Genomic DNA, 113,453 nt, shown 5'->3' with positions numbered 1-113,453 from the left:
CCCGACGGCGCCGTCGAGGGCTGGCTGCCCTACCGCCGCCACCTCGACCTGGTCACCGGCGGCCGGCGGCACGTGATGATGGGCGCGAGCCAGATCGACCGGTACGGCAACCAGAACATCGCCTGCGTCGGCGACTGGGCCCGGCCCGCCCGGCAGCTGCTGGGCGTGCGGGGCGCACCGGTCAACACCCTGAACAACCCGACGAGTTACTGGGTGCCCCGGCATTCGCGCCGGGTCTTCGTCGAGAAGGTCGACATGGTGTGCGGGGTGGGCTACGACCACGCGCACGCGCCCGGCGTAGACGCCCGCCACCACCGGATCGCCCGGGTCGTCTCCGACCTGGGCGTCTTCGACTTCGCGACGCCGGACCACGCGATGCGGCTGGCCTCCCTGCATCCCGGCGTGAGCGTCGGGGAAGTCCGCGAGGCGACCGGCTTCGGCCTCCGGATCGCGGACGAGGTGCCGTACACACGCGAACCGACCGCCGAGGAGCTGACGTTGATCCGTGAGGTGATCGACCCGCAGGGCGCGCGCGGCCGTGAGGTCGGCGGCTGATGGAGACCGCGCTGACCCGGCTCGTCGGCGTCCGGCATCCGATCGTGCAGACCGGGATGGGCTGGGTGGCGGGCCCCCGGCTGGTCTCCGCCGCCGCCGAGGCGGGCGCGCTCGGTGTCCTGGCCTCCGCGACAATGACCCCCGACCGGCTGCGTGACGCGATCCGCGAGGTCAGGTCCCGTACGGACGCGCCGTTCGGCGTGAATCTGCGGGCCGACGCGGCGGACGCCGGGGACCGGGTGCGGATCATGCTCGACGAGGGGGTGCGGGTCGCGTCGTTCGCCCTCGCCCCCTCCCCCGGTCTGATCGCCGAGCTCAAGGAGGCGGGCGTGGTCGTCATCCCGTCCGTCGGCGCCCGCCGGCACGCCGAGAAGGTCGCGGCCTGGGGCGCGGACGCCGTCGTCGTCCAGGGCGGCGAGGGCGGCGGGCACACCGGCGAGGTCGCCACGAGCGTGCTGCTGCCGCAGGTGGTGGACGCCGTGGACATCCCGGTGGTCGCGGCGGGCGGCTTCTTCGACGGACGGGGCCTGGTCGCGGCGCTCGCGTACGGGGCGGCCGGGGTGGCCATGGGGACGCGCTTCCTGCTGACCTCGGACTCGACGGTGCCGGACGCGGTGAAGCGGTGCTACCTGGCGGCGACCGTCAAGGACGTCACGGTCACCCGCGCGGTCGACGGTCTGCCCCACCGGATGCTCCGCACCGATCTCGTGGCCGCGCTGGAGGGCTCCGGCCGCGCGCGGCGGCTGCTGCACGCGGTCCGCAGCGCGGCGGGGTTCCGCAGGCTGTCCGGGCTCGGCTGGCCCGCGATGGTCCGCGACGGCCTCGCCCTGCGGCACGGCAAGGACCTCACCTGGAGCCAGCTCCTGCTGGCCGCCAACACGCCGATGCTGCTCAGGTCGGCGATGGTCGAGGGCCGCACGGATCTGGGGGTGATGGCCTCCGGGCAGGTCGCCGGGGTGATCGAGGACCTGCCCTCGTGCGCGGAGCTGGTGGAGCGGACCATGAAGGAGGCCGAGGAGGTGCTGCGGCGCCTCACGGCTCCGGGACAGGCCCCGGGATGAGCCCCGGCCGGTGACCGTCCCGCCCGAAGTGGGCGGTCACCGGCCTCGCGGGGCCTACAGGCGCTCGATGATGGTGACGTTGGCCTGTCCGCCGCCCTCGCACATGGTCTGGAGGCCGAACCGGCCGCCGGTGCGCTCCAGTTCGTGCAGCAGGGTCGTCATGAGCCTGACGCCGGTGGCCCCGAGGGGGTGGCCGAGGGCGATCGCGCCGCCGTTGACGTTGACCCTGGCGGGATCGGCGCCGGTCTCCTTCAGCCAGGCCAGGACGACCGGGGCGAACGCCTCGTTGATCTCGACGAGGTCGATGGCGTCGATGGTGAGCCCGGTCTTCTTCAGGGCGTGCGCGGTGGCCGGTATGGGCGCGGTGAGCATCCGGATCGGGTCCTCGCCGCGCACCGAGAGATGGTGCACGCGCGCGCGGGGCGTCAACCCGTGCTCCCGCACGGCCCGTTCGGAGGCGATCAGCAGGGCCGCCGCGCCGTCGGAGACCTGCGAGGAGCAGGCGGCGGTGACGGTGCCGCCGTCGACGACCGGCTTGAGGCCCGCCATCTTCTCCAGCGAGGTGTCCCGGCGCGGCCCCTCGTCGACGGTGACGGGTCCGAGGGCGACGGTCTCCCGCTCGAAGCGCCCCTCGTCGATGGCGCGCAGGGCCCGCCGGTGGGAGCGGAGCGCGAACTCCTCCTGGTCCTCGCGGCTGATGCCCCACTTGGCGGCGATCATCTCGGCGCCCGCGAACTGGTTCACCGGCTTGTTCCCGTACCGCGCCTGCCAGCCCTCGCTGCCCGCGAAGGGGCCCTTGGTCAGTCCGAGCGGTTCGGCCGCCTGCCGGGTCGCGAAGGCGATCGGGATCATCGACATGTTCTGCACCCCGCCGGCGACGACGAGGTCCTGCGTCCCGGACAGCACGCCCTGCGCGGCGAAGTGCACCGCCTGCTGGGAGGAGCCGCACTGCCGGTCCACGGTCACCCCGGGCACCTCCTCGGGCAGCCCGGCCGCCAGCCAGCAGGTCCGCGCGATGTCCCCGGCCTGCGGCCCGACCGCGTCGAGGCAGCCGAAGACGACGTCCTCGACGGCGCCCGGGTCGATCGCCGCGCGGGCGATCAGTTCCTTGAGCACATGGGCGCCCAGGTCGGCCGGATGGACCGCGCTGAGCCCTCCTCCGCGCCGCCCGACGGGCGTCCGGACCGCTTCGACGACATAGGCCTCGGCCATGGCAACTCCCAGACAGAAAGGGGTTATTCGCGTACGGCGATCCCGTCCAGCACCATCGACAGGTACTGCCGGGCGATCTCCTCGGGGCTGTGCTGTCCGCCGGGCCGGTACCAGGACGCGGCGACCCACACGGTGTCGCGCACGAAGCGGTACGTCAGCCGCATGTCGAGGTCGGCCCGGAAGACCCGGGCGGCGACCCCGCGTTCCAGCGTGGACAGCCACACCTTCTCGAACCTGCGCTGCGACGCGGCGAGGAAGCCGAACCGCTCCTGCGCGACGAGCTGCTTGCTCTCCTTCTGGTAGATCGCGACGGCGGCGCGGTGCCGGTCGATCTCCCGGAACGACTCGGTGACCAGGGCCTCCAGGGTCTCCCGGGGCCCCGACCCGGCGGCCAGGACGGTGTCGTAGCCCGTCCACAGCTCGTCGAGGAAGGACCGCAGGATCTCCTCCAGCATCGATTCCTTGGAGTCGAAGTGGTAGTAGAGGCTGCCCGCGAGCATCCCCGCCTGGTCGGCGATCTTGCGGACGGTGGTGGCGTTGTAGCCCTGTTCGGCGAAGACCTCGGCGGCGGTGTCGAGGAGTTCGCGCCGTCGGGCGGGCGCGGCGGTCACCTGGGGCTTCTTCTTGGTCGGCACGGTCCCATTGTGGTCCTAGGGGTGCTGGGAGCTGACGGCGACGACCTCTCCCGTCAGGTACGACGAGTAGCCCGACGCGAGGAACACGATCACGTTCGCCACCTCCCACGGCTCGGCGTACCGTCCGAAGGCCTCCCGCGCGGTCAGCTCCGCCAGCAGTTCCGGGGAGGTCACCTTCGCGAGGTGGGGGTGCATGGCGAGGCTGGGCGCCACGGCGTTGACCCGCACCCCGTACTCGGCGGCCTCGATCGCCGCGCACCGGGTCAGGGCCATCACCCCGGCCTTGGCGGCGGCGTAGTGCGCCTGTCCGGCCTGGGCGCGCCAGCCGACGACGGAGGAGTTGTTGACGATGACGCCGCCCTCGCGCTGGTCCCTGAAGTGCCGCAGGGCCGCGCGGGCGCACCGGAACGTGCCGTTGAGGGTCACGTCCAGGACCCGTGACCACTGGTCGTCGCTCATGTCGACGAGGGCCGACGTGCCGCCGAGGCCCGCGTTGTTGACGACGACGTCGAGCCGTCCGTGGGCGCGCACCGCGGTGGCGAACAGGGCGGCCACCTGGGTCTCGTCGGTGACGTCGCACGGCTGGGAGGTCACGGCGCCGGGGAACTCGCGGACCAGTTCGCTCTCGTGCTCCTTGAGCCGGCGGGTGTGCGCGTCGCTGATGAGCACGCGCGCGCCCTCCTCCAGGAAGCGCCGTGCGGTCGCCCCGCCGATCCCCGCTCCGGCGGCGGCGGTGATGACGGCGGTGCGGCCTTCCAGCAGCCCGTGCCCCGGCTCGTAGGCCGGACTCTCGACGCCTGTCATAGGGGCACGCTAACCTACCAAACACTTGTTAGGGAAGGACGGTTCGCCGATGGATCTCGCCTTCGCCCCGCAGGACGAGGCGTTCCGGGAGGAGGCGCGGGCGTGGCTGGTGGCGCACGTCCCGCGCACCCCGCTCGTCTCCCTGGAGACCGAGGAGGGCTTCGCGGCCCATCGCGCCTGGGAGGCCGAACTGGCCTCGGACCGCTGGTCGGTGGTCGACTGGCCGGCCGAGTACGGCGGCCGGGACGCGGGGCTGGTGCGCTGGCTGCTCTTCGAGGAGGAGTACTACGCGGCGGGCGCCCCGGGCCGCGTCGGCCAGAACGGCGTCAGCCTCCTCGCGCCGACCCTCTTCGACCACGGCACACCGGAGCAACGCGCCCGCGTGCTGCCGCCGATGGCGTGCGGCGAGGTGGTCTGGGCGCAGGCGTGGTCGGAGCCGGAGGCGGGCTCGGACCTGGCGGCGCTGCGCTCCCGGGCGGTCCGTACGGACGGCGGCTGGCTGCTGACCGGGCAGAAGACGTGGTCGTCCCGGGCGGCCTTCGCGGACCGCGCGTTCGGCCTGTTCCGCAGCGACCCGGGCGCGCCGAGGCCCCATCAGGGCCTGACGTACCTGATGTTCGACCTGCGCGCCCCGGGCGTCACGGTCCGCCCGGTCGCCCGCCTCGACGGCAGGCCCGCGTTCGCCGAACTGTTCCTGGACGAGGTGTTCGTACCGGACGAGGACGTCATCGGGGAGCCGGGCCAGGGCTGGCGGATCGCGATGGCGACGACCGGCAACGAACGGGGCCTCAAACTGCGCTCCCCCGGCCGCTATCTCGCCGCCGCCGAGCGGCTGAGGGAGCTGTGGTGGGAGCGGGGCGGCCCCGCGGACACGGGCGCGCGGGTCGCCGACGCGCTCATCGGCGCCCGCGCGCACCAGCTCTTCACCCACGCGGCGGCCTCGGCCCACCTCGACGGGGAGGCGATCGGCCCGCGCTCCAGCCTCAACAAGGTCTTCTGGTCGGAGTACGACATCGCGCTCACCGAGACGGCCCTCGACCTGCTGGGCGCGGAGGGCGAACTGGCGGACACCGAATGGGCCGAGCGCTATGTCTTCGCCCTCGCGGGCCCCATCTACGCCGGCACCAACGAGATCCAGCGGGACATCATCGCCGAGCGTCTGCTCGGCCTGCCGAAGGGGCGGCGCTGATGCGGTTCCTGCCCGACCCCGAACAGCGGGCCTTCGCCGCCTCGCTGAACGCCCTGCTGACCGGCGCCGGCACCCCCGCCGTCGTACGGGAGTGGGCGCGCGGGGAGCACGGGAGCGGGCGCGCGCTGTGGTCCCGGCTCGCCGCGGCCGGGGTGTTCGCGCTCGCCGTGCCCGAGGAGTACGACGGGCTCGGACCGCGCCCCGTGGAACTCGCCCTCGCCTTCGTCGAGCTGGGGCGGCACGCGGTCCCGGGCCCGCTGGTGGAGACGGTGACGGCGGCGGCCCTGCTGGAGGATCCCGGCCCGGTGAAACGGCTGGTGTCCGGGGAGTCCCTGGCGACCGTGGCGTACGGCGGCCCGTACGCGCTCGACGGCGACGCGGCCGACCTGCGGCTCGTCCTGGCGCCGGACGGGCTGTACCTGGCCGCCGCGCACGGCCCGGTGCGGGCGTCCCTCGACCCGGCCCGCCGGCTCACCGCCCTCACCCCGGGCACACTCCTCACCTCCGGCCCGCCGCCCGCCCGGGCGTTGCTCCTGGCCCGGCTCACCACCGCCGCCCAGGCCCTCGGCGTCGGACTGGCCCTGCTGGACCGGACGGTGACGTACGTCGGGCAGCGCACCCAGTTCGGTGTCCCCGTCGGCTCGTTCCAGGCGGTCAAGCATCAACTGGCCGATGTCCTGGTGGCTCTGGAGTTCGCCCGCCCGCTGCTCCTGGGCGCCGCGCTCACCCTCGACCCGGCGGACGTCGCCGCGGCGAAGGTCACCGCGTGCGAGGCCGCGTACCGGGCGGCGCGGACGGCGCTGCAACTGCACGGCGCGATCGGCTACACCGCGGAGTACGACCTGTCGCTGTGGCTGGCCAAGGCACGGGCGCTGCGCACCGCGTGGGGCACCCCGGACGAGTGCCGGACGACCGTGCTGGAGGGCGCCCTCAGTGGTGGTCGCCGCGGGTGAGCTGCCGGTACTCCTCGGCGGTCGGCTTCGGGATGCGCGTCCCGGGCCCGAACATCGCCCGGGCGAGCCGGGCCCGCACCCGCTGCGGCACGGTCACCGGCCGCCGTACGCCGTTGCTGTCGACGAGCGGGCCGAGCGCGTAGGGCGGGCTCTGCTCGTGCTGGGTGAGGGTGAACAGCCGTGCCGGGGTGAGGGGTTCGTGCACCTCGACGTACTCGCCGCGCGGGAGGAGCTTGATCGTGCCGGTCTCGCGGCCGTGCAGCACGGTGTCGCGGTCGCGGCGCTGGAGCCCGAGGCAGATCCGTTTGGTGACGACGAAGGCGAGCACCGGCACCACGAACACGGCGATCCGCACGAACCAGGTGATCGCGTTGATCGACAGATGCAGCCGCAGGGCCACGATGTCGTTGCCGCCGCCGATCAAGAGCACCGCGTACAGGCTGATCCAGGCCACGCCGAGCCCGGTGCGCACGGGGACGTTGCGCGGCCGGTCCAGGACGTGGTGCTCACGCCGGTCGCCGGTGATCCACGCCTCGGCGAACGGGTAGAGGCCGAGGGCGATCAGGATCAGCGGGAAGAGGGAGAAGGGGATGAGGACGCCGAGCGCGAGCGTGTGGCCCCAGGCGTTGATCTCCCATCCCGGCATCACCCGGATCAGCCCCTCGGAGAAGCCGAGATACCAGTCGGGCTGGGCGCCGGTGGTCACCAGGTCCGGGCGGTAGGGGCCGAACGCCCACACGGGGTTGATCTGCGCGAGGCCGCCCATGAGCGCCAGCACGCTGAACACGAGGAAGAAGAAGCCGCCCGCCTTGGCCGTGTACACGGGCAGCAGCGGCATCCCGACGACCGACTTCTCGTCCTTGCCGGGACCCGGGTACTGAGTGTGTTTGTGGTGGAAGACCAGGATCAGATGGACGGTCACCAGACCGAGCATGATCCCCGGCAGCAGCAGCACATGGACCGGGAACAGCCTCGGGATGATGTCGTGGCCGGGGAACTCCCCGCCGAACAGGAAGAACGACAGATACGTCCCGACCAGGGGGACCGCCAGGATCGCCCCGTCGGCGAACCGGATGCCGGTGCCGGACAGCAGGTCGTCGGGGAGGGAGTAGCCGGTCAGTCCGGTGATGATGCCGAGCATCAACAGGGTCCAGCCGAACACCCAGTTGAGCTCGCGGGGCTTGCGGTACGCCCCGGTGAAGAAGATCCGCATCATGTGCACGAGCATCCCGGTGACGAAGACCAGGGCCGCCCAGTGGTGGATCTGCCGGATCAGCAGCCCGCCGCGCACGTCGAAGCTGATGTCGAGCGTGGAGGCGTACGCCTTGGTCATCACGACGCCGTTGAGGGGCTCGTAGGAGCCGTGGTAGACGACGTCGACGCCGCTCGGCTCGAAGAACAGGGTGAGATAGATGCCGGTGAGGATGATGACGAGGAAGCTGTAGAGGCAGATCTCCCCGAGCATGAACGACCAGTGGTCGGGAAACACCTTGCGCATGTTGGCCTTGGCGAGGGCGTACAGTCCGAGCCGCCCGTCGGCCCAGTCGGCCACCTTCTCGCCCTTGCCCGCTTCCGCCCGCCGTGCGCCGTCGCCCATGGGCCGTCGCCTCCCTCGGCACGCCTCCCAGAGTGGCACGACGGCCCTGCGGAGCCAACCGCCGCTCCCGAACTCGGGCCGGGCGGGGGCCGGTTCAGGCGTGGGGCACGGCGGCCGGGACGATGCCTTGCGCGCGCGCCGCGGCCAGCCATTCCGGGAACTCCCCGACGATCCGGTCGTACAGCTCGGCGTCCGTCACCTTCCGCGGTTCCGGGCCGAGGTGGAAGAACCCGGCGTTGTCGACGACCCGCTTGTCCGGCACGGACAGCTCGTCCAGCTTGCGCAGATAGTCGAACTGCCTGCTCCCGCGGTCCCCGAAGCCGACGAACTGCCAGAACAGCGGCAGCCGGGCCGCCTTGCACAGGTACCGTTCCGCGGCGAGCTTGTTGATGGGCCCTCCGTCGGTCTGGAACACCACCAGGGCGGGGGCGGTGGCCCCGCTGTCGAGGTAGTGGTCGATGACGGCGTCCATCGCCAGGTGGTAGCTGGTCTTCCCCATGTGCCCGAGCCCGGCCACGATCCGCTCGATGCGGCCCTGGTGATCGGCGAGCGCGATCTCGGTGACGGCGTCCACGTCCGTGGAGAAGAACACCACCGGCACCCGGCCGTCGTCGTCCAGTTGCGCGGACAGCCCGAGCACCCGGTCGGCGAGCGCCTGCACACTGCCGTCCTTGTAGTACGGCTTCATCGACCCCGAGTAGTCGACGACGAGGTACACGCTGGCCCGCTGCCCCTGAAGACCGTGCTTCGTGAGGGACACCCCGGCCGACTTGTACAGGCTGACCAGCGCGGGCGCGGTCTCCTGAACCTTGCTGAGACTGATCGCCACCATGGCCTCACTCTGCCATGGATACGACAGCGCCCGCCCACGTCCGGTCGGGGACAGGAGGGCGAGCGCTGTCGGTGTTCCGTACGCCTTTGTACGGGACGTCTATCGGGGCCGGATCACACCATCAGGGAGCGGTCCGTGGGGCGGATCGGCGCGGGGAGTTCGCTCGCGCCGGTCAGGAAGCGGTCGCAGCCGCGGGCGGCCGAGCGGCCCTCGGCGATCGCCCAGACGATGAGCGACTGGCCGCGGCCGGCGTCACCGGCGACGAACACGCCGGGGACGTTGGTCTGGAAGTCGGCGTCGCGGGCGACGTTGCCGCGCTCGTCGAGGTCCAGGCCGAACTGCTCGACGAGGCCGTTCTCGCGGTCGGTGCCGGTGAAGCCCATCGCGAGGGTGACCAGCTGGGCGGGGATCTTGCGCTCCGTGCCCGGCTTCGGGGTCAGCCTGCCGTCGACGAACTCGACCTCGGTGAGGTGCAGCCACTGGACGTTGCCGTCCTCGTCGCCCTCGAAGTGGGTGGTGGAGACGGAGTAGACCCGCTCGCCGCCCTCCTCGTGCGCGGAGGTCACCTTGTAGAGCATCGGGAAGGTCGGCCACGGCTGGCCCGCGTTCCGCTCCTCGCCCGGCCGGGGCATGATCTCCAGCTGGGTGACGGAGGCCGCGCCCTGGCGGTGGGCGGTGCCCACGCAGTCGGCGCCGGTGTCGCCGCCGCCGATGACGACGACGTGCTTGCCCTCGGCGGTGATGGGCGCGACGACGTAGTCGCCCTCCTGCACCTTGTTGGCGAGCGGCAGGTACTCCATCGCCTGGTGGATGCCGTTCAGCTCCCGCCCGGGGACGGGCAGGTCACGCGCGGTCGTGGCGCCGGCGGCGATGACGACGGCGTCGTACCGCTTCTTGAGGTCGGTCGCCTTGAGGTCGCGGCCGATCTCGATGCCGGTGCGGAAGCGGGTGCCCTCCGCGCGCATCTGCTCGATGCGGCGGTTGATGTGCCGCTTCTCCATCTTGAACTCGGGGATGCCGTACCGCAGGAGGCCGCCGACCCGGTCCGCGCGCTCGTAGACGGCGACGGTGTGACCCGCCCGGGTCAGCTGCTGCGCGGCGGCCAGGCCCGCGGGGCCCGAGCCGATGACGGCGACGGTCTTGCCCGACAGGCGCTCGGGGGCCTGCGGGGCGACGGTGCCCTCGTCCCACGCCTTGTCGATGATCGAGACCTCGACGTTCTTGATGGTCACGGCCGGCTGGTTGATGCCGAGCACGCACGCCGACTCGCACGGGGCCGGGCACAGCCGGCCCGTGAACTCCGGGAAGTTGTTGGTGGCGTGCAGGCGCTCGGAGGCCGCCGTCCAGTCCTCGCGGTAGGCGTAGTCGTTCCACTCGGGGATGAGGTTCCCGAGCGGACAGCCGTTGTGGCAGAACGGGATGCCGCAGTCCATGCAGCGGCTGGCCTGCTCGCTGATGATCGGCAGCAGGGAGCCGGGGACGTAGACCTCGTTCCAGTCCTTGAGCCGGACGTCGACGGGGCGGGACTTGGCGACCTCACGGCCGTGGTTGAGGAAGCCCTTCGGGTCAGCCATTGATCGCCGCCTCCATCATCTTCTCGGTGATCTCGGTCTCGGTGAGACCGGCCTGCTCGGCGGCGGCCTTGGCGGCGAGCACTGCCTTGTACGTGCTGGGGATGATCTTGCTGAAGCGCTCCGCGGAGGCGTCCCAGTCGACGAGCAGCTTCTCGGCGACCGTGGAGCCGGTCTCCTCCGCGTGGCGGCGCACCACGTCGTGCAGCCACTGCTTGTCGCTGTCGTCCAGCGCCTCGACGGCGTCCAGGTTGCCGGCGTTGACGTTGTCGCGGTCGAGGTCGATCACGTACGCGACGCCGCCCGACATACCGGCCGCGAAGTTGCGGCCCGTCTCGCCGAGGACGACCGCGTGACCGCCGGTCATGTACTCGCAGCCGTGGTCGCCCACGCCCTCCGAGACCACCAGGGCACCGGAGTTGCGGACGCAGAACCGCTCGCCGGTCCGGCCGCGCAGGAACAGCTCGCCGCCGGTCGCGCCGTACGCGATGGTGTTGCCCGCGATGGTCGAGTACTCGGCGAGGTGGTCGGCGCCGCGGTCCGGGCGGACGACGACCCGGCCGCCGGAGAGGCCCTTGCCGACGTAGTCGTTGGCGTCGCCCTCCAGGCGCAGCGTGACACCGCGCGGGAGGAAGGCGCCGAAGGACTGGCCGGCGGAGCCGGTGAAGGTGATGTCGACGGTGTCCTCGGGCAGGCCCGCGCCGCCGAACTTCTTCGTCACCTCGTGGCCGAGCATGGTGCCGACCGTGCGGTTGATGTTGCGGATGGAGACCTGGGCGCGCACCGGCTGTGCGTCGGTCGCCGAGTCGGCGGCCAGGGCGTCGGCGGCGAGCTTGATCAGCTCGTTGTCGAGCGCCTTCTCCAGCCCGTGGTCCTGGGCGACGATCCGGTGGCGCACCGCGCCCTCGGGCAGCTGCGGCACGTAGAAGAGCGGGGCCAGGTCGAGGCCCTGCGCCTTCCAGTGGTCGACGGCCCGTGTGACGTCGAGGGCCTCGGCGTGACCGACGGCCTCCTCGATGGAGCGGAAGCCCAGCTCGGCGAGGATCTCGCGGACCTCTTCGGCGATGAACGTGAAGAAGTTGACGACGTACTCGGCCTTGCCGGAGAACCGGTCGCGCAGCACCGGGTTCTGGGTGGCGATGCCGACCGGGCAGGTGTCCAGGTGGCAGACGCGCATCATGACGCAGCCGGAGACGACGAGCGGCGCGGTCGCGAAACCGAACTCCTCGGCGCCGAGCAGCGCGGCGATGACGACGTCACGGCCGGTCTTGAGCTGGCCGTCGGTCTGGACGACGATCCGGTCGCGCAACCCGTTGAGCAGCAGCGTCTGCTGGGTCTCGGCGAGGCCGAGCTCCCAGGGACCGCCCGCGTGCTTGAGGGAGGTCAGCGGCGAGGCGCCGGTACCGCCGTCGTGGCCGGAGATGAGGACGACGTCGGCGTGGGCCTTGGAGACACCCGCGGCGACCGTGCCGACACCGACCTCGGAGACCAGCTTCACGTGGATCCGCGCCTGCGGGTTCGCGTTCTTCAGGTCGTGGATCAGCTGGGCCAGATCCTCGATGGAGTAGATGTCGTGGTGCGGCGGCGGGGAGATCAGGCCGACGCCCGGGGTGCTGTGCCGGGTCCGGGCGACCCAGGGGTACACCTTGTGGCCGGGCAGCTGGCCGCCCTCGCCGGGCTTGGCGCCCTGGGCCATCTTGATCTGGATGTCGTCCGCGTTGACGAGGTACTCGGAGGTCACGCCGAAGCGGCCGGAGGCGACCTGCTTGATGGCGCTGCGCCGGGCCGGGTCGTAGAGACGGTCCGGGTCCTCGCCGCCCTCACCGGTGTTGGACTTGCCGCCCAGCTGGTTCATGGCGATGGCGAGGGTCTCGTGCGCCTCGCGCGAGATGGAGCCGTACGACATGGCGCCGGTGGAGAAGCGCTTGACGATCTCGGAGACGGGCTCGACCTCGTCGACGGGGATCGAGGGCCGGTCGGAGGTGAAGCCGAACAGGCCGCGGAGCGTCATCAGCCGCTCGGACTGCTCGTTCACCCGGTCCGTGTACTGCTTGAAGATGTCGAAGCGGCCCGAGCGCGTCGAGTGCTGGAGGCGGAAGACCGTCTCCGGGTCGAACAGGTGCGGCTCGCCCTCGCGGCGCCACTGGTACTCGCCGCCTATGTCGAGGGCGCGGTGGGCCGGCGCGATACCGGACGCCGGGTACGCCTTGGCGTGCCGGGCGGCGACCTCCTTGGCGACGACGTCGATGCCGATGCCGCCGATCTTGGAGGCGGTGCCGTTGAAGTACTTCGCGACGAAGCCCTCTTCGAGACCGACGGCCTCGAAGACCTGGGCGCCCCGGTAGGAGGCGACGGTCGAGATGCCCATCTTCGACATGACCTTCAGAACACCCTTGCCCAGGGCGTAGATCAGGTTGCGGATGGCCTGCTCGGACTCGATGCCGGACAGGAAGGTGCCGGCGCGGACGAGGTCCTCGACGGACTCCATCGCCAGGTACGGGTTGACGGCCGCGGCGCCGAAGCCGATCAGCAGGGCGACGTGGTGGACCTCGCGGACGTCACCGGCCTCGACCAGCAGGCCCACGTGGGTGCGCTGCTTGGTGCGGATGAGGTGGTGGTGGACGGCCGCGGTGAGCAGCAGCGACGGGATCGGCGCGTGCTCGGCGTCGGAGTGCCGGTCGGAGAGGACGATCAGCCGGGCGCCGTTGTCGATGGCGGCGTCGGCCTCGGCGCAGATCTCCTCGATGCGCGCGGCGAGGGAGTCACCGCCGCCGGAGACCCGGTACAGGCCGGACAGGGTCGCGGCCTTGAAGCCGGGCATGTCGCCGTCGGCGTTGATGTGGATGAGCTTGGCCAGCTCGTCGTTGTCGATCACCGGGAAGGGCAGGGTGACCGAGCGGCAGGAGGCGGCCGTGGGGTCGAGCAGGTTGCCGGCCGGGCCGAGGGAAGAGCGCAGCGAGGTGACGAGCTCCTCGCGGATGGCGTCCAGCGGCGGGTTGGTGACCTGCGCGAACAGCTGGGTGAAGTAGTCGAAGAGCAGCCGCGGGCGCTCGCTGAGCGCGGCGATCGGCGAGTCGGTGCCCATCGAACCGATCGGCTCCGCACCGGCCTTGGCCATCGGCGCGACGAGGACGCGCAGCTCCTCCTCGGTGTAACCGAAGGTCTGCTGGCGGCGGGTGACCGAGGCGTGGGTGTGCACGATGTGCTCACGCTCGGGCAGGTCGGGCAGCTCGATCTCGCCGGCCTCCAGCCACTCGGCGTAGGGCTGCTCGGCGGCGAGGGCGGCCTTGATCTCGTCGTCCTCGATGATGCGGTGCTCGGCGGTGTCGACGAGGAACATCCGGCCCGGCTGGAGGCGGCCCTTGCGGACGACCTTGGCGGGGTCGATGTCGAGGACGCCGACCTCGGAGCCGAGGACGACGAGGCCCTCGTCGGTGACCCAGTAGCGGCCGGGGCGCAGACCGTTGCGGTCGAGAACGGCGCCGACCTGGGTGCCGTCGGTGAAGGTGACGCAGGCCGGGCCGTCCCAGGGCTCCATCATCGTGGAGTGGTACTGGTAGAAGGCACGCCGGGCCGGGTCCATGGAGTCGTGGTTCTCCCACGCCTCCGGGATCATCATCAGGACCGAGTGCGGAAGCGAACGCCCACCGAGGTGGAGCAGTTCGAGCACCTCGTCGAAGGACGCCGAGTCGGAGGCGTCCGGCGTACAGACGGGGAAGATCCGGTCGAGCGCCTTGTCGTCGCCGCCGAAGAGGTCGGAGACGAGCTGCGACTCACGGGCGACCATCCAGTTGCGGTTGCCCTTGACGGTGTTGATCTCACCGTTGTGCGCGACGAAGCGGTACGGGTGCGCGAGCGGCCACGACGGGAAGGTGTTCGTGGAGAAGCGCGAGTGGACGAGGGCGATCGCCGAGCCGAAGCGGCGGTCGGACAGGTCCGGGAAGAAGGGTTCGAGCTGGCCGGTGGTCAGCATGCCCTTGTGGACGATCGTGCGCGCGGACAGCGAGGGGAAGTAGACGTCGACCTCGCGCTCGGCGCGCTTGCGCAGCACGAACGCCTTGCGGTCGAGGTCGATGCCGGTGCTCGCGCCGTCGCTCACGAAGATCTCGCGGAAGACCGGCATGGTCGAGCGGGCGGTGGCGCCGAGCAGCTCGGGGGCGACGGGGACGCCGCGCCAGCCGAGGACGGTGAGGCCTTCCTCGGCGGCGATCGTCTCGATGCGCGCGACGGCGTCCTCGGTGCCGTCCTCGGGGAGGAAGGCGATGCCGACGGCGTAGGCGCCGGCCTCGGGGAGCTCGAATCCGGCGACCTCGCGGAAGAAGGTGTCCGGGACCTGCGTCAGGATGCCCGCGCCGTCGCCCGAGTCGGGCTCGGAGCCGGTGGCACCGCGGTGCTCCAGGTTGCGCAGAACGGTGAGCGCCTGCTCGACCAGCGCATGGCTCGCCTCGCCGGTGAGAGTGGCCACGAAGCCGACGCCGCAGGCGTCCTTTTCGTTGCGGGGGTCGTACATACCCTGCGCAGCAGGGCGAGCATCCATGAAGGACCACTTCTGGCCATTCGCGGAGTGCTGGGACGGCTGGCGCGGCGTACGCATCGGCTCTCCCGTCGTCGTCTCAAGTGGCATGTGTGTTGCGAAGGGACGACGTTGGCCCTCTGCGTAAGCGCAAAATTTCGTGCAGGTTACATGATGGAGCGGTTCTCGGGAACCGGATACTCCGTTCCAACATGCGGACGCCACGCGGGTGCGACGGGGGTATCGCAACGTGGCTTGAAGTATGTGGGACCGAACGGGACAGATCGGTGTCCGACGGTCCGGGGGCGGAGCGGGCGACGTAGCCCGCCTCGCGGATGCGCGGCAGGCGTCATTGCCCACAGCGCTTACGGCTCATGCCCAGTGGTTAAGCGTTCGAAACCAGTGAGTAACGGCTACTTATACGGCCCATCGCATAAGTAGCGGTCGACCTATCCTACGGCCGTTCCGAACAGAGTGCCCAGGACGTACGTCACACCGGCCGCCGCACCCCCCAGGGCGAGCTGCCGCACTCCGCTGAACCACCAGCTCCGCGCGGTCACCTTGGCCACGAGCGCACCGCAGGCGAAGAGCCCGGCGAGCGCCAGCAGCACGGCCGGCCACAGGGTCGTGGCGCCGAGCAGATACGGCAGGACGGGCAGCAGGGCGCCCAGCGCGAAGGCGCCGAACGACGAGCCGGCCGCGACGAGCGGCGAGGGCAGATCCCCGGGATCGATCCCCAGCTCCTCACGCGCGTGTATCTCCAGGGCCTGCTCGGGATCGCGGGACAGCTGCCGCGCGACCTCACGCGCCAGCGCCGGCTCGACGCCCCGGCCCTCGTAGAGCGCGGCGAGCTCCCGCTCCTCGTCCACCGGATGCTTGCGCAACTCCCGCCGCTCCACGTCCAGTTCGGCCTCGACGAGCTCCCGCTGCGAGGCCACGGAGGTGTACTCGCCGGCCGCCATGGAGAAGGCGCCGGCGGCGAGCCCGGCCAGCCCCGTCAGGACGACGGTCCGCGGGGCGACGGCCCCGCCCGCGACACCGGTCATCAGGGCGAGGTTGGAGACGAGCCCGTCCATGGCGCCGAAGACGGCGGGGCGCAGCCAGCCGCCGTTCACATCGCGGTGGGTGTGGTTGTCGCGGTGCGCCTCGTGCAGCGGCGCCTCGGTCTCGATGATGGCCATCGGGGGTCCCCCAGAAAAAGAGCTGAGCCAAAGCCGAGCCCCGACTGAGCCAAGGCTAACTTTAGACGAATTCCAACTATTGACAACTAGACTCTACGTCGCGGAATTCCCGCCCGCCAGGAAGGAAAGGCTGGGCTAACCTGCGGTTTTACCCTCGAATGCACATACGGTCGCGACCCCGCTCACCTGTCGACCGGGTGACGCTGGGGCGCGTGAGGCTCAGTTCGGCCGCCTCCCGTGGGACACATCCCGAAAGGCCCCGCACCCCTCGCGGGGCCCCGGAGGAGAGGCCGCGTATGGCATCGACCGCCTGCATCCCCCCGGTCCCGGCACCCGGTGACGCCGCCGAACTCCGCGAACGGGCCCGCGGCGCCCTGCTGGGCCTCGCGGTCGGGGACGCGCTCGGCGCCCCGGCGGAGAACATGAAGCCGTCACAGATCAGAGCCCGCTGGGGCCGCATCACCGGCTACGTGTCGGACACGCCCCAGGGCACGGACGACACCGAGTACGCGATCTTCTCGGGCCTGCTGCTCGCCCGCCACGGCTCGGCGCTGACCCCCGCCCATGTCGAGGCCGCCTGGCACCAGTGGATCGCCGACCTCGACGAAGGGCCCTTCCGGGGCGCCGGCTTCAGCGAACGCGGCACCCTGGAGAACCTCCGCCGGGGCCTGGCCGCCCCCATCTCCGCCCAGCACCGCCACGCCTGGAGCGACGGCCTCGCCATGCGCGCGGCCCCCTTCGGCGTCTTCGCCGCGGGCCGCCCCGCCGAGGCGGCCCGGCTGGTCGCCATCGACGGCTCGGTCAGCCACGAGGGCGAGGGCATCTACGGCGGCCAGGCGGTCGCCGCGGGCGTCGCCGCCGCGATGGCGGGCGCCCCGACGCTCGCGGTCGTCGCCTCCGCGCTCGCGGTGGTCCCCGACGACTCCTGGACCGCCCGCTCCCTGCGACGCGCGGTCGCGGTGGCCCACCGCGGCGAACGCGCGGTCCGCTCCGCGGTCGTCATCGGCGGCTATCCCTGGACCGACCTCGCCCCCGAAGCCGTCGCCCTCGCCTTCGGCGCGTACGCGGCGGCCGACGGCGCCTTCGAGGAGGCGGTCCTCACCGCGGTCAACATGGGCCGCGACGCCGACACGACGGCGGCGGTCGCGGGCGCGCTGGCGGGCGCGGCACAGGGCGCCGCCGCGATCCCCGTCCCCTGGGCGACGGCCATCGGCCCGGCCCGGGGCACCTGCCTCCCCTCCATGGCGGGCCACCACGTCCTGGACGTGGCCGACCTCCTCACGCCGGACCAGCCAGAGAAGTGGACGACGAAGTGACAGAACTCCAGAACCCGCACCTCCCAGCGCTCCAGAACCCGCATCTCCCAGCCCGTCCGGCGTTCGAGGACGAAGCCCCTTCAGGGCCGAAGCGGGGGTCCGGAGGCGGCAGCCCCCGGGAAGGGGCGGCGGGGGTGAGGACAGAGAGACGCCACCGCATCGAGGGCCTCCTCCTGGGCCTGGCCGCGGGCGACGCCGCCGGCTGGCCCGCCGCCCGCCACCGAGCCGCCCGCATGCCCACCTGGACCCGCCGCCTCACCCGCGAACTCGACACCTTCGCCGAGGAGAACGCCACCACCACCCTCCCCGTCCCCATCGCCCTCAACCAACCCCCCGAGCCCCTCCGCCTCGGCCCCTCCGACGACGCCGAATGGGCGGCCTTCGCCGCGGAGGCCCTCCTGCGCGCGGGCGACGACACCGCCCTCGGCGACCTCAGCCGCGAACGGCGGACCCGCGCCGCCATCGACCTCGCGTGGAACGCCCTCGCCAGTGAGGTCGCCGCCGCCGCGGACCGCGCCCCGGAGGTGGAGTCCGCCGTCCTCCCCCTGCGCGCCCGCATCTCGGTCCGCGCCGGCCTCGGCAACCTCGCCACCGGCCTGCGCCCGCCCGCCACCGGCCACGACAACCCGCACTACTTCGACGACGCCGCCTGCGTCAGGGCCTGCGTCCTCGCGGTGGCCCACCCCGGCAGCCCCCGACTCGCCGCGGAACTGGCCGAGTTCGACGCCCGCTACACCCAGGACGGCGACGGTGTGCACGGCGCGAGAGCGATGGCGGCGGCCCTCTCCCTCGCCCTCACCGGAGCCGACATCCACGCGTGCACGACGGCCGCGCTCGCCGAACTCCCGGAGTACACGGAGATCGGCCGCAACGCCCGCCACGCGCTGAAGCTCGCCCAGGACGCGCCGAACGCGTTCAGCCTGATCCCCCTGCTGGAACACCAGATCGTCGACCACGTCTACAGCTACGGCATCGCGGCGGCGGAGACGGTCCCGGTGGCCCTCGCGCTGGCCACGGCCGCCCAGGGCCGGATCGAGGAGGCGGTACCGGCCGCGGCCTGTCTCTCCCGGGTCGCGGACTCGGCACCCGCGCTGGCGGGAGCGCTCACCGGCGCCCTAGGCGGCGGTACGGCGATCCCGACCGGCTGGCGGGACACGTGCCGCACGCTCTGCGGCTGCGCGCTCCCCCGGCTGACCGGCACCGACCTGGTGGAACTCGCCGGACTCCTGGAAGCCACGCAACCGGCCCCGCCAGGAGGATGATTCGGGTCATGGCACCCGAAAACCCCCATACCACCATCCCGTCGACGCCTGCGCCCTCGCCCCTCGCCCCGTCCGACCACCCCCTGGAGGACCGTGTCACCGCCGCGCTCGTGGGCGCGGCGGTCGGCGACGCCCTGGGCGGCCCCGTCGAGGGCTACTCCCCGGACCAGATCCTCGAACGCCACGCGGGCCGCGTCCACGGCGTCGTCGGCCCCTGGAACGGCGACGCCTGGCGCACCGCCCGCCCGATCGCGCCGTACCACAAGGGCGACGGCCACGTCACCGACGACACCTTGATGACCCACGCCCTGATCAGGGTGTACGCCAAGGTCCGCGACCATCTCGACGCGTACGCGATCGCCGACCACCTGGTCCCCGACCTGATGACGACCCCCCGCTGGATCCCCGAGCTGGAGGCGGAGGCCCTCCCCCTGCACCGGGTCTTCCTCGCGGAGAAGTGGCTCGTCACCCGCATCCACTACGCCCACGCCGATCCCCGCGAGGCGGGCGTCGGCAACATCGTCAACTGCGGTGCGGCGATGTACATGGCCCCGGTCGGCCTGGTCAACGCGGCGAACCCGGCCGCGGCCTACCGGGAGGCCCTGGAGATCGCGGGCGCCCACCAGTGGTCGTACGGCCGGGAGGCGGCGGCGGTGTTCGCGGCGGCGGTCGCCGCGGCCTGTGCCCCGGACGCGACGCCCGGCACGGTGGTCGCGGCCTGTCTCGCGCTCGCGAAGGACGGCACCCGCGCGGCGATCGAGAAGGTCTGCGAAGAGGCGTCCCGGCACCGGGACTTCGAGTCGGCGCTCGCGCCGCTGCGCGCCGCCGTCGCCCCCTACGACACGGTCGGCCCCGACTACCGCGCCCCCTCCCTCGGCGCCCGCCGTCCCTCCCGGCTGCACGCGATCGAGGAACTCCCCGTCGCGCTCGGCATGATGCTCGTGTCCGGCGGCGACTTCCGGCAGGCGGTGCTGGGTTCGGTGAACTACGGCCGTGACTGCGACTCGATCGCCACGATGGCCGGCGCGATCGCGGGCGCCCTCGGCTCGCCGCCGCCGCGGGACTGGGCGAAGACGGTCGCCGAGGCGAGCCGTCTCGACCTGTGGGCCCCGGCGGCCGAACTCACCGCCGTCACCCGGGAGATCCACGAACGGGACCTCCGCAGGCACCGCGCCCACGAGGCCGCGTTCGCCGCGCTCGGAGGCCCGAGATGCTCCGACTGACCTGGGTCCAGCCGGAGGACCTGCTGGGCCACGAGCTGCGCCAGGCGGCCCTGGACGGCCGCGAGGTCTCGGTGATCGCGGCACGCTGGCGGGCGGCGGGCGGCACGGAGGCCCCGCCCCGCGCGGGCGCCTCGCCCGAGCCGGCGTCGGACTACCTGCGCCGCCTCGCCAGGGACCTGCTGGACGAACTGGCCGACGTACCCGGCGCGTTGGCGGAACAGGAGCCCACCGCCCTCGCCCGTGTGAAGGCAGCCTGCCCCGACTGGCCGTCCCCTCCACAGGCCCCCGTCGCTCCCCCGCCCCACGCCGCCTACGAGGCCGCCTGGCTCGGCCGCGCCGTCGGCTGCCTGCTCGGCAAGCCCGTCGAGAAGCTCCCCCTGGACGCGATCCGGCAACTCGCCGGCGCCACCGGAAACTGGCCCCTGACCACGTACTTCACCGCCCGGGGCGTCCCGGCGGAGCTCCTGGCCGCCCACCCCTGGAACCGGCGTTCGGCCACCACCTCCCTCGCCGAGAACATCGACGGCATGCCCGAGGACGACGACCTCAACTACCCCTTGCTGAACCTTCTGCTGCTGCAACGCCACGGCCGGGGCTTCACCACCGCGGACGTGGCCGCCCTCTGGCTGGACGAACTCCCCGCGGGCCGCACCTTCACGGCCGAACGCGTCGCCCTGCGCAATCTGCTGCTCGGCCTCGAACCCCCGCACACGGCCCGCCACCGCAACCCGTTCCGCGAGTGGATCGGCGCCCTGATCCGCGCGGACGTCCACGGCTGGACCAACCCCGGCGACCCGGGCGCCGCGGCCGAACAGGCCCACCGGGACGCCGCCCTCACCCACACCGCGAACGGCGTCTACGCGGCGATGTTCACGGCGGCCGTCATCGCCGCGGCGGCGACCGGCACCCACGACGTCCACGCCTGTCTGCGCATTGGCCTCACCGTCGTCCCACCGGACTCCCGCCTGGCCCGGGCCGTCCGGCACGCCGTCCTGCTCGCCCGCCGCACACCCGACTTCGACACGGTCGTCGACACGCTCCACGCCACCTACGCGGCCACCCACCACTGGGTCCACGCGATCCCCAACACCGCCCTGATCGCCGCCGCCCTCACCCACGCGGACGGCGACTTCACCGGCTCCGTGTGCCGCGCGGTCGGCGGCGGCTGGGACACCGACTCCAACGGCGCCACGGCGGGCAGCGTCTCGGCGTTCCTCGCCGGCAGCCCCGCCGCCCTCCCCGACCGCTGGACGGCCCCGCTCAAGAACCGGCTCGCCACCTCCGTCGGGGACTTCGACGGCACCGGCTTCGACGCGCTGGCCCACCTCACCCACCTGGAGGCTTCCCGCCCATGACCCATATCGCCGTGCTCGGCAGCACCAACATGGACCTCGTCGCCTACGTCGAGAAGGCCCCCGCGCTCGGAGAGACCGTGACGGGACGGGAGTTCCGTACGGTCCCCGGCGGCAAGGGCGCCAACCAGGCGATCGCGGCGGCCCGCGCGGGCGCCGACGTCTCGATGATCGGCGCCGTCGGCAACGACGCCTACGGACCGCGGCTGCGGGCCACCCTCGAACACTCCGGAGTCGTCACCGACCATCTGCGCACCACCGAGGGCCCGTCCGGCACCGCGCACATCGTCGTGGACGACGAGGGCGGCAACGCGATCGTCGTGATCCCCGCCGCGAACGGCACCGTCGACCACCTCGCGCCCGGCGACGAGGGCCTCATCGCCTCGGCGGACGCCCTGCTCCTCCAGCTGGAGATCCCCCTGGCGGCGGTGGTGGCGGGCGCGCAGGCCGCGCGCGCCCATGGTGTCCGGACGATCCTCACGCCGGCCCCGGCCCGGCCCCTGCCGCCCGAACTCCTCGCCGCCACCGACCTGTTGCTGCCCAACGAGCACGAGGCGACCACCCTCACCGGCCTCACCGACCCGATCGCGGCGGCCCGCGCGCTCCTGGAGCAGGTGCCCGAGGTCGTCATCACGCTCGGCGCGGCCGGCAGCCTCTATCTGACCCGCGGCGCCGAACCCCTCGCCGTCCCCGCCCAGCGGGTCACCGCCGTGGACTCCACCGGCGCGGGCGACACCTTCGCCGGAACGCTCGCCGTGGCGCTCGCCGAGGAGCGGCCGATCCGCGAGGCCATGCGCTGGGCGGCAGCGGCGGCGGCCCTGTCGGTGCAGCGGGAAGGGGCCTCGGCGTCGATGCCGTACCGCTCCGAGATCGAGACGCGGTACGGCTCATGACCGCCGCCCCGCTGTCCGGGCTGCGCGTCCTGGACCTCGCCACCCTGTTCGCGGGCCCCCTCGCGGCCACCCTGCTCGGCGACTTCGGCGCGGAGGTCGTCAAGGTCGAGCACCCCGCCAAGCCCGACCCGTCCCGGGGGCACGGCCCCGCCAAGGACGGCATCGGCCTGTGGTGGAAGGTGCTGGGCCGCAACAAGCGCACCATCACCCTCGACCTGTCCAGGCCCGGCGGCCGGGCCACCCTGCTCAGGCTCGTCGCCACCGCCGACGTCGTCGTCGAGAACTTCCGCCCCGGCACCCTGGAGAAGTGGGACCTGGGCTGGGACACCCTCTCCGCCGCCAACCCCCGTCTCGTCCTCGCCCGGGTCACCGCCTTCGGCCAGTTCGGGCCGCACGCCCACCGCCCCGGCTTCGGCACCCTCGCCGAGGCGCTCAGCGGGTTCGCCGCCATCACCGGCGAGCCGGAGGCGGCCCCGACGCTGCCGCCCTTCGGCCTCGCGGACTCCATCGCGGGACTCGCGACGGCGTACGCCGTGATGACCGCCCTCGCCGCCCGTGACCGCACCGGCGCGGGCCAGGTCGTCGACATGGCGATCATCGAACCGATCCTGACGGTCCTGGGCCCCCAGCCCACCTGGTACGACCAGCTCGGCTACGTCCAGGAACGCACCGGCAACCGCTCCGCCAACAACGCCCCGCGCAACACCTACCGCACCTCGGACGGCGGCTGGGTCGCCGTGTCGACCTCCGCCCAGTCGATCGCGGAGCGGGTCATGCGTCTGGTGGGCCGCGAGGATCTGATCGCCGAGCCCTGGTTCGCGACGGGCGTCGACCGCGCCCGGCACGCCGACATCCTCGACGAGGCGGTCGGCGTCTGGATCGCGGCCCGTACCCGGGACGAGGTCCTCGCGGCCTTCGAGAAGGCGGAGGCGGCGGTGGCCCCCGTCCAGGACGTGCGGGACGTGATGACGGACCCTCAGTACACGGCCCTGGACACGATCACGACCCTCCCCGACCCCGAACTCGGCCCGCTGCGTATGCAGAACGTCCTGTTCCGGCTCTCCGACACCCCCGGCGCGATCCGCTGGGCGGGCCGCCCGCACGGCGCGGACACGGACCAGGTCCTCACCGAACTGGGCCTGTCCGGGCAGGAGTTGGCGACCCTGCGCGAGGAGGGAGCGGTATGACCCCGCTGACCTGGCTCTACGCGCCGGGCGACCGTCCCGACACGGTGACCAAGGCACTGGCCGCGGGCGCCGACGTGGTCGTCGTCGACCTGGAGGACGCGGTGGCGCCGGACCGCAAGGACTACGCCCGCGCCGCCACCGCCGAACGCCTCGCCGACCCCCAGCCGCTGCCGGTCCACGTCCGGGTGAACGCCCTGGACGGCCCGCTCGCGGTCGCCGACCTGGCGGCGCTGGCCGCCCTCCCCGGCGTCTCGGGCGTCCGGCTGCCGAAGGTGACCTCGCCCCGGCAGATCGTCACCGTCGCCGAACGCACGGCTCCGGCGGAGGGCGGCGCCCTCGCTCTCTACGCCCTGCTGGAGTCGGCCCTCGGCATCGAGCACGCCCACGCGATCGCCGGCGCCCATCCCGCGCTGCGCGGCATCGCGCTCGGCGAGGCGGACCTCCGCGCGGACCTCGGCGTGCGCGAGGACGCCGGCCTGGACTGGTCCCGCTCCCGGGTCGTGGTGGCCGCCCGGGCGGCGGACCTGCCTCCCCCGCCCCAGTCGGTGCACCCCGACACCCGGGACCTGGAAGGGCTCGCCGCGTCCTGCGCCCGTGGCCGCGCCCTCGGGTTCCTGGGCCGCTCGGCGATCCACCCCCGCCAGCTCCCCGTGATCGAGCGGGCCTATCTCCCCACCGACCGGGAGATCGAGGAGGCGGAGACCGTCGTCAAGGCGGCGGCGACCGAGCAGGGCGCCCAGGCCCTGCCCGACGGGACGTTCGTCGACGCGGCCGTGGTCGCGGCGGCCCGGCGGACCCTGTCCCTGGCCCGGCGCCGCTGACATGCGGCGAGGGCGCCCGGAACGATTCCGGGCGCCCTCGCCGTCGTACGCGTGCGGGTCAGCTCTTCTTCGCGGCCTCGGCCTCGTCCTTGACCCCGGCCTCGTCCTTGACCCCGGACTCGGACTCGGACTGGGCGGACGCGTCGGCGTCCTTCTCCAGGTCCACGCTGTCGGCCTCCGCCTCCGACCCGTCCTTGGCGTCCGTCCCGGCCTCCGGCTCGGCGTCCGTCCCGGATGCGTCGTCGCCGTCGGGCGTGTCGGCTGCCTGGGGCTCGACGATCTCCTCGCGGCCCGGGCGCTTCTTCGCCGACACGACGATGTAGACCACCGCGAGCAGGAAGACCAGAAGGGCGGTCCAGTTGTTCAGCCGCAGGCCCAGGATGTGGTGGGCGTCGTCGACGCGCAGGTACTCGATCCAGAAGCGGCCCACGCAGTACGCGGCGACGTACAGGGCGAACGCCCGGCCGTGGCCCAGCTTGAAGCGGCGGTCCGCCCAGATGACGAGGAAGGCGACGCCGACGCACCACAGGGACTCGTACAGGAACGTCGGGTGGTAGGTGCCCGGGACCCGGCCGTCCGTGGAGGACGTGATCTCCAGCGCCCAGGGGAGGTCCGTCGCCCGCCCGTACAGCTCCTGGTTGAACCAGTTGCCCCAGCGGCCGATGGCCTGGGCGAGGGCGATACCGGGAGCGATGGCGTCGGCGTAGGCCGGCAGGGGGATGCCCCGGCTGCGGCAGCCGATCCACGCACCCACCGCGCCGAGGGCGATCGCGCCCCAGATGCCGAGGCCGCCCTCCCAGATCTTGAAGGCGTCCACCCAGTCACGGCCCTCGCTGAAGTACAGCTCGTAGTCCGTGATCACGTGGTAGAGCCGGCCGCCGACCAGGCCGAAGGGCACCGCCCAGACCGCGATGTCGGCTACGGTGCCGGCAGTTCCGCCGCGGGCGATCCAGCGCTTGTTGCCGAGCCAGACCGCGACGAAGACGCCGATGATGATGCAGAACGCGTAGCCGCGCAGCGGGATGGGGCCGAGGTACAGCACCCCGCGCGACGGGCTGGGAATGAAGGAAAGTTCCATGGCGTCCCCGACGCTACCGTGCCGGGCGGCGCCCACGACGGGCAGCCCGGCTACGGCTCCATAACGGGAAGGTGGGAAGAGAGGGCTGTGCCTCTTACCCCTTCGCCGCCTCCTGCACCTGCTTCTTGAGCTTCGCGGGCGTCATCGTCTGGTCCTGGTAGATGTTCTTGCCGTTGAGCAGGACCGTCGGGGTGCCGGTGAATCCGCCGCTGGTGAAGGCCGCCGCGGACTTCTTCACCCAGCTGTTGTGGGTGCCCTTCTCGACACAGGCGCGGAACGTCGCCGTGTCGAGGCCGTCGACCTTCTTCGCCAGGTCGGTCAGCTTGCTGTTCTCGGCGAAGGCGTCGTCGGTCTCCGAGGGCTGGTTCTCGTAGAGCACGTCGTGGTACGAGACGAACTTGCCGGCGTCCTGGGCGCAGGCCGCCGCGTTCGCCGCGTTGCGGGAGCCGGTGCCGCCCATGTTGCCGTCGATGATCGTGGCGAGGTGGTACTCGACCTTCAGGTCACCGGAGTCGGTCAGTTCGTGGATGGTGGAGCGGTAGGTGTCCTCGAAGGACTTGCAGGCGGGGCAGCGGAAGTCCTCCCAGACCGTGAGCGTCGACTTGGCGCCGTCCTCGCCGACCGGGATGGCCAGGCTGTCCTTGCCGGTGGCGCCCGAGGGCGCGACGACCGGCCCCGCGGAGTCGCTGCCGTCGTCCTTGCCCGCGTTGGCGGCGACCAGCCCGATCACCGCCGCGAGCCCCAGCACGCAGACGACGCTCGCCGTCATGATCAGCGTGCGCCGGCGCCTCTCCGCGGCCTTCTGCTTCTCGCGCTCGACCGCCAGCCGCTCGCGGGCGGTGCGCTTTCCCTCACGGTTCTTCTCGCTCACACCCCGGAAACGAACCGGGGAGGCGCAGCGCGCCTCCCCGGTCCCAGGTCCACCCGTTCGAGTGACCGTTTCTCTCCGTTCCGTGCGGTGACGCCGGTGTCGTCACACCTGTCCGCGCACGCCCTTGGCGAGTTCTCCGGCCAGTTCGCGCACCGCCGCGAAGCCGGTCTCGTGGTCGGGCGCGTCGAGGATGCGCTTCACGAACGCGGAGCCGACGATCACTCCGTCGGCGAACCCGGCGACCTCGGCGGCCTGGCGGGCGTCGGACACGCCGAGCCCGACGCAGACGGGCAGGTCGGTGCCGGTGGCGCGGGTGCGCTCGACGAGTTCCTTGGCCTGCGTGCCCACGGACTCGCGGGTGCCGGTCACGCCCATGAGGGAGGCGGCGTAGACGAAGCCCCGGCCCGCCGCGGTGATCTCGGCGAGGCGCTCGTCCTTGCTGCTGGGCGCCACGACGAAGACCGTCGCGAGACCGTGCTTCTCGGCGTGCTCCCTCCACAGCGCCGACTCCTGCACGGGCAGGTCGGGCAGGATGCAGCCCGCGCCGCCCGCCTCGGCGAGCTCCGCGGTGAAGCGCTCGACGCCGTAGCGGTCGATGGGGTTCCAGTACGTCATGATCAGGATCGGCTTGCCGGTGGCCTCGTAGGCCTCCTTGACCGTCCGCATGGTGTCGGCGATCTTGACGCCGCCGCGCAGGGCGATGTCGTCGGCGGTCTGGATGACCGGCCCGTCCAGGACGGGGTCGCTGTGCGGCAGCCCCACCTCCATGACGTCGGCGCCGCCGTCGAGGGCGGCCTTGATCGCCTCGATGCCGCCGTCCACGGTCGGGAACCCGGCCGGGAGGTAGGCGACGAGCGCGGCGCGGCCCTCGGCCCTGGCGCCGGCGAGAGTGTCGGACAGAAGCTGGATGTTGCCGCTCACTTGGCGTCCTCCTCGATCTCCGCGCCGGTGCCGGCCTCGTCCGCCGCGACGGCGGCGTCGGTGTCGTACAGGCCGAAGTACCGTGCGGCCGTGTCCATGTCCTTGTCACCGCGGCCGGACAGGTTGACGATGATCAGCCCGTCCTTGCCCAGCTCCTTGCCGAGTTCGAGGGCTCCGGCCAGCGCGTGGGCGCTCTCGATGGCCGGGATGATGCCCTCGGTGCGCGAGAGCAGCCGCAGGGCCTGCATCGCCGCGTCGTCGGTGACCGCGCGGTACTCGCCGCGGCCGGAGTCACGGAGGTAGGAGTGCTCGGGGCCCACACCCGGGTAGTCCAGACCGGCCGAGATCGAGTACGGCTCGGTGATCTGGCCCTCCTCGTCCTGGAGGACGTAGGAGCGGGAGCCGTGCAGGACGCCGGGCTCGCCCGCGGTGAGGGTCGCCGCGTGCTCGCCGGTGTCCACGCCGTGCCCGGCGGGCTCGCAGCCGATGAGGCGTACGTCGGCGTCGGGGATGAAGGCGTGGAAGAGGCCGATGGCGTTGGAGCCGCCGCCCACGCAGGCCACGGCCGCGTCGGGCAGCCGGCCGGTCCGCTCCAGGATCTGGCGGCGGGCCTCCACGCCGATGACGCGGTGGAAGTCGCGGACCAGCGCCGGGAAGGGGTGCGGGCCCGCGGCGGTGCCGAACAGGTAGTGCGTGCGGTCGACGTTGGCGACCCAGTCGCGGAACGCCTCGTTGATCGCGTCCTTCAGGGTGCGGCTGCCGGACTTCACGGAGATGACCTCGGCGCCGAGGATGCGCATCCGGGCCACGTTGAGCGCCTGGCGCTGGGTGTCGATCTCGCCCATGTAGATGGTGCATTCGAGGCCGAACAGGGCGCAGGCGGTGGCGGTGGCGACGCCGTGCTGGCCGGCGCCGGTCTCCGCGATCACCCGGGTCTTGCCCATGCGCTTGGTGAGCAGGGCCTGGCCGAGCACGTTGTTGATCTTGTGCGAGCCGGTGTGGTTGAGGTCCTCGCGCTTGAGGAAGATCCGGGCGCCGCCCGCGTGCTCCGCGAAGCGGGGGACCTCGGTCAGGGCGCTGGGGCGGCCGGTGTAGTTGAGGAGCAGTTCGTCGAGTTCGCGGGCGAACTCGGGGTCCTGCTTGGCCTTCTCGAACTCGACGGCCACCTCGTCCACGGCGGCGAGGAGCGCCTCCGGGATGAACTTGCCGCCGAAGGCGCCGAAGTAGCCCTCGGCGCTGGGCACCTGGCCTTCGGGGTCAGGGAAGAAGAACTGGCTGGGCATGCCGAAACCTCACGGTGAGTGCGTGGAAGAAGACACTGTTCGCCGTGGGGGCGGAGATCCGTCGTCGACGCGAGCCGTCAGTGGCTGATCGCGTCCGCGCGGCGGTGGCCGCGGATCGCGGGACGTCCCGCACCCCCGAAGGGGCGCTGCCATCGCCGCCCGTTGACCTGCCCGGGCTCGTCCCCGATGACGTACCTGACCCGGCGGCCGTGGATCCTACGCGCGGGCGCGCGGCAGCCACGGGGACGGCAGCCGCGCGCGAGGCGGGCGTACCGGTCACAGGTCGGGGCGGTGGGAGTCATCGGGGTCAGCCTACCGGGTGATCATCCCCGGCCGTGCCGCAGCGCGGGGTGCTCGCCGGCGGCCACGAGGTCGGAGACGGCGGACCGGGGGTCCTTGCCGGTGACCAGGGACTCGCCGACCAGGACCGCGTCGGCGCCGGCGTTGGCGTACGCGATGAGGTCGTGGGGGCCGCGGACGCCGGACTCGGCGACCTTGACCAGGGTGTCGGGGATCTCGGGGGCGACGCGGTCGAAGGTGCCGCGGTCGACCTCGAGGGTCTTGAGGTTGCGGGCGTTGACGCCGATGATCTTCGCTCCGGCGGCGACGGCGCGCTCGACCTCGTCCTCGTCGTGGACCTCGACGAGCGGGGTGAGGCCGATGGACTCGGCGCGCTCGATGAGGGACTCCAGGGCGGGCTGCTCCAGGGCGGCGACGATCAGCAGGGCGAGGTCGGCGCCGTACGCGCGGGCCTCCCACAGCTGGTACGAGGTGACGATGAAGTCCTTGCGCAGGACCGGGATGTCGACGCTCGCGCGGACCGCTTCGAGGTCGGCGAGGGAGCCGCCGAAGCGGCGCTGTTCGGTGAGGACGGAGATGACGGCCGCGCCGCCCGCCTCGTAGTCCGCGGCGAGGCCCGCCGGGTCGGCGATCGCGGCGAGCGCGCCCTTGGAGGGGCTGGACCGCTTGACCTCGCAGATGACCTTGACGCCTTCACCGCGCAGGGCGGCCACGCCGTCCTTGGCGGCGGGAGCCTTGGCCGCGCGCTCCTTGAGCTCGTCGAGGCTGACGCGCGCCTGCCGCTCCGCGAGGTCGGCACGGACTCCGTCGATGATCTCGTCGAGCACACTCACGCGAGGTGGCCCCTTCCAGACGGTTGACAGTTTCGGCGACCGGTTGAAACAGGTGGTCACTGCGATGGTATCCGCCCGGGGGCGTAGCCCTCGCATCCGGTTGACGCCGGTCCCACTACCTGGACGTTCACCGATTGATCAAGGGTGGAGCCAGCCACCGAACGGCAGGTTCCGGACAACCGTGAAGACCAGCAGCAATGTGCCGAGCGTCCAGAGGTGGACGGGGCCGAGGTCGAGCCGTACCGGCCGGCCGCGCGCCGCGCGGACCACCCATACGGTCCACAGCGCGGCGAAGCCCAGATAGGCGAGCACGGCGGGGGCGTTGGCGTGCAGCGCGGCCGGCAGGTCGCCGTGGACGAAGGCGTGCGCGCTGCGCAGTCCGCCGCAGCCGGGGCAGTACAGGCCGGTGAAGCGCAGCAGGGGGCAGACGGGGTAGTGCCCCGGCTCGTTGGGGTCGACGGTGCCCACGTAGGCGAAGGCCCCGGCGACGGCCGTGAGGACACCGGCGGGGACGGCGAGGCGTGCCGCCCTCGACGCGGGCGGTGCGGTGCGCTGGGCGGCCCTGTGGCTGTCGGCGTTCACGTCTCGCATTGTGCCCCGGCGGGGCCCGGACGCGCGTGAGGGGCGGCACGGGGCCGCCCCTCACGCACCGCTCGCGCGGTTCAGCTCTTGGCGCTCGCGGGCTCCGCCTTGCCGGGGAGCAGCACGGAGAGGTCCTTGTGCTGGTCCTTCGGCATGCCCAGGCCCATGGCGCTCATGACCCAGCCGATGACGCCGCCGATGGCCACGACGACCATGCCGGCCCAGAAACCGAGGGGCTCGGCCATCACCATGAAGGCGCCCGCAATGCAGAAACCGATGAAGGCGATCGTGACACCGGTCCAGGCGGCCGGGGTGTGACCGTGGCTGCTGCCCGCCATGACTTGCTCCTCGTTGCTTTTGATCGTGTCGATCGTGACTGAGCCGGACGCTCAGGGTCCATTGTCCCGCACGCGCGCGTGTGCGGTGCCCGGGGGTCGCCTCTCGCGCGTCGGGGCCGGCGCCTCCTACGCCCCGGTGGGGTCCTCGCCCCGGTCCAGGGCCTTCCACATCTCCTCGGGGCGCTCGGGGTCGACCGGCTTGGCCTTGCGGGCCGGGCGGGGGGTGCCGTCGCGTTCGTAGCGGCCGGACATGGCGGGCCAGCGGGGCGCGTAGCGCAGGGCGAGGAGTCCGGCGAGCAGCATGAGGGCGCCGCCGACGGCCGCGACGTAGGGCCAGGCGGTGTGGGTGAAGGCGGCCACGGTGGCCGCGGTGTCGCCGGTGGCCTTCGCGGCCTGCTCGTCGAGCGCGGAGTGGTCGGAGGCGCCGATGAGCGCGGCGGCGATGGTGCCGGCGCCGGAGAGGGCGAGGAGGGCGGCGACGAAGACGCGGCCGTAGCGGCGCACGGCGAAGACGGCGACGAGCGCGGCGAGGCCCACTATGGCGAGCGACGCGGGCACGCCCGTGACGTCGCTGCCCTTGGCGGTGAGGGGGAAGTCGCCGCCCGCGATGGTGGCCGTGCCCGCGGACCATCGCTGGCGGGTCGACAGCAGGGCCACGGCGGCGCCGAGCGCGCCGCTCAGGAGGGCCACGGCGAGACTCCGGCGGGCGGCCTGGACGGGTCCGGCGGCTTCGGAACGGGGGTGGGGTACGGCAGTCACGTACTCCACTATCGCCCGAACCCCGGGCGAACCGTCACCCGGGGTTCACGTGAGACCCGTCCTACTTTCCGGCGGAGTCGGTCCCGGCGGCCGTCTCAGCCGCCGAGCCGGTTGGCCGTGTGGACGGCGCGGAGGACCGCCGCGGCCTTGTTGCGGCACTCCTGGTCCTCGGCGGCCGGGTCGGAGTCGGCGACGATCCCGGCGCCCGCCTGGACATAGGCCGTACCGTCCCTGAGCAGGGCCGTCCGGATGGCGATGGCGGTGTCGGAGTCGCCCGCGAAGTCGAGGTAGCCGACGCAGCCGCCGTACAGGCCGCGCCGGGAGGGCTCCAGTTCGTCGATGATCTGCATCGCGCGCGGCTTGGGCGCGCCCGAGAGGGTGCCCGCGGGGAAGCAGGCGGTGAGGACGTCGAAGGCGGTGCGGCCCTGTGCCACCTTTCCGGTGACCGTCGAGACGATGTGCATCACGTGGGAGTACCGCTCGACGGACATGAAGTCGACGACCTCCACCGAACCCGGTTCGCAGACCCGCCCGAGGTCGTTGCGGCCGAGGTCGACCAGCATGAGGTGCTCGGCGCGTTCCTTGGGGTCGGCGAGGAGTTCGTCGGCGAGGGCCTGGTCCTCCTGCGGGGTGGCGCCGCGCCAGCGGGTGCCGGCGATGGGGTGGACCATGGCCCGCCCGTCCTCGACCTTCACCAGCGCCTCGGGCGACGACCCGACGACGTCGAAGCCGTCGAAGCGGAACAGGTACATGTACGGCGACGGGTTGGTGGCCCGCAGGACCCGGTAGACGTCCAGCGCGCTCGCGGTGCACGGCGTCTCGAAGCGCTGGGAGGGCACGACCTGGAAGGCCTCGCCCGCGCGGATGCGCTCCTTGATGTCCTCGACGGCGGCCTGGAAGTCCTCGCCGCCCCACAGGGCCGTGTACGCGGGGAGTTCGGAGGGCGGCAGGACGGCGGGCGGCTGGGGCACCGCGCGGGTGAGGTCGGCCTGCATGGCGTCGAGGCGGGCGACCGCGTCGGCGTACGCCTCGTCGACGCCCGTGTCGAGGTCGTTGTGGTTGATCGCGTTGGCGATCAGCAGGACCGAGCCCTCCCAGTGGTCCATCACGGCGAGGTCGCTGGTGAGCAGCATGGTCAGCTCGGGGAGCCCGAGGTCGTCGCGCTCCCCCGGGCCGATCTTCTCCAGGCGGCGGACGATGTCGTAGCCGAGGTAGCCGACCATGCCGCCGGTGAAGGGCGGCAGGCCCTCCTGGTGCGGGGTGTGCAGGGCCTCGATGGTGGCGCGCAGCGCGTCGAGGGGGTCGCCGTCGACGGGGACACCGACGGGCGGGGTGCCCAGCCAGTGCGCCCGGCCGTCGCGGGCGGTGAGGGTCGCGGCGGAGCGGACACCGACGAACGAGTAGCGGGACCAGGAGCGGCCGTTCTCCGCGGACTCCAGCAGGAAGGTGCCGGGGCGCTCGGCGGCGAGCTTGCGGTAGAGGGCGACCGGGGTGTCGCCGTCGGCGAGGAGCTTGCGCGTGACCGGGATGACGCGCCGGTCGGTGGCGAGCTTGCGGAAGGTGTCGAGGTCCATGGCGGGTGACCTTACTGATCCCGGGCCGGGGCACCGGAACCGGCGCTCTGGGCGTCCTGGGCGCCGCCGGCGTCCTTGAGCAGCACGTCCTCGTCGAAGCAGGTGCGCGCGCCGGTGTGGCAGGCGGCTCCGACCTGGTCGACCTTGACGAGCAGGGTGTCGGCGTCGCAGTCCAGCGCGACCGACCTGACCCACTGGAAGTGGCCGGAGGTGTCGCCCTTGACCCAGTACTCCTGGCGGCTGCGCGACCAGTAGGTGCAGCGGCCGGTGGTCAGCGTGCGGTGCAGCGCCTCGTCGTCCATCCACCCCAGCATCAGCACCTCACCGGTGTCGTACTGCTGGGCGATGGCGGGGACGAGCCCGTCGGAGCTGCGCTTGAGGCGCTCGGCGATCTCGGGATCGAGGCTGCTGGGCCGGGGACTTCCGGTCGTGCTGGTCATGGGTGCCATTGTGCCGCGCGGCGCAGGCGGCGACGGCGCGGTGTCCACTGTGCGGACCCGGTACGCGGTCGTAGGCTGACGGCATGTCGACTTTCGCCAAGCGTGAACGACTTCTCCTCGCGGACCTCCTGGAGACCGCGGGACCCGAGGCGCCGACCCTCTGCGAGGGCTGGCTGACCCGGGATCTCGCCGCCCATGTGGTGGTGCGCGAGCGCCGCCCGGACGCCGCGGGCGGCACCCTGATCAAACAGCTCGCGTCGCGGCTGGAGAAGGTGACGGCGGAGTACGCGGCCAAGCCGTACGAGGAGCTGATCCAGCTCGTCCGCACCGGTCCGCCGCGGTTCTCGCCGTTCCAGCTCAAGCAGGTGGACGAGGCCGCCAACACGATCGAGTTCTACGTCCACGCCGAGGACGTCCGGCGCGCCCAGGAGGGCTGGACGCCCCGCGAGCTCGACCCGGTCTTCCAGGACGCCCTGTGGTCGCGTCTGGAGCGCACGGCCCGGCTGGTGGGGCGCGGCGCCCCGACCGGTCTGGTGCTGCGCCGCCCGGACGGCCGGACGGCGGTGGCGCACCGGGGGACGCCGGTGGTGACGGTGACCGGCGAGCCGTCGGAGCTGCTGATGTTCTCCTACGGCCGCAAGGACACCGCGAAGGTGACCCTGGAGGGCGACGAGGACGCCGTGACGAAGCTGAACGAGGGCAAGCAACTGGGCATCTGAACCCTCCACCACCCCGCACACCCAGCCACGGCACAGATCCCCGGCAATCCCGGGCGGGTCCGCCGCGCCACAGCCCCCTGGCCGCGTCGGGCGATCCGGCTCGACGCGGATCTCTGGCCCCCCGGCGGTCCGCCACGGTGCAGCCCCCGGCCGCCCCGGGCGGTCCGCCACAGCACAGGCCCTCGGCCACCTCTGGCAGTTCGTCGCGGCACAGGCGCCCGGCCGCCCTCGGGCGGTCCGCAGCAGCGCAGGCCCCGGCCGCCCCAGGCAGTTCGCAGCGGAACAGGCACCGGCCGCGGGACGGTGACCTCACCTGGTCCGGTGGGGGCAGGTGCCTGGCCGGGGACGGTGACTCCGCCCGGCCCGGCAGCCCTCGGCGCTCGCCGCGAGGACGAGCCCGGTGCTCCGGTCGCCGGGGGCGGCGCGCAGCCCGGACTCAGCGGCCGGCCCCGTCCCGGTCATCGGCGGGCCGGGAGGCCCGGCCGTCCGACGTGCGGCCGGATCCCGGTCGGGTCAGCGCACGGGGTGTCCGGCGCCTCGCAGCGCGTCCTTGACCTCGCCGATCCGCAGATCGCCGAAGTGGAACACCGACGCCGCCAGCACCGCGTCCGCGCCCGCCCCGATCGCCGGGGCGAAGTCGCCGAGCTTCCCGGCGCCGCCGGAGGCGATGACGGGCACGGTGACGTGCTTGCGCACGGCCCGGATCATCTCGATGTCGTAGCCGTCCTTGGTGCCGTCGGCGTCCATCGAGTTGAGGAGGATCTCGCCCGCGCCCAGTTCGGCGGCGCGGTGGGCCCACTCGACGGCGTCGATGCCGGTTCCCTTGCGACCGCCGTGGGTGGTGACCTCGAAGGTGCCCTCGGGGGTGCGGCGGGCGTCCACCGACAGGACCAGCACCTGCCGGCCGAACCGCTCGGCGATCTCCCGGATCAGCTCCGGGCGGGCGATGGCGGCGGTGTTGACGCCGACCTTGTCGGCACCGGCCCGCAGCAGCTTGTCCACGTCGTCGGCGGTGCGGACGCCGCCGCCGACGGTGAGCGGGATGAAGACCTGCTCGGCGGTGCGGCGCACCACGTCGTAGGTGGTCTCGCGGTTGCCGGAGGACGCGGTGATGTCGAGGAACGTCAGCTCGTCGGCGCCCTCGGCGTCGTACACCTTGGCCATCTCGACGGGGTCGCCCGCGTCGCGCAGGTTCTGGAAGTTGACGCCCTTGACGACCCGGCCGTTGTCCACGTCCAGGCAGGGGATGACACGCACGGACAGGGTCATGACGCGTCCTCCTCCCGGTAGGCCTCGACCTCGACCTCGACGACCAGCCGGGGGTCGACGAAGCCGGAGACGATGATCATGGACGCGGCGGGGCGGACGGCGTCGAAGAGCTCCTTGTGGGCGCGTCCGACCTCCTCCACGTCCCGCGCGTGGGTGATGTACATGCGTGTGCGCACGACGTCCTCCCGGCCCAGACCGAGCTGCTCCAGCGCCGCGAACGCCACGCCGAAGGAGTTGACCGCCTGCTCGTACGGGTCGCCGTCGGCGATCTGCCCGTCGATCACGGAGGTGCAGCCGGAGACCAGCACGAGCCCGTTCGGCAACCGCACCGCGCGGGAGTAGCCGAAGGCCTCCTCCCACGGGGCACCGGTCACGACCCGCCGTACCTCGCTCACCGGGCCACCGCCTCCAGGGCCTCTTCCAGCGTGAACGCCTTGGCGTACAGGGCCTTGCCGACGATGGAGCCCTCGACGCCGAGGGGCACGAGTTCGGCGATGGCGCGCAGGTCGTCCAGCGAGGACACGCCGCCGGAGGCCACCACGGGGCGGTCGGTGGCCGCGCAGACGGTGCGCAGCAGCTCCAGGTTCGGGCCCTGGAGGGTGCCGTCCTTGGCGATGTCGGTGACGACGTACCGCGCGCAGCCCTCGTTGTTGAGGCGCTCCAGCGTCTCGTAGAGGTCGCCGCCGTCGCGGGTCCAGCCGCGTCCGCGCAGGGTCGTGCCGCGGACGTCGAGGCCGACGGCGATCTTGTCGCCGTGCTCGGCGATGACCTTGGCGACCCACTCGGGGGTCTCCAGGGCGGCCGTGCCGAGGTTCACACGGGTGCAGCCGGTGGCGAGGGCGGCGGCGAGGGTGTCGTCGTCGCGGATGCCGCCGGACAGCTCGACCTTGATGTCCATGGCCTTCGCGACCTCGGCGATCAGCTCCCGGTTGTCGCCGGTGCCGAACGCCGCGTCCAGGTCCACCAGGTGCAGCCACTCGGCGCCGGAGCGCTGCCAGGCCAGGGCGGCCTCCAGCGGGGAGCCGTAGGACGTCTCCGTGCCGGACTCGCCGTGCACGAGGCGGACGGCCTGGCCGTCGCGGACGTCGACGGCGGGAAGGAGTTCGAGCTTGCTCACAGTGTTCCGATCCAGTTGGTGAGGAGCTGCGCGCCGGCGTCGCCGGACTTCTCGGGGTGGAACTGCGTGGCCCACAGGGCGCCGTTCTCGACGGCGGCGACGAACGGCTTGCCGTGGGTGGACCAGGTGACGAGCGGGGCGCGCATCGCCGGGTTGGTGATCTCCAGGGTCCAGTCGTGGACGGCGTAGGAGTGCACGAAGTAGAAGCGGGCGTCGGCGTCGAGGCCGGCGAAGAGCTCCGAGCCGCCCGGGGCGTCGACGGTGTTCCAGCCCATGTGGGGCACGATGTCGGCCTGGAGCGGCTCGACGGAGCCGGGCCACTGGTCGAGGCCCTCGGTCTCCACGCCGTGCTCGATGCCGCGCGCGAAGAGGATCTGCATGCCGACGCAGATGCCCATGACGGGGCGCCCGCCGGACAGCCTGCGGTCGACGATCCAGTCGCCGCGCGCCTGCCGCAGACCCTTCATGCAGGCCTCGAAGGCGCCGACGCCGGGCACGAGCAGCCCGTCGGCGTTCATGGCCTCGTCGAAGTCACGCGTGATCTCGACCTGGGCTCCGGCGCGGGCGAGGGCGCGCTCGGCGGACCGGACGTTCCCGAAGCCGTAGTCGAAGACGACGACCTTCTTCGAGGACGCGCTCAATTCCACACCTCCAGCCTCATGACACCGGCGACCAGACACATCGCGGCGCCGACGGAGAGCAGCACGATCAGCTGCTTGGGCATGCCCTGCTTGACGAAGGAGATGATGCCGCCGACCAGGAAGAGACCGACGACGATCAGTACGGTGGAGAGCCCGTTCATGGGGTTACAGCGCACCCTTCGTGGAGGGCAGGATGCCTGCCGCGCGCGGGTCGCGCTCCGAGGCGTAGCGCAGCGCCCGCGCGAGGGCCTTGAACTGGCACTCGACGATGTGGTGGGCGTTGCGCCCGTAGGGCACGTGCACGTGCAGGGCGATCTGCGCCTGGGCGACGAAGGACTCCAGGATGTGCCGGGTCATCGTCGTGTCGTACTCGCCGATCATCGGCGCCATCTTCTCGGGCTCGGTGTGCACGAGGTAGGGGCGGCCGGAGAGGTCGACGGTGACCTGGGCGAGGGACTCGTCCAGCGGGACCGTGCAGTTGCCGAAGCGGTAGATGCCGACCTTGTCGCCGAGGGCCTGCTTGAAGGCGGCGCCGAGGGCGAGGGCGGTGTCCTCGATGGTGTGGTGCGAGTCGATGTGCAGATCGCCCTCGGTCTTCACGGTGAGGTCGAACAGACCGTGCCGGCCGAGCTGGTCGAGCATGTGGTCGTAGAAGCCGACCCCGGTCGCCACGTCGACCTTGCCGGACCCGTCGAGGTCGATCTCGACGAGGACGGAGGTCTCCTTCGTCGTCCGCTCGACTCTTCCCACGCGGCTCATGCGTTCAGCTCCTTCTTGACTTCACGGACCGCGTCGAGGAACGCGTCGTTCTCTTCGGGGGTTCCGGCGGAGACCCGCAGCCACCCCGGGATGCCGTTGTCCCGGACCAGGACACCCCGGTCGAGGATCTTCCGCCACGCGACGTGCGAGTCCTGGAAGCGGCCGAACTGCACGAAGTTCGCGTCGGACTCGACGACCTCGTAGCCGGTCGCCCGCAGCTCGCTCACCAGCCGGTCGCGCTCGGCCTTCAGCTGCTCGACGTACTTCAGCAGGGTGTCGGTGTGCTCCAGGGCGGCCAGCGCGGTCGCCTGGGTGACGGCCGACAGGTGGTAGGGCAGCCGGACGAGCTGGACGGCGTCCACGACCGCCGGGTGCGCGGCGAGGTAGCCGAGGCGCAGCCCGGCCGCGCCGAACGCCTTCGACATCGTGCGGGAGATGACCAGGTGAGGGCGGCCCTCGATCAGCGGCAGCAGCGAGTCGCCGTGGCTGAACTCGATGTACGCCTCGTCGACGACGACCAGCGACGGCTTCGCGGCCTGGGCGGCCTCGTACAGCGCGAGGACCGTCTCGGGCGGGACCGCGTTGCCCGTCGGGTTGTTGGGGGTCGTGACGAACACGACGTCCGGCCGGTGCTCGCCGATCGCGCGCACGGCGGCCTCGACGTCGATGGTGAAGTCCTCGTTGCGCGGGCCGGAGATCCAGCCCGTGCCGGTGCCGCGCGCGATGAGCGCGTGCATCGAGTACGACGGCTCGAAGCCGATGGCCGTGCGGCCGGGCCCGCCGAAGGTCTGGAGCAGCTGCTGGAGGACCTCGTTGGAGCCGTTGGCCGCCCACACGTTGGCGAGTCCGACCTCGTGACCGGAGGTGTCGGTCAGGTACTTCGCGAGCTGGGTGCGCAGCTCGACGGCGTCCCGGTCGGGGTAGCGGTTGAGGTTCCGGGCGGCCTCGCGGACCCGCTCGGCGATCCGCTCGACCAGCGGCTCGGGCAGCGGGTAGGGGTTCTCGTTGGTGTTCAGCCGTACGGGGACGTCCAGCTGGGGCGCGCCGTAGGGGGACTTGCCGCGCAGCTCGTCCCGTACGGGGAGATCGTCGATGCCGAGAGTCACTTGCCGGGTACCTTCCAGCCGAACCGAGCCTTGATCGCCGCGCCGTGCGCGGGCAGGTCCTCCGCCTCCGCGAGCGTCACCACGTGGTGGGCGACGTCGGCGAGGGCGTCCTCCGTGTAGTCGACGATGTGGATGCCGCGCAGGAAGGACTGGACCGACAGGCCCGAGGAGTGACAGGCGCAGCCGCCGGTGGGCAGGACGTGGTTGGACCCGGCGGCGTAGTCGCCGAGGGAGACGGGCGCCCAGGGGCCGATGAAGATCGCGCCCGCGTTGCGGACCCGGTCGGCCACGGCGGCGGCGTCGGCGGTCTGGATCTCCAGGTGCTCGGCGCCGTAGGCGTCGACGACCCTGAGGCCCTCCTCGACGCTGTCGACGAGGACGATCGCGGACTGCCGGCCGCCGAGGGCGGGCACGATCCGGTCCTCGATGTGCTTGGTGGCCGCGACCTGCGGCTCCAGCTCCTTGTCGACGGCGTCGGCGAGCGCGACGGAGTCGGTGACGAGGACGGCCGCGGCCAGCGGGTCGTGCTCAGCCTGGCTGATCAGGTCGGCGGCGACGTGCACCGGGTCGGCGGTGTCGTCGGCGAGGACGGCGATCTCGGTCGGGCCGGCCTCCGCGTCGATGCCGATCTTCCCAGTAAAGTAGCGCTTGGCGGCGGCGACCCAGATGTTGCCGGGCCCGGTGACCATGTCGGCGGGCGGGCAGGACTCGGTGCCGTACGCGAACATCGCGACGGCGGTCGCGCCGCCGGCGGCGTACACCTCGTCGACGCCGAGCAGCGCGCACGCGGCGAGGATCGTGGGGTGCGGCAGGCCGTCGAACTCGGCCTGGGCCGGGGAGGCGAGCGCGATCGAGGGGACGCCGGCCTCCTGCGCCGGGACCACGTTCATGATCACGGAGGACGGGTACACGGACCGGCCGCCGGGCGCGTACAGCCCGACCCGGTCGACCGGCACCCACTTCTCGGTCACGGTGCCGCCGGGCACGACCTGGGTGGTGTGGGTGGAGCGGCGCTGCTCGCGGTGGACGAGCCGGGCGCGGCGGATGGACTCCTCCAGGGCCGCGCGCACGGCCGGGTCGAGCTGCTCCAGCGCGCGGGTGAGCGCCTCGGCGGGCACCCGCACCCGCTCCAGCCGTACCCCGTCGAACGTCTCCGCGAAGTCGATCAGCGCCGCGTCGCCCCGATGATGCACGGCCTCGCAGATCGGACGCACCTTCTCCAGGGCGGCCGAGACGTCGAAGTCGGCTCGGGGCAGCAGGTCGCGCAGAGCGGGGCCCTCGGGGAGGGCGTCGCCGCGCAGATCGATTCGGGAGATCACGGACCCAATTCTCTCAGACGGGGTTCGGGCGTCGTCCGCGCGTATCAATGGCTGATACAGAACGGCGTGCGCAACCTGGAAGATCCCCTTCACGTCCTGTGCTTCGGGGGTGACCCAGCGGGCATCACGGTGGGGCGAGCACAGAACTGGAGGAGCAGTGACGGACGGGGCCGGCATCCGTGCCGGGGATCTGCCGGACGATCTGACCGCCGCGGAGGCGGGAATGTGGCAGGCGTTCCGCAACGGGAGCGTGTACGACCTGAGCAGCGGCGACTCGGTCGTCGACGATCCGCACGGCGGGCATCCCTGGGGGCCGGAGCGGACCGTGCGGGCGCGGATCGTGTGCTGGCTGCTGCTGGACGGGCCGCCCGCGCTGGCGGGCCGGGTGGCGGCGCTGAAGCTGTGGGGGGTGCACGTCAGCGGCACCCTGGATCTCGCGGGCGGCTCGGTGGAGCCGTACGTGGAGCTGCGCGGCTGCCGGTTCGAGCGGGAGGTCCTGCTGCCGGAGGCCCGGTTCAGGACCGTGCGGTTCGTGGACTGCTCGGTGCCGCGGCTGGAGGCGGCCCGGGTGCACACGGAGGGCGATCTGCATCTGCCGCGCTGCCGCTTCCACAACGGGGTGCGGCTGACCGACGCGCACATCGGCACGGACCTGATGCTCAACCAGGCGATCGTCTACCGGGACCGCAGCGGCCGTTCCCTCACCGCGGACGGGATGACCGTGGGCCAGGACCTCCAGGCGGACCTGCTGGAGTCGCACGGCGAGCTGCGGCTGCGCAGCGCGAAGATCGGCGTGTCGCTGAGTCTGCGCGGCGCGCGGCTGGCCAATCCGTACACGCGGTACGCGCTGAACGCGCCCCAGCTCACCGTGGAGCGGGCGATCTATCTGACCCCGGCGGGCCTGGACAACCCGATGGTGAGCGGGGCGACGCCCGCGCGCGGGACGCGGATCCAGCGGTTCGAGTGCGAGGGCGGGCTGCGGCTGGACGACGGACGGTTCGGGGACGCGGTGGACTTCGAGCGGGCCCGGTTCACGCTCGGCGACGACCAGGAGCTGTCGCTGCGCCGGGTGCAGACCTCGGAGCTGCGTTTCCTCGGGGAGCGGCCGGCGCGCGGGCGGGTGGTGCTGTCGGGGGCACGGGTGGTGAACCTGATGGACCGCCGGGACAGCTGGCCGGGGCCCGGACGGCTGCACATGGGCGGGTTCAGCTACGAGAACCTGGTGCCCCGGGGCCCGTTCCCGCTGACCGAGCGGCTGCGCTGGCTGGCCGCGGCGACCGCCGAGTACAACCCGGAGCCGTACGAGCGGCTGGCGGCGGTGCTGCGCTCGGGCGGCGAGGACGAGGACGCGCGCGAGGTGCTCCTCGCCAAGCAGCGCAGACGCCGCCAGACGCTGCCGCTCGCGGCGAAGCTGTGGGGGTACGCGCAGGACTGGACGGTGGCCTACGGGTACCGGCCGGGGCGGGCGCTGGTGTGGATGGCGGTGCTGTGGGCGGCGTCCTCGGTGGCCTTCGCGCACGCCGACCATCCGCCGCTGCGGGGCGCCGCGGGGCCGCAGTGGAACCCGGCACTGTTCGCGCTGGACCTGCTGCTTCCGGTCATCGATCTGGGGCAGGCCGGAGCGTGGCAGCTGCGCGGCGGCTGGCAGTGGCTGTCGGCGGTGGTGATCCTGCTGGGCTGGACGCTGGCGACGACGGTGGCGGCGGGGGCGACACGGCTGCTGCGGCGCGGCTAGCCGGCCGTCACCGCAGGTCACACAGCGGATGAACAGGTGACGAACAGTGACCATTTTACGTTCTCTTGACCTCGGGACGTACAACTTTCGGGAGGTTCTGTGGAACCTCTGGCGCTTGCTCGACGCGCGCCTTTTCAATGGTCGACACCATGGCCCTGCTGCCTCCGTTCGTCCGGTCGGCCCGTTCGCCCCGGACGGCCCGCCCCGCAGAGCACCCGCCGGTCGCGCTTCCCGCCGACGACGAGGTGCTCCTCGACGCGCCCGACGACCGGCTCGGACCGGCGCTGGTGGCCGCCGGGCAGAGCGCCTACCAGATGGCGGCGGCCCTCCTGGAGGCCACCCGCGCGGAGGCCGCCTGGGAGCACCGGGACCGGTACGTCGTCCGTCTCGCGTCCTTCGCGCGCTCGCGCCCCGAGTGGTTCCAGGAGTGGCGGGCGGCGGCCCCGCACGACCCGGACCAGCTCCTGGTCGGCGCCCAGCTCGCGGTGGACCGGGCCTGGGACTCCCCCGCCCGCGCGGAGCTGCTGCGCGAGCTGAACCCGCTGATCACGGCCGCCGCGCGGGGCGACGACCGCGACCCGGTGCCGTGGCGGCTCGCGCTGGACCACGCGCACGGCTCGAACGCCGGGCACAAGTACTTCGGGGAGCTGTGGGAGGCGGCGGTGCGCCGCGCCCCGCACCACTACGGCTGCCACGCCGCCGCCCTGCGCTACCTCGCCGACTCCTGGCACGGCTCGCACCGCGAGTGCTTCGACTTCGCGGAGACGGCCGCGCAGGACGCCCCGGCGGGCTCCCTGGTGCAGGCCCTGCCCACGCGCGCGGCGCTCGCCTATCTGAGCGACGGGTGCGGCCCCGACGTGCCGCGGGCGCGGCTGGACGCGGCGGCCGACCGGGCGATCACGCTCTCGGCCCGCTTCCCGGCGGCGGACCCGTGGCCGGCGCAGATACGCAACAAGCTGGTCTACGTCCTGGCCCTGCTGGAACGCTGGCCCGACGCCCTGGACCAGCTGCGCCTCATCGGCCCCCACGCGACGTCCTTCCCGTGGGAGCTGGTGTCGGAGGATCCGCTGGGCCGGTTCCTGGAACTGCGCGAGGAGGTCGGGGCGCGGTCGGCCTCCGGACTTCCACGAAGTGAGCACGTGGAACGCACACACTCCCACGACCATTAGGCTCTTGCGGCGTGAGAACCGTCCGGCTTCCGCTCTTCCCCCTGAACTCCGTGCTGTTCCCGGGGCTGGTGCTCCCGTTGAACGTCTTCGAGGAGCGGTATCGCGCCATGATGCGCGAACTGCTGAAGACCCCCGAGGAGGAGGCTCGCCGCTTCGCCGTCGTCGCCATCCGCGACGGTCTGGAGGTCGCCGCGAGCTCCCCCGGCATGCCCGACCCCACGGCCCTGCCGGACCGGGGCCCGGCGGCGGGCTTCGGCACCGACCCGATGAAGTCCTTCCACGCCACGGCCTGCATCGCGGACGCGGCGACGATCCGGGAGCGCGAGGACGGCACCTTCGAGGTCCTCGCGACGGGCACCACCCGGGTGCGCCTGCTGTCGGTGGACGCGACCGGGCCCTATCTGACGGCCGAGCTGGAGCCGCTGGAGGAGGAGACCGGTGACGAGGCCGGGGCGCTCGCGGAGGGCGTCCTGCGGGCCTTCGGCCAGTACCAGAAGCGGCTGGCCGGCGCCCGCGAGCGGACCCTGACCACGGGGGCGGAGCTGCCGGACGACCCGGCCGTGGTCAGCTATCTCGTGGCCGCCGCGATGATGCTGGACATCCCCACCAAGCAGCGGCTGCTCCAGGCCCCGGACACCGCGTCCCGGCTGCGCGACGAGCTGACACTGCTGCGCTCCGAGACGGCGATCATCCGTCATCTTCCGTCGTTGCCCGCGTCGGACCTGACGCGCGGCCCGACCAGTCTGAACTGAGGCACGCGACGACATGGCGAAGAAGGACCGGAAGCAGGGCGGCACCCCGGCCACCGTGGCGCTGACGGCGGCGGGCGTGACGTTCACCGTCCACTCCTACGACCACGACCCGGGCCATCCCTCCTACGGCGAGGAGGCCGCCGAGGCGATGGGCATCTCCCCCGAGCGGGTCTTCAAGACGCTCGTCGCGGACGTGGACGGCGCCCTGACCGTGGCGGTCGTCCCGGTGGCGGGCCAGCTCGACCTGAAGGCCCTCGCGTCGGCGGTGGGCGGCAAGCGCGCCGCCATGGCCGACCCGGTCCTCGCCGAACGCACCACCGGCTACGTGCGCGGCGGCATCTCCCCCCTGGGCCAGCGCAAGAGGCTCCGCACGGTCCTGGACGACTCCGCGTCGGCGTTCGACACGATCTGCGTCTCGGCGGGCCGCCGCGGCCTGGAGGTCGAACTCTCCCCCACCGACCTGAGCACCCTCACGAACGCGGTCCTGGCCCCCATCGGCCGCGCCTGACCCTCCGGGCCGCCGCGTCGGCCGTCCGGGTCGGGGTGGTTCCCGTCCGAAGGCCGGGGAGGCCGCCGGGGCGTCCCTCGGCCGAGCGCCAGGGACGCCGGCGAGGAACGTGTGACGACCGGCGTCGCTCACCGGCATGCCGGCCCCCGTTCACCCGGGAAGCACGCGCCGCCGCCCGAGGCGACCTCATCCACCGCCCGGCCCCGCCCGCGGACAACCCGCCGTGCAGCCGCGTCCCGGCCGACGACCGACGGCCGCCGGGTGCCCCCGCCCCCGGAGGGCAGCCGGCCGAACGGCACCCGCCCGAAGGACGCACCGCCGCCGAGACGACACCCCTCACGGCGTCGCCACCCCCACCCAGGCCGGCCCCCGGCGAGGCCGAAGCGCGCCCCCGGTTCGCCCGCCCCCGCGCGTGACCTCTCGACGGCTCGGCGCTCCTCGGTTAAGTACGAGGGACATGTCGAAGAAAACGCGGAAGCGGAAGTGGCGGGTCAGGAAGGGCCGTGCCAACCACGGCAGGCGGCCCGCCTGACCGGCGTCGTCGAGAGCGCGTCGCGGGGTCCCGTCACACCGACGGGGCCCCGTAGCCGTCCTTCTGCGGGAGCTGGAGGTAGGGGTCGGGGTCCCGGGGGCCGAAGAGGGCCGTGAGCCCGAGGTGGACCAGCAGGGCGGCCAGCGGCCAGGCCAGCAGCGCGCCCTTGGCGCCGAGCTTCAGCGGGGCGTCGAAGCCGACCCCCTTGCCGACGGCCTTGGCGTGCGCGACCACGTCCTGCTCCGGCCCGAGCCAGACGCCCAGCCGCCAGGCGAGCAGCGAACCCAGCAGTCCGGCGACGCCGAGGGCCACCACGAGCGGCACCCCGCCGCGCCGGCGCCACACGAACACGGCGATGGCGCTGACGGCGCCGAAGGCGAGCCCGAGCAGGGTGAACGTTCCGTCCACGCCGATCGACTGCTCCCCCTCGTTGTCCTTGAGGTAGACGTACCAGCGGTCCGAGACGAGCTCGCCGACCAGCGGCACGTGCGGCGCGAGCCACCACCACAGCACGCCGAGCACGAGCCCGAGGAGCGCCACCGCCACCGTGACGACGGCGGCCTCCCGCAGTTCGGTCTTCATACCGGGGCCGTCCTGTTCGTACAGGTCCAGCAGCCCGCCGGCACCGTGCGGCGGCGGTGCCTGCCAGGCCTGGTGCGGGGACGGATCGCTCGGCGGCGGAGGAGGAGTCAGCGGTGCGGTCACCCTGACATCGTGCCAGGCCCGTCCGTACGGCGCGTCACCGGACGGCCGCCCGACGGTACGCCCAGGTGGCGACGGCCAGCGACACCACGCCGACGGCACCGCAGACGGCGAGGTCACCGAGGACGAAGGCCCAGTCGGGGTGCGGTCCGAAGGTCCGTGCGAACGCCTCGACGCCGTACGTGGAGGGCAGCAGGTCGCGGGCGAAGCGCACCGCCTCCGGCATCCGGTCGGCCGGCAGCACCCCGAGCAGCAGCGCCGCGGACATGCCCAACTGACCGAGCAGGGTGGCCAGTTCCGGCCGGGGCGCGAGCAGTCCGAGCGCCGCGCCGAGCCCCGCGAGGGCGGCCCCGGCGAGCGGGATCACCGCGACGAGCACCCACAGATGCGCCACGGGCAGCCCGAACAGCGCGCACCCGAACAGAGCCGTCACGACGGTGCCGGGCACGGTGAAGGAGGCGTACGCGCCCGCCGCGCCGAGCACGACCGCGGCCGGCGGCACGGGCAGCGTGGCGTAGTGGTCCAGGCCGCCGCTGGCCCGCAGCTGTCCGAAGTACTGGGCGAGCAGGTTCAGCGCGACGAAGGCGACCACGAGGACGGACGACCCGGCCACCACGGCCCGCGCCTCACCCCCGCCGTCCACGACCCCGCGCATCAGGATCATGATCCCGATCGACTGGAAGGTCGCCACGAACAGCAGCGGGATGCGCGCGACCCGCGCACGCGAGAGCTGCGCGCGGTACACGGCCACGAGCGCCGGCCACATCCGCGCGCGCGGCCCGAGCTCGGCCGCCCGCGGCACCGTCTCCTGCGCGCCCAGGGCACTGCCCGGCAGAACCTCGGCGGGTACGACACTCACGTGGCGCTGCTCCCTCTCACGAACGGGTTCACTGCGGCGTTCGTCCTGTTGTCCGGTACGGATGCTACGGCCCGTGCGCTCAAACCCCGCTCGAAGACCCGAGCCGGACTCCACCCGCCCTCGACGGGCCCGGCGGGTTTCAGGGGCTCCTGTCGCGCGCTCATGCCCGCACCAGCCCCTGCCGTGCCGCCCCGCCCAGCGCCAGGTACACGTCCTCCAGGCTGGGCGTGGTGAGCGTGAAGTCGTCCAGCGCCGCGAAGGCGGCCCCGCCGGTGACGGTGGCGACGACGGCGCGCGCCTCCTCGGGGGCCAGCCGCAGCGTCCAGCGGCGCCCCGACTCGGCGGCCCGGTCCTGGAGCGCGGCGACCTCGGGCACGTGCAGCGGCGCGGCCTCGCGCCACACGAGGTCCACCCGGACCTCCCCGGCGACCTGTTCCTTGAGCCCGGCCGGGGTGTCGCAGGCGATGACGCGTCCCTGGTCGAGGACGGCGACCCGGTCCAGGACGGTCTCGGCCTCGATGACGTTGTGGGTGACGAGCAGCACCGTCGTGCCGCGTTCGGCGCGGCGCCGGTCCACGGCCGACCACACGGCGCGTCGCGCGACGGGGTCCATGGCGGTGGTCGGCTCGTCCAGCACCAGCAGGGGCCGTTCCCCGACCAGCGCGGCGGCCAGACACGCCAGGCGCCGCTGCCCGCCGGACAGCTTCCTGATCGGCCGTCCGGCCAGCGCCGTGAGCCCCAGTTCCTCCAGGACGGCGTCCCGCTGGGCCCGGGCGTCGCGCGCCTCCAGGCCGCGCAGCCGTCCGGTGGTCTCGGCGGCCAGCGACACGGTCAGTTCGTCGAGGGCGGTGGACTCCTGGCCCAGGTAGGCGAGGATGCGCGCGGCCCGTTCCGGATGCCGCACGATGTCGTGCCCGAGGATCTCGACGGTCCCGCCGTCGGGCCGCATCAGCCCGGTGAGCTGCCGTACGAGGGTGGACTTCCCGGCGCCGTTCGGCCCGAGCAGCCCGAAGATCTCGCCGCGGCGGATGTCCAGGCGCACGTCGTCGGTGGCCCGCACCTCGGGGGTTCCGGGGGCTCCGCGCCGCCCGCGCACCGCCGGGTACGTCTTCGTCAGCCCACGCACCGCGCAGACGACGTCGCCGCCCTGCCGAAGTGCCTGTGCCCCGCGCGTACTCACAAGGGACGAGGGTACGGGGTCGGGGCGGGCGGCTCGCCCCTGGGGCGGCGTATGTGCCGTTTCACTCCCCCGCGGGAGCGTGCTCCGCGGCCGTCCGTACGTCGATCTCGCGCCAGAACCCGGCACGGATGGCGTAGCGGTCGTGCTCGTCGATCTGGTCGTCCTTGTGGGCGAGGAGTCCGAAGCGGGCGGCGTAGCGCAGCAGCTCGCCGTCGATGCGGTGCGGGATGCGCGGGTACATCCCGGACAGCTTCTGGAAGTGGTGGGCCTGTTCGCCGAGCCGTTCCATCCAGCGCCGGGCGAACACCTGTCCGACCTCGTAGGGGTCGCCGCCGACCGTGGTGATGTCCTCCTCGCGGTCGGCCCAGCGCTGCTCGGCGGTGGTGAGCTGGGCGAGCGTGGGCATGGAGGCGATCTCGGGCGGTTCGGCGCCGGAGCCGGGGCGGTCGACCCAGCCCTTGTCGGAGGACCAGCGCAGGGTCGCGTTCGCGGGGTGCTGGGGCTGGACGCCGGGGGCGCGCAGCGCGGCGAGGTCCTTCGGGGTGGGCACGCCCTTGGGGGCGGGCACCCGCTCCTGCGCGCCGTTCTCCGAGCCGACGGGCGGGCGCTCGCGTTCGTCGACGGGGCGCTCGGCGGCGGTGAGCGCGGTGTCGGGCAGCGGGGCGGAGAGGATCGCGGCGATCTCGGGCCGGGGCGCGGGCGGCGGCGCGCAGATCCCGCCGGGCTCCTTGGCGCGCACGGCCTTGGTGATCCAGGTGCGGTCCAGCACGCGCCGTTCGTCGGCCTCGGCGACCAGGTCCTCGGACTGGTTGTAGTCGCCGTCGGCGGCCTGCACGGCCCACAGGTGGACGGCGACGCCGTGCTCCTTGGCGGCCATCATGCCCGGCAGCAGATCGCCGTCGCCGGTGACGAGGACGATGTCGGAGCAGGCGCGGTTGCGGGCCAGTTCGGTCAGCTCGGCGTGCATGGCCGCGTCGACGCCCTTCTGCGCCCAGCGTCCGTCGCTGCGGGTCAGGGCGCCGAGCCGGACGGTGACGCGGGGCATCACGCGCAGCCGTCGGTGCTCGGGCTGGGGGACGCGGTCGGGGGCGCCGTCGAACCAGTAGATCCTGAGCAGGGGCCGTTCGGTGTCGGTCTCGGCGCGCTCGCGCAGGCCCTGGATGAGGGCGGAGTGGTCGACGGTGATGCGGGACCGGGAGGGCTCACCGGCGAGGAGACTGGCGGCGGCCCCCAGCAGATACCCGGCGTCCACCAGGACGATGCAGCGGTCCACGCGACTCACCCTCTTTCCGGGAGGTTGTGCTTCGGGCTTCCTTCGAGTCTGCCCGACCTCGCCGGGCTTAACGGCCGGAACTCGATCTTCGGCGTGGCGTTTGGGGCCATCGCGCCCCGACATCCCCTGTCACGGACGGTAATTATCCGAAATGCGCTCTTTCCCAGCCTATGTGAGTCTGACAGCGGCCCTGGCCCCTAGATCCCCCTCAGGAGGCAGATCACCATGGCCAAGAACAAGAACCGAGACCGCAAGCAGCCCCAGTCCGAGCGCGGTCAGCAGCAGGCCCAGCAGTCCTCGATGGAGGCGCAGGCCGAGCAGCGCATGACCCAGGTGACTCCCGGTGACATGGCCCGCAAGGGCAAGCAGAAGCGATTCGGTCACAACTGACCGTCCGCGTACAGGGTGATCGAGACCCAGGCACACGAAGAGGGCGTACCCGATTTCCGGGTACGCCCTCTCGGCTTCCCTGAGCCCGCCGGGCGACCGGCGGACGGCCGGGCCCGCGCGGCTAGCCCGCCAGGCAGCTCGGGCCGAGCAGTACCTTCAGGTCGCCGAAGAGCGCCGGGTCGGGCTTGACCCGGTGCCGGTCCAGGCGGAGCACCGTCGTCCTCGTCGGGCCCTGGAGCCTGATGCGGACCTCGCTCTCGCCCCTGTGGTGCGTGAGGATCTCGCCGAGGCGGCTGACCATCGGCGGGGTGACGCGGGTGGCGGGGATGGTGAGGATCACCGGCGCGTTGGTGCCCGCGTTGGACACGTCCGGGACCTGCATCTCCATGGCGACCAGACGCGGCACGTCCTCGCGCTTGTCGAGGCGGCCCTTGACGAACACGACCACGTCCTCGACCAGTTGGGTCGACACCAGCTGGTAGGTCGCCGGGAAGAACATGCACTCGATGGAACCGGCGAGGTCCTCGACGGTGGCGATGGCCCAGGCGTTGCCCTGCTTGGTCATCTTGCGCTGGAGGCCCGAGATGATGCCGCCGATCGTCACCACCGCGCCGTCCGCGTGCTCGCCGCCGGTGAGCTGGGCGATGCCCGCGTCGGCCTTGTCGGACAGCACGTGCTCCAGACCGAAGAGCGGGTGGTCGGAGACGTACAGGCCGAGCATCTCCCGCTCCTGGGCGAGGAGATAGGCCTTGTCCCACTCGTCGGTGGTGAACTCGACGTCCAGGCCGAAGCCGGGCTCGCTGGTCTCCTCCTCGCCCATGCCGCCGAAGAGGTCGAACTGCCCCTCGGCCTCCTTGCGCTTGACCTGCACGACGTTGTCGATCATCGGCTCGAAGTGCGCGGTGAGGCCCTTGCGGGTGTGGCCCATCGTGTCGAAGGCGCCCGCCTTGATCAGCGACTCCGTGGTGCGCTTGTTGCAGGCGACGGCCTCGACCTTGTCGAGGTAGTCGGGGAACGAGGCGTACTTCCCCTTGGCCTTGCGGCTCTTGATGATCGACTCGACCACGTTGGTGCCGACGTTGCGGACCGCTTCGAGGCCGAAGAGGATCACGTCGTCGCCCTGGGCGGCGAAGTTGTGCACCGACTCGTTGACGTTGGGCGGCAGCACCTTGATCTTCATGCGCCGGCACTCGTTGAGGTAGATCGCGGACTTGTCCTTGTCGTCCTTGACCGAGGTGAGCAGTCCGGCCATGTACTCGGCGGGGTGGTTCGCCTTGAGGTACGCGGTCCAGTAGGAGACCAGGCCGTACGCGGCCGAGTGCGCCTTGTTGAAGGCGTAGCCGGCGAACGGGACCAGCACGTCCCACAGGGCCTTGATGGCCTCGTCGCTGTAGCCGTTCTTCTGGGCGCCGGCCTGGAAGATGGTGAAGTTCTTGGCCAGTTCCTCGGGCTTCTTCTTGCCCATCACGCGGCGCAGGATGTCGGCCTCGCCGAGCGAGTACCCGGCGATGATCTGGGCGGCCTTCTGCACCTGCTCCTGGTAGACGATCAGGCCGTAGGTGACCGCGAGGACCTCTTCGAGGGGCGCCTCCAGCTCCTTGTGGATCGGGGTGATCTCCTGGAGCTTGTTCTTGCGCAGCGCGTAGTTGGTGTGCGAGTCCATGCCCATCGGGCCCGGACGGTACAGCGCGGAGACGGCGGAGATGTCCTCGAAGTTGTCGGGCTTCATCAGGCGCAGCAGCGAGCGCATGGGGCCGCCGTCGAACTGGAAGACGCCGAGGGTCTCGCCGCGCTGGAGGAGTTCGAAGGTCTTGGGGTCGTCGAGCGGCAGGGCCAGCAGGTCGAGGTCGATCCCCTTGTTGGACTTCACCATCTTGACGGCGTCGTCCATGATCGTCAGGTTGCGCAGGCCGAGGAAGTCCATCTTCAGCAGGCCGAGCGACTCGCACTGCGGGTAGTCCCACTGCGTGATGGTGACGCCGTCGGTGTGCCGGACCCAGATCGGGGCGTGGTCGACGATGGGCTCGCTGGACATGATGACGCCGGCGGCGTGCACGCCCATCTGCCGGACCAGGCCCTCGACGCCCTTGGCGGTGTCGATGACCTTCTTGACGTCCGGCTCGTTCTCGTACATCCCCCGGATCTCGCCCGCCTCGCTGTAGCGCGGGTGGGAGGGGTTGGTGATGCCGTCGAGGTCGATGCCCTTGCCGAGGACGTCGGCGGGCATGGCCTTGGTGAGCCGGTCGCCCATCGCGTACGGGTAGCCCAGCACGCGCGCGGAGTCCTTGATCGCGTTCTTGGCCTTGATCTTGCCGTAGGTGCCGATCATGGCGACCTTGTCGGAGCCGTACTTCTCCGTCACGTACCTGATCACCTCGACGCGCCTGCGCTCGTCGAAGTCGATGTCGACGTCGGGCATGGAGATGCGCTCGGGGTTGAGGAACCGCTCGAAGATCAGACCGTGCGGGATCGGGTCGAGGTCGGTGATGCCCATGGCGTAGGCGACGATCGAGCCGGCCGCGGAGCCTCGGCCGGGGCCGACGGCGATGCCCTGCTTCTTGGCCCACATGATGAAGTCGGCGACGACGAGGAAGTAGCCCGGGAAGCCCATCGAGATGATGGTGTCCATCTCGTACTCGACCTGCTTCATGCGGTCGTCCGGGATGCCGTCCGGGAAGCGGCGGTTCATGCCGCGCATGGTCTCCTCGCGGAACCAGGAGACCTCGGTGTAGCCCTCGGGGATGTCGAACCTGGGCATCAGGTTCTTCTCCTGGAACATGCCCGAGGTGTCGATCTGCTCGGCGACCAGGAGGGTGTTGCGGCAGCCCTCCTGCCAGGCGTCCGAGGAGTCGACGGCGTACATCTCGTCCGTGGACTTCAGGTAGTAGCCGGTGCCGTCGAACCGGAAGCGGTCCGGGTCGGAGAGGTTCTTGCCGGTCTGGATGCACAGCAGGGCGTCGTGGGCCACCGACTCGTGCGCGTACGTGTAGTGCGAGTCGTTGGTCACCAGCGGCGGGATGCCGAGCTTCTTGCCGATCTCCAGGAGGCCGTCGCGGACCCGGTGCTCGATCTCGATGCCGTGGTCCATCAGCTCCAGGAAGTAGCGGTCCTTGCCGAAGATGTCCTGGTAGTCGGAGGCGGCTTTGAGGGCCTCGTCGAACTGGCCGAGGCGCAACCGGGTCTGGAGCTCGCCGGAGGGGCAGCCCGTGGAGGCGATGAGGCCCTCGGACCACTGGGAGATGGTCTCCTTGTCCATCCGGGGCCACTTCTGGAGCCAGCCCTCGGCGTACGCGTCCGAGGAGAGCTTGAAGAGGTTGTGCAGGCCCGTGGAGTTCGCCGCCCAGATCGTCTTGTGGGTGTAACCGCCCGAACCGGAGACGTCGTCGCGCTTCTGGTGCGGCTGGCCCCACTGGATCTTGCGCTTGTTGCGCCGCGACTCGGGGGCGACGTACGCCTCGATGCCGATGATCGGAGTGACCCCGGCCTTCTTCGCCGTGTGGAAGAAGTCGTACGCCCCGTGCAGGTTGCCGTGGTCGGACATGGCGATATGGGTCATGCCCATCTCGTTGCACGCGTCGAACATGTCCTTGAGCCGCGCGGCACCGTCCAGCAGCGAGTACTGGGTGTGGACGTGCAGGTGCGTGAACGGCGGCTTCGACACGGTTTGGCCTCCAGGGAAAACAGTCGGCGACGGGCTGGCGCACAGTTCGGGGGACAGCTCGGAAGTCTATGCCTCCGCACTGACACTCCGGGGCCCGCCCCGCGTACCTTCACAGCGAGGGATCCCGTGGGCACTTTCACCCGCGGCCAGCCGTTGAGACGACAGAAACGCTGTCGTACACATGCACCAGGAGGCACCCAGCGATGTCGGTACCGCAGCTCAACGACGAGCACCGCGGCGAGGAGATCCTCGCCGTCTTCGACACCGCCTTCGGCGAGCTCCTGGCCGCCGACCCGGCCGCGTTCCGCGTGAAGTTCCGGAAAATGGCCGCCTCGGCCTTCGCCTTCTACCGGGGCACCGCCGCCCTCTTCTACCACGACCTGGACGCCGAGAAGCGCGGCGGCCCGTACCTGGACGAGCGCACCTCGCGCGTGTGGATCCACGGCGACCTGCACGCCGAGAACTTCGGCACGTACATGGACGCCACCGGCCGGCTGATCTTCAACGTCAACGACTTCGACGAGGCCTACGTAGGCCCCTTCACCTGGGACCTCAAGCGCTTCGCCGCCTCCGTCGCCCTGGTCGGCTACGCCAAGGCCCTCAGCGACGAGCAGATCAGCGAGCTGGTGCGGGTCTACGCCGACGCCTACCGCGAGCGCATCCACGCGCTGGCCACCGGCGCCAAGAGCGACGAGGTGCCGCCCTTCACCCTGGACACCGCCGAGGGCCCCCTCCTGGACGCCCTGCGCGACGCCCGCTCCCTGACCCGCTTCTCGCTGCTGGACTCGATGACGGAGATCCGGGACTTCGAGCGCCGCTTCGCGCCCGGCGGCGGTTCGATCGAGCTGGACGCGGCGACCCGCTACAAGGTCCTCGCCGCCTTCGACGGCTATCTGGAGACGCTGCCGGAGACCTCGCTGACCCGCCCCGACTCCTACCGCGTCAAGGACGTGGTGGGCCGCCGCGGGATCGGCATCGGCTCGGCCGGCCTGCCCTCGTACAACATCCTTCTCGAAGGGCACAGCGACGCCCTGGAGAACGACGTCGTGATCTACATCAAGCAGGCCCAGACCCCGGCCGTCTCCCGGCACATCACCGACCCGGCGATCCGTGACTACTTCCAGCACGAGGGGCACCGCACGGTGATCTCCCAGCGCGCGCTCCAGGCGCACGCGGACCCGTGGCTGGGCTGGACCGAGCTGGACGGAGCGGGCCAGCTGGTCGCCGAGGTCTCGCCGTACGCGGTCGACCTCGACTGGGGCGACATCGACGACCCGGAGGAGATCGCGGCCGTCGTCGCCGACCTCGGCCGGGCCACCGCCTCCATGCACTCGGCGGCCGACGACACCTCGGGCGAGTCCCTGGTGCCCTTCTCCACCGAGCGGGCCATCGACGCGGCGATCGCCGCCGACGAGGACAACTTCCCCGAGCTCCTGGTCTCCTTCGCGCACGACTACGGCACCCGCGCGCGTCTGGACCACCAGATCTTCGTCGACCTGTTCCGCAACGGCCGCATCCCCGGGCTGTAGACAGGACGGGCGAGGACCGCACATAACGATAGGGCCGCGCACAGGGAGTCTCAGGAACTCTTTAGGAGTCCCTTACCGGCCCGCGTGACACACTCTCCAGGCTATGGACATATCCGGGACCCCGATGCGAGCGCTCCGCGCGGCGCTGTTCACGGCATTCGTCGTGACCCTCAGCACCGCGTCGCACGTGCTCCTGTCGCGGGTCCCGCTGCCGCTCAACACCGTGGCCCTCGTCGCTGCGGGCGTGTTCGCCGTCGCCTACGCCCTGGCCGGGCGCGAGCGGGGCTTCGGACGGATCGCCGCGCTGCTGATCCCGCTGGAGCTGGCCGCCGACACCGTCCTCACCGCCGGACAGCACGTCTGTTACGGCGCGGCCGGCGGCCCCGTCGCGGGTCCGCTGCGCTCGGTGGGCTGGGACGTGTTCTGCGGCGACGGCACCAGCATCGGCAGCCCGCTGGCCCGGGTCACCGGCACCGACACCGACCACCTCGCGGGCGCCCTCGCCCACGCCGACCCGCAGGCCGCCTGGCTGCTGCTCGGCGCGCATGTCGGCGTCGGCCTCCTCGCCGCGGCCTGGCTGCGGCGCGGCGAGCGCGCGCTGGCCCAGGTGCTCGGCGCGGTGGCGGCCACGACCTTCCGCCCGCTGCTGCTGGCGGTCGCCGCGGTGACGGTCCGCCGGACGCCGGCGCCGGGCCGGCCTCGGCCCTCCGCCGGACGCCGGGTCCGCGCGGTGCGCGACCGGCTCCTCGTGCACTCCCTGGGACGGCGTGGCCCGCCGTGCCCGGCCGCCGCTGTCTGACGACACGGCCTTCCGAGCACCACCCAGTCCTCCTCTGCCCGCACACGCCGGTGTGCGCGTCCCCCTTTTTCTTTTTCGGAGATCACCCATGAGCAAGCGGAACAGCCAGGCGGCGAAGACGGCGGCCCGTGAGCGGCTGCGTCAGGAACGCGAGCGCCAGGCCAAGCGCGACAAGGTCAAGCGCCAGGCCATCGTCGGCGCCTCGATCGTCGCCGTCCTCGCGATAGCCGGCGGCATCAGCTACGCGGTCGTCCAGGGCAACAAGCCCGACTACTGGGAGGCCGCCAAGAGCGACAAGCTCGTGAAGCCGGCCAACACCACCGGCAAGAACGGCACGACCGTCACCATCGGCGAGGACAGCGCGAAGAAGACCCTCGTGATGTACGAGGACCCGCGCTGCCCGATCTGCGCCCAGTTCGAGCAGACCGTCGGCTCGACCGTCGACAAGGACGTCGAGGACGGCAAGTTCAAGGTCCAGTACGTCGGCGCCACCTTCCTCGACGGCAACCTCGGCGGCGAGGGCTCCAAGAACGGCCTCAGCGCCCTGGGCGCGGCGCTGAACGTGAGCCCCGAGGCGTTCCTGGAGTACAAGACGGCGATGTACTCCAAGAAGTGGCACCCCGAGGAGACCGACGACAAGCTCAAGGACGACGCCTACCTCATCAAGATCGCCGACACGGTCGACGCCCTGAAGAACAACAAGACGTTCCAGAACGCCGTGAAGAACGGCACCTACGACCGCTGGGCGATCGAGATGTCCAAGACGTTCGACAGCAGCGGCGTCACCGGCACCCCGACCCTGAAGATGGACGGCAAGGCGCTGACCGGCTCGGACGGCCAGAACGCCCCGATGACGGTGGCGGACTTCAACACCGCGATCGAGGCGGCGCTGAAGGCGTGACCCGACGGTCCGGGCCGAGGGCCTGACACGACCGCACGGCAAAGAGCGGGCGAACATTCACCGGTTCGCCCGCTCTTGCCAGTACTGGTCAGTAACCTGATCGCTCGTGACCAGTCGATACAGAGCACCCGGAAGCCCGAACTCCCTGTCCCCGCGCCGCCGTACGGTCGTCAAGGCCGCCGCCGCGACCGCGGTCCTGGCCGCTCCCCTGGCCGGTGCCCTCCCGGCCCGGGCCGCCGCCGACGTCCCGGCGTTCCTGCACGGGGTCGCCTCCGGCGACCCGCTCCCGGACGGCGTCCTGCTGTGGACCCGGGTGACCCCGGCCGCGGAGGCGACCCCGGGCTCGGGCCTCGGCCCGGACACGGCGGTGAGCTGGACCGTCGCCACGGACAAGGCCCTGCGGAACGTGGTGTCCCAGGGCACGATCATCGCGACCGCCGCCTCCGACCACACCGTCAAGGCGGACATCCGCGGCCTCGCCCCGGCCACCGACCACTGGTTCCGCTTCTCGGCGGGCGGCACCGACTCGCCGGTGGGGCGTACCCGCACCGCCCCGGCGGCGGACGCGGCCGTCACCGGTCTCCGGTTCGGCGTGGTCTCCTGCGCCAACTGGGAGGCCGGCCACTTCTCGTCGTACCGGCACCTCGCGGCCCGCGGCGACCTGGACGCCTGGCTGCATCTGGGCGACTACGTCTACGAGTACGGCACCGGCGAGTACGGCACCCGGGACACCGTCGTCCGGCCGCACGCGCCGGCCCACGAGATCCTCACCCTCGCCGACTACCGCCTGCGGCACGGCACGTACAAGACGGACCCCGACCTCCAGGCGCTGCACACGGCCGCGCCGGTCGTCGCCATCTGGGACGACCACGAGTTCGCCAACGACGCCTGGTCCGGCGGCGCCGAGAACCACACCGAGGGCACGGAGGGCGCCTGGGCGGCCCGTCAGGCCGCCGCCAAGCAGGCCTACTTCGAGTGGATGCCGGTGCGCCCGGCGATCGCGGGCACCACCTACCGCAGGCTGCGCTTCGGCAAGCTCACCGATCTGTCCCTGCTCGACCTGCGTTCCTTCCGCTCCCAGCAGTCGTCCACGGGCAGCGGTGCGGTGGACGACCCGGACCGCACGATCACCGGGCGCGCCCAACTGGACTGGCTCAAAGCGGGGCTGAAGTCCTCCGACACCGCCTGGCGGCTGGTCGGCAACTCGGTGATGATCTCGCCCTTCGCGGTCGGCTCGCTCTCCGCCGATCTGCTCAGGCCGCTCGCGGAGCTGCTGGGACTGCCCAAGGAGGGGCTCGCCCTCAACCCCGACCAGTGGGACGGCTACACGGACGACCGGCGTGAACTCCTCGCCCATCTGCGCGCGAACGCGATCCGCAACACCGTGTTCCTGACCGGCGACATCCACATGGCGTGGGCCAACGACGTGCCGGTGGACGCCGGCACGTATCCGCTCTCGGCCTCGGCGGCCACCGAGTTCGTGGTCACCTCGGTCTCCTCCGACAACCTCGACGACCTCCTGAAGGTCGCCGAGGGCACGGTCTCCGCGGTCGCCACGCCGGTCATCAAGCTGGCCAACCGCCATGTCCACTGGGTCGACACCGACCGGCACGGCTACGGCGTCCTGGACATCACCGCGGACCGCGCGCAGATGGATTACTACGTGCTCTCCGACAAGACGGACGTGAACGCGACCGCGTCCTGGGCGCGTTCGTACCGCACGAGGACCGGCACCCAGAAGATCGAGCGGACGTACGACCCCGTGTAGACCCCGGCCAGAGGGCCTCCGGCCCCGGTCAAAGGTCTCCGGCCTCTCTCAGAGGGTCAGAGGCTCAGAGGGACTCCAGGAAGCCGAGCGCCACCCGCCAGGTGGCCTCGGCGGCCTCCTCGTCGTAGTCCGGCAGACCGGGGTCGGTGTAGAGGTGGCCGGCCCCGGCGTACCGGTAGACCTCGACGTCGGCGCCGGTGCGGCCCATCTGGAGGTACCAGGAGCTCAGCCAGTCGTCGGTCTCGAACGGGTCGGGCTCGGCCACGTGCAGCTGGACCGGCAGCTCGTCCACGTGCGCGCTCTCGGCGATGTCGGACGTGCCGTGCAGGAGCAGCAGCCCGCGCGCCTTGTCGTCCCCGAGCGCCAGCGTCTGGGCGATCGCGGCACCGAGCGAGAACCCGGCGTACACGAGGCCCCGCTCCGAGTACGGGGCGGCGGCCAGGACGGCCCGCCTGAGCAGCTCGTCCTTGCCGATCCCGTCCTTGAAGTCCCTGGCCTTCTCCACGTCGTCGAAGGTGTGTCCCTCGAACAGGTCGGGCGTCCACACCTCGTGCCCGGCCGCGCGCAGCCGGTCCGCCGCCTCCCGCACCGCGGGGCGGGGACCGAACGTCGAGTGGAAGAGCATGATGTTCATGAGCCCATCGTGCCAGTACGGTCGGACCCATGGAGAACGTGCTGCGCCCGCTGATCGTCGTGGGCGGCTCGGTGGTCCTCTCCCTGCTCATCGGGTGGGCCACCGATCTGCTCTTGCGCAAGGCCGACGCACGGCACGGCGAGACCCCCTTGTGGGGTCTGCTGCGCCGCGGCCGGATCCCCTACCAGCTCGTGCTGTTCGCGGCGATGCTCAGAGGCTCCTACGACCAGGCGCGGCTGCTGGTGGAGCACCGGGTCGGCATCGGCCGGACCCTGACGCTGATCCTCATCGGTTCGGCGGCCTGGCTGGTGATCCGTATCGCGGCGGCGGTCGTCGAGACCTCCTACGCCCGCTACTCGCGCGCCCAGCGCGACGCGGCCCGCGTCCGCCGGGTCAGGACCCAGGTGACGTTGATCACCCGGGTGGTCACCGCGGTCGTCGCCGTCGTGGCCGTCGCCTCGATGCTGCTGACGTTCCCGGCGATGCGCGCCGCCGGCGCCTCCCTGCTGGCCTCGGCCGGCATCATCGGCATCGTCGCCGGTGTCGCCGCGCAGTCCACGCTGAGCAACATGTTCGCCGGGTTCCAGATCGCGTTCGGCGACATGGTGCGGATGGGCGACACGGTCGTGGTGGACGGCGAGTGGGGCACGGTCGAGGAGATCACCCTGACCTTCCTGACCGTCCGCACCTGGGACGAGCGCCGGATCACCATGCCGGTCTCCTACTTCACCTCCAAGCCCTTCGAGAACTGGTCCCGCGGCGGCGCCCAGATGACCGGCACCGTCTACTGGCACCTGGACCACTCGGCGCCCCTGGACGCCATGCGCGAGCAGCTCCGTGACATCCTCCGGGCCTGTCCGGCCTGGGACGGCCGCGAGTGCGGTCTGGTCGTCACGGACTCCACGCCCAACACCCTCCAGGTCCGGGCGCTGGTGACCGCCAAGGACGCGGACGACATCTGGACGGTCCGGGTGACCGTCCGCGAGCAGATGATCCACTGGCTCTCCGCCCACCACCCCTACGCCCTGCCCCGGGTGAACACGGCGGACGCGGCCCTGCCGCCCGGTGTCGTCGACCCCACCCCGGACGACGGCCCCCGCCGCGCCCACGAGCCCCCGAGGTCGACCCGCTGACCCCGGGCCCGGCGTCCGCGGCCTCAGCGCAGGCTGCGGACGTCGAGGTGTCGCAGCACCCGGTCCACCACCTCGGGGTCGGCGCCGGGTTCGCTGCGCGCGGCGAGCACCTCGTGGCGGGCCGCGCTGAGCATCTCGCCCTGGATGCGGCGCACCCGCTTGAGGCGCTGCACCCGCTTCTCGTGGGCCTCGCGCCGCTCCTCGTCGCCCATGTCGGGGCTGATCCGCACACCGATGTCCAGGGCGCGGCGCAGCATCTGCTCGGAGAGTTCGTCGGGCAGTTCCTCGACCGCCTCGATCTCCTTCAGCCGGCGCTTGGCGGCCTTGGCGGCACGCACCGCGAGGGAGCGCTCGAACTCCTTCTCCCGCTCGGTGTCGGCCTCCACCCCGAGCCGCCGCACCAGCCAGGGCAGGGTCAGCCCTTGCAGGACGAGGGTCGCCATGATGACGCCGAACGCGATGAACACGATCTCGTCCCGGTCGGGGAAGGCCGAGCCGTCGTCCGTCGTGAGCGGGATCGCGAGGGCCAGCGCCACGGAGGCCACCCCGCGCATCCCCGACCACCACATGACGACGGTCTCCCGCCAGCTCGTCGGGATCTCCTCGTCGACGTCCCGCTTGGCGTGCAGCCGCTTGGTCAGCCAGGTCGCCGGCAGCAGCCAGGCCAGCCGGACGAACACGACGACACCGACGATCGCCGCGGCCCAGCCGAGCATCTCGCCCCAGCGCCCGGACGCGGTCCGGATCGCGTTGTGCAGTTCGAGCCCGATCAGCCCGAAGGCGACCCCGGTGACGAGCGTGTCGACGATGTCCCAGAAGGTGTGCCCGGCGAGCCGGGTGGCCACGTCGTCGGCGTCGGTGGAGTACTCGGCGAGGAACAGCGCGGTGGTGAGCACCGCCAGCACCCCCGACCCGTGCAGCTCCTCGGCCAGCACGTAGGAGGCGTACGGCACCAGCAGCGTCAGCCCGATCTGGAGGGTCGCGTCGCCGAGCAGGTCCATCAGTCTGTTCGCGCACCAGCCGAGCGCGACACCCATGACGACGGCGACGACCGCGGACAGCACCAGTTCGAACGCGGCCTCCCCGACATGGAAGGAGCCGCTGACGGCCGCCGCGATGGCCACGTGGTACAGCACGATGGCCGTCACGTCGTTGAAGAGGCCCTCGCCCTCCAGGATCGACACCAGCCGCCGCGGCAGCCCCAGTTGCCCGGCGACCGCGGTCGCCGCGACCGGGTCGGGCGGCGCGACCAGCGCCCCGAGCGCCACCGCGGCGGCCAGCGGCAGCCCCGGCACGATCGCGTGGGCGACGACCGCCACGCACAGCGTGGTGACGAACACCAGCGCCACGGCCAGCAGGAAGATCGGCCGGACGTTGGCCGCGAACTGCCGCCAGGAGGTGCGCCGTACGGCCGCGTACAGCAGCGGCGGCAGCAGGAGCGGCAGGATCAGGTCCGGCGGCACGTCGACGTTCGGCACGAACTCCAGCAGCGCGAGGATCATCCCGAGCAGGGTCATCAGCACCGGCGCCGGGAGCCCGAACCGGTCCCCGACCGGGACGCTCACCACGGCCCCGACCAACAGCACGAACAACAGCGCCAACTGATCCACGCTCAGGCTCCGGCAGGCTAGACGATCGACGACCCCCGGCTGCCAGCCTGCCACGGCGGCCGGGCCGATCGGCTACAGCGCGCGCCGCATCCCGCGATGCGGGATGCCCGCCTCCAGGTACTCGGGGCCGTACGCGGTGTACCCGAGCCGCTCGTAGAACCCGAGGGCGTGCGTCTGCGCGTGCAGATCGACGGCCGCGAGCCCTCGCGCGCGGGCCGCGTCCTCGACGGCCCGGACGAGGGCGACGCCGACGCCGAGCCCCCGTGCCTCCTGGGTGACCGCGAGCCGCCCCAGCGAACCCAGCGTCAGGTCGCCGCCGGTCTTCGCCGCGCACGCCTCGCCGTGCAGCAGCCGCCCGGTGCCGAGCGCGACCCCGTCGTCCCGTACGGCCAGCACATGCAGCGCGATGGCGTCGTAGGAGTCGTACTCCAGGTCCTCGGGGACCCGCTGCTCGCGGACGAAGACCTCCTTGCGCACCCCGAAGCACAGCTCACGGTCGGCGGGGTCCTCGGCGACGCGGACCGTGTACGACGGCGGGGTCACGCGTAGGTCTCCTCGCGGACCAGGTCCAGGGCCTGCTGGAGGTCGTCCGGGTAGCCGCTCTCGAACTCCGCCCACTGTCCGTCGCCGGGGTGCTCGAAGCCGAGGCGCACCGCGTGCAGCCACTGCCGGGTCAGACGCAGCCGCTTGGCGAGGGTCGGGTCGGCGCCGTAGGTGAGGTCGCCGACACAGGGATGGCGGTGGGCGGCCATGTGGACGCGGATCTGGTGGGTGCGGCCGGTCTCCAGCTTCACGTCGAGCAGGGAGGCCGCGCGGAACGCCTCGATGAGGTCGTAGTGGGTGACCGACGGCTTGCCCTCGGCGGTGACGGCCCACTTGTAGTCGTGGTGCGGGTGGCGGCCGATGGGCGCGTCGATCGTGCCGCTCGTCGGGTCCGGGTGGCCCTGGACGAGGGTGTGGTAGCGCTTGTCGACCGTGCGCTCCTTGAACTGGCGCTTGAGCGACGTGTACGCGTACTCGGACTTGGCGACGACCATCAGCCCGGAGGTGCCCACGTCGAGGCGGTGCACGATGCCCTGGCGCTCGGCGGCGCCGGAGGTGGAGATCCGGTACCCGGCGGCGGCGAGCCCGCCGATCACGGTCGGCCCGGTCCAGCCGGGCGACGGGTGGGCGGCCACCCCGACCGGCTTGACGATCACGACGACGTCGTCGTCGTCATGGATGATCTCCATGCCCTCGACCGGTTCGGCGACGATCTGGACGGGCGCGGGCGCGCCCGGCATCTCGACCTCCATCCAGGCGCCGCCGTGCACGCGGTCGGACTTGCCGACCACGGAGCCGTCGACCTGGACCTTGCCCGCCGCCGCCAGCTCGGCCGCCTTGGTGCGGGAGAAGCCGAACATGCGGGAGATGGCGGCGTCGACGCGCTCGCCCTCCAGGCCGTCGGGCACGGGCAGGGTACGGATCTCGGGAATCGTGCTCACCCGTCGAGTATGCCGGACGGCTCGGACACTCCCGAACGCGTGCTCAGTCCTTGTGGACGGTCCCGTCCGGGTCCAGCCCCTTGAAGGACAGGAGAACGATCAGGATGCCGCCGCAGACGATCGCCGAGTCCGCCAGGTTGAACACCGCGAAGTGCTTGGGCGCGATGAAGTCCACGACCGCCCCCTGGAAGACCCCCGGCGAGCGGAAGATCCGGTCGGTGAGGTTGCCGAGCGCACCGCCCAGGAGCAGACCGAGCGCGATGGCCCAGGGCAGGCTGTAGAGCTTGCGGGCGAGCCGGGCGATCACCACGATCACGGCGGCGGCGATGACGGTGAAGATGACCGTGAAGGCCTCGCCGAAGCCGAAGGCCGCGCCCGCGTTGCGGATGGCCTCGAACTTCAGCCAGTCCCCGACGATCTCGATCGGCGCGTGGTGCTCCAGCTTGGCGACCACGATCATCTTGCTGACCAGGTCGAGGACGTACGCGAAGGCGGCGACGGCGAACAGCACGGCGACACGCCGCCTGCCCCGGGGCCGGGACTGCTCGCCGGCGTCCGTCCGCCCGGCCGACTGCTCCGGCTCGGCCTCGCCCCCCTCGGGGGTTTCCGGCGTACCGATCATGCGCTCCGCTTCGGCCACGTGAGTCCCTCAACCTTAGGTACCTGACTGAGGACGAGGGTACGGCACGCCTGTGACCGGGATCAGTACCGGCGTTCCTGCTTCTGCTTGCACTCCACGCACAGGGTGGCGCGCGGGAAGGCCTGCATGCGCGCCTTGCCGATCGGATTGCCGCAGTTCTCGCAGAGGCCGTAGGTACCGGCGTCCAGGCGCTCCAGGGCGCGCTCGGTCTGTTCGAGCATCTCGCGCGCGTTGGCCGCCAGGGCCAGCTCGTGCTCGCGCGTGATGTTCTTGGTGCCGGTGTCGGCCTGGTCGTCGCCGGCGCCGTCGCCGGAGTCGCGCATCAGGCCCGCGACGGCCTGCTCGGACGTGGAGATCTCCGCGCCGAGCCGCAGCGCCTCGGACTGGAGCTCGGCGCGCGCGTCGGCGACCTCCTCCGGGGTCCAGGGGTCCTCGCCGGGGCGGACCGCGAGCTCGCCGGGCTCCGCCGCGGCGACGCGTGCCTTGGGAACGGCGCTCTTCGCCGCCGTGGCCGTGCCAGGAGTCTTCTTCGCAACCACCGTCGTGGCTCCCGTCTGCTCCGCGGTCCGCGCCGCGGCCGCCTTCTTCGCCGACTTCACCGACTTCTCGACCTGCTCGGGCTCGACCGCGCCCGACTCGGTCCTGTGCGCAGCGCCTTTCCTCGCGGGGGCCGTCTTCCGGGCGGCGGCCTTCTTCGCGACCGCCTTGGCCGCCGTCTTCTTCGTGGCCGCCGTCTTCTTCGTGACCGTCTTGCCCGTGGCCGCCTTCCTGGCGACCGCCTTCTTCGTGACCGTCTTCTCGGCGGCCTCCTGAGCCGCGCTCTCCTCGGTGACCGATTCGCCGGTGACCGGCTCCTCGGTTGCAGTCTTCTTCGCGGCGGTCTTCCGTGCCGCGGTCCTGGTGGCCGCGCTCTTGGTCCGCGCGCTCCCGGTGGCCGCCCCCACGGCCTTCCTGCCGCTCACGTCCTTGGCCGCGGCGCCGGAGCTGCCCGACGCCGACTGCTGTGCGGCGGTCTTCTTAGCCACCATGGCCGCGGCCCCTTCACACTGTGTGATCTTGCACGCGAATCGTGCTGGGACGATAAATCGACTTGAGTCCCGCGGCAACGGCGCGCACCGCACGATTCGCCCGCCCCGCGCATGGCACGCGCCAGGCATGCAAGCGTTGTGCCCAGCTCCCCGCCGGGTAATCCGCCGGACGCGGCGTCCCAGAATCCGAACACCCGTACCGCTCCATTCGGGTCATCGCACGCCGTCCGCCATCCCGGCCCGCCACCCGCCGCCGGGGCCGGGAAATCCGGTCGGCCGTTGTCCGTGCGGCGCCGTACACTGGGCGGAGCGAGAAGCGTGGATGGGGACGAGTAGCGGCGTACGCAGCCCAGAGCGACCCGGGGACGGTGGAAGCCCGGGGGCGAGCACGACGTGAAGATCACCCCGGAGCCGCCGGAAGAAACCCCGTCAGGGGCGGTAGACCCGGCATCGCGACCCCAATGAGGGGGCTCACCGGAGCGAAGAGCGCACCGGAGAGCCAAGGAGGGTGGTACCGCGGGAGCGCGCCGACACCGGCGTAAGGAACGACAAGGCTCTCGTCCCTCCGGACGGAAGGCAGCAAGTCCGCCGGAGGAAGACTGATGACGCAGTACCGCCAGGTGCCCGCCCAGGTCGATCTGCCCGCGCTCGAGCACGCGGTGCTCGACTTCTGGCGCGAGCAGAAGATCTTCGCCAAGTCCCTGGAACAGTCCGCGGGACGCCCCGAGTGGGTGTTCTACGAGGGCCCGCCCACCGCCAACGGCATGCCGGGCGCCCACCACATCGAGGCCCGCGTCTTCAAGGACGTCTTCCCCCGCTTCCGGACCATGCGCGGCTACCACGTGGGCCGCAAGGCCGGCTGGGACTGCCACGGCCTGCCGGTGGAGCTCGCGGTCGAGAAGGAGCTCGGCTTCAGCGGCAAGAAGGACATCGAGGCGTACGGCATCGCCGAGTTCAACGACAGGTGCCGCGCGTCCGTCCTGCGCCACACCGACGCCTTCTCCGAGCTGACGACCCGCATGGGCTACTGGGTCGACCTCGACGACGCCTACGTCACGATGGACCCCGAGTACATCGAGTCGGTCTGGTGGTCGCTGAAGGAGATCTTCAACAAGGGCCTGCTGGTCCAGGACCACCGCGTGGCCCCCTGGTGCCCCCGCTGCGGCACCGGCCTGTCGGACCACGAGCTGGCGCAGGGCTACGAGACCGTCGTCGACCCGTCCGTGTACGTCCGTTTCCCGCTCACCTCCGGTCCGCTCGCCGGCGAGGCGGCGCTCGTGGTCTGGACGACGACCCCCTGGACCCTGGTCTCCAACACGGCCGTCGCGGCCCACCCCGACGTCACCTATGTCGTCGCGACGAACGGCGAGGAGAAGCTCGTCGTCGCCGAACCGCTCGTCGGCAAGGCCCTCGGCGAGGGCTGGGAGAGCACCGGCGAGTCCTTCACCGGCGCCGAGATGGAGCGCTGGACGTATCGACGTCCGTTCGAGCTCGTGGAGTTCCCCGAGCCCGCCCACTACGTGGTGAACGCCGAGTACGTCACCACCGAGGACGGCACGGGTCTGGTCCACCAGTCCCCCGCCTTCGGTGAGGACGACCTCAAGGTCTGCCGCTCCTACGGCCTGCCGGTCGTCAACCCGGTCCTGCCCGACGGCACCTTCTCCCCCGAGGTCCCGCTGGTCGGCGGCGTCTTCTTCAAGAAGGCGGACGAACGCCTCACCGAGGACCTCCAGCAGCGCGGCCTCCTGTTCAGGCACATCCCGTACGAGCACAGCTACCCGCACTGCTGGCGCTGCCACACCGCGCTCCTCTACTACGCGCAGCCGTCCTGGTACATCCGCACGACGGCCGTCAAGGACCGGCTGATCGAGGAGAACGAGAACACCAACTGGTTCCCGGACACCGTCAAGCACGGCCGCTACGGGGACTGGCTGAACAACAACATCGACTGGGCGCTGTCCCGCAACCGCTACTGGGGCACCCCGCTGCCCATCTGGCGCTGCGAGGACGACCACCTGACCGTGGCCGGCTCCCGCGCGGAACTCACCGAGCTGACCGGCACCGACCAGTCGGAGCTGGACCCGCACCGCCCGTACATCGACGCGGTCACCTTCGCCTGTCCCGAGGCCGGCTGCGGCAAGACGGCCGTGCGCGTGCCCGAGGTCATCGACGCCTGGTACGACTCGGGTTCGATGCCGTTCGCGCAGTGGGGCTACCCGTACCGGAACAAGGAACTCTTCGAGTCCCGCTACCCGGCACAGTTCATCTCCGAGGCCATCGACCAGACCCGTGGCTGGTTCTACACGCTGATGGCGATCGGCACCCTGGTCTTCGACAAGTCCTCGTACGAGAACGTGGTCTGCCTCGGCCACATCCTCGCCGAGGACGGCCGCAAGATGTCCAAGCACCTGGGCAACATCCTCCAGCCGATCCCGCTGATGGACCAGCACGGCGCCGACGCCGTCCGCTGGTTCATGGCGGCCGGCGGCTCCCCCTGGGCGGCCCGCCGCGTGGGCCACGGCACGATCCAGGAGGTCGTCCGCAAGACGCTCCTGACGTACTGGAACACGGTCGCCTTCCAGGCCCTGTACGCCCGTACGTCGAACTGGGCGCCCTCCGCGGCGGACCCGGCCCCGGCCGACCGCCCGCTGCTGGACCGCTGGCTGCTGTCCGAACTCCACGCGCTCACCGACCAGGTGACGCAGGCTCTGGAGTCCTACGACACCCAGCGCGCCGGAAAGCTCCTGTCGGCGTTCGTCGACGACCTGTCCAACTGGTACGTACGCCGGTCCCGTCGCCGCTTCTGGCAGGGCGACAAGGCCGCGCTGCGCACGCTGCACGAGGTCGTCGGGACGGTCACCCAGCTGATGGCCCCGCTGACCCCGTTCATCACGGAGCGGGTCTGGCAGGACCTGATCGTGCCGGTGACGCCGGGCGCGCCCGAGTCGGTGCACCTGTCCGCCTGGCCGGAGGCGGACCTGTCCGCCATCGACCCGGAGCTGTCGCGGCAGATGGTCCTGGTCCGGCGTCTGGTCGAGCTGGGCCGCGCCACGCGCGCGGAGTCGGGCGTGAAGACCCGTCAACCGCTGTCGCGCGCGCTGGTCGCGGCGACCGGCTTCGACAGCCTCGACCGGGAGCTGCACGCGCAGATCACCGAGGAGCTGAACGTCGAGTCGCTGGCGTCCCTCTCCGAGGTCGGGGGCAGCCTGGTCGACACGACCGCGAAGGCCAACTTCCGCGCCCTGGGCAAGCGTTTCGGCAAGCGCGTCCAGGACGTGGCCAAGGCGGTGGCGAACGCGGACGCGGCGGCCCTGTCCCTGGCGCTGCGCGAGGGCACGGCATCGGTGGAGGTCGACGGCGAGACGGTCACCCTCGCCCCCGACGAGGTCATCATCACGGAGACCCCGCGCGAGGGCTGGTCGGTCGCCTCCGACTCGGGCGCCACCGTTGCCCTGGACCTGGAGATCACCGAGGAGCTCCGCCAGGCCGGTCTGGCCCGTGACGCGATCCGGCTGATCCAGGAGGCCCGCAAGAACAGCGGCCTCGACGTCGCCGACCGGATCGCCCTGCGCTGGACGTCCACGGACGGCGCGGTCATCGCGGCCCTGGCCGAGCACGCGGGCCTGATCGCCGACGAGGTCCTCGCCACGGACTTCGCCCAGGGCGAGGCGGACGACAGCTACGGCACCCCGTTCACGGACGAGGGCCTGTCCCTGACGTTCCGCCTGCGCAAGGCGTAACCCACCACCCCGAAGGCCCGGTTCCCCTCAGGGAGCCGGGCCTTCGGCACACCGGGACGGCCGCCGGAGCTCCGCCCGCGACGCCTCGGGAACATCCGGTACCAGGACCGTGCGGAGCGAGTCCCGTCGAGCCGCACAGCGACGCGGAAACCTCCGGAGGTGAGGAGGGCCCGGACCACCCCGGTCATCACGACCATGGCCGGGTACCCGTGGCTCTCCAGCCAGGCGACCGCCGCGACATCGGTTCCCGTCCCGTCCCCGGTTCGCCGCGCCGAGGCCGCTGTCACTTAGCCGAGCCGAGTACGCCGTCATCCAGCCGACCCAGATCCGCGTCCGGCCGTCCGAGGCGTCCCGTGTGTCCACCATCACGCCCGTGTCCGCCTGGGGGGGACCCCGCCGGCAGGCCGTCGGCGGTGGCGCCGTCCCGCCGTCAACACGCGTAAAAGGGGCGAGCCCCGGACCGGAGTCCGGGGCTCGCCCCGTTGAACGCTGCCGATGCCTACGGCGTACTACAACCCGTCAGTTGTCGTCCTCGTCGATGAGGAAGCCACGCATCGGGGAGGGCGCCTGGCCCATCGGGCCGGGGCCCTGCGGACGGACCGGAGCCATGGGCTGGGTCATCGCCGGCGACATCTGCTGCTGACCGCCGTAGGACGGAGCGGCCGGAGCCGGGCCGCCGCCCATGCCACCGGGGTTGCCGCCGTAGGACGGGGCGCTCGCGCCGGCCGGGGCCATGGAAGGCGCCGGGGACGGCGGAAGCGACGCCGCCGCCGGGGTCCGCGGCGGGGCCAGCGAGTCGTCGGCCTGGGTCTCCAGCTGACGCAGCTGCGACTCCAGGTAGGACTTCAGGCGGGTGCGGTACTCGCGCTCGAAGCCGCGCAGGTCCTCGACCTTGCGCTCCAGCGTGGCGCGGGCGGACTCCAGGGAGCCCATCGCGACGCGGTGCTTCTCCTGCGCGTCCCGCTCCAGGGCGTCGGCCTTGGCACGGGCGTCCCGCTCCAGACCCTCGGCACGGCTGCGCGCCTCACCGACGATCTTGTTGGCCTCGGAACGGGCCTCGGCGATCGCCTGGTCGGCGGTCTGCTGGGCCAGCGAGAGGACACGGGCGGCGCTGTCGCCACCGGGACCACCCTGACCGGGGCCGCCCATCGGACCACCCATGGGGCCGCCCATCGGGCCACCCATCTGCTGCTGCATGGGGGGCTGACCACCCATGGGACCCTGGCCCATCGGACCGGGACCCATCGGGCCACCCTGGCCCATGGGACCGCCCTGACCCATCGGGCCGCCCTGGCCCATCGGACCGGGACCCATCGGACCGCCCTGGCCCATGGGACCGCCCTGACCCATCGGGCCACCCTGGCCCATCGGACCGGGACCCTGCGAGCCACCCTGGCCGGCGCTGGGGCCGGCCGGAAGCTGCGGGGCACCGCTCGGCAGCTGGGGCGGGCCACCCATGGGGCCACCCATCTGCTGCGGCGGGCCAGATATGCCGGCCGGCACGGGCGCACCCGGGCCAGGACCGCGCATGCCCTGCTGCGGAGGCATGCCCTGGGGCGGCATGCCCTGCTGACCGTCCTGCTCCGGAGGCTTCCGCATGTTCTGCTGGTTCTGCGCGGCGGCACGCGTGGCCGCGGCCAGCTTGGCGCGCAGATCCTCGTTCTCGCGGAGCAGGCGGGTCAGTTCGGCTTCGACCTCATCGAGGAAGGCATCGACCTCGTCCTCGTCATAGCCTTCTCGGAGGCGGACGGTCGTGAACTGCTTGTTCCGCACGTCCTCGGGGGTCAACGGCATCTCTTCACCTCAACGTAGTCGTCGGCATCGGCAAGACGGTAGGTCACATCGCTCATCACAGCCGGCTCACGATCGAGATCAGGATGTAGACGATGATCATCAGTACGAAGAAGGACAGGTCGAGCGCCACGCCCCCGAGACGCAGCGGCGGAATGAACCGCCGCAGAAGCTTCAGCGGTGGATCGGTGACAGTGTAGGTGGCCTCCAGAACGACCACCATCGCCTTGCCAGGTTGCCACGAGCGGGCGAACTGGAAGACGTAGTCCATGACCAATCGGAAGATGAGCACGATCAGGAAGCACATCAGCGCGATGTAGACGACATCCAGAACCACGCTCATGACCTGTGCTTCCCTCTCCCCTGTTTTCCGTGCTGCTGGGTACTACTTGTACTGCTGTTTCCGGCCTTGCGTCTCAGCTCTGGTTGAAGAACCCGCCCTCTGCGATACGAGCCTTGTCCTCCGCCGTGACATCGACGTTAGCAGGCGACAACAGGAACACCTTCTGCGTCACCCGCTCGATGCTGCCGTGAAGACCAAACACCAAACCCGCCGCAAAGTCGACAAGTCGCTTGGCGTCCGTGTCGTCCATCTCGGTGAGATTCATGATCACCGGAGTGCCCTCACGGAAGTGTTCCCCGATGGTACGGGCCTCGTTGTAGGTCCGCGGGTGAAGCGTGGTGATCCGGTAGGGCTCCCGTTCGGACACGACCTTGGGCATGATCACCGGCGCGTTCTTCTCCAGGCTCTGACGTTCTTGTGTGATGGACGCCACGGGCGCGATGCGCGCCGGACGGCCGGATTCCGCGGCCGACGAAGCGGAACGGGCAACCGGCTCACGGGGGGTGGAGGGCTGTACGATTCGCACCTCTTCGTCCCTTTGGGACTGATGTGCACTGTGCGCCTGGTGCACCGGCTCGTGCCGCCGGTGGTCACGCTCGGGCTCCGGGTCCAGTTCGGGCTCGAAGTCGTCGTCGGGGTCGAAACCTCGGCCGTCGTACCCATCGTCCTCCACGAGGCCGAGGTAGACCGCCATCTTGCGCATCGCGCCGGCCATGCTCTGAGTCCTCCGCTCTGTGGTGGATCCACTGACTGTTGCCAAGTGCCCGCGATCCACGTGGTCGTTGCGCCCGCCTTTAGGCGGTAATGACCATATTTTCTGCTGTGGTCCGACTTCCTGGCGACGTTACCCGAGCCTCGCGCGGACTCCGAGTACCGCAGTGCCGACGCGCACATGTGTCGCTCCGGCTGCCACGGCCTGTTCGAGATCCGCACTCATCCCTGCCGAGACCATGTTCGCAGCCGGATGAGCTCGGCGCAGGTCGGTCGACAAATCCATCAACCGCCCGAACGCCGCCTGTTGGCGCCCCGCGTATTCCCCGGTGAGCGGGGCGACGGTCATCAGTCCGCCGATCCGCAGCCCCGGAGCGTCGGCGACGAGGTCGGCCAACTCTTCGATTCCGCCGGGCGCGACACCGCCCCGCTCACCCCGCCCGCTCTCCCCCGCGTCGAGGGCGACCTGGAGGAGGCATCCGATCTCGCGCCCGGTCCGGACGGCCTCCCGGGAGAGGGCCGTCACCAGCTTCGGACGGTCGACGGACTGCACGACATCCGCGTAACCGACCACGGAACGCACCTTGTTGGTCTGGAGCTGGCCGACGAAGTGCCAGTTCAGCGACAGATCGGCACATTCGGCCGCTTTCGGGGCGGCGTCCTGGTCCTTGTTCTCTGCGACGTCGCGGACGCCGAGCTCGGCCAGGAACCGCACATCGCTCGCGGGGTAGGTCTTGGTGACGACGACGAGCGTCACCTCCTCGCGCTTGCGGCCCGCGGCCACGCACGCGGCGGCGATGCGCTCCTCCACCTTCGCCAGGTTTACGGCGAGTTCATCCTTACGGTCCGTCATGTCCCATCAGTCCAGCCAGACATATCCCGCGAGTCGCCCCGTGGTGCGATCGCGGCGATACGAGAAGTGATCCTCCGACTCCAGCGTGCACACCGGCGACTGCTCCCGGTCGCGCACCCCGAGCCGGTCGAGCTGCGCGTGCACTCCGGCGGCGACGTCGACGGCGGGGGTGCCCCAGCTCGTCTCGGCGTACGCCGCCGGTTCGGACGCCGCGACCTCGGCCCGCATCTCGGCGGGCACCTCGTAGCACCGGCCGCAGACGGAGGGTCCGGTGCGCGCGACGATCCGGGCGGGGTCCGCGCCGAGCGACTCCATCGCGTCGACGGCGGCGGGCACGATCCCCTTGAGCATGCCGGGCCGTCCGGCGTGGGCGGCGGCGACCACTCCGGCGACCGGGTCCGCGAGCAGCACCGGTACGCAGTCGGCGGTCAGCACGGCGAGGGCGAGTCCGCGGGTCGCGGTGACCAGACCGTCGACCTCGGGGGTGAGCCGCGTGGTCCACGGCCCGTCGACCTCGGCCACGTCGGCGCCGTGGACCTGGTTCATCCACACGACCCGGCCGGGCTCGATCCCCAGCGACTTCGCGGCGAGTTCCCGGTTGGCCCGGACGGCCTCGGGGTCGTCGCCGACCGCGCCGCCGAGGTTGAGCTCCTCGTACGGAACGGCGCTCACCCCGCCCCACCGGTCGGTGAAGGCGAAGTGCGCGCCGCTCGCAGTGCTCGTTCGGGAGCGCTGTCCTATCACTTGAGGAAGTCCGGCACGTCCAGCTCCTCCGCCGCGCTGTCCGTGTAGGACCGCGACGGCGGAACCGGCGGGGAGACCGGAAGGTCGTTCACCGGCTCGGGAGCGGGCGCGGGCTCTTCCTTGGGCGTGACGCTGCCGAGGGAGCCGAAGGACGGGCGGGACTCGGGCTGCCGGGCCGGAGCGGGCTCCTCGCGGCGCGCGGAGGAGGAGGCCGAGCCGAGGACGTTGTCCCGGCGGGCCGGCGGCTGGCCCCCGTCGAAGCCGGCGGCGATGACGGTGACGCGGACCTCGTCGCCGAGGGCGTCGTCGATGACCGCGCCGAAGATGATGTTGGCCTCCGGGTGGGCGGCCTCGCTGACCAGCTGAGCGGCCTCGTTGATCTCGAACAGGCCGAGGTCGGAGCCGCCGGAGATGGACAGCAGGACGCCGCGGGCGCCGTCGATCGAGGCCTCCAGGAGCGGCGAGGAGATCGCCATCTCCGCGGCGGCCACCGCGCGGTCGTCGCCGCGGGCCGAGCCGATGCCCATGAGGGCCGAACCGGCCTCGGACATCACGGACTTCACGTCGGCGAAGTCGAGGTTGATCAGACCGGGCGTGGTGATGAGGTCGGTGATGCCCTGGACGCCGGAGAGCAGGACCTGGTCGGCCGACTTGAAGGCGTCGAGGACCGAGACCTGGCGGTCCGAGATGGACAGCAGCCGGTCGTTCGGGATGACGATGAGGGTGTCGACCTCTTCGCGGAGCTCCGCGATGCCGTCCTCGGCCTGGTTGGCGCGGCGCCGGCCCTCGAAGGTGAAGGGGCGGGTGACCACGCCGATGGTGAGGGCGCCCAGCGAGCGGGCGATGTTGGCCACGACGGGCGCGCCGCCGGTGCCGGTGCCGCCGCCCTCGCCGGCCGTCACGAAGACCATGTCGGCCCCCTTGAGGACCTCCTCGATCTCCTCGCGGTGGTCCTCGGCGGCCTTGCGGCCGACGGCCGGGTTGGCGCCGGCGCCGAGTCCGCGCGTCAGTTCACGGCCGACATCGAGCTTGACGTCTGCGTCGCTCATCAACAGCGCCTGGGCGTCGGTGTTGATGGCGATGAACTCGACGCCCTTGAGACCGACTTCGATCATCCGGTTGATGGCATTGACACCACCGCCGCCGACACCGATGACTTTGATGACTGCGAGGTAGTTCTGCGGTGCTGCCACGTCGAAGGCCTCTCGCCTCGAGTTACGTGCCGTCGTGCCGCGGTTGCGAGCGGTCCGACGACTGATGCCGAATGGGACGGTCCGAACGCCGACCCGAACCCTAACGTTGAAGTTTAGGGTTACCAGTGTGTCTGTTCCCTGGAATCTTCTGAACAGGACACTAAGTCGACAAGTGGCGCGCGTTCAACGAACACGCCGAACCTCCCGTTTTTCTTTTCACCCTATGTGATCAGCCATAGCGCTGCCCAACCAGGGTGCTGGCCTGCGCGTATGTGCGTCAACTCCCTGATGACGCAGGGGCCGTGGGAACACTCACGTCGAAGTGCCGCGCACCGGATGCCGCTTTCATGAGAGCGGTGAGTGTACGGCCCTTCGCCGCACCCTTCTCGCTGCTCCCCCAGTCGACGGTCCTGCCGCCGCTCAGCTCCAGCGAGATGTCGTCGTACGAACGCACCTTGACGGTCCGGGTGCTCTTCGCGAGAACGGCCGGAATGTCACCCGCGACCCGTACCGCCTCGCGCACGAGCCGGTCCTCGCCGAAGCGGCGCAGGCTCGCGGCGCCGGGGCCCGAGGAGGAAGCCGTCAATTCCAGCGCGGGGATGCCTTTCGGGGCTTGGGGAACCGTGGCAAAACGGACCCCGTCCCCGTCCACTTCGACAAACTTTCCGCCCTTTTCGACAATCAGGACCGGGGTGCGCTCGACCACTTTCAGTCCGATTCCGTGCGGCCACGAGCGGACCACGTCAACCACGTCAATTCGGGGCAATTTCGAGCGCAGGCGCGCCTCGATCGCCGCCGTGTCGACGGAAATCAGCGGCGATCCGACCGGCACGTCGGCGGCTTCCCGGACCTGCTGCGGCGTCAGCACGTCGGTCCCCGACACCGACACGCGTTCGACGCGCAGCCACTGGGAGCCGTACAACACCCAGACGGAACCGGCCAGAAGGAGCACGGCCGCGACGGCGAGGATGATGATCGTACGAACTCGGGGCACCCTCAGGCGTCGTGGGCCGGGAGGCGGGCCGGCCGACTCCTGCTGGCGTTCACCGCGCTCGGCGGTCGTCGGTCCGGCCACGTGCGTCCTCCGTACTCAGTGCCTAACGGCGCGAGGCGATCGCCTCGTACACCATGCCGACGAGCAGGTCGTCGGCGTCCCGGCGGCCGAACTCGGCGGCAGCGCGCGACATCTCGTACAGCCGGTGCGGGTCGGCGAGCACGGGGACGACGGTGCGCTGGACCCACTCGGGGGTGAGTTCCGCGTCGTCGACCAGCAGACCGCCGCCGGCCTTGACCACCGGCTGGGCGTTGAGCCGCTGTTCGCCGTTGCCGATGGGCAGCGGGACGTAGGCGGCCGGGAGTCCGACGGCGGAGAGTTCGGCGACGGTCATCGCGCCCGCGCGGCAGAGCATCATGTCGGCCGCGGCGTACGCGAGGTCCATCCGGTCCAGGTACGGTACCGGGCGGTACGGGGGCATCCCGGGCATCTGCTGCACCTGCGGCAGTTCGTTCTTCGGGCCGACCGCGTGCAGGATCTGGATGCCGGCCTGCTGGAGCCACGGGGCGACCTGCTGGACGACCTCGTTGAGCCTGCGGGCGCCCTGGGAGCCGCCGGAGACCAGCAGCGTGGGCAGGTTGGGGTCGAGGCCGAACTGGCGCCGTGCCTCGGGGCGGACGGCGGCCCGGTCCAGGGTGGCGATCGAGCGGCGCAGCGGGATGCCGATGTAGCGGGCGTCGCGCAGCTTGCTGTCCGGGGTGGAGACGGCGACCTTGGCCGCGTACCGGGAGCCGATCTTGTTGGCCAGGCCGGGGCGGGCGTTGGCCTCGTGGATCACGATCGGCACACCGAGCCGCTTGGCGGCCAGGTAGCCGGGCAGGGCCACGTACCCGCCGAAGCCGACGACGGCGTCCGCCTTGGTGCGCTCCAGGATCTGCTCGGCGGCCTTGATGGTGCCGCGCAGCCGGCCCGGGACGGTGATCAGCTCGGGGGTGGGCTTGCGCGGCAGCGGGACCGCCGGGATGAGCGCGAGGTCATAGCCCCGCTCGGGGACGAGGCGGGTCTCCAGGCCGCGCTCCGTGCCGAGGGCCGTGATCCCCACGGTCGGGTCCTGCCTGCGCAGGGCGTCCGCGAGGGCGAGCGCGGGCTCGATGTGGCCGGCGGTCCCCCCACCGGCGAGTACGACATGCACCGAAATTCACCGCTCTCCGGACGAACGTGCCGCAGAGGCACGCCGTCGCATCGTGTTCCATCTCCGGGGCTCCCTGTCACGCGCGGAAGCTCCGGCACCCCGCTTTCTACCAAACCGGGGTTGCCGCATCGCAAGCGCCGCCCGCGCAGCGGGTTCCTCGCGCGCGAAGGCGATCAGCAGCCCGATGGCGAACATGGTCGGCAGCAGGGCGGATCCCCCGTAGGAGAACAGCGGGAGCGGGACGCCGGCGATCGGCAGCAGACCGAGCACCGCACCGATGTTGATCACCGCCTGCGCGGTGATCCAGGTGGTCACGCCTCCCGCGGCATACCTGACGAAGGGGTCCTCCGTGCGGCCGGCCACGCGGATACCCGCATAGCCTAGAGCCGCGAAGAGGGCGAGCACCGACAGCGTCCCCGCAAGACCCAGTTCCTCACCGGTGACGGCGAAGATGAAGTCCGTGTGGGCTTCCGGGAGTTGCCCCCATTTTTCCACACTGGCGCCGAGTCCCGAACCGAAGATCCCGCCGGACGCGAGGGCGTAGATGCCGTGCACGGCCTGCCAACAGGCGTCCCCGGGGCCGGGGTCGGTGGCGCCGATGCACTGGAGGCGGGCCATGCGGTTGGGGCTGGTCTTGATGAGGACGACGCCGATGAAGGCGGCGACCGACAGCACGCCGACGAACAGCCGGGTGGGCGCACCGGCCAGCCACAGCAGGCCGAAGAGGATCGCTGTGAGAATGATCGCCGTGCCCATGTCGCCGCCCAGCATGATCAGGCCGAGCAGCATGAAGGCGACCGGGACGAGCGGCACCAGCATGTGCTTCCACTGGGCCAGCAGCTTCCTGTCCTGTTTGCGGGCGAGCAGGTCGGCGCCCCACAGGACGAGCGCCAGCTTGCCGAACTCGCTGGGCTGGATCTGGAAGGAGCCGCCCAGCGAGATCCAGTTCTGGTTGCCGTTGACCGACATCCCTATCCCCGGCACCTGCACCAGCGCCATCATGAAGACGGCGCCCGCGAGGATCGGATAGGCCAGCGCCCGGTGCAGTTTGACCGGCATCCGGGAGGCGACCAGCAGCAGGACGCCGCCGATGGAGGCGGCGAGGAACTGTTTGCGGAAGAAGAAGGAACCGCCCAGCGACATCTGCAACGCGGTGATCTGGGAGGCCGAGTAGACCATCACCAGGCCGAGCACGGTGATCAGCAGGCTGCCGCCGAGGATCAGGTAGTACGCCGTCAGCGGCCGGTCCCAGGCCTTGCGGGCCCGGCCGTGCAGCCGCTTGAACGGGTTGTCGCGCGCGGTCCGGGGGACGGCGGGGCGTCTGACCACCCGCGCCCGCTGCACGGGCGGGCGGCCGGTACGGCTACTGGGCATCAGGCGCCTCCGCTGCGTCGGTCAGGCGCCGAGTTCGCGAACCGCCTCCGCGAACGCGTCACCGCGCTTGTTGTAGTTGGCGAACATGTCCATGGAGGCGCAGGCCGGGGCGAGGAGCACCGTGTCCCCTCGGGCGGCGAGGCGGGAGGCTTCCTGGACAGCCGCGGGCATCGCCCCAGTGTCGGTCCGGTCAAGGTCCACGACGGGTACTTCCGGGGCGTGTCGCGCGAGGGCTTCGCGGATCAGGGCACGGTCCTGGCCGATGAGCACGACCCCGCGCAGCCGCTTCGCCGACTTGGCGACGAGCTCGTCGAAGGTCGCGCCCTTGGCGAGCCCGCCCGCGATCCACACGATCGACTCGTAGGCCGCCAACGAGGCTTCCGCCGCATGGGTGTTGGTGGCCTTGGAGTCGTCGACGTAGGCGACGCCGTCCACGTCGGCCACGTGGGCGATGCGGTGGGCGTCCGGGGTGAAGGCGCGCAGCCCGTCCCGTACGGCCGTGGCGGGCACCCCGAAGGCGCGGGCGAGGGCCGCCGCGGCAAGGGCGTTGGCGATGTTGTGCGGGGCGGGCGGACGGACGTCGGAGACCTCGGCGAGCTCCTGGGCGTTCTTCTGCCGGTTCTCGACGAAGGCCCGGTCCACCAGGATGCCGTCCACGACACCGAGTTGGGAGGGCGCCGGGGCGCCGAGGGTGAAGCCGACGGCACGGCAGCCCTCCTCGACGTCGGCCTCGCGCACCAGGTCCTCGGTGGCCTTGTCGGCCACGTTGTAGACGCAGGCGACCCGATTGCCCTCGTAGACGCGGCCCTTGTCGGCGGCGTACGCCTCCATGGAGCCGTGCCAGTCGAGATGGTCGGGGGCGAGGTTCAGGACGACGGCGGAGTGGGCGCGCACCGAGGGCGCCCAGTGGAGCTGGTAGCTCGACAACTCCACGGCCAGCACGTCGTACTGCTCCTCGCCGAGGACCGCGTCCAGGACGGAGACGCCGATGTTGCCGACGGCGGCGGTGCGCAGTCCGGCGGCCGTCAGGATCGACGCGAGCATCTGCGTGGTCGTCGTCTTGCCGTTGGTGCCGGTGACGGCGAGCCAGGGCGCGGCGTCGGGTCCGCGCAGCCGCCAGGCGAGTTCGACGTCGCCCCAGATCTCCAGGCCGGCTTCCCGGGCCGCGGTGAACAGCGGCTTGCCGGGCTGCCAGCCGGGTGCGGTGACGACGAGTTCGGCGCCGTCCGGCAGGGTGGCACCGTCACCGAGGCGGACGGTGACGCCGAGCGCCTCCAGCTCCGCGGCCTGTTCCCGCGCGCGGGCGTCGTCGCCGTCGTTGACGACGGTGACGTGCGCCCCGCGCGCGTGGAGGGCCTTGGCGGCCGGGATGCCGGAGACGCCGAGTCCGGCGACGGTGACGTGCTTGCCCCGCAGGTCGATCACTTCTCGGCTGCCCATCCCGCGTAGAAGAGACCCAGGCCGACGATCACGCAGATGCCCTGGATGATCCAGAAACGGACCACGACCAGGACTTCCGACCAGCCCTTGAGTTCGAAGTGGTGCTGTAGGGGTGCCATCCGGAAGACGCGCTTGCCCGTCATCTTGAACGAGCCGACCTGGATGACCACCGACATGGTGATGAGGACGAACAGACCGCCCATGATGGCCACGAGCAGCTCGGTGCGGGAGCAGATGGCGAGGCCGGTGAGGACACCGCCGAGCGCGAGCGAACCGGTGTCGCCCATGAAGATCTTGGCGGGCGAGGTGTTCCACCACAGGAAGCCGAGACAGGCACCCATCAGCGCGGAGGCGATGACCGCGAGGTCGAGCGGATCCCTCACCTCGTAGCAGGCGTTGGGGTTGGTCAGGGTCTCGCCGTTGGCGCAGGACTCCTGGAACTGCCAGACACCGATGAAGGTGTAGGCGCCGAAGACGAGCACGGAGGCGCCGGTGGCGAGGCCGTCCAGACCGTCCGTCAGGTTCACGCCGTTCGACATCGCGAGGATCATGAACAGCGCCCAGACCACGAACAGCACCGGGCCGATCTTCCAGCCGAAGTCCGTGATGAACGACAGCCGGTCGGAGGCCGGGGTGTTGTTGCGGGCGTCCGGGAACATCAGGGCGAGCACCGCGAACGCGATGCCGACGATGAGCTGTCCGGCCATCTTCGCCTTGGCCCGCAGACCGAGCGAACGCCGCTTGACGATCTTGATGTAGTCGTCGAGGAACCCGACCAGGCCCATGCCGCACATCAGGCCGAGCACCAGCAGACCCGAGTAGGTCGGGGTGTAGCCGGTGATGACCTTGGCCAGGAAGTACGCGGCGACCGTCGCGAAGATGAAGGCGATACCGCCCATGGTCGGCGTACCGCGCTTGCTGGCGTGCTCGCGCGGGCCGTCGTCGCGGATGTACTGGCCGTAGCCCTTGCGGGCCAGCAGCTTGATCAGCAGCGGAGTGCCGACCAGGGTCAGGAACAGACCAATGACTCCTGCGAACAGGATCTGCTTCATCATCGGGCGGTGACCTCACCCTCGGTGCGGAGCAGCGCCTCGGCGACACTCTCCAGACCGACCGACCGGGACGCCTTCACGAGTACGACGTCCCCCGGGCGCAACTCGCTGCGCAACAGGTCGACAGCCGCCTGTGCGTCGGACACGTGCACCGACTCCTCACCCCACGAACCCTCGTTGTATGCGCCCAGTTGCAGCCAGGACGCTTCCCTGCCCCCGACCGCGACGAGCTTGCCGACATTGAGCCGGACGGCCAGCCGTCCGACCGCGTCGTGCTCGGCGAGCGCCTCGTCCCCGAGCTCGGCCATCTTGCCGAGCACCGCCCAGGTCCGCCGCCCCCTGCCCATCGCCGCGAGCGCGCGCAAGGCCGCTCGCATGGACTCGGGGTTCGCGTTGTAGGCGTCGTTGACGATCGTCACGCCGTCCGGGCGCTCGGTGACCTCCATACGCCAGCGGGAGAGGGAGTCCGCCTCGGAGAGCGCGATGGCGATCTCAGCTGCGGACATGCCCAGCTCATGGGCGACGGCGGCCGCGGCGAGCGCGTTCGACACGTGGTGCTCACCGTACAGGCGCATGGTCACGTCGCTGTCACCGGAGGGTGTGCGAAGTCTGAAGGCGGGCTGTCCGGTGTCCGTGAGTCTGACGTTCTCGGCGCGTACGTCCGCTTCGCCCGACTCTCCGAAAAGGATCACCTTCGCCTTCGTACGGGACGCCATGGCCCGTACGAGCGGATCGTCGGCGTTGAGGACCGCCGTGCCGTCCTCGGGCAGCCCCTCGACCAGCTCGCCCTTGGCCTGGGCGATCTGCTCACGGCCGCCGAACTCGCCGATGTGGGCGGTGCCGACGTTCAGGACGAGGCCGATCCGCGGGGGCGTCAGATCCGCGAGGTAGCGGATGTGGCCGATTCCGCGGGCGCCCATCTCCAGGACGAGGAAACGCGTCTCCTCGGTGGCGGTGAGGGCGGTCAGCGGCAGCCCGATCTCGTTGTTGAGGGAGCCGGGTGTCCACACCGTCGGCGCCTTGCGCTGGAGCACCTGCGCGATGAGGTCCTTGGTGCTGGTCTTGCCGGCCGAGCCGGTCAGCCCCACGAGGGTCGCGCCGAGCCGTCGTACGACCTCGCGGGCGAGGGCTCCGAGGGCCGTCTGGACGTCCTCGACGACGATCGCGGGGACGCCGACGGGGCGCTGGGCCAGGACGGCGGCAGCACCCGCCTCGACGGCCTGGCGGGCGTAGTCGTGGCCGTCGACGTGCTCACCGACGAAGGCGGCGAACAGGCTGCCGCCCTCGACCTTGCGGGAGTCGATGACGGTGGGCCCGGTGACCTGGACGGACGGATCCGGTATGTCGTACGTCTGCCCGCCGACGACTGAGGCGATCTCGGCGAGGGAGAGGGCGATCACAAGTTCATCCCTGGGTCTTCTGGATGGCTTCTCGAAGCACCTGGCGGTCGTCGAAGGGACGGACCACCCCGGCGATGTCCTGGCCCTGCTCATGGCCCTTGCCGGCGACGAGCACGGTGTCCCCGGGCTCGGCGCGGGCGACGGCGGCGGCGATCGCGGCGGCCCGGTCCTCGAAGACCTGGACCTCGCCGCGCTCGTGCGCCGGCACGGACGCCGCGCCCTGGAGCATGGCGGCGAGGATCGCGAGCGGGTCCTCGGAGCGGGGGTTGTCGGAGGTCAGCACGGCGGTGTCGGCGAGCCGGGCCGCCGCGGCGCCCATCGGCTCGCGTTTGGTGCGGTCGCGGTCGCCGCCGCAGCCGAGCACGACGTGCAGCCGCCCCTCGGTGACCTTGCGGAGCGCCTTGAGGACGGATTCGACGGCGTCGGTCTTGTGCGCGTAGTCCACGACCGCGAGATACGGCTGTCCGGCGTCCACCCGCTCAAGTCGCCCCGGAACGCCGGGAACCGCGGCCACGCCGTCGGCGGCGGCCTGCGGGTCGAGCCCGGCCGCGCCGAGCGCGACGATCGCGGCGAGGGTGTTGGCGACGTTGAACGGGCCCGGCAGCGGCGACCTGGCCTCGATGCGCTCGCCCTCGGGGCCGACCACGGTGAACGTCGAGTCCATCGGGCCGACGCGGACGTCCTCGGCGCGCCAGTCGGCGTCCGGGTGGCCCTCGGCGGAGAAGGTGACGACCGGGACGGTCGCCTCCCCGGCGAGCCGGCGGCCGTACTCGTCGTCGAGGTTGACGACGCCGAGGCGGCTGCGCTCGGGCGTGAACAACTGCGCCTTGGCCCGGAAGTAGTCCTCCATGTCGGAGTGGAACTCCATGTGTTCCGGGCTGAGGTTGGTGAAGACGCCGATGTCGAAGACGCAGGCGTCGACCCGGCCGAGGACCAGGGCGTGGCTGGAGACCTCCATGGCGACCGCCTCGACGCCGCGTTCGCGCATGACCGCGAACAGGGCCTGGAGATCGGTGGCTTCGGGGGTGGTGCGCTCGGACTTGATGCGCTCGTCGCCGATCCGCGTCTCGACGGTGCCGATGAGGCCGGTGTTGCTCTTGGCCTTCAGGCCGCCCTCGACGAGGTAGGCGGTGGTGGTCTTGCCGGAGGTGCCGGTGATGCCGATCTGGAGCAGATCGCGGCCCGGGTGGCCGTAGATGGTGGCCGCCAGTTCGCCCATGCGTCCGCGCGGGTCGTCCACGACGAGGACCGGCAGGCCGGTCGCGGCGGCCCGTTCGGCGCCGGTCGGGTCGGTCAGCACGGCGACCGCGCCGAGGCCGGCGGCCTGGGTCACGAAGTCGGCGCCGTGCAGCCGGGCTCCGGGCAGGGCGGCGTACAGGTCACCGGGGCGGACCGCTCGGGAGTCATGGGTGATACCCGTGACGTCGGCGGCTTCGGGCGCGGTGACACCCAGCTGATCGGCGAGTTCCGCGAGGGTTGTTGCGGAGACCCGGACCGGCCTGGGGGGTCCCGGATAGGTCACGGGATGGCCCTTCTGGGTGGTTTGGGACTGATCAGCGTCTGACACGGCGGTGAGCGTACCGGGCTCACCCGCCTCGGAGCGAAGCGAGGCGGGTGGCGTGCGCTGGTTCCCGGAATCGGGAGTGATCGTTGTCACGAGGTGGTTCCTGGCTGCTCGGACTGGCTGGCTGCTCGTACTGATCAGGGGGTGAAGGTGACGGGAAGCCTGGCGGACTTGGTTCCCGTCGGCGGGACCTGGAGGGTCTTGAGCGCGAACTCCATCACCTGCTTGTAGACGGGACCGCAGATCTGGCCGCCGAAGTAACTGCCCTTCGTGGCGTTCTGGATGGCGCAGTACACGGTGATGCGGGGCTTGTCCGCGGGCGCGAACCCGGCGAACGACGAGGTGTAGCCGTGGTACTTGCCGGTGGCCGGATCCACACGGTTGGCCGTACCGGTCTTGCCCGCCACCCGGTACCCCGGAATGCGCGCCTTGGTACCGGTGCCCTCCTGGTCGTCCACGACCGACTCCAGCATCTGGGCGAGGGTCTTCGCCGTCTTCTCGCTGATCACCCTGGTCTTCTTGGGTGTCGAGGCCGGTGTGAAGCGTCCGTCGGGGCCCTCCGTGCCGCGGACGAGCGTGGGTTCGACGCGGACGCCGCCGTTCGCGATCGTCGAGTAGACGGACGCGGCCTGCATCGCGTTGAGGGACACACCCTGGCCGAAAGGAATCGTGTACTGCTGCGAGGTCGACCAGTCCCCGGGCGACGCGAGGATGCCCTTGGTCTCGCCGGGGAAGTCGAGCCCGGAGTAGCTGCCGAGGCCGAACTTGCGCAGGTACGAGTAAAGGACCTGGTTGGCCTGCGACTGGGTCGTGCCGAGCTGTCCGGTCGCCAGGATGGTGCCGATGTTGCTGGACTTGGCGAGCACGCCGTTGAGCGTGAGGTACCAGGTCGGGTGGTCGATGTCGTCCTTGAAGAGACGGTCGCCGCGGTGCAGCCGGTTGGGCACGGTGACATGCGTGCGCGGTGTCGCCGCGTTCTCCTCCAGGACGGCCGCCATCGACAGCACCTTGGCGGTGGAACCGGGCTCGTAGGCGTCCTCCAGGGCCCAGTTGTGCAGGGTGGCGGGGTCGGCCTGGGTGAGGTCGCCGGGGTCGAAGCCGGGCGAGTTGGCCATGGCGAGGATCTCGCCGGTCTGCGTGTCCTGCACTATCACGTACCCGCGGTCCGCCTTGGACTCCTTCACCTGGTCGGTGATGGCGTTCTGGGCGGCCCACTGGATGTCGCGGTCGATGGTGAGCTCGACGTCGCTGCCGGGCACGGCGGGCGTCTCGGTGGAGCCGGCGGTGGGAACCTGCCGGCCGCCGGACTGGGCGTACCGGATCTTGCCGTCCTTGCCGGTGAGTTCGGTGTTGAGCTGCTGCTCGACACCGCCGCCGCCCTTGCCGTCGGCGTTGACCCAGCCCAGTATCCCGGCGGCGAGCTCGCCGTTGGGGTACACGCGCTTGCTGGTGGCGACGGCGAAGACACCGGCGATGACGTTGACCGTGCCGTCCTCGGCCTTGGCCGCGAGCGCGCTCTTGAGGTCCTTGATCTGCTTCCAGACCTGGGGCGTCTGCCGGCCGGCGAGCTTGACGTACTGGCCCTTGGTGCGGAGCTTCGCGGCGATGTCGCTCTGCTCCTGGCCGAGAATCGGCGCGAGCAGCGCGGCGGCCTGCTCGGGCCCGTCGTCGATCTTGAGCTGCTTGCGCCGGAACATCGTGGGGTCGGCGGTGATGTCGTAGGCGTCCACGCTGGTCGCCAGGGCGACCCCGGAGCGGTCGGTGATCTGCCCGCGCTCGGCGGCCAGGGTGTAGCCGACGTACCGGTTCTGCTCGGCCTTGGCGGCGTAGGTGCTCGCGTCGACGGCCTGCACCTGGAGCAGCCGGACGACGAAGGCGATCAGGACGAGCGTCAGCGCGAGGCTGACCATCCGCAGCCGGGGGCGGGGACTGCCGAGCCGGAGCGGGCGCGCCGCCGCGGGGCGGGCCGGGCGCGGGGCCGCCGGGCGGCGGGCCGGGCGGGCGCCGGGCCCCGGGCGGCGCCGGACCTCACCGGCGGGCCGGGCGGGGCCGGGGACGCGGCGGCGGGGCGGTTGCCTGTCGGACACTTCCGTCACCTGCCGGGGGTCGGGGACGCGGGCGCTGTCAGGGGGGTGGAGGGCGTGGCGGCCGGGGTGGGCGTGGCGGTGGGGGACGCCGTCGCCGAGGGCAGCGCCTCCGGCGGGCGGACGATCCGCTGGGCCGAGGACTGCTCGGCGGCGGCCCCGGGAACGCCCTTGACCGTGCCGTCGGTGCCGAGGAAGGCCGGGTCGCCGCCGGGGACCATGCCGAGCTCGCGGGCGCGCCGCTGGAGGGCGTCGGGGGCGGAGTAGGCGTCGATGTCCCGTTGCAGGGCCTGCTCCTGGTCGGTGAGGCTCTTGGTGTCCCGCTGGAGGTCGTCGAGCCGGAACGAGCCTTCGCTGAGCGCGGAGTTCAGCACGAGGAGCCCGATGAGGCCGCCGCCGAGGAGCAGGACGACGAGGAGCACGAACGGGGTGCGGGCGGCCTGCCGGGAGCCCGTGGTGACCGGGAGGAGCCGGGCGAGACGAGCGGCCCGTCCCCTCAGTTCGGGTTTCCTACCCACGCACGCTCCTCACTCGACGTCCGCCCTGACCCTCTCGGCTCCCCGCAGACGTGCGGGGGCCGCCCGCCGGTTCTCGGCGATCTCTTCCTCGGTGGGAAGTTCGGCACCGCGCGTGAGCAGCTTGAGTCTCGGCTGGTACTGCTCGGGGACCACCGGCAGTCCGGGGGGCGCGGTGGTGGCGGCGCCGGCCGCGAACACCTGCTTGACCAGCCGGTCCTCCAGCGAGTGGTACGACAGCACCGCGATCCGCCCGCCCACGTCGAGGGCCTTCACGGCGGCCGGGATCGCCTGCTCCAGGACGGACAGTTCGCCGTTGACCTCGATGCGCAGCGCCTGGAAGGTGCGCTTGGCGGGGTTGCCGCCGGTGCGCTTGGCGGCCTGGGGCAGGGAGTCGCGGATCAGCTCGACGAGCCGCGCGCTGTTGCTGAACGGCTCCTTCTCGCGCTCGCGCACGACGGCGGAGACGATCCGCTTGGCCTGCTTCTCCTCGCCGTACGCCCGCAGGATGCGGACCAGTTCGCCCGCGGGGTAGGTGTTGAGGACCTCGGCGGCGCTGACGCCGGTCGTCTGGTCCATGCGCATGTCGAGCGGGGCGTCCTGGGCGTAGGCGAAGCCGCGGTCGGCCTCGTCGAGCTGCATGGAGGAGACGCCGAGGTCGAACAGGACGCCCTGCACGCGCGCGACGCCGAGCCGGTCGAGGACGTCCGGGAGCTCGTCGTAGACGGCGTGGACGAGGGTGGCGCGCTCGCCGTAGGGGGCGAGGCGTTCGCCGGACAGCCGCAGGGCCTCCTTGTCGCGGTCGAGAGCGACCAGACGGGCCTCGGGGAACCGCTGGAGAAGGGCTTCACTGTGGCCGCCGAGACCGAGGGTGCAGTCGACGACGACCGCTCCGGGGGCCGTGAGGGCGGGGGCCAACATGTCCAGGCAGCGCTGGAGCATCACCGGGACGTGCCGACTGTTGCTCAAGGGGCCCTCTCAGGTCCGGCGGGAGCATCACGCACCGCCGGATTCCCGGCCGGGAGCGGGAGGAGGCCGAGCCGTACGTACGCGCCGCGCACGTGGGGAGATTCCGGTCGACTGAGCCGGTGTCTCCTGGGGAATTCAGTCCAGCAGGGGGCCTCGCCTCCCGCTTCGCGTCACTTTAGTCCACGGTGTCTCGCGGTCAATCAACCGGCCTGCGCGTCGCGGCCGGGGTCGGCGGCGACGCGGCGGGCGGCGGGAAATCACCCGGTCGGCCGCACCCCGATCACCCCTGTGGCTTACCTCACAAAGAGGACGTGATGACGCTCTTTTTCCCTTCTCACCGCAGGACCGGATCGGCTGTGACCAGTAACGTCGTGTCTATGACGACTTCCGCATCAGCTACCACCGCGTCTGAAGGCGCCATAAGCGTCGACTCCGTCACCGACCGCCTGGTCTCGGCCAACGAGCGGTACGCCTCCGAGTTCACCGACCCGGGCATGGACGCCCGCCCGGTCCTCCACGTCGCGGTCGTCGCCTGCATGGACGCACGCCTCGACCTGCACAAGGCGCTCGGCCTCGAACTCGGCGACTGCCACACCATCCGCAACGCGGGCGGCGTCGTCACCGACGACGTGATCCGCTCGCTCACCATCAGCCAGCGCAAGCTCGGCACCAGCAGCATCGTCCTGATCCACCACACCAACTGCGGCCTGGAACAGATCACCGAGGAGTTCCGCACCGACCTGGAGATGGAGGTCGGCCAGCGCCCGGCCTGGGCCGTGGAGTCCTTCCGCGACGTCGACCAGGACGTACGGCAGTCCATGCAGCGGGTGCGCACCTCGCCGTTCCTGCTGCACAACGACGACGTGCGCGGCTTCGTCTTCGACGTGAAGACGGGTCTGCTGCGCGAGATCGACCCCGCCTGACCGGCTCCCGGGCCACCCGCGAAGCTGTCGTTCTGCTGTTGATTTCCGATTCCGGGGTACCCAAAAGGTCGCAAGCCCTGACATATCGCTGCCAGTTGTCCACAGGCGAGTGACACGAATCGGTAACGGCAGCAAGAATGCGGGGGTGGACGTCGCGTGGAACCTTTTCCGCGCGGTGTCCGTGATTCGGGGTGGGCCGGTCCGCAACGCAGAGCGTCGGCCCGGAGAAAGAACGGGCCGAGGAGGGCCGGGTGACGACCTATGACGATCGAGCGAGCCTCACTGATCTGACTGCCACTGTGGAGCGCGTCCGCAGTTCGGTGGAGGGTGTGATCGAGGGCAAGCCCGAGGTCGTACGGCTTTCGCTGACCGTACTGCTCGCCGAGGGGCATCTTCTGATCGAGGATGTCCCCGGCGTCGGCAAGACCATGCTGGCCAAGGCACTGGCGCGGTCCATCGACTGCTCGGTGCGACGGATCCAGTTCACGCCCGACCTGCTGCCCTCGGACATCACCGGTGTGTCCATCTGGGACCAGCAGCGCCGGGACTTCGAGTTCAAACCGGGCGCCATCTTCGCGCAGATCGTGATCGGCGACGAGATCAACCGCGCCTCGCCGAAGACCCAGTCCGCGCTGCTGGAGTCCATGGAGGAGCGCCAGGTCACCATCGACGGGCAGACCTACGAGCTGCCGAGCCCGTTCATGGTGGTGGCCACGCAGAACCCGGTCGAGATGGAGGGCACCTACCCGCTGCCGGAGGCCCAGCGCGACCGCTTCATGGCACGCGTGTCCATCGGCTACCCGAGCGCCGAGGCCGAGCTGCAGATGCTCGACATCCACGGCGGGGCGAGCCCCCTGGACGACCTCCAGCCGGTGGCGCACGCGCACGACATCGTGAAGCTGGTCGACGCGGTGCGCGGCGTCCATGTCGCCGACTCGGTGCGCCGCTACGCGGTGGACCTGGTCGCGGCCACCCGCAGCCACCCCGACCTCAGACTCGGCGCCTCCCCGCGCGCGACGCTGCATCTGCTGCGCGCGGCGAAGGCGTCCGCCGCCCTCAGCGGCCGGGACTACGCGCTGCCGGACGACGTGCAGGCGCTCGCCGTCGCCGTCCTCGCGCACCGGCTGCTGCCCACCGCGCAGGCCCAGCTCAACCGGCGCACCTCCGAGCAGGTCGTGCAGGAGATCCTCCAGCGCACCCCGGTGCCGCAGCAGCAGGGCGGCCTGGGTCTGGGCACCCAGGCCTTCGGCCAGCAGCCGCCGCGGAGGCTGTGATGACCACCGCCACCGGGCCGGGCCAGAGCGAGGCCGACCGGGGCGACAAGGGCGGGGTGCGCACCGCGCTGGCCGGACTGACCACCCGCGGCCGGTCCTTCCTGGCCGCGGGCATAGCCGCCGCCATCTGCGCGTACGTGCTGGGGCAGAGCGATCTGCTCCGGGTCGGCCTGCTGCTGGCCGTGCTGCCCCTGGTCTGCGCCGGCGTCCTCTACCGCACCCGCTACCGGGTCGCGGGCAGCCGCCGGCTCTCCCCCGCGCGGGTGCCCGCCGGCAGCGAGGCCCGCGTCCATCTGCGGATGGACAACGTCTCCCGGCTGCCCACCGGCCTGCTGATGCTCCAGGACCGGGTGCCCTACGTGCTGGGCCCGCGCCCCCGCTTCGTGCTGGACCGGGTCGAGCCGGGCGGCCGGCGCGAGGTGTCCTACCGGGTCCGCTCCGACCTCAGGGGCCGCTACCCGCTGGGCCCGCTCCAACTGCGCCTGACGGACCCGTTCGGGATGTGCGAGCTGACCCGGTCCTTCTCGACGCACGACACCCTCACCGTCATCCCGCGCGTGGAGTCCCTGCCGCCGGTGCGGTTCAGCGGCGAGGCCAAGGGCTACGGCGACGGACGGCAGCGCTCGCTGGCACTGGCCGGCGAGGACGACGTCATCCCGCGCGGGTACCGCTACGGCGACGACCTGCGCCGGGTGCACTGGCGTTCCACCGCGCGCTACGGCGAGCTGATGGTGCGCCGCGAGGAGCAGCCCCAGCGCGCGCGGTGCACGGTGCTGCTGGACACCCGGGGCCTCGCCTTCCACGGCGCCGGGCCCGACTCGGCCTTCGAGTGGGCGGTCTCGGGCGCCGCGTCGGCCCTGGTGCACATGCTCGAACGAGGCTTCTCCGTACGGCTGCTGACCGACACCGGCAGCTCGGTGCCGGGCGAGGGCGCGGACGGGTTCGCGGGCGCGAGCCAGGAGTCGGCGGACGCGGCCGGGCTGATGATGGACACCCTCGCGGTGATCGACCACTCCGACGGCACCGGTCTGTCCCGCGCGTACGACGTGCTGCGCGGCGGCAACGAAGGGCTGCTGGTCGCCTTCCTCGGCGACCTCGACGAGGAACAGGCCGCGGTGGCCGCCAAGATGCGCCAGCGCAGCGGGGGCGCGGTCGCCTTCGTCCTGGACAGCGGCGGCTGGGGCCGGGAACCGGCCGACGGACTCGTTCCGCCGGACAGACGCGAGGAGCGGTTGCGGATGCTGCGTGAGGCGGGCTGGACGGTGCTGGGCGTGCCGCGCGGCTCCTCCCTGACGGACCTGTGGCGCCAGGCGGACCGGGAGCGCGCCGGTATCGGCGCGGCGGGCGAGGGGGCACCGGCATGAGCGGGAGGGCACGACTGGCGCTGTTCGCCTGGGCCGCCACCCTGATGGCGTCCTGCGCGCTGCTTCCCCTGGTCGAACCGGCCACCTGGATCCTCCAGGCGGCCCTGATGCTCGGCGTGCAGTCGCTGGTGGGCGCGGCGACCCGGCGGGTGCCGCTGGCCAGGCCGCTGACGGTGGCCTCGCAGGCCCTCGTCACGCTGATGATGCTGACCCTGGCCTTCGCCCGGGAGCAGGCGGTCGCCGGGCTGGTGCCGGGCCCCGAGGCCTTCACGCACTTCGCCGAACTGCTGCGCCAGGGCGGCGACGACATCGCGCGGTACGCCATCCCGGCGCCGCTGGAGTCCGACGGCATCCGGCTGATGATCCTCGGCGGGGTGCTGGTCATCGGGCTCCTGGTGGACACCCTCGCCGTGACGTTCCGCAGCGCGGCGCCGGCCGGACTGCCGCTGCTCGCGCTGTACTCGGTGGCCGCGGGGCTGTCCGACGGCGGCGCCGACTGGCTGTGGTTCCTGGTCGCGGCGGCCGGCTATCTGATGCTGCTCCTCACCGAGGGCCGCGACCGGCTCTCCCAGTGGGGCCGGGTCTTCGGCGGGGCGCCCCGCACGCCCGGTGGCGAGTCGGCGGCGGTGGCCCCGGTCCGCACCGGGCGCCGCATCGGCGCGGTCGCGCTCGGCATGGCCCTGGTGGTCCCGGCCGCGCTGCCCGCGATGAACGGCGGCCTGCTCGACGGCACCGGCGCGGGCGTGGGCGGCGGCGACGGCAGCGGGGGCACGATCTCCGCGGTCAACCCGCTGGTCTCCCTGCGCGACAACCTCAACACGGACGAGGACCGCGAGGTCCTGTCCCTGCGCACCCAGCCGGAGGACTCCGGGGGCCTGTACCTGCGGATCGTCTCCCTGGACGACTTCGACGGCACCACGTGGAAGCCGTCCCGGCGCAGTATCGAGAAGGTCCCGGAGCAGTTCCCCACCCCGATCGGCCTCGGCCCGGACATCCGGCGCGGCGAGATCACGACGCGGGTCTCGGCCGCCGGCTGGTACCGGCAGGACTGGCTGCCGATGCCGTACCCGCCGAGCAGTGTGGACGTCGACGGCGACTGGCGGTACGAGCCCGAGGGCATGACGCTCGTCGGCGACCACGACCAGACCACGGGCGGCGCGGCGTACGAGGTCAAGAGCCTGGTGGTGGAGCCGACCGCGGAGCAGCTGGCGGCGGCCCCGGAGGCACCCGTGGCGCTGCGCCGGGAGTACACCGAGGTGCCGAAGTCGCTGCCCGCGGTGGTGGCGAGGACGGCCGAGCAGGTCACCGAGGGCTCCGCGAACCACTACGAGGAGGCCGTCAAGCTCCAGGACTACTTCTCGCTGACCGGCGGCTTCCAGTACGACACGCAGGTGCAGGTGGGTTCGGGGCCGCAGGCGATCGCCCGGTTCCTCAAGGACAAGCAGGGCTTCTGCGTCCACTTCTCCTTCGCGATGGCGGCGATGGCCCGCACCCTGGGCATCCCGGCGCGGGTCGCGGTGGGCTTCGCGCCGGGCACCCCGCAGGCCGACGGTTCGGTGTCGGTGGGGCTGCGCGACGCGCACGCCTGGCCGGAGCTGTACTTCGAGGGCGTCGGCTGGACCCGCTTCGAGCCCACCCCGACCCGGGGCACGGTGCCGGAGTACACCCAGACGGACACCCCGAGCAGCACCCTGCCCGACACGGGACGCCCGTCGTCCGCGGCGAGCACGGCGCCCTCCACGGCCCCGTCGGCCAGCGAGAGCTGCACGGCGGAGCAGAAGAAGCTGGAGGCCTGCCCGAGCGAGTCCGCGGCGGCGGCGCTGACCGGGGGCGGTGACGGACCGAAGTGGTATCTGGCGCTGGCGTGGGCGCTCGGTGGTCTCGCCGCCCTGGCGATCCCCCTGGCACCCGCCCTGTGGCGGGCCAGGACCCGGTCCGTGCGACTGGGCGCGCACGGCAGGAGCGAGGCCGACGTGCCCGCGCACACGCTGGCGGTCTGGCTGGAACTGACGGACACGGCCTGGGACTTCGGTATTCCGCCGGACGACTCGCAGACGCCGCGCAAGGCGGCGGCGCGGATCGTCCGCCTGGGCCATCTCGACCCGGGGGCGGCGGCGTCGGTGCACCGGGTGGCGGACGCCGTGGAGCAGGTCCTGTACGCGCCGCACCCCCGCCCCACGGCGGGGCTCGCGGAGGACGTCCGCCGTGCCGCCGCCGGACTGCGCGGCACGGTGCCGCGCGGGACCCGGCTGCGCGCGGTGCTCGCGCCGCGTTCGACCGTCCGGGTGGTGTGGGCGGTCTCCGAGTGGTGGACCGGTGTGAAGGCACGGGCCACCGCGGCCCGGCCGACGCTGCGCAGGCCGTCGGGGCAGCGGAGCTGAGGACGCGCGAAGGGCGCCCCCTGGGCAGGGGGCGCCCTTCGCATGCCGTGCCATGCCTTGCGAACGTGCCCGGACGGTGAACGGGCGTGCGTGAGGGGGTGACCACCCGGTCGGTGGTCACCCCCTCAGCCGTCAGCCTGGGGTGGAGCTAGTGGCCCTGCTCGTCACGGCGCCGCTGCCAGCGCTCTTCGATACGGTCCATCATGGAGCGCTTCTGCCGTCCCTGACGGCGCGCGTGCGGGGCACCGGCGGCGGGCTGCTCGCCCGGCTTGGGTGCCTTGCGCCAGCCGGTCACAGCGAGTACCGCACACCCCAGCATGACGAGGAATCCCACCACGCTGAGCCAGACCTGCTTGGCGACCATTCCTGCCATGAGGAGCGCGATACCTACGAGGAAGCCCGCGACCGCCTGGTAGACCCGTCGCCGGGTGTACGTGCGCAGCCCGCTTCCCTCAAGCGCTGTCGCGAACTTGGGATCTTCGGCGTACAGCGCTCGCTCCATTTGCTCGAGCATTCGCTGCTCGTGCTCCGAGAGCGGCACGGAGTCCTCCTCATCGTGCAGTCGCCGGGGCGACTAGGGGGTCCCTTCAGGATAGGCAGGGAATCGCCCCCGTGAAACCCGCCCCTCTACGCCAATAGGCCAACCGGAATCCGCCATGAACACTCCGGCCGCTGAATCCTGCATTCCCCAGCAGCCGTCCCGTCATGCCGGGCGGTCTCCCTCGATCATACGGCGCCGGGCGCTGGATCGGGGGGCCTGTGGCGTACTCCATCTGCACCCAACTCCCTGATCAGCGCCCCACCAGGGGAAGGCTCTCAGACCTCCTGGGTCCCCCGGGTCTCCGCGAGCACATGAAGCTGTGTGGCCACGGAGTGGAACGCGGCGAGCTCGGCCGCGGCCTCCTCCAGCTTGAGCAGTGCCTCCAGGGCGCCGGGCTCGGTGTCCACCAGCACCCCGGGGACGAGGTCGGCGAAGATCCGCACGCCGTGCACGGCGGTGACGCCGAGGCCCGTCGCCTCGACGAGTCCGGTGAGCTGCTCGGTGGTGAAGCGGTGCGGTACGGGGTCGCCCTCGCCCCAGCGGCCGTTCGGGTCGTCGAGGGCCTGCCGGGCCTCCTTGAAGTGCCCGGCGAGGGCGCGGGCGAGCACGGCGCCGCCGAGTCCGGCCGCGAGGAGGCTGAGGACGCCCTCGGAGCGCAGGGCGGCGACCACGTTGCGGACACCCTCGGCGGGGTCGTCGAGGTACTCCAGGACGCCGTGGCACAGCACCGCGTCGAAGCCGCCGCGCTCGACCACGTCGAAGAGGCCGTGGGCGTCGCCCTGGACGCCCTTGACCCGGTCGGCGACGCCGGCCTCGGCGGCGCGGCGCTCCAGGGCGAACAGCGCGTTGGGGCTGGGGTCGACGACGGTGACCCGGTGGCCGAGGCGGGCGACGGGCACCGCGAAGTTGCCGCTGCCGCCGCCGGTGTCGAGGACGTCGAGCGACTCCCGGCCGGTGGCCTTCACCCGGCGTTCGAGGGCCTCCTGGAGGACCTCCCACACGACAGCGGTGCGCAGGGAGGAGCGAGGGCGGGGGGAGGCGGGAGGACGCATCGGGTCCGACACGGCAGTTGACTCCTCGGCGCGGCACCGCCTCTTGCGACGGCGGAGCGAACGGGCGGCCTCCCCGGCCGGGGTCCGGATGGAGAGGCCCTCAGGCGTCTCCACCCTATTGCCTTCGGCCCCTGGCCCGGTCACCACCGTGCGGCGGCCGGACCCGGCGTCTCATCCCGCGTCGGGCATGCCCGGGTCGGCGGCCTCCTTCCCGCCCGGGTCCTGGCGGGGCTGGGGCAGGACGGGCTGGAGGACCAGCATCCGTTCGACCAGGCGCAGGAACATCGAGACGTCGCGGACGAGGTCGTCGGCGTCGCGGCGGCTGGCGGCGCCCTGGATGCCGGCCTCGGCGCGGGCGCGGCGGGTGGCCCCGGCGGCGAAGAGCGCGCTCCACTCGGTGAGCTCGGGGGCGATCTCGGGGAGCACTTCCCAGGCGCTCCGTATGCGGGCCCGGCGGCGCGGGGAGGGTTCGGGCCGGCCGCGTGCGGCGAGCACGGCGGCGGCGGTGCGCAGGGCGGCGAGGTGGGCGATGGCGTAGCGCTCGTTCGACGTCTCGAGGACCGTTGCCTCGTCCAGGCCCGCGCGGGCCTGGGCGAGCAGTTCGAGGGCGGCGGGCGGTGCCGAGGAGCGGCGCAGCACGGGGTGCACGTCGCTCGCGGGACCGGTCGGTGAGGGGGCAGGGCCGGTGGCGCGGCGCCGGTGGGCGGCTGCTGCGTGATAGCTGGCCATGACGAACCTCCTGTCGTCTGCGTAACGGCTTCCTCACGCGAGGTGCCGTATGTGCCCATCGTGAGGTATGGCACTGACAATCCGTTCTGACCTGCCCTTTTGCTTCGCACGAAGGTTCGCGTTAGTTTTTGCACTGACCAGTCAGTTCAAAAAAATTCAGGGGGTGGGCTGTGGGCGGAGTGCCCGTCACGGCCGAGGGGCTCGGGCTCAAGGGGCCCCGGGGCTGGGCGTTCCGGGGGATCTCCTTCGCGGCGGAGCCCGGTGCGCTGATCGCCGTCGAGGGGCCCTCGGGGTCCGGCCGCACCTGTCTGCTGCTCGCGCTCACCGGCCGGATGCGCACGACCGAGGGGACGGCGGCCGTGGGCGGGGCCCGGCTGCCCGAGCGGCTGACCGCCGTGCGCCGGGTGAGCGCCCTGGCCCATGTCGCCGGGGTCACCGACCTGGACCCGGCCCTGACGGTCGGCGAGCACCTGCGCGAACGCGCGCTGCTCCAGCGCCGGTTCGGCGACTCGCTGCGCGGGCTGCTGCGGCCCCGTGCCGAGCGCGCGCAGGAGGCGCGGCTGCGGATCGACCGCGCGCTGGACGCCGCCGGTCTCGACCGGGAGTCGCTGCCCAAGGGCTCGCGGACCGCCGTACGGGATCTGGAGCGGCTGGAGGCGGTGCGGCTGTCGATCGCGCTCGCGCTGATCGGGCGTCCGGCGCTCCTCGGGGTCGACGACACCGATCTGAAGCTGTCCGACGCCGAACGGGCCGAGGTCTGGGCGCTGCTGCGGTCGCTCGCGGACGCCGGGACGACGGTCGTCGCCGTGTGCGGCGAGGCCCCCGAGGGCGCTCTGGCCGTGTCCACCGAACCGAAGGAGAAGGCCGATGCGCTCGCCGCGACTGGCCGCGCTTGAGCTGAGGCGCTTCGGGCGCGGGAAGCTGCCGCGGGCCGCCCTGGTGGCACTGCTGTTGCTGCCGCTGCTGTACGGCGCTCTGTACCTGTGGTCGTTCTGGGACCCGTACGGACGGCTCGACCGCATCCCGGTGGCCCTGGTGAACGCCGACACCGGCGCGCGGGCCGACGGGAAGCGGATCGCCGCCGGTGCCGAGATCACCGAGGGGCTGCGCGACAGCGACGTCTTCGAGTGGCACGAGGTGAGCGCGGCGGACGCGCGCGCGGGCGTGGAGGACGGCAGGTACTACCTGTCGCTGACCGTCCCGGCCGACTTCAGCGAGCGGATCGCGTCCAGCGCGGGCGACTCCCCCGAGACGGGCGCCCTCCAGGTGCGCACGAACGACGCCAACAACTACATCGTCGGGCAGATCTCCCGGACGGTCTTCAGCGAGGTGCGCCAGGCCGCCTCCAGCAAGGCCGCGCGGTCCTTCCTAGACCGGATCTTCATCTCGTTCTCCGACATCCACGGCGCGACCGTGAAGGCGGCCGAGGGCGCCGACAAGCTGGAGAGCGGCGCGGGCAAGGCCGAGGACGGGTCCAAGGACCTCGCCGACGGCCTGAAGGACGCCAAGAGCGGCAGCGCCAAGCTCTCCAAGGGCGTCAGGAAACTCCACAAGGGCGCGGGCGACCTGGAGGACGGCTCGCAGCAGGTCGCCGAGGGCACCCAGACGCTCGCCGACAAGGTCAACGGGGTCGCCGCGAAGGTCGGCCCGTTCCTGGAGGACAACGAGAAGACGATCGGCGACACGGCCCGGCTCGTCGCCGACTCCACGCAGGCGATCCGCGACAACCTCGACGTCCTCGTCAAGACCGCCCCGGTCGCCGCCGAGGGCGCCCGGACCGCCTCCGACACCCTGGCCGGCGTCTACACGCGGCGCTGCGAGGACCCCGTACTGCCCGACGCGGCCTGCGCGGACCTGAAGAAGGCGCGGGACGCGGCCGAGGACGTGGCGACGGTCGCCGAGGACGTGAACACGCTCGTCGGGGACCAGCACGGCGACCTGAAGACGCTCGACGAGAACCTGGCCGCGCTGCAGAAGCAGGCCGAGGCCCTCGCGAAGCGCGCGCCGCATCTGTCCGAGGACCTGGACGACGCCGTCGCGAAGATCAACGCCCTGAACGAGGGCGCCGGGAAGGTCGCCGCGGGCGCCGAGAAGCTGCACACGGGGCTCGGCACGGCCAAGGACGGCGCCAAGGAACTCGACACGGGCGTCGGGAAGCTGAAGACCGGCGCCGAGGACCTCAGCAGCGGCCTGTTCAAGCTCGTCGACGGCTCCGGACAGCTCTCCGACGGGCTGCACGACGGCGCCGAGCGGATCCCCGACTACGACGAGAGCGACCGCGACCGGCGCACCGCGGTGATGGCCGACCCCGTCCGGCTGGCCTCCAGCGATCTGCACAAGGCGCCCAACTACGGCACCGGCTTCGCCCCGTACTTCATCCCGCTGTCCCTGTGGGTGGGCGCGATGGTGGCGTACATGCTGATCGCGCCGATGAACCGGCGGGCCCTCGCGGCGGGCGCCTCCGCCTGGCGGATCGCGCTCGCGGGCTGGCTTCCGGTGGTGGCCGTCGGGGTGCTCCAGACGGTGGCCCTGATGTCGGTGCTGCACTGGGCGATCGGGCTCCAGATGGTCCGCGCGACCGGGACGGTGGGCTTCCTGTTCCTCGTCGCGGCGTGCTTCGCGGCGATCGTGCAGTGGCTCAACGCCCGCTTCGGGGCGGCCGGCCGGATTCTCGTGCTGGCCTTCCTGATGCTCCAGCTGACGTCCGCGGGCGGCACGTATCCCGTGCAGACCAGCCCGGCCTTCTTCAACGCACTGCACCCGTTCCTGCCGATGAGCTACGTCGTGGAGGCGCTGCGCCGGCTCATCACGGGCGGGGGGCTCGCTCCGGTGTGGCACGCGTGCGTGGTGCTCACCGCGTTCACGGCGGGGGCGCTCGCGCTGACCGCGCTGTCGGCCCGCCGCCGCCAGGTGTGGACGCTGGACCGGCTGCATCCGGAGCTGAGCCTGTGACCTCGCGGACCGGGGGCGGTGCCGTTGCTGTGAGAATCGGGGCCATGGAAAGCAGCAGCGGCAGCACGCGCCGCGAGGCCACCCGGCAGAAGCTCTACGAAGCGGCCGTCACGCTCATCGCGGAGAAGGGCTTCTCCGCCACCACGGTCGACGAGATCGCCGAGCGGGCCGGGGTCGCGAAGGGCACGGTCTACTACAACTTCGCGAGCAAGTCCGTCCTCTTCGAGGAGCTGCTGCGGCACGGCGTGGGGCTCCTCACGGCCTCGCTGCGCGAGGCGTCGGAGGGGACGGCCAGGGACGGCGGCAGCCGCACGGACGCCCTGGACGCGATGATCCGCGCCGGTCTGGTCTTCATCGACCGCTACCCGGCCTTCACCCAGCTCTACGTGGCCGAGCTGTGGCGCACCGGCCGGGCCTGGCAGTCCACGCTCCTGGTGGTGCGCCAGCAGGCCGTGGCGGTCGTGGAGGACGTCCTGCGCGAGGGCATCGCGACCGGCGAGTTCCACGAGTCGATCGACGTCTCGCTGACGGCGTCCGCGCTGGTCGGCATGGTGCTGGTGGCGGCCCTGGACTGGAAGGCGTTTCAGCCGGAGCGGACCCTGGACGACGTGCACGCGGCGCTCTCGCGGCTGTTGCAGGGGCGGGTCAGCGGCCGTCACTGAGCGGGCCTCGGTGACTGGACTTCGCGTGAGCGGGCGGCGGCCCGGGGGGAGCACGGGAAAGCGCCGGTCCGCCGTGGCCGCGTCCCCCGCGGGCCACCTCGAACCGGCGCCTTCCCGTGCTCCCCCGTTCCCCCGTACTCCCCCGTTCGGTCGTTCCCCCGAGTTCCCCCGGTCCCCCGTGCCTCGCTCCCGCCGGCGGTCGGCCGGCGGAAGGAGCGGATCCGGGGAGGCTCCGTTCCGGCGCCCCGTGTCGCCGGTACCGGGGCCTTGCCCCTTCTCCGTGCCTCCACCTTCTCGTCCGCGCAGGTCGGCCCCCATCCGCGCGCGTACTCATCTCTCGCCCTAGGTACGGCTACTCAGGAGTACGCGCTCACCCCCAGGACGGCCGGTCGCCGACTGGTTACGATCGCGTCCGTGTCCGTACTCCCCCTCGTCTTCACCAGCGGCTGGGCCAGCGGCATCAACGCGTACGCGGTGGTGCTGCTGCTGGGCGTGTTCGGCGCCACCGGACTGAGCGACGACGTCCCCGAGACCCTCCAGCGCCCTGAGGTCCTCGTCACAGCGGCCGTGCTGTTCGCCTGCGAGGCGGTCGCGGACAAGATCCCGTACCTCGACTCGGCGTGGGACTCCGTCCACACGGTGATCCGGCCCGTCGCGGGCGCCTGGGTGGGGGCCCTGCTCGCCGGTCAGAGCGGTTCGCTGAACGACGTGGCCGCCGGTGTCCTCGGCGGTTCCACGGCGCTGGCCAGCCACGCCGTCAAGACCGGGACGCGGATGGCGGTCAACACCTCGCCGGAGCCGTTCAGCAACGTCGTCGTCAGTCTCGCCGAGGACCTCGGTGTCGCGGGCGTCGTCACCTTCGCGATGTTCCACCCGGAGGCGGCGGCGGTCATCGCGGCCGTCCTGCTGGTGGCGGGACTGATCGTGCTGTACCTCCTGGTCTCCCGGATCCGGCGGTTCCTGCGCCGCAGGGCCCAGCGCCGGGAGGAGAGACGGCTGGCGGGCCGGGCCGGAGGGCCTCCCGGCTGACCTGGGCGACCTGACTGTCAGTGGCGGCCGATACAGTCCCTGGCATGGCACGGATTGCGGTGATCGGCGCCGGCATGGGCGCGATGGCGACCGCTGCCCGGCTGGCCGTCGCGGGCCACCGGGTGGCGGTGTACGAGCGGACGGACACGTACGGCGGCGGGGTGCGCCGCTTCGAGCGCGACGGCTTCGCCTTCGACACCGGCCCGGGCCTGCTCCCCCTGCCCGCGGTCCACCGCGACCTGTTCGTCAAGACCGGCAAGGAGCCGCTGGAGTCGGTCGTCGAGCTGGTCCAGGTCGACCCCTCCGCGCGGCATCTGTTCGCCGACGGCACCGAGGCCGCCCTGCCCAACGCCTCGCGCGCGGGCGTGGTCGCGGCGCTGGACGACGCGCTCGGCGCGGGCCTCGGCGCCCGCTGGGGCGACTTCCTGGTCCGGGCCCGCGAGGCCTGGGACCGCACCCGCCGACCGCTCCTCGAAGAGCCCCTGTGGCCCAACTGGGAGGTGCTCGCCGACCGCGAGCCCTACCCGGCGGTCCCGCACAAGAAGCTGCTGCGCACGCGGCGGGCCGGCACCCTCGCCGAGATCGGCGCCTGGGAGCTGCGCGACCCCCGGCTGGCCGCCCTCCTCGACGGCTACGCGCTGGCGCACGGCCTCGACCCGCGGGTCACCCCGGCGAGCGCGGCGGTCCTGCCGTATCTGGACCACGCCTTCGGCACCTGGTACGTCCGGGGCGGCGTCCGGGAGCTGGCGCGCGCGGTGCACGAGCGGTGCGTGGCCCGCCGGGTGGAGTTCCGCTTCGGCGCCGAGGTCACCCGGGTGCTGGAGAAGGACGGGCGGGCGGCCGGGCTGGAACTGGCCGGCGGCGAGGTGGTGGAGGCGGACTTCGTCGTCGCCGGTGTCGCGCCCGGCGTGCTGGAGGGCCGGATGCCGGACACGGCGCTCCGGGCCGGGGCCGAGGTGCCCGCCCGCGGCGGACTGCCCAGCCGGGCCACGGTCCTGCTGGCGCTGCGCGGAGGACGACCGGCGGGGACGGCGCACCGGACGGTCGTGCACACGGCGGACCGGGAGCGGGAGCTGGAGGCGGTGTTCGGGTCGCCCTCGTCACCGGCCCCGGGCCCGACCCTGACGGTGCTGCGCCCCGGTGACCCGGCGTCGGTCCCGGACGCGGACCACGAGGCGGTCACGCTCACCGCGACGGTGCCCGCCGGGGCGGCGCTCCCGGACGGGTACACGGACGAGCTGATCACCGTCGCCGAGCGGGCCGTGCCCGGTCTGCGCGAGCGGCTGCTGTGGCACGAGACGCGCGCCCCGGCCGACATCGCGCGGGAGACGGGCGCCGAGGGCGGAGCCGTTCCGGCACCGTCGCTCGCCGCGGCCGGGGGGCGGCTGCTGCACCCGTCGAACAGCACCGCGCTGCCGGGTCTGTTCACCGTGGGCGGCTGGTCCCACCCCGGCGGCGGACTGCCGCACGCGGGCATGTCGGGTGCGCTGGTGGCGGGGCTGATCGTGGAGGGCCCGGAGTTCCGCGGCTCCCAGTGAGCGGCGGCCCGTGCCCGTGAGGTGACGAGGTGACCGGGGCGGCGCCCGGCGTGGCTCAGAAGCGGTACTGCTGCTCGTCGTAGCCGTTGCCCTGCTGGCCGTTGCCCTGGTACGGGTACGGCTGCTCGGGCGGGAGTTCGCCGTTGTAGGCGTCGTCGGTGGAGCGCTGCTGGGGGACCCAGACACCGCCGGGCGGGGTCTCGCCGCCGTAGACGGGGTTGCCGTACTGGTCCTGGCCGTAGGACTGCTGGTCGTACTGCTGCTGCCCGCCGTACGAGGCGTCGTAGCCGCCGTCGTAGGTCTGGGTGCCGATGTACGGGTCGGAGTAGGCGGCGTACTGCTGCTGTCCGGCCATGTCGTAGCCGTACTGCTGCTGGTCGTAGCCGGTGTTGTTGTAGCCGTCGTAGCCGTACTGCTGCTGGTCGGAGCCCTGGGCGGCGCCCGCGTACTGGTCCTGGTACGAGGTGTCGGCCGACGGCGTCGCGTACGAGGCGTCGCGGTACACGCCGTAGGAGCCGGTGTCGTCGGGGATGGGCTGGGGCTCGTAGACGGCGGTGCCCCCGGCGGGGGTGGCGTCGGCCGGGCGGGCCGGGGTGAAGACGTCGTCGCGCTCGTACTCGTCCTGGCCGAAACCGGCGGACTGCGGACGGTCCTGGCGGAAGCCGTCGTCGTAGCCGGAGTCCGTCGACTCCAGGTCGGAGACCTCCAGGGTGGGGTCGGCGTACTCCTCCTCGCGGCGGCGCTTGCTCGCGCCGAGGCCGCCGGCGGAGACGGCCCAGCCCTGGGCGAAGCCGCGGCGGAAGGAGAGCGTGACGTAGGTCTGGCCGACCGCGAAGGCTACGGCGCCGAGGCCGATGACGACGACCGACGGGATCAGGACACCGAGGACCACACCGACGAAGCCGGCGAAGGCGAGCAGCCTCCAGCGCAGGCGCGCCTTGTACTGCAGCAGCACCTCACCGAGCAACCACAGCGCGACGATGCCGAACGCGATGTAGAGGACCGTCCAGCCCATGTACGCCCCTCTCCCAGTGACCGCTACGCAGTGTGTCGTACATCCGTGCGGCCGGTCTAGGTCTGCGGTGGGTGGTGCAGACCCAGGTTCTCGTAGATTTCCAGTGTCGCCGTCGAGTTGTTGAGCGTGATGAAGTGCAAGCCGGGCACTCCCTCGGCCAGCAGGCGCGCGCAGAACTCCGTGGCGAACTCGATGCCCATGGAGCGTACAGCGGCCGGATCGTCTTTCGCTGTGAGGATCCGCTCTTTCAGGGCGTCCGGGAAGGCGGCGTTGGTGAGGGACGGGATGCGTTCCAGCGTCCTCACGCTGCCGATCGGCATGATCTCCGGGATGATCGGCGTCGCGCACCCGGCGGCGGCGACCTTGTCGCGAAGCCGCAGGTAGTCCTCGGGTTGGAAGAACATCTGGGTGATCGCGTAGTCGGCGCCGGCCCGGCACTTGTCGACGAAGTGGCGTACGTCGGCGTCCCACGCGGCGCTGCGCGGATGCATCGCGGGGAAGGCCGCGACGCCGACGCAGAAGTCCCCGGAATTCTTGATGAGTTCAACCAGCTCGGCGGCGTACGTCAGCCCCTGGGGGTGCGGCACCCAGTCGCCCATCGGGTCGCCGGGCGGGTCGCCGCGCAGCGCGAGCATGTTGCGGATCCCGGCGTCGGCGTACTGGCCGATGATGTTGCGCAGGTCGGCCACCGAGTGGTCGACGGCGGTGAGGTGCGCGATGGGCGTGAGCGTGGTGTCGGAGGCGATCGCCTCGGTCGCCTTGACCGTGCCCGCGCGGGTGGAGCCGCCGGCGCCGTAGGTGACGGAGACGAAGTCGGGGGCGACGGCCTCGACCCGGCGCAGCGCGTTCCACAGGTTCCGTTCGCCCTTGGGGGTTTTCGGGGCGTAGAACTCGAACGAATACGTCGTCTTGCCGGTCGCGAGCATGTCGCGCACGGTGCGGGCGTGATCCGACCTGGTGGATGCGGTGCCGAGGGCCATACCGGCAGGTTAGCCAGGGGGCGTCGGTCCCCCAACCGGATCACTGAAATTTGCCCGTTTTGTCGACTTGTTGTCCACCCCTCGGACACCCGGACGGACCAATGGAGACCGCGCGGAGGCGGCACGGAGGCGGCGCGGAGGCCGCAGGGAGCCGGCCCGCCCGGTCCTGGGCGGTTCACGCGCGGGTCACATGCCCCGCACCCGCTTCGCGAACTCCGCCGCCGCCGCGCCCGGGTCGGCCGCCTCCGTGATGGCCCGGACGACGACGACCCGGCGGGCGCCCGCGTCGAGGACCTCGTCGAGGTTGCCGAGGTCGATGCCGCCGATGGCGAACCAGGGGCGGTCGGTGCCGAGGGCGGCGGTGTACCGGACCAGACCGAGGCCGGGGGCGTGGCGGCCGGGCTTGGTGGGGGTGGGCCAGCAGGGGCCGGTACAGAAGTAGTCGACGCCGTCCTGGACGGCCGCCGCCGCGGCTTCCGTCTCCGCGTGCGTGGAGCGGCCCACGAGGACGCCGTCGCCGAGGATCGCCCGCGCGGCGGGGACGGGCAGGTCGCCCTGGCCGAGGTGGAGCACGGCGGCCCCGGCGGCGTGGGCGACGTCCGCGCGGTCGTTGACGGCGAGGAGCTTGCCGTGCCGGGCGCAGGCGTCGGCGAACACCGCGAGGTGCTCCAGCTCCTCGGCCGCCTCCATGCCCTTGTCGCGCAGCTGCACGATGTCGACCCCGCCCGCCAGGACGGCGTCCAGGAACTCGGGGAGGTCGCCCTGACGCCGGCGGGCGTCCGTGCAGAGGTAGACGCGGGCGTCGGCGAGGCGGGCGCGGGCGCTGTCGGTCATGAGATCCCCCGGGGTCGGTGGCGTACGAGCCAGCCCACCCTACGACCCGCGGTGCGGGCAGCCGCGGCCGTGTTCCGCACGGCCGCGGGTCACTGCCGCGGGGCCGCCCGTCGCTCCTGACGCGCGGGCGGTCGTGCGTGTCGGCTCGGCCGGGTCAGACGGCGAGCGCCTGGGCGCGGCGCTTCACCTCCGTGCCGCGGTTCTCGCTCAGGGCCTGGGCGGGCGTGCCCGGCAGGCTGTCGTCGGGAGTGAAGAGCCACTCCAGCATCTCTTCGTCCGTGAAGCCGTCGTCCCGCAGGAGCGTCAGGGTCCCGACGAGGCCCTTGACGACCTTCTGCTCGACCCCGTCGATGAAGGCGGCGGGGACGTGCAGCGCGCGGTTCTCACCCCGGCGCACGGCGATGAGCTGGCCGTCCTTGACCAGCTGGCGCACGCGCGTCACCTCGACGTCGAAGATCTCGGCGATGTCGGGGAGGGTGAGCCAGGCGGGGACGAGAGCATCGGTCTTTGCGTCAATCTCGGTCACGGCATCAAGCGTGCCATCTAGGACTGACAGCCGGAAGCCGGACCCCCTCCACCTGCGGTTTCCCGTTAGGCCACGGCGGTCTTCAGGGGCTTGGCCGGGTCCGTGAGGAGTTCCGCGTCCAGGGACGTGCCCGCCTCGATCAGGCGCCGTCCCTGGGCCAGGTCGCGGGGCCGGCCGACCGCGAGGAGGGCGACGAGCCGTCCCTCGCGCAGCCAGCAGACGGTCCAGGCGGGGCCGGAGGGGTCGCCGCGCCACAGGACCGTGTCGCCGGGGGTGTGGTGGCCGGCGTACTGGACGAAGCGGCCGAACTGCTCGGACCAGAAGTACGGGACCGGGTCGTAGACCTGGGGCGTCTCGCCGACGATGTTGGCGGCGACCGTGCGCGGGCCCTGGAGCGCGTTGTCCCAGTGGTGGACCAGGAGCCGCTCGCCGTACCGGCCCGAGGGGAAGGAGGCGCAGTCGCCGACGGCGTAGACGTCGGGGACCGAGGTGCGCAGGCCGTCGTCGGCGACGACCTCGCCGTGGGCGCCGAGCGCGATGCCCGAGCCGGTCAGCCACGCGGTCGCGGGGCGGGCCCCGATGCCGACGACGACGGCGCCGGCCGGCAGCCGGGTGCCGTCGGCGAGGAGGACCTCGCCGGGCACGACGCGCTCCACGCGCGCGTGGGTGCGCAGGGTGGCGCCCGCGTCGGCGTACCAGGACGTCATCGGCGCGGCGACCTCGGCGGGCAGGGCCCCGGCGAGCGGCCGGTCGGCGGCCTCCACGACGGTGACCGCGCAGCCCGCCTCGCGCGCGGCGGTGGCGAACTCGGCGCCGATCCAGCCCGCGCCGACGACCACGATGTCGTGCTGCCGGGCGAGCACGGGGCGCAGCCGTTCGGCGTCGTCCAGGGTGCGCAGCAGGTGGACGCCGGGCACGCCCTCCGTGCCGGGCAGCCGGACCGGTTCGGCACCGGTGGCGAGGACCAGCACGTCGTACGGGAACACCCCCTCGGAGGTGTCCAGTTCGCGGGCGTCCGGGCGGACGCCGAGCACCTCGACGCCGAGCCGGAGTCCGATGCCGAGCGCCTCGAAGTCGATGTCGAAGGCGGACCCCTCGGCCTTGCCGAGGAGGACGGCCTTGGACAGGGGCGGCCGGTCGTAGGGCTGATGGGGTTCCGCGCCGATCAGGGTGATCGTGCCGGTGAACCCCTGTTCGCGCAGGGCCACGGCGGTCTGGACGCCGGCCATGCCCGCGCCGACCACCACCACGTGCCGCTGCGACCTCGTCGTCTGCTCGCTCACCGGATCACCATAGACACCTGACAATTTGTCAGTCAGCGGCCGTGCACCGTGACCTGCTCCACAACGCTGGTCCCGCTGCCCCGCTGCGACTCCCACTCCCAGCTCTCCTCCAGCCGCAGCCTGCCGTCGGCGAGCTCCACCACGAGGGACACGCAGTGGCCGGAGGAGGTCGTCCCGTCGGTCTTGAGCTGCACGTACCGGAAGTCGAGCCGGTCGCCCTGACGGGTGCCGACCAGATGCCCGCGCACCACGTCGCCGCCCTCGTACTCGGCCCAGATCTCGCCGTCCTTCTCGTGGTACGTGAACCGGGTGCGGGTCCCCACCTGACCTGGGGCCTGGTCGGCGACGGGGGCGAGGACGAGGCCGTCCAGCGAGCGGGGCATGACGGAGGGCTCCTTACGAAGGCGCGAAACCACGGGCTAGGGTGGCCAACGTAGAGCACTCGCGGGAGCCCGGACGCACCGGGCTGAGAGGGAGGCTGGCGGCCTCCGACCGTACGAACCTGATCCGGGTCATGCCGGCGAAGGGAGGGGCTGGACGCCCATGTCCTCACGTACGTCAGACGTCCTCGTCGTCGGGGGCGGGATCATCGGGCTCGTGACGGCCTGGCGGGCCGCGCAGCGCGGTCTCGCCACGGCCGTCGTGGACCCCGAGCCGGGCGGCGGGGCCGCCCGGGTGGCCGCCGGGATGCTGGCCGCCGTCACCGAACTGCACTACGGCGAGCAGACCCTGCTCGGCCTGAACCTGGCCTCGGCGCGCCGCTACCCGCGGTTCGCGGCCGAGCTGACCGACCTGACCGGGCACGACCTGGGCTACCGGCGGTGCGGCACGCTCGCGGTCGCCCTGGACGCGGACGACCGCGCCCATCTGCGGGAGCTGCACGCCCTGCAACGGGACTCGGGGCTCGACTCCGAGTGGCTGTCGGGGCGCGAGTGCCGGCGCCTGGAGCCGATGCTCGCGCCCGGGGTGCGCGGCGGGCTGCGGGTGGACGGCGACCACCAGATCGACCCGCGGCGGCTCACGGCGGCGCTGCTGGCCGCGTGCGAGCACGCGCGCGTGGTCTTCCACCGCACCTGGGCCGAGCGGCTGGACGTCGTCCGGGACCGGGCCGCCGGGGTCACCACCGCGGACGGCACGCGGCTGGCCGCGCACCAGGTCGTGCTGGCCGGGGGCAGCCTCAGCGGGCGGCTGGCCGGCGTCCCCGGTGCCGTCGTGCCGCCCGTGCGCCCCGTGAAGGGCCAGGTGCTGCGGCTGACGGTGCCCGCGCGGTACGCGCCGTTCCTGAGCCGCACCGTGCGGGCCGTGGTGCGCGGCGGCCAGGTCTATCTGGTGCCCCGCGAGAACGGCGAGCTGGTCGTCGGCGCGACCAGCGAGGAGCTCGGCTGGGACACGACGGTGACCGCGGGCGGCGTCTACGAGCTGCTGCGCGACGCGCACGAACTGGTCCCGGGGATCACGGAGCTGCCGCTGACCGAGACCCGCGCGGGGCTGCGACCGGGCTCCCCCGACAACGCTCCCCTGCTCGGCCCGACCGAGCTGCCGGGACTGCTCCTGGCCACCGGCCACCACCGCAACGGCGTGCTGCTCGCGCCCGTCACCGGCGACACGCTGGCGCACGCCCTGGTCACCGGTGAACTGACCGACGAGGCGCGCCCGTTCACCCCGCGGCGGTTCTCGGCGAGCCTCACGGAGGCGCCCGCGTGAACATCTCCGTCAACGGACGCCCGCGCGACGTCGCGCCCGGCACGGCCCTGGACAGCGTCGTGCGCTCCCTCGCCCCGGCGCCCTCCGGGGTGGCCGCCGCCCTCAACGAGACCGTCGTCCCGCGCGCCCAGTGGCCCTCGACCCCGCTGTCCGACGGCGACCGCGTCGAGATCCTCACCGCAGTCCAAGGAGGCTGACCCATGGCCGACGATCCCTTCGTCCTCGGCGGTACGGCGTTCTCGTCCCGGCTGATCATGGGCACCGGCGGCGCGCCCAGCCTGGACGTGCTGGAGCGGGCCCTGATCGCCTCGGGCACGGAGCTGACGACGGTCGCGATGCGCCGCGTCGACCCGTCCGTGCACGGCTCGGTGCTCTCGGTGCTGACCCGGCTCGGCATCCGGGTGCTGCCCAACACCGCGGGCTGCTTCACCGCCGGTGAGGCCGTGCTGACCGCCCGTCTCGCGCGGGAGGCGCTCGGCACGGACGTGGTGAAGCTGGAGGTCATCGCCGACGAGCGGACCCTGCTGCCCGACCCGATCGAGCTGCTGGACGCCGCCGAGACCCTGGTCGACGACGGCTTCACGGTGCTGCCGTACACCAACGACGACCCGGTGCTGGCCCGGAAGCTGGAGGACGTGGGCTGTGCGGCGATCATGCCGCTGGGCTCCCCCATCGGCTCCGGGCTGGGCATCCGCAACCCGCACAACTTCGAGCTGATCGTCGGGCACGCGCGCGTGCCGGTGATCCTGGACGCGGGCGCGGGGACCGCCTCGGACGCGGCGCTGGCGATGGAGCTGGGCTGCGCCGGGGTGATGCTCGCCTCGGCGGTGACCCGGGCGCAGGAGCCGGAGCTGATGGCGCACGCGATGCGGCACGCGGTGGAGGCGGGCCGGCTGGCACACCGGGCGGGGCGCATCCCGCGGCGGCACTTCGCGCGGGCGTCCTCGCCGCACGAGGGGCGGGCCCGGCTGGATCCGCACGACGAGCGGGCCCGGCCGGATCCGGAACGCCCGGCTTTCTGAACGTATGTTCGACCGATGTCCGCGACTTTGCGACGTCCGTCACAGGTCGGCTGCAACTGAGCCCTTATCTCGGCCGAACCGGATGGGCTGTCAGTGTCGGCTCGTACACTCACCTGCGTGGATACGACCCTTCAGGACCCATTGGTCGGGCAGGTGCTCGACGGCCGCTATCGCGTGGAGGCGCGGATCGCGGTCGGCGGGATGGCCACGGTCTACCGGGCCGTGGACACCCGCCTCGACCGCGTGCTCGCGCTGAAGGTGATGCACCCGGGCCTCGCGGCCGACGCCTCGTTCGTGGACCGGTTCATCCGCGAGGCCAAGTCCGTCGCCCGGCTCGCCCACCCCAACGTGGTGCAGGTCTTCGACCAGGGCACGGACGGGTCGTACGTCTATCTGGCGATGGAGTACGTCGCCGGCTGCACCCTGCGGGACGTGCTGCGGGACCGCGGCGCGCTCCAGCCGCGGGCCGCGCTCGACATCCTGGAACCGGTGCTGGCCGCGCTCGGCGCCGCGCACCGGGCCGGGTTCGTGCACCGCGACATGAAGCCGGAGAACGTGCTGATAGGGGACGACGGCCGGGTCAAGGTCGCCGACTTCGGCCTGGTCCGCTCGGTCGACACGGTGACGAGCACCACCGGCGCCGTCCTCGGCACGGTCGCCTACCTCGCCCCCGAGCAGATCGAGAACGGCACCACCGACACCCGCGTCGACGTGTACGCGTGCGGTGTCGTGCTGTACGAGATGCTGACCGGCGAGAAGCCGCACGACGGCGACTCCCCCGCCGTGGTGCTCTACAAGCATCTGCACGAGGACGTCCCGCCGCCCTCGGCGATCGTGCCGGGGCTGGCCTTCGCGCTGGACGAGCTGGTCGCGGCGGCCACGGCCCGCACCCCGGACGTCCGCCCCTACGACGCGGTGGCGCTGCTGGCGCTGGCCCGCGAGGCGCGCGCCGGGCTCAGCGGGGACCAGCTGGACGCGGTGCCGCCGCAGGCCCTGTCGGCGCAGCACAGCACCGCCGAGGACCGCACCAGCGTGATCCCGCGCTCGCTCACGGTCCCGCGTCTGCTGCCGGTCAACGAGGACGAGCCGGAGGAGGGGGTCCATCGCACGAGCCGTTTGGCGAGCCCGCCGCCCCCGCCGCGCCGGCGCCGTTCGGGTCCCTCGCCGCGCGGGCCGCTCGCGGTCGTCGTGGCGCTGCTGCTGATCCTGGGCGTGGGCGCCGGGGTCTGGTACATCAACTCCGGCCAGTTCACCAAGGTCCCGGCGCTGATCGGGAAGACCGAGGCGCAGGCCGAGGACCGGCTGAAGGAGGCGGGTCTCGACGTCGGCGACGTCGAGCACGCCTACAGCGACACCGTGAAGCGGGGCCGGGTCATCAACTCCGACCCGACGGTGGGCACCCGGATACGGAACAACGACTCGGTGACACTGACCGTCTCCGACGGCCCCGAGACGGTGAAGCTGACCGACCTCAACGGCTACCGCCTGGACAAGGCGCGCGCCCGGCTCAAGAGCGACGGGCTGGAACCGGGCATGGTGACCCGGGAGTTCAGCGACGACGTCATCAAGGGCTTCGTGATCCGCACCGACCCCGAGGCGGGCACCACGCTGCGTTCCGGTGCGGCCGTCGCCCTGGTCGTCAGCAAGGGCAGCCCGGTCGAGGTCCCGGACGTGACGGGGGCGAGCCTGGAGGACGCCAAGGCGGAGCTCGCCGAGTCGGGGCTCAAGGTCAAGGTCGCCACCGGGCGGGTCAACTCCGAGTTCGAGGCGGGCCAGGTCGCCACGCAGTCCCCGGAGGGCGGCGGCGAGGTCGCCGAGGGCGACACGGTCACGCTGACGGTCTCCAAGGGACCCGAGATGGTCGAGGTCCCGGACGTGGTCGGCGACAAGGTCGACGACGCCAAGGCCGAGCTGGAGGCCGCCGGGTTCCAGGTCGACGAGGACCGCGGCCTCCTCGGGCTCTTCGGCGACACCGTCAAGGGCCAGTCCGTGGACGGCGGGGACACCGCGCCCAAGGGATCGACGATCACGATCCGGATCCGCTGACGGATCCGCCGACCCGGACCCGCCGGCGCCCGGACCCACCGGCCCGGATCCGCCGACGGGGCGGGTCCGGGGCCATGACACCCTTTGCGGGTGACCAGCGAGCGACTGCGCAACCCCGTCGGCGGCCATGTGCCCGTGGCCGGCGGCCTGAACTCCGTGGGCCTGGCCTACGCCCGTGAACTGAAGGCCGAGACCGTCCAGGTCTTCGTCGCCAACCCGCGCGGCTGGGCCACCCCGACCGGGAACCCGCGCCAGGACGAGGAATTCCGCGCGGCCTGCGCCGAGGAATCGATCCCGGCGTACGTGCACGCCCCGTATCTGATCAACTTCGGCTCCCACACCGAGGCGACCGTGGAGAAGTCGGTCGAGTCGCTGCGGCACTCCCTGCGGCGCGGCCGGGAGATCGGGGCGCTCGGCGTGGTCGTGCACACCGGCAGCGCGACCGGCGGCCGGGAGCGGTCGGTGGCCCTGGCGCAGGTGCGTGCGCGTCTGCTGCCGCTGCTGGACGAGCTGACCCATGACGACGACCCGTTCCTGCTCCTGGAGTCCACGGCGGGCCAGGGCTCCTCGCTCTGCTCGCGCACCTGGGACTTCGGGCCGTACTTCGAGGCGCTGGACTCCCATCCGAAGCTCGGGATCTGCCTGGACACCTGTCACATCTTCGCCGCCGGGCACGACCTGACCGGCCCGGCCGGGATGCACCAGACGCTGGACCTGCTGGTGGACACCGTCGGCGAGGGCCGGCTGAAGCTGATCCACGCCAACGACTCCAAGGACGTCGTCGGCGCCCACAAGGACCGGCACGAGAACATCGGCGCCGGCCATATCGGCGAGGACCCGTTCCGGGCCCTGATGACCCACCCCGCCACCGAGGGCGTCCCGCTGGTCATCGAGACGCCGGGCGGGAAGGAAGGGCACGCGGCGGACGTGGAACGACTCAAGAAGCTGCGCGACGACTGACACGGGGAATACCCCAGGGGGGTATACGGTTCCTGTCTGGAGCAGGAACCGTCACCCGGCATTGGGGGCCGCCATGACACACGAGCACGGACACACGCACCAGCCCGGACCCGACCACGGGCACGTGCACTCGCCGGACAGCGGCTGGAGCACGGCCGTCCAGGCCACCCTGCACTGCCTCACCGGCTGCGCCATCGGCGAGGTGCTCGGCATGGTCATCGGCACCGCGCTGGGCTGGGGCAACGTCCCGACGACGGTCCTCGCGATCGTCCTCGCCTTCTTCTTCGGCTATTCGCTCACCCTGCGCGGGGTCCTGAGGGCGGGCCTCGGCCTGCGGGCCGCCGTGAAGGTGGCGCTGGCGGCGGACACACTGTCGATCGCCGTGATGGAGCTGGTCGACAACGGTGTGATTGCGCTGTGGCCCGGGGCGATGGACGCGCAACTGGACGACGTCCTGTTCTGGGGCGCGCTGGCCGTCTCGCTGGCGATCGCGTTCGTGGCGACCACCCCGGTCAACAAGTGGATGATCGGCCGCGGCAAGGGGCACGCGGTGGTGCACCGGTACCACTGAGCCCGCGGCGGGCTACAGCTCGGGGCCGTCCCCCGGGCCCTCCTGGTAGGAGTAGCGCTGCTCCCGCCAGGGGTCGCCGATGTTGTGGTAGCCGCGCTCCTCCCAGAAGCCCCGGCGGTCGGCGGTCATGTACTCGACGCCGCGGACCCATTTGGGGCCCTTCCAGGCGTACAGATGCGGGACGACGAGGCGGAGCGGGAAGCCGTGTTCGGCGGTGAGCAGCTCGCCGTCCTTGTGGGTGGCGAAGATCGTGCGCTCGGCGGCGAAGTCCGCGAGGCGGAGGTTGGAGCTGAAGCCGTACTCGGCCCACACCATCACATGGGTGACGGCCGGGGCGGGCGGGGCGATCTCCAGGAGGGTGCGGGCGGGGACGCCGCCCCACTCGGCGCCGAGCATGCTGAACTTCGTCACGCAGTGCAGATCGGCCACCACGCTGGTGTGCGGCAGGGCCGAGAACTCCTCGTGGTTCCAGCAGCTCTTCTCGCTGTCCGCGGTGGCGCCGAAGACGCGGAACTCCCAGCGTTCGGGGCGGAACTTGGGGACGGGTCCGTAGTGGGTGACCGGCCATCCGCGCTGCATTCGCTGCCCCGGCGGAAGCTCGAAGTGTGCTGTTTCCCCACTCTCTCGTTCCACCGGCTGACCCATGACTCCATCCTGACAGACCCGGAGCGGTGCACCTGACCAGCTCCACCATGAACCGCCTCAAATCGGACTAAGCATGTACTTACTTAGTAAGCGCAGACTTACTGGACGATCTTCTTCGGCGGTGCAATCATGCGGCGCAACCTGGCAGTCACCCCTTTGGAAGGAGCCTCTGCGATGCAGGGCGACCCCGAGGTCATCGAATTCCTCAACGAGCAGCTCACGGGCGAGCTCACCGCGATCAACCAGTACTTCCTGCACGCCAAGATGCAGGAGAACTTCGGCTGGACGAAGCTCGCGAAGTACACCCGGCACGAGTCGTTCGACGAGATGAAGCACGCCGAGGTCCTCACCGACCGGATCCTGTTCCTGGAGGGGCTGCCGAACTACCAGCGCCTGTTCCACGTCCGGGTCGGACAGACGATCAAGGAGATGTTCGAGGCCGACCGGCAGGTCGAGGTCGAGGCCATCGACCGCCTCAAGCGCGGTATCGAGGTGATGCGCGCCAAGGGCGACATCACGTCGGCGAACATCTTCGAGTCGATCCTGGAGGACGAGGAGCACCACATCGACTACCTCGACACCCAGCTGGAGCTCCTGGAGAAGCTCGGCGAGGCGCTGTACATCGCGCAGCTGATCGAGCAGCCGGAGAGCTAGGACCCGGTCCGCCGGGACAGGCCCTAGGCCGCCTCGTCGAGCTCGGCGAGGACCGGCTGGCCCTGGTCCGCGAGCTCACGCCGCGGACAGGCACCCCGGCCCAGGATGGCCTGAATGCGCCGGACGCAGGAACCGCAGTCCGTGCCCGCCTTGCAGGCGGAGGCTATCTGGCGGGGGGTGCAGGCGCCGGCCTCCGCGTGCTTCTTCACCTGCTGTTCGGTGACACCGAAGCAACTGCAGACGTACACGCGGTTCACCTCCCGGCGGGATCGATCAGTGGTGCCGTCCCGATTGATCGGTGAGGCTAACCTAACCTTACCCGCCGTTCGGCCGGCCCAAAAGTGGAGTGGGGGGGGGGGGGGGGTTGTTGGCCGCCCCCCCCCCAAGGCGCGGAACCGGGGGGGCCCCGCCCGGGCCCGGGAGTCTCGGGGGCCGCGGCCCCCCCGGCGCGGCCGA

At 72.1% G+C, this 113,453-nt stretch carries 104 protein-coding genes and 1 riboswitch (1 of these 105 running past the window's edge); of the genes, 39 read left to right on the top strand and 65 right to left on the bottom strand.

The features are described 5' to 3' along the window. Both ACIPSE_RS18785 and ACIPSE_RS18780 read left to right on the top strand, forming a co-directional pair. On the top strand, positions 1-555 hold the 3' portion of the coding sequence (locus tag ACIPSE_RS18785) for a CoA-transferase subunit beta (RefSeq protein ID WP_401663910.1). 177 nt of this gene lie to the left of the window's left edge; only the last 555 of its 732 coding nucleotides appear in the window; its start codon lies off the left edge, out of view; its stop codon occupies positions 553-555. Continuing rightward, positions 555-1,616, top strand: a complete 1,062-nt coding sequence (locus ACIPSE_RS18780) for an NAD(P)H-dependent flavin oxidoreductase (protein WP_401663908.1) — start codon at positions 555-557, stop codon at positions 1,614-1,616. The genes ACIPSE_RS18785 and ACIPSE_RS18780 overlap by 1 nt, the downstream gene beginning before the upstream one ends. A 54-nt stretch (positions 1,617-1,670) precedes the next feature. Here the strand turns inward: ACIPSE_RS18780 and ACIPSE_RS18775 are convergent, their stop codons facing one another. The 3 genes from ACIPSE_RS18775 to ACIPSE_RS18765 are packed head-to-tail and all read right to left on the bottom strand — an operon-like array spanning position 1,671 to position 4,267. Further along, positions 1,671-2,828: an acetyl-CoA C-acetyltransferase gene (locus ACIPSE_RS18775; RefSeq protein WP_401663905.1), complete on the bottom strand. Its 1,158-nt coding sequence runs from the start codon at positions 2,826-2,828 to the stop codon at positions 1,671-1,673. Positions 2,829-2,851: 23 nt separating this feature from the next. Continuing rightward, positions 2,852-3,463, bottom strand: a complete 612-nt coding sequence (locus ACIPSE_RS18770) for a TetR/AcrR family transcriptional regulator (RefSeq protein WP_401663902.1) — start codon at positions 3,461-3,463, stop codon at positions 2,852-2,854. A gap of 15 nt (positions 3,464-3,478) precedes the next feature. Further along, on the bottom strand, positions 3,479-4,267 hold the full coding sequence (locus ACIPSE_RS18765) for an SDR family oxidoreductase (protein ID WP_401663900.1): 789 nt from the start codon (positions 4,265-4,267) through the stop codon (positions 3,479-3,481). A 49-nt stretch (positions 4,268-4,316) separates the two neighbouring features. Here ACIPSE_RS18765 and ACIPSE_RS18760 point away from each other — a divergent pair, with 49 nt between their 5' ends. Both ACIPSE_RS18760 and ACIPSE_RS18755 read left to right on the top strand, forming a co-directional pair. Next, positions 4,317-5,456, top strand: a complete 1,140-nt coding sequence (locus ACIPSE_RS18760) for an acyl-CoA dehydrogenase family protein (protein ID WP_401663897.1) — start codon at positions 4,317-4,319, stop codon at positions 5,454-5,456. Beyond that, positions 5,456-6,409 (top strand): acyl-CoA dehydrogenase family protein, encoded by a 954-nt coding sequence (locus tag ACIPSE_RS18755; protein WP_401663894.1) that lies wholly within the window; start codon positions 5,456-5,458, stop codon positions 6,407-6,409. Before ACIPSE_RS18760 ends, ACIPSE_RS18755 begins: the two co-directional genes overlap by 1 nt. Here the strand turns inward: ACIPSE_RS18755 and ACIPSE_RS18750 are convergent. From ACIPSE_RS18750 to ACIPSE_RS18730, 5 genes are all read right to left on the bottom strand, one after another. Then, the gene (locus tag ACIPSE_RS18750; RefSeq protein WP_401663891.1) at positions 6,387-8,006 is read right to left on the bottom strand and encodes a cytochrome bc complex cytochrome b subunit; all 1,620 of its coding nucleotides are present in this window, start codon (positions 8,004-8,006) and stop codon (positions 6,387-6,389) included. The two genes, ACIPSE_RS18755 and ACIPSE_RS18750, sit on opposite strands and share 23 nt — an antisense overlap. Before the next feature lie 94 nt (positions 8,007-8,100). Beyond that, positions 8,101-8,838, bottom strand: coding sequence for a vWA domain-containing protein (locus ACIPSE_RS18745; RefSeq protein ID WP_401663889.1), 738 nt, complete (start codon positions 8,836-8,838; stop codon positions 8,101-8,103). Between the two features lie 113 nt (positions 8,839-8,951). After that, on the bottom strand, positions 8,952-10,412 hold the full coding sequence (locus ACIPSE_RS18740) for a glutamate synthase subunit beta (RefSeq protein WP_401663887.1): 1,461 nt from the start codon (positions 10,410-10,412) through the stop codon (positions 8,952-8,954). After that, positions 10,405-15,003 (bottom strand): glutamate synthase large subunit, encoded by a 4,599-nt coding sequence (gltB, locus tag ACIPSE_RS18735; RefSeq protein WP_401663885.1) that lies wholly within the window; start codon positions 15,001-15,003, stop codon positions 10,405-10,407. Before gltB ends, ACIPSE_RS18740 begins: the two co-directional genes overlap by 8 nt. A 368-nt stretch (positions 15,004-15,371) precedes the next feature. Further along, a complete protein-coding gene (locus ACIPSE_RS18730; RefSeq protein WP_401663882.1) occupies positions 15,372-16,103 on the bottom strand; it encodes a VIT1/CCC1 transporter family protein in 732 nt (243 codons plus the stop codon). Between the two features lie 296 nt (positions 16,104-16,399). Between ACIPSE_RS18730 and ACIPSE_RS18725 the strand changes: the two genes are divergently transcribed. The 7 genes from ACIPSE_RS18725 (at position 16,400) to ACIPSE_RS18695 (ending at position 24,157) form a co-directional block, all read left to right on the top strand. Then, on the top strand, positions 16,400-17,419 hold the full coding sequence (locus tag ACIPSE_RS18725; protein WP_401663880.1) for an ADP-ribosylglycohydrolase family protein: 1,020 nt from the start codon (positions 16,400-16,402) through the stop codon (positions 17,417-17,419). 134 nt (positions 17,420-17,553) lie between these two features. Next, on the top strand, positions 17,554-18,681 hold the full coding sequence (locus ACIPSE_RS18720; protein WP_401663877.1) for an ADP-ribosylglycohydrolase family protein: 1,128 nt from the start codon (positions 17,554-17,556) through the stop codon (positions 18,679-18,681). Between the two features lie 8 nt (positions 18,682-18,689). After that, the gene (locus ACIPSE_RS18715) at positions 18,690-19,904 is read left to right on the top strand and encodes an ADP-ribosylglycohydrolase family protein (RefSeq protein WP_401663875.1); all 1,215 of its coding nucleotides are present in this window, start codon (positions 18,690-18,692) and stop codon (positions 19,902-19,904) included. After that, on the top strand, positions 19,892-21,259 hold the full coding sequence (locus ACIPSE_RS18710) for an ADP-ribosylglycohydrolase family protein (protein ID WP_401663873.1): 1,368 nt from the start codon (positions 19,892-19,894) through the stop codon (positions 21,257-21,259). Before ACIPSE_RS18715 ends, ACIPSE_RS18710 begins: the two co-directional genes overlap by 13 nt. Further along, a complete protein-coding gene (gene rbsK, locus ACIPSE_RS18705) occupies positions 21,256-22,149 on the top strand; it encodes a ribokinase (protein ID WP_401663871.1) in 894 nt (297 codons plus the stop codon). The genes ACIPSE_RS18710 and rbsK overlap by 4 nt, the downstream gene beginning before the upstream one ends. Then, entirely contained in the window at positions 22,146-23,336 is a 1,191-nt protein-coding gene (locus tag ACIPSE_RS18700) for a CaiB/BaiF CoA transferase family protein (RefSeq protein WP_401663869.1), read from the top strand. The genes rbsK and ACIPSE_RS18700 overlap by 4 nt, the downstream gene beginning before the upstream one ends. Continuing rightward, on the top strand, positions 23,333-24,157 hold the full coding sequence (locus tag ACIPSE_RS18695) for an HpcH/HpaI aldolase/citrate lyase family protein (protein ID WP_401663867.1): 825 nt from the start codon (positions 23,333-23,335) through the stop codon (positions 24,155-24,157). Before ACIPSE_RS18700 ends, ACIPSE_RS18695 begins: the two co-directional genes overlap by 4 nt. A gap of 58 nt (positions 24,158-24,215) precedes the next feature. Here ACIPSE_RS18695 and lgt read toward each other — a convergent pair whose 3' ends face one another. The 11 genes from lgt to hisI all read right to left on the bottom strand — a co-directional run bounded on the left by lgt (position 24,216) and on the right by hisI (position 33,136). Beyond that, on the bottom strand, positions 24,216-25,235 hold the full coding sequence (lgt, locus tag ACIPSE_RS18690) for a prolipoprotein diacylglyceryl transferase (protein WP_401663865.1): 1,020 nt from the start codon (positions 25,233-25,235) through the stop codon (positions 24,216-24,218). A 94-nt stretch (positions 25,236-25,329) separates the two neighbouring features. Then, the gene (locus ACIPSE_RS18685; protein ID WP_401663863.1) at positions 25,330-26,106 is read right to left on the bottom strand and encodes a DsbA family protein; all 777 of its coding nucleotides are present in this window, start codon (positions 26,104-26,106) and stop codon (positions 25,330-25,332) included. 102 nt (positions 26,107-26,208) lie between these two features. After that, positions 26,209-27,027 carry a tryptophan synthase subunit alpha gene (gene trpA, locus ACIPSE_RS18680; RefSeq protein ID WP_401663860.1) on the bottom strand — a complete coding sequence of 273 codons (819 nt, stop codon included), beginning with the start codon at positions 27,025-27,027 and terminating at the stop codon, positions 26,209-26,211. Next, complete coding sequence (gene trpB / locus ACIPSE_RS18675) at positions 27,024-28,310, bottom strand: tryptophan synthase subunit beta (RefSeq protein WP_401663857.1); 1,287 nt, start codon at positions 28,308-28,310, stop codon at positions 27,024-27,026. The genes trpA and trpB overlap by 4 nt, the downstream gene beginning before the upstream one ends. Before the next feature lie 77 nt (positions 28,311-28,387). Further along, a complete protein-coding gene (gene trpM / locus ACIPSE_RS18670; protein ID WP_401663854.1) occupies positions 28,388-28,612 on the bottom strand; it encodes a tryptophan biosynthesis modulator TrpM in 225 nt (74 codons plus the stop codon). A 21-nt stretch (positions 28,613-28,633) separates the two neighbouring features. Then, positions 28,634-29,443, bottom strand: a complete 810-nt coding sequence (gene trpC / locus ACIPSE_RS18665) for an indole-3-glycerol phosphate synthase TrpC (protein WP_401663852.1) — start codon at positions 29,441-29,443, stop codon at positions 28,634-28,636. 138 nt (positions 29,444-29,581) lie between these two features. Next, positions 29,582-30,034 (bottom strand): DUF2752 domain-containing protein, encoded by a 453-nt coding sequence (locus tag ACIPSE_RS18660; RefSeq protein WP_401663849.1) that lies wholly within the window; start codon positions 30,032-30,034, stop codon positions 29,582-29,584. Positions 30,035-30,105: 71 nt separating this feature from the next. After that, positions 30,106-30,363: an HGxxPAAW family protein gene (locus ACIPSE_RS18655; protein ID WP_401663846.1), complete on the bottom strand. Its 258-nt coding sequence runs from the start codon at positions 30,361-30,363 to the stop codon at positions 30,106-30,108. A 126-nt stretch (positions 30,364-30,489) separates the two neighbouring features. Next, a complete protein-coding gene (locus tag ACIPSE_RS18650) occupies positions 30,490-31,131 on the bottom strand; it encodes a TIGR02234 family membrane protein (protein WP_401663844.1) in 642 nt (213 codons plus the stop codon). Positions 31,132-31,217: 86 nt separating this feature from the next. Further along, a complete protein-coding gene (locus ACIPSE_RS18645; protein WP_401663842.1) occupies positions 31,218-32,696 on the bottom strand; it encodes an anthranilate synthase component I in 1,479 nt (492 codons plus the stop codon). Positions 32,697-32,707: 11 nt separating this feature from the next. Further along, a complete protein-coding gene (hisI, locus tag ACIPSE_RS18640) occupies positions 32,708-33,136 on the bottom strand; it encodes a phosphoribosyl-AMP cyclohydrolase (protein WP_401663840.1) in 429 nt (142 codons plus the stop codon). An 83-nt stretch (positions 33,137-33,219) separates the two neighbouring features. Here hisI and ACIPSE_RS18635 point away from each other — a divergent pair, with 83 nt between their 5' ends. Then, positions 33,220-33,855, top strand: coding sequence for a TIGR03085 family metal-binding protein (locus ACIPSE_RS18635; protein WP_401663837.1), 636 nt, complete (start codon positions 33,220-33,222; stop codon positions 33,853-33,855). A gap of 513 nt (positions 33,856-34,368) precedes the next feature. Here the strand turns inward: ACIPSE_RS18635 and hisF are convergent. From hisF to hisD, 8 genes are read right to left on the bottom strand one after another with little or no spacing between them, the layout of a single operon-like run. Then, a complete protein-coding gene (hisF, locus tag ACIPSE_RS18630) occupies positions 34,369-35,124 on the bottom strand; it encodes an imidazole glycerol phosphate synthase subunit HisF (protein ID WP_401663835.1) in 756 nt (251 codons plus the stop codon). Beyond that, a complete protein-coding gene (locus ACIPSE_RS18625; protein WP_401663833.1) occupies positions 35,121-35,519 on the bottom strand; it encodes a RidA family protein in 399 nt (132 codons plus the stop codon). The genes hisF and ACIPSE_RS18625 overlap by 4 nt, the downstream gene beginning before the upstream one ends. Further along, positions 35,516-36,241: a bifunctional 1-(5-phosphoribosyl)-5-((5-phosphoribosylamino)methylideneamino)imidazole-4-carboxamide isomerase/phosphoribosylanthranilate isomerase PriA gene (gene priA, locus ACIPSE_RS18620; RefSeq protein ID WP_401663831.1), complete on the bottom strand. Its 726-nt coding sequence runs from the start codon at positions 36,239-36,241 to the stop codon at positions 35,516-35,518. The genes ACIPSE_RS18625 and priA overlap by 4 nt, the downstream gene beginning before the upstream one ends. After that, the gene (hisH, locus tag ACIPSE_RS18615; protein WP_401663829.1) at positions 36,238-36,888 is read right to left on the bottom strand and encodes an imidazole glycerol phosphate synthase subunit HisH; all 651 of its coding nucleotides are present in this window, start codon (positions 36,886-36,888) and stop codon (positions 36,238-36,240) included. Before hisH ends, priA begins: the two co-directional genes overlap by 4 nt. After that, the gene (locus ACIPSE_RS18610) at positions 36,879-37,043 is read right to left on the bottom strand and encodes a hypothetical protein (protein ID WP_401663826.1); all 165 of its coding nucleotides are present in this window, start codon (positions 37,041-37,043) and stop codon (positions 36,879-36,881) included. Before ACIPSE_RS18610 ends, hisH begins: the two co-directional genes overlap by 10 nt. Positions 37,044-37,047: 4 nt before the next feature. Then, entirely contained in the window at positions 37,048-37,641 is a 594-nt protein-coding gene (gene hisB / locus ACIPSE_RS18605; protein WP_401663824.1) for an imidazoleglycerol-phosphate dehydratase HisB, read from the bottom strand. Further along, the gene (locus tag ACIPSE_RS18600) at positions 37,638-38,747 is read right to left on the bottom strand and encodes a histidinol-phosphate transaminase (RefSeq protein ID WP_401663821.1); all 1,110 of its coding nucleotides are present in this window, start codon (positions 38,745-38,747) and stop codon (positions 37,638-37,640) included. The genes hisB and ACIPSE_RS18600 overlap by 4 nt, the downstream gene beginning before the upstream one ends. Next, entirely contained in the window at positions 38,744-40,066 is a 1,323-nt protein-coding gene (gene hisD / locus ACIPSE_RS18595; RefSeq protein ID WP_401663819.1) for a histidinol dehydrogenase, read from the bottom strand. Before hisD ends, ACIPSE_RS18600 begins: the two co-directional genes overlap by 4 nt. Positions 40,067-40,223: 157 nt before the next feature. On the opposite strand from hisD, the gene ACIPSE_RS18590 reads away from it, so the two are divergent. The 4 genes from ACIPSE_RS18590 (at position 40,224) to ybaK (ending at position 44,230) form a co-directional block, all read left to right on the top strand. Continuing rightward, a complete protein-coding gene (locus tag ACIPSE_RS18590; protein ID WP_401663817.1) occupies positions 40,224-41,801 on the top strand; it encodes an oxidoreductase in 1,578 nt (525 codons plus the stop codon). Positions 41,802-41,938: 137 nt separating this feature from the next. Continuing rightward, positions 41,939-42,970 (top strand): hypothetical protein, encoded by a 1,032-nt coding sequence (locus tag ACIPSE_RS18585; protein WP_401663814.1) that lies wholly within the window; start codon positions 41,939-41,941, stop codon positions 42,968-42,970. A gap of 11 nt (positions 42,971-42,981) precedes the next feature. Next, positions 42,982-43,722 carry an LON peptidase substrate-binding domain-containing protein gene (locus tag ACIPSE_RS18580; protein ID WP_401663812.1) on the top strand — a complete coding sequence of 247 codons (741 nt, stop codon included), beginning with the start codon at positions 42,982-42,984 and terminating at the stop codon, positions 43,720-43,722. A 13-nt stretch (positions 43,723-43,735) separates the two neighbouring features. Next, positions 43,736-44,230 carry a Cys-tRNA(Pro) deacylase gene (gene ybaK / locus ACIPSE_RS18575; protein ID WP_401663809.1) on the top strand — a complete coding sequence of 165 codons (495 nt, stop codon included), beginning with the start codon at positions 43,736-43,738 and terminating at the stop codon, positions 44,228-44,230. 565 nt (positions 44,231-44,795) lie between these two features. Here ybaK and ACIPSE_RS18570 read toward each other — a convergent pair. From ACIPSE_RS18570 to ACIPSE_RS18555, 4 genes are all read right to left on the bottom strand, one after another. Further along, entirely contained in the window at positions 44,796-45,467 is a 672-nt protein-coding gene (locus ACIPSE_RS18570; RefSeq protein WP_401663807.1) for an AAA family ATPase, read from the bottom strand. Positions 45,468-45,501: 34 nt separating this feature from the next. Then, positions 45,502-46,323, bottom strand: coding sequence for an ABC transporter permease (locus ACIPSE_RS18565; protein WP_401663805.1), 822 nt, complete (start codon positions 46,321-46,323; stop codon positions 45,502-45,504). 160 nt (positions 46,324-46,483) lie between these two features. Continuing rightward, positions 46,484-47,503 (bottom strand): ABC transporter ATP-binding protein, encoded by a 1,020-nt coding sequence (locus tag ACIPSE_RS18560; RefSeq protein ID WP_401663803.1) that lies wholly within the window; start codon positions 47,501-47,503, stop codon positions 46,484-46,486. Positions 47,504-47,564: 61 nt separating this feature from the next. Further along, positions 47,565-48,776: an NYN domain-containing protein gene (locus ACIPSE_RS18555; protein ID WP_401663801.1), complete on the bottom strand. Its 1,212-nt coding sequence runs from the start codon at positions 48,774-48,776 to the stop codon at positions 47,565-47,567. A gap of 225 nt (positions 48,777-49,001) precedes the next feature. On the opposite strand from ACIPSE_RS18555, the gene ACIPSE_RS18550 reads away from it, so the two are divergent. Then, positions 49,002-49,166 carry a hypothetical protein gene (locus ACIPSE_RS18550; protein ID WP_165951132.1) on the top strand — a complete coding sequence of 55 codons (165 nt, stop codon included), beginning with the start codon at positions 49,002-49,004 and terminating at the stop codon, positions 49,164-49,166. A 121-nt stretch (positions 49,167-49,287) separates the two neighbouring features. Here the strand turns inward: ACIPSE_RS18550 and dnaE are convergent, their stop codons facing one another. Continuing rightward, positions 49,288-52,827: a DNA polymerase III subunit alpha gene (gene dnaE, locus ACIPSE_RS18545; RefSeq protein WP_401663798.1), complete on the bottom strand. Its 3,540-nt coding sequence runs from the start codon at positions 52,825-52,827 to the stop codon at positions 49,288-49,290. A gap of 203 nt (positions 52,828-53,030) precedes the next feature. On the opposite strand from dnaE, the gene ACIPSE_RS18540 reads away from it, so the two are divergent. From ACIPSE_RS18540 to ACIPSE_RS18525, 4 genes are all read left to right on the top strand, one after another. Further along, the gene (locus ACIPSE_RS18540; protein ID WP_401663795.1) at positions 53,031-54,356 is read left to right on the top strand and encodes a DUF2252 domain-containing protein; all 1,326 of its coding nucleotides are present in this window, start codon (positions 53,031-53,033) and stop codon (positions 54,354-54,356) included. Between the two features lie 103 nt (positions 54,357-54,459). Next, positions 54,460-55,155 (top strand): hypothetical protein, encoded by a 696-nt coding sequence (locus ACIPSE_RS18535; RefSeq protein ID WP_401663793.1) that lies wholly within the window; start codon positions 54,460-54,462, stop codon positions 55,153-55,155. Positions 55,156-55,243: 88 nt separating this feature from the next. Then, on the top strand, positions 55,244-56,056 hold the full coding sequence (locus ACIPSE_RS18530) for a thioredoxin domain-containing protein (RefSeq protein ID WP_401663792.1): 813 nt from the start codon (positions 55,244-55,246) through the stop codon (positions 56,054-56,056). Positions 56,057-56,162: 106 nt separating this feature from the next. Further along, positions 56,163-57,824: an alkaline phosphatase D family protein gene (locus ACIPSE_RS18525; RefSeq protein WP_401663790.1), complete on the top strand. Its 1,662-nt coding sequence runs from the start codon at positions 56,163-56,165 to the stop codon at positions 57,822-57,824. Positions 57,825-57,888: 64 nt separating this feature from the next. On the opposite strand, the gene ACIPSE_RS18520 is transcribed toward ACIPSE_RS18525, so the two are convergent. Further along, on the bottom strand, positions 57,889-58,458 hold the full coding sequence (locus ACIPSE_RS18520; RefSeq protein WP_401663788.1) for a dienelactone hydrolase family protein: 570 nt from the start codon (positions 58,456-58,458) through the stop codon (positions 57,889-57,891). Positions 58,459-58,487: 29 nt separating this feature from the next. Here ACIPSE_RS18520 and ACIPSE_RS18515 point away from each other — a divergent pair, with 29 nt between their 5' ends. Next, positions 58,488-59,591 carry a mechanosensitive ion channel family protein gene (locus ACIPSE_RS18515; protein ID WP_401663786.1) on the top strand — a complete coding sequence of 368 codons (1,104 nt, stop codon included), beginning with the start codon at positions 58,488-58,490 and terminating at the stop codon, positions 59,589-59,591. Positions 59,592-59,614: 23 nt separating this feature from the next. On the opposite strand, the gene ACIPSE_RS18510 is transcribed toward ACIPSE_RS18515, so the two are convergent. The 5 genes from ACIPSE_RS18510 to ACIPSE_RS18490 form a co-directional block, all read right to left on the bottom strand. Beyond that, on the bottom strand, positions 59,615-61,201 hold the full coding sequence (locus ACIPSE_RS18510; RefSeq protein ID WP_401663783.1) for a Na+/H+ antiporter: 1,587 nt from the start codon (positions 61,199-61,201) through the stop codon (positions 59,615-59,617). A gap of 72 nt (positions 61,202-61,273) precedes the next feature. Then, a complete protein-coding gene (locus ACIPSE_RS18505) occupies positions 61,274-61,744 on the bottom strand; it encodes a GNAT family N-acetyltransferase (RefSeq protein WP_401663781.1) in 471 nt (156 codons plus the stop codon). Next, positions 61,741-62,685 (bottom strand): RluA family pseudouridine synthase, encoded by a 945-nt coding sequence (locus tag ACIPSE_RS18500; RefSeq protein ID WP_401663779.1) that lies wholly within the window; start codon positions 62,683-62,685, stop codon positions 61,741-61,743. Before ACIPSE_RS18500 ends, ACIPSE_RS18505 begins: the two co-directional genes overlap by 4 nt. Positions 62,686-62,728: 43 nt before the next feature. After that, positions 62,729-63,325 carry a signal peptidase II gene (gene lspA / locus ACIPSE_RS18495; protein WP_401663777.1) on the bottom strand — a complete coding sequence of 199 codons (597 nt, stop codon included), beginning with the start codon at positions 63,323-63,325 and terminating at the stop codon, positions 62,729-62,731. 62 nt (positions 63,326-63,387) lie between these two features. Continuing rightward, positions 63,388-64,353 carry a TraR/DksA family transcriptional regulator gene (locus tag ACIPSE_RS18490; RefSeq protein ID WP_401663774.1) on the bottom strand — a complete coding sequence of 322 codons (966 nt, stop codon included), beginning with the start codon at positions 64,351-64,353 and terminating at the stop codon, positions 63,388-63,390. A gap of 602 nt (positions 64,354-64,955) precedes the next feature. Between ACIPSE_RS18490 and ileS the strand changes: the two genes are divergently transcribed. Beyond that, positions 64,956-68,093: an isoleucine--tRNA ligase gene (gene ileS / locus ACIPSE_RS18485; RefSeq protein ID WP_401663772.1), complete on the top strand. Its 3,138-nt coding sequence runs from the start codon at positions 64,956-64,958 to the stop codon at positions 68,091-68,093. A gap of 519 nt (positions 68,094-68,612) precedes the next feature. Here ileS and ACIPSE_RS18480 read toward each other — a convergent pair. The 16 genes from ACIPSE_RS18480 to rsmH form a co-directional block, all read right to left on the bottom strand. Then, entirely contained in the window at positions 68,613-69,887 is a 1,275-nt protein-coding gene (locus tag ACIPSE_RS18480) for a DivIVA domain-containing protein (RefSeq protein ID WP_401663770.1), read from the bottom strand. Between the two features lie 55 nt (positions 69,888-69,942). Beyond that, on the bottom strand, positions 69,943-70,227 hold the full coding sequence (locus tag ACIPSE_RS18475; protein WP_007448661.1) for a YggT family protein: 285 nt from the start codon (positions 70,225-70,227) through the stop codon (positions 69,943-69,945). Positions 70,228-70,300: 73 nt separating this feature from the next. Next, the gene (locus tag ACIPSE_RS18470) at positions 70,301-70,942 is read right to left on the bottom strand and encodes a cell division protein SepF (RefSeq protein ID WP_401663767.1); all 642 of its coding nucleotides are present in this window, start codon (positions 70,940-70,942) and stop codon (positions 70,301-70,303) included. Positions 70,943-71,071: 129 nt separating this feature from the next. Then, on the bottom strand, positions 71,072-71,791 hold the full coding sequence (locus ACIPSE_RS18465; RefSeq protein WP_401663764.1) for a YggS family pyridoxal phosphate-dependent enzyme: 720 nt from the start codon (positions 71,789-71,791) through the stop codon (positions 71,072-71,074). 6 nt (positions 71,792-71,797) lie between these two features. Then, complete coding sequence (gene pgeF / locus ACIPSE_RS18460) at positions 71,798-72,535, bottom strand: peptidoglycan editing factor PgeF (protein WP_401663761.1); 738 nt, start codon at positions 72,533-72,535, stop codon at positions 71,798-71,800. Further along, the gene (gene ftsZ / locus ACIPSE_RS18455) at positions 72,532-73,728 is read right to left on the bottom strand and encodes a cell division protein FtsZ (RefSeq protein ID WP_401663758.1); all 1,197 of its coding nucleotides are present in this window, start codon (positions 73,726-73,728) and stop codon (positions 72,532-72,534) included. Before ftsZ ends, pgeF begins: the two co-directional genes overlap by 4 nt. Before the next feature lie 277 nt (positions 73,729-74,005). Next, complete coding sequence (locus ACIPSE_RS18450; RefSeq protein ID WP_401663756.1) at positions 74,006-74,803, bottom strand: cell division protein FtsQ/DivIB; 798 nt, start codon at positions 74,801-74,803, stop codon at positions 74,006-74,008. A gap of 22 nt (positions 74,804-74,825) precedes the next feature. Next, positions 74,826-75,914 (bottom strand): undecaprenyldiphospho-muramoylpentapeptide beta-N-acetylglucosaminyltransferase, encoded by a 1,089-nt coding sequence (gene murG, locus ACIPSE_RS18445; protein WP_401663754.1) that lies wholly within the window; start codon positions 75,912-75,914, stop codon positions 74,826-74,828. A 6-nt stretch (positions 75,915-75,920) separates the two neighbouring features. Further along, the gene (gene ftsW / locus ACIPSE_RS18440; RefSeq protein WP_401663752.1) at positions 75,921-77,288 is read right to left on the bottom strand and encodes a putative lipid II flippase FtsW; all 1,368 of its coding nucleotides are present in this window, start codon (positions 77,286-77,288) and stop codon (positions 75,921-75,923) included. Positions 77,289-77,309: 21 nt separating this feature from the next. Next, positions 77,310-78,728 carry a UDP-N-acetylmuramoyl-L-alanine--D-glutamate ligase gene (murD, locus tag ACIPSE_RS18435; RefSeq protein WP_401663750.1) on the bottom strand — a complete coding sequence of 473 codons (1,419 nt, stop codon included), beginning with the start codon at positions 78,726-78,728 and terminating at the stop codon, positions 77,310-77,312. Beyond that, positions 78,710-79,783: a phospho-N-acetylmuramoyl-pentapeptide-transferase gene (mraY, locus tag ACIPSE_RS18430; protein WP_401663747.1), complete on the bottom strand. Its 1,074-nt coding sequence runs from the start codon at positions 79,781-79,783 to the stop codon at positions 78,710-78,712. The genes murD and mraY overlap by 19 nt, the downstream gene beginning before the upstream one ends. Next, entirely contained in the window at positions 79,780-81,180 is a 1,401-nt protein-coding gene (murF, locus tag ACIPSE_RS18425; RefSeq protein WP_401663745.1) for a UDP-N-acetylmuramoyl-tripeptide--D-alanyl-D-alanine ligase, read from the bottom strand. The genes mraY and murF overlap by 4 nt, the downstream gene beginning before the upstream one ends. A 4-nt stretch (positions 81,181-81,184) precedes the next feature. After that, positions 81,185-82,702, bottom strand: coding sequence for a UDP-N-acetylmuramoyl-L-alanyl-D-glutamate--2,6-diaminopimelate ligase (locus ACIPSE_RS18420; RefSeq protein WP_401664452.1), 1,518 nt, complete (start codon positions 82,700-82,702; stop codon positions 81,185-81,187). Between the two features lie 179 nt (positions 82,703-82,881). Further along, on the bottom strand, positions 82,882-84,831 hold the full coding sequence (locus tag ACIPSE_RS18415) for a peptidoglycan D,D-transpeptidase FtsI family protein (RefSeq protein WP_401663743.1): 1,950 nt from the start codon (positions 84,829-84,831) through the stop codon (positions 82,882-82,884). A 5-nt stretch (positions 84,832-84,836) separates the two neighbouring features. Beyond that, the gene (locus ACIPSE_RS18410) at positions 84,837-85,346 is read right to left on the bottom strand and encodes a hypothetical protein (RefSeq protein WP_401663741.1); all 510 of its coding nucleotides are present in this window, start codon (positions 85,344-85,346) and stop codon (positions 84,837-84,839) included. A 9-nt stretch (positions 85,347-85,355) separates the two neighbouring features. Continuing rightward, complete coding sequence (gene rsmH / locus ACIPSE_RS18405; RefSeq protein WP_401663738.1) at positions 85,356-86,312, bottom strand: 16S rRNA (cytosine(1402)-N(4))-methyltransferase RsmH; 957 nt, start codon at positions 86,310-86,312, stop codon at positions 85,356-85,358. A 314-nt stretch (positions 86,313-86,626) separates the two neighbouring features. Between rsmH and ACIPSE_RS18400 the strand changes: the two genes are divergently transcribed. The 4 genes from ACIPSE_RS18400 (at position 86,627) to ACIPSE_RS18385 (ending at position 92,254) form a co-directional block, all read left to right on the top strand. After that, positions 86,627-87,235, top strand: a complete 609-nt coding sequence (locus ACIPSE_RS18400; protein ID WP_401663736.1) for a beta-class carbonic anhydrase — start codon at positions 86,627-86,629, stop codon at positions 87,233-87,235. 251 nt (positions 87,236-87,486) lie between these two features. Further along, complete coding sequence (locus ACIPSE_RS18395; RefSeq protein ID WP_401663734.1) at positions 87,487-88,509, top strand: AAA family ATPase; 1,023 nt, start codon at positions 87,487-87,489, stop codon at positions 88,507-88,509. After that, a complete protein-coding gene (locus ACIPSE_RS18390; RefSeq protein WP_401663731.1) occupies positions 88,509-89,873 on the top strand; it encodes a DUF58 domain-containing protein in 1,365 nt (454 codons plus the stop codon). Before ACIPSE_RS18395 ends, ACIPSE_RS18390 begins: the two co-directional genes overlap by 1 nt. Beyond that, on the top strand, positions 89,870-92,254 hold the full coding sequence (locus tag ACIPSE_RS18385; protein ID WP_401663728.1) for a DUF3488 and DUF4129 domain-containing transglutaminase family protein: 2,385 nt from the start codon (positions 89,870-89,872) through the stop codon (positions 92,252-92,254). Before ACIPSE_RS18390 ends, ACIPSE_RS18385 begins: the two co-directional genes overlap by 4 nt. 148 nt (positions 92,255-92,402) lie before the next feature. On the opposite strand, the gene ACIPSE_RS18380 is transcribed toward ACIPSE_RS18385, so the two are convergent. The 3 genes from ACIPSE_RS18380 to ACIPSE_RS18370 form a co-directional block, all read right to left on the bottom strand. Further along, positions 92,403-92,795 carry a DUF3040 domain-containing protein gene (locus ACIPSE_RS18380; RefSeq protein ID WP_401663726.1) on the bottom strand — a complete coding sequence of 131 codons (393 nt, stop codon included), beginning with the start codon at positions 92,793-92,795 and terminating at the stop codon, positions 92,403-92,405. A 275-nt stretch (positions 92,796-93,070) separates the two neighbouring features. Then, entirely contained in the window at positions 93,071-93,847 is a 777-nt protein-coding gene (locus ACIPSE_RS18375) for a methyltransferase (RefSeq protein WP_401664451.1), read from the bottom strand. Between the two features lie 171 nt (positions 93,848-94,018). Beyond that, positions 94,019-94,576: an SAV_6107 family HEPN domain-containing protein gene (locus ACIPSE_RS18370; protein ID WP_401663723.1), complete on the bottom strand. Its 558-nt coding sequence runs from the start codon at positions 94,574-94,576 to the stop codon at positions 94,019-94,021. Positions 94,577-94,746: 170 nt separating this feature from the next. Here ACIPSE_RS18370 and ACIPSE_RS18365 point away from each other — a divergent pair, with 170 nt between their 5' ends. The 5 genes from ACIPSE_RS18365 (at position 94,747) to ACIPSE_RS18345 (ending at position 100,757) form a co-directional block, all read left to right on the top strand. Further along, positions 94,747-95,472, top strand: coding sequence for an ATP-binding cassette domain-containing protein (locus tag ACIPSE_RS18365; protein WP_401663721.1), 726 nt, complete (start codon positions 94,747-94,749; stop codon positions 95,470-95,472). Further along, complete coding sequence (locus tag ACIPSE_RS18360) at positions 95,444-97,528, top strand: YhgE/Pip family protein (protein ID WP_401663719.1); 2,085 nt, start codon at positions 95,444-95,446, stop codon at positions 97,526-97,528. Before ACIPSE_RS18365 ends, ACIPSE_RS18360 begins: the two co-directional genes overlap by 29 nt. Before the next feature lie 44 nt (positions 97,529-97,572). Further along, positions 97,573-98,190, top strand: coding sequence for a TetR/AcrR family transcriptional regulator (locus tag ACIPSE_RS18355; RefSeq protein WP_401663717.1), 618 nt, complete (start codon positions 97,573-97,575; stop codon positions 98,188-98,190). Positions 98,191-98,604: 414 nt separating this feature from the next. Continuing rightward, the gene (locus tag ACIPSE_RS18350) at positions 98,605-99,219 is read left to right on the top strand and encodes a DUF4126 domain-containing protein (protein ID WP_401663714.1); all 615 of its coding nucleotides are present in this window, start codon (positions 98,605-98,607) and stop codon (positions 99,217-99,219) included. A 44-nt stretch (positions 99,220-99,263) separates the two neighbouring features. After that, positions 99,264-100,757 (top strand): phytoene desaturase family protein, encoded by a 1,494-nt coding sequence (locus ACIPSE_RS18345; protein WP_401663712.1) that lies wholly within the window; start codon positions 99,264-99,266, stop codon positions 100,755-100,757. A 55-nt stretch (positions 100,758-100,812) separates the two neighbouring features. Here ACIPSE_RS18345 and ACIPSE_RS18340 read toward each other — a convergent pair whose 3' ends face one another. The 6 genes from ACIPSE_RS18340 to ACIPSE_RS18315 all read right to left on the bottom strand — a co-directional run bounded on the left by ACIPSE_RS18340 (position 100,813) and on the right by ACIPSE_RS18315 (position 105,778). Continuing rightward, positions 100,813-101,772, bottom strand: a complete 960-nt coding sequence (locus ACIPSE_RS18340) for a hypothetical protein (RefSeq protein ID WP_401663710.1) — start codon at positions 101,770-101,772, stop codon at positions 100,813-100,815. Between the two features lie 56 nt (positions 101,773-101,828). Next, on the bottom strand, positions 101,829-102,752 hold the full coding sequence (gene metF / locus ACIPSE_RS18335) for a methylenetetrahydrofolate reductase [NAD(P)H] (protein WP_401663707.1): 924 nt from the start codon (positions 102,750-102,752) through the stop codon (positions 101,829-101,831). A 186-nt stretch (positions 102,753-102,938) separates the two neighbouring features. Then, complete coding sequence (gene thiE, locus ACIPSE_RS18330; protein ID WP_401663704.1) at positions 102,939-103,586, bottom strand: thiamine phosphate synthase; 648 nt, start codon at positions 103,584-103,586, stop codon at positions 102,939-102,941. 154 nt (positions 103,587-103,740) lie between these two features. Beyond that, entirely contained in the window at positions 103,741-104,112 is a 372-nt protein-coding gene (locus ACIPSE_RS18325) for an Rv2175c family DNA-binding protein (protein ID WP_401663702.1), read from the bottom strand. Between the two features lie 65 nt (positions 104,113-104,177). Next, positions 104,178-105,395: an NAD(P)/FAD-dependent oxidoreductase gene (locus ACIPSE_RS18320; RefSeq protein ID WP_401663700.1), complete on the bottom strand. Its 1,218-nt coding sequence runs from the start codon at positions 105,393-105,395 to the stop codon at positions 104,178-104,180. Between the two features lie 32 nt (positions 105,396-105,427). Next, complete coding sequence (locus ACIPSE_RS18315; protein ID WP_401663698.1) at positions 105,428-105,778, bottom strand: hypothetical protein; 351 nt, start codon at positions 105,776-105,778, stop codon at positions 105,428-105,430. Positions 105,779-105,829: 51 nt separating this feature from the next. After that, positions 105,830-105,941, top strand: a riboswitch (TPP riboswitch). Here ACIPSE_RS18315 and thiO point away from each other — a divergent pair. The 6 genes from thiO to ACIPSE_RS18285 all read left to right on the top strand — a co-directional run bounded on the left by thiO (position 105,939) and on the right by ACIPSE_RS18285 (position 111,698). Then, positions 105,939-107,099, top strand: coding sequence for a glycine oxidase ThiO (gene thiO / locus ACIPSE_RS18310; protein ID WP_401663695.1), 1,161 nt, complete (start codon positions 105,939-105,941; stop codon positions 107,097-107,099). It overlaps the preceding riboswitch by 3 nt. Beyond that, a complete protein-coding gene (thiS, locus tag ACIPSE_RS18305) occupies positions 107,096-107,296 on the top strand; it encodes a sulfur carrier protein ThiS (RefSeq protein ID WP_401663693.1) in 201 nt (66 codons plus the stop codon). Before thiO ends, thiS begins: the two co-directional genes overlap by 4 nt. Before the next feature lie 3 nt (positions 107,297-107,299). Beyond that, a complete protein-coding gene (locus tag ACIPSE_RS18300) occupies positions 107,300-108,121 on the top strand; it encodes a thiazole synthase (RefSeq protein ID WP_401663691.1) in 822 nt (273 codons plus the stop codon). Positions 108,122-108,238: 117 nt separating this feature from the next. Further along, on the top strand, positions 108,239-110,167 hold the full coding sequence (pknB, locus tag ACIPSE_RS18295) for a Stk1 family PASTA domain-containing Ser/Thr kinase (protein WP_401663689.1): 1,929 nt from the start codon (positions 108,239-108,241) through the stop codon (positions 110,165-110,167). 90 nt (positions 110,168-110,257) lie between these two features. Next, positions 110,258-111,127, top strand: a complete 870-nt coding sequence (locus ACIPSE_RS18290; RefSeq protein ID WP_401663687.1) for a deoxyribonuclease IV — start codon at positions 110,258-110,260, stop codon at positions 111,125-111,127. Positions 111,128-111,200: 73 nt separating this feature from the next. After that, on the top strand, positions 111,201-111,698 hold the full coding sequence (locus ACIPSE_RS18285; RefSeq protein WP_401663685.1) for a DUF4396 domain-containing protein: 498 nt from the start codon (positions 111,201-111,203) through the stop codon (positions 111,696-111,698). Positions 111,699-111,710: 12 nt separating this feature from the next. Here the strand turns inward: ACIPSE_RS18285 and ACIPSE_RS18280 are convergent, their stop codons facing one another. Beyond that, positions 111,711-112,343, bottom strand: a complete 633-nt coding sequence (locus tag ACIPSE_RS18280; protein WP_401663683.1) for a sulfite oxidase-like oxidoreductase — start codon at positions 112,341-112,343, stop codon at positions 111,711-111,713. Positions 112,344-112,517: 174 nt separating this feature from the next. Here ACIPSE_RS18280 and bfr point away from each other — a divergent pair, with 174 nt between their 5' ends. Continuing rightward, positions 112,518-112,997, top strand: a complete 480-nt coding sequence (bfr, locus tag ACIPSE_RS18275) for a bacterioferritin (RefSeq protein ID WP_401663680.1) — start codon at positions 112,518-112,520, stop codon at positions 112,995-112,997. A 23-nt stretch (positions 112,998-113,020) separates the two neighbouring features. On the opposite strand, the gene ACIPSE_RS18270 is transcribed toward bfr, so the two are convergent. Continuing rightward, positions 113,021-113,254 carry a bacterioferritin-associated ferredoxin gene (locus ACIPSE_RS18270; RefSeq protein WP_401663677.1) on the bottom strand — a complete coding sequence of 78 codons (234 nt, stop codon included), beginning with the start codon at positions 113,252-113,254 and terminating at the stop codon, positions 113,021-113,023. Positions 113,255-113,453 lie beyond the last annotated feature (199 nt).

The sequence above is a fragment of the Streptomyces sp. NPDC090106 genome (genome assembly GCF_044747265.1).
Taxonomy (GTDB): domain Bacteria; phylum Actinomycetota; class Actinomycetes; order Streptomycetales; family Streptomycetaceae; genus Streptomyces.
Note: the sequence above shows the minus strand (reverse complement) of the source record. Positions and strands in the feature narration are given on the sequence as shown.

Excerpts from the sequence above, each read along its gene's own strand:
- ACIPSE_RS18780 (WP_401663908.1), top strand. The coding sequence starts at position 555 with ATGGAGACCGCGCTGACCCGGCTCGTCGGCGTCCGGCATCCGATCGTG.
- ACIPSE_RS18775 (WP_401663905.1), bottom strand. The coding sequence starts at position 2,828 with ATGGCCGAGGCCTATGTCGTCGAAGCGGTCCGGACGCCCGTCGGGCGG.
- ACIPSE_RS18765 (WP_401663900.1), bottom strand. The coding sequence starts at position 4,267 with ATGACAGGCGTCGAGAGTCCGGCCTACGAGCCGGGGCACGGGCTGCTG.
- ACIPSE_RS18760 (WP_401663897.1), top strand. The coding sequence starts at position 4,317 with ATGGATCTCGCCTTCGCCCCGCAGGACGAGGCGTTCCGGGAGGAGGCG.
- ACIPSE_RS18755 (WP_401663894.1), top strand. The coding sequence starts at position 5,456 with ATGCGGTTCCTGCCCGACCCCGAACAGCGGGCCTTCGCCGCCTCGCTG.
- ACIPSE_RS18750 (WP_401663891.1), bottom strand. The coding sequence starts at position 8,006 with ATGGGCGACGGCGCACGGCGGGCGGAAGCGGGCAAGGGCGAGAAGGTG.
- ACIPSE_RS18745 (WP_401663889.1), bottom strand. The coding sequence starts at position 8,838 with ATGGTGGCGATCAGTCTCAGCAAGGTTCAGGAGACCGCGCCCGCGCTG.
- ACIPSE_RS18740 (WP_401663887.1), bottom strand. The coding sequence starts at position 10,412 with ATGGCTGACCCGAAGGGCTTCCTCAACCACGGCCGTGAGGTCGCCAAG.
- gltB (WP_401663885.1), bottom strand. The coding sequence starts at position 15,003 with ATGCGTACGCCGCGCCAGCCGTCCCAGCACTCCGCGAATGGCCAGAAG.
- ACIPSE_RS18730 (WP_401663882.1), bottom strand. The coding sequence starts at position 16,103 with ATGGCCATCATCGAGACCGAGGCGCCGCTGCACGAGGCGCACCGCGAC.
- ACIPSE_RS18725 (WP_401663880.1), top strand. The coding sequence starts at position 16,400 with ATGGCATCGACCGCCTGCATCCCCCCGGTCCCGGCACCCGGTGACGCC.
- ACIPSE_RS18715 (WP_401663875.1), top strand. The coding sequence starts at position 18,690 with ATGGCACCCGAAAACCCCCATACCACCATCCCGTCGACGCCTGCGCCC.
- ACIPSE_RS18710 (WP_401663873.1), top strand. The coding sequence starts at position 19,892 with ATGCTCCGACTGACCTGGGTCCAGCCGGAGGACCTGCTGGGCCACGAG.
- rbsK (WP_401663871.1), top strand. The coding sequence starts at position 21,256 with ATGACCCATATCGCCGTGCTCGGCAGCACCAACATGGACCTCGTCGCC.
- ACIPSE_RS18700 (WP_401663869.1), top strand. The coding sequence starts at position 22,146 with ATGACCGCCGCCCCGCTGTCCGGGCTGCGCGTCCTGGACCTCGCCACC.
- ACIPSE_RS18695 (WP_401663867.1), top strand. The coding sequence starts at position 23,333 with ATGACCCCGCTGACCTGGCTCTACGCGCCGGGCGACCGTCCCGACACG.
- lgt (WP_401663865.1), bottom strand. The coding sequence starts at position 25,235 with ATGGAACTTTCCTTCATTCCCAGCCCGTCGCGCGGGGTGCTGTACCTC.
- trpB (WP_401663857.1), bottom strand. The coding sequence starts at position 28,310 with ATGCCCAGCCAGTTCTTCTTCCCTGACCCCGAAGGCCAGGTGCCCAGC.
- trpM (WP_401663854.1), bottom strand. The coding sequence starts at position 28,612 with ATGACTCCCACCGCCCCGACCTGTGACCGGTACGCCCGCCTCGCGCGC.
- ACIPSE_RS18660 (WP_401663849.1), bottom strand. The coding sequence starts at position 30,034 with ATGCGAGACGTGAACGCCGACAGCCACAGGGCCGCCCAGCGCACCGCA.
- ACIPSE_RS18655 (WP_401663846.1), bottom strand. The coding sequence starts at position 30,363 with ATGGCGGGCAGCAGCCACGGTCACACCCCGGCCGCCTGGACCGGTGTC.
- ACIPSE_RS18645 (WP_401663842.1), bottom strand. The coding sequence starts at position 32,696 with ATGGACCTCGACACCTTCCGCAAGCTCGCCACCGACCGGCGCGTCATC.
- hisI (WP_401663840.1), bottom strand. The coding sequence starts at position 33,136 with ATGACCAGCACGACCGGAAGTCCCCGGCCCAGCAGCCTCGATCCCGAG.
- ACIPSE_RS18635 (WP_401663837.1), top strand. The coding sequence starts at position 33,220 with ATGTCGACTTTCGCCAAGCGTGAACGACTTCTCCTCGCGGACCTCCTG.
- hisF (WP_401663835.1), bottom strand. The coding sequence starts at position 35,124 with ATGACCCTGTCCGTGCGTGTCATCCCCTGCCTGGACGTGGACAACGGC.
- ACIPSE_RS18610 (WP_401663826.1), bottom strand. The coding sequence starts at position 37,043 with ATGAACGGGCTCTCCACCGTACTGATCGTCGTCGGTCTCTTCCTGGTC.
- hisB (WP_401663824.1), bottom strand. The coding sequence starts at position 37,641 with ATGAGCCGCGTGGGAAGAGTCGAGCGGACGACGAAGGAGACCTCCGTC.
- ACIPSE_RS18585 (WP_401663814.1), top strand. The coding sequence starts at position 41,939 with ATGGTCGACACCATGGCCCTGCTGCCTCCGTTCGTCCGGTCGGCCCGT.
- ybaK (WP_401663809.1), top strand. The coding sequence starts at position 43,736 with ATGGCGAAGAAGGACCGGAAGCAGGGCGGCACCCCGGCCACCGTGGCG.
- ACIPSE_RS18550 (WP_165951132.1), top strand. The coding sequence starts at position 49,002 with ATGGCCAAGAACAAGAACCGAGACCGCAAGCAGCCCCAGTCCGAGCGC.
- ACIPSE_RS18540 (WP_401663795.1), top strand. The coding sequence starts at position 53,031 with ATGTCGGTACCGCAGCTCAACGACGAGCACCGCGGCGAGGAGATCCTC.
- ACIPSE_RS18535 (WP_401663793.1), top strand. The coding sequence starts at position 54,460 with ATGGACATATCCGGGACCCCGATGCGAGCGCTCCGCGCGGCGCTGTTC.
- ACIPSE_RS18530 (WP_401663792.1), top strand. The coding sequence starts at position 55,244 with ATGAGCAAGCGGAACAGCCAGGCGGCGAAGACGGCGGCCCGTGAGCGG.
- ACIPSE_RS18520 (WP_401663788.1), bottom strand. The coding sequence starts at position 58,458 with ATGAACATCATGCTCTTCCACTCGACGTTCGGTCCCCGCCCCGCGGTG.
- ACIPSE_RS18515 (WP_401663786.1), top strand. The coding sequence starts at position 58,488 with ATGGAGAACGTGCTGCGCCCGCTGATCGTCGTGGGCGGCTCGGTGGTC.
- ACIPSE_RS18490 (WP_401663774.1), bottom strand. The coding sequence starts at position 64,353 with ATGGTGGCTAAGAAGACCGCCGCACAGCAGTCGGCGTCGGGCAGCTCC.
- ileS (WP_401663772.1), top strand. The coding sequence starts at position 64,956 with ATGACGCAGTACCGCCAGGTGCCCGCCCAGGTCGATCTGCCCGCGCTC.
- ACIPSE_RS18480 (WP_401663770.1), bottom strand. The coding sequence starts at position 69,887 with ATGCCGTTGACCCCCGAGGACGTGCGGAACAAGCAGTTCACGACCGTC.
- ACIPSE_RS18475 (WP_007448661.1), bottom strand. The coding sequence starts at position 70,227 with ATGAGCGTGGTTCTGGATGTCGTCTACATCGCGCTGATGTGCTTCCTG.
- ACIPSE_RS18470 (WP_401663767.1), bottom strand. The coding sequence starts at position 70,942 with ATGGCCGGCGCGATGCGCAAGATGGCGGTCTACCTCGGCCTCGTGGAG.
- ACIPSE_RS18465 (WP_401663764.1), bottom strand. The coding sequence starts at position 71,791 with ATGACGGACCGTAAGGATGAACTCGCCGTAAACCTGGCGAAGGTGGAG.
- ftsW (WP_401663752.1), bottom strand. The coding sequence starts at position 77,288 with ATGCCCAGTAGCCGTACCGGCCGCCCGCCCGTGCAGCGGGCGCGGGTG.
- murD (WP_401663750.1), bottom strand. The coding sequence starts at position 78,728 with ATGGGCAGCCGAGAAGTGATCGACCTGCGGGGCAAGCACGTCACCGTC.
- mraY (WP_401663747.1), bottom strand. The coding sequence starts at position 79,783 with ATGATGAAGCAGATCCTGTTCGCAGGAGTCATTGGTCTGTTCCTGACC.
- ACIPSE_RS18400 (WP_401663736.1), top strand. The coding sequence starts at position 86,627 with ATGACGCTCTTTTTCCCTTCTCACCGCAGGACCGGATCGGCTGTGACC.
- ACIPSE_RS18390 (WP_401663731.1), top strand. The coding sequence starts at position 88,509 with ATGACCACCGCCACCGGGCCGGGCCAGAGCGAGGCCGACCGGGGCGAC.
- ACIPSE_RS18385 (WP_401663728.1), top strand. The coding sequence starts at position 89,870 with ATGAGCGGGAGGGCACGACTGGCGCTGTTCGCCTGGGCCGCCACCCTG.
- ACIPSE_RS18375 (WP_401664451.1), bottom strand. The coding sequence starts at position 93,847 with ATGCGTCCTCCCGCCTCCCCCCGCCCTCGCTCCTCCCTGCGCACCGCT.
- ACIPSE_RS18370 (WP_401663723.1), bottom strand. The coding sequence starts at position 94,576 with ATGGCCAGCTATCACGCAGCAGCCGCCCACCGGCGCCGCGCCACCGGC.
- ACIPSE_RS18360 (WP_401663719.1), top strand. The coding sequence starts at position 95,444 with ATGCGCTCGCCGCGACTGGCCGCGCTTGAGCTGAGGCGCTTCGGGCGC.
- ACIPSE_RS18355 (WP_401663717.1), top strand. The coding sequence starts at position 97,573 with ATGGAAAGCAGCAGCGGCAGCACGCGCCGCGAGGCCACCCGGCAGAAG.
- ACIPSE_RS18345 (WP_401663712.1), top strand. The coding sequence starts at position 99,264 with ATGGCACGGATTGCGGTGATCGGCGCCGGCATGGGCGCGATGGCGACC.
- ACIPSE_RS18340 (WP_401663710.1), bottom strand. The coding sequence starts at position 101,772 with ATGGGCTGGACGGTCCTCTACATCGCGTTCGGCATCGTCGCGCTGTGG.
- metF (WP_401663707.1), bottom strand. The coding sequence starts at position 102,752 with ATGGCCCTCGGCACCGCATCCACCAGGTCGGATCACGCCCGCACCGTG.
- thiE (WP_401663704.1), bottom strand. The coding sequence starts at position 103,586 with ATGACCGACAGCGCCCGCGCCCGCCTCGCCGACGCCCGCGTCTACCTC.
- ACIPSE_RS18315 (WP_401663698.1), bottom strand. The coding sequence starts at position 105,778 with ATGCCCCGCTCGCTGGACGGCCTCGTCCTCGCCCCCGTCGCCGACCAG.
- thiO (WP_401663695.1), top strand. The coding sequence starts at position 105,939 with ATGTCCTCACGTACGTCAGACGTCCTCGTCGTCGGGGGCGGGATCATC.
- ACIPSE_RS18300 (WP_401663691.1), top strand. The coding sequence starts at position 107,300 with ATGGCCGACGATCCCTTCGTCCTCGGCGGTACGGCGTTCTCGTCCCGG.
- ACIPSE_RS18285 (WP_401663685.1), top strand. The coding sequence starts at position 111,201 with ATGACACACGAGCACGGACACACGCACCAGCCCGGACCCGACCACGGG.
- ACIPSE_RS18280 (WP_401663683.1), bottom strand. The coding sequence starts at position 112,343 with ATGGGTCAGCCGGTGGAACGAGAGAGTGGGGAAACAGCACACTTCGAG.
- bfr (WP_401663680.1), top strand. The coding sequence starts at position 112,518 with ATGCAGGGCGACCCCGAGGTCATCGAATTCCTCAACGAGCAGCTCACG.